The 115,343-nt window shown below is 56.5% G+C and carries 100 protein-coding genes, 1 tRNA gene and 1 pseudogene (2 of these 102 only partly in view); 47 read left to right on the top strand and 55 right to left on the bottom strand.

Translation table 11 applies throughout. The features are described 5' to 3' along the window. On the top strand, positions 1-836 hold the 3' portion of the coding sequence (gene mgrA, locus FDK21_RS08185) for an L-glyceraldehyde 3-phosphate reductase (protein WP_138148137.1). 190 nt of this gene lie to the left of the window's left edge; the window shows 836 of its 1,026 coding nt (coding positions 191-1,026); the start codon falls outside the window, past its left edge; its stop codon occupies positions 834-836. Between the two features lie 71 nt (positions 837-907). Here the strand turns inward: mgrA (FDK21_RS08185) and FDK21_RS08180 are convergent, their stop codons facing one another. Then, complete coding sequence (locus FDK21_RS08180) at positions 908-1,138, bottom strand: DUF1674 domain-containing protein (RefSeq protein WP_245418377.1); 231 nt, start codon at positions 1,136-1,138, stop codon at positions 908-910. A gap of 242 nt (positions 1,139-1,380) precedes the next feature. On the opposite strand from FDK21_RS08180, the gene htpX reads away from it, so the two are divergent. Then, a complete protein-coding gene (gene htpX, locus FDK21_RS08175) occupies positions 1,381-2,388 on the top strand; it encodes a zinc metalloprotease HtpX (protein WP_138148135.1) in 1,008 nt (335 codons plus the stop codon). A gap of 285 nt (positions 2,389-2,673) precedes the next feature. Further along, positions 2,674-2,997 (top strand): PilZ domain-containing protein, encoded by a 324-nt coding sequence (locus FDK21_RS08170; RefSeq protein WP_138148134.1) that lies wholly within the window; start codon positions 2,674-2,676, stop codon positions 2,995-2,997. Between the two features lie 129 nt (positions 2,998-3,126). Here the strand turns inward: FDK21_RS08170 and typA are convergent, their stop codons facing one another. From typA to FDK21_RS20610, 6 genes are all read right to left on the bottom strand, one after another. Continuing rightward, positions 3,127-4,947 carry a translational GTPase TypA gene (gene typA / locus FDK21_RS08165; protein WP_138148132.1) on the bottom strand — a complete coding sequence of 607 codons (1,821 nt, stop codon included), beginning with the start codon at positions 4,945-4,947 and terminating at the stop codon, positions 3,127-3,129. Positions 4,948-5,271: 324 nt separating this feature from the next. After that, positions 5,272-5,823, bottom strand: a complete 552-nt coding sequence (locus FDK21_RS08160) for a helix-turn-helix transcriptional regulator (protein WP_210238712.1) — start codon at positions 5,821-5,823, stop codon at positions 5,272-5,274. Between the two features lie 580 nt (positions 5,824-6,403). Continuing rightward, positions 6,404-6,916, bottom strand: a complete 513-nt coding sequence (locus FDK21_RS08155) for a DUF1643 domain-containing protein (RefSeq protein ID WP_138148130.1) — start codon at positions 6,914-6,916, stop codon at positions 6,404-6,406. A 65-nt stretch (positions 6,917-6,981) separates the two neighbouring features. Continuing rightward, positions 6,982-8,208: an argininosuccinate synthase gene (locus tag FDK21_RS08150; protein ID WP_138148128.1), complete on the bottom strand. Its 1,227-nt coding sequence runs from the start codon at positions 8,206-8,208 to the stop codon at positions 6,982-6,984. Between the two features lie 216 nt (positions 8,209-8,424). Then, positions 8,425-9,204 carry a phosphatase PAP2 family protein gene (locus FDK21_RS08145; protein WP_138148127.1) on the bottom strand — a complete coding sequence of 260 codons (780 nt, stop codon included), beginning with the start codon at positions 9,202-9,204 and terminating at the stop codon, positions 8,425-8,427. Positions 9,205-9,342: 138 nt separating this feature from the next. Next, on the bottom strand, positions 9,343-9,480 hold the full coding sequence (locus FDK21_RS20610) for a hypothetical protein (protein WP_157967556.1): 138 nt from the start codon (positions 9,478-9,480) through the stop codon (positions 9,343-9,345). Between the two features lie 363 nt (positions 9,481-9,843). Between FDK21_RS20610 and FDK21_RS08140 the strand changes: the two genes are divergently transcribed. Beyond that, on the top strand, positions 9,844-10,725 hold the full coding sequence (locus tag FDK21_RS08140) for a LysR family transcriptional regulator (protein WP_138148126.1): 882 nt from the start codon (positions 9,844-9,846) through the stop codon (positions 10,723-10,725). On the opposite strand, the gene FDK21_RS08135 is transcribed toward FDK21_RS08140, so the two are convergent. The 5 genes from FDK21_RS08135 to FDK21_RS08115 all read right to left on the bottom strand — a co-directional run bounded on the left by FDK21_RS08135 (position 10,722) and on the right by FDK21_RS08115 (position 14,436). Then, positions 10,722-11,183 (bottom strand): hypothetical protein, encoded by a 462-nt coding sequence (locus tag FDK21_RS08135; RefSeq protein ID WP_138148124.1) that lies wholly within the window; start codon positions 11,181-11,183, stop codon positions 10,722-10,724. The genes FDK21_RS08140 and FDK21_RS08135 overlap by 4 nt on opposite strands. Before the next feature lie 62 nt (positions 11,184-11,245). Further along, positions 11,246-12,586 (bottom strand): 23S rRNA (adenine(2503)-C(2))-methyltransferase RlmN, encoded by a 1,341-nt coding sequence (gene rlmN, locus FDK21_RS08130; protein ID WP_138148123.1) that lies wholly within the window; start codon positions 12,584-12,586, stop codon positions 11,246-11,248. Positions 12,587-12,866: 280 nt separating this feature from the next. After that, entirely contained in the window at positions 12,867-13,379 is a 513-nt protein-coding gene (locus FDK21_RS08125) for an invasion associated locus B family protein (RefSeq protein ID WP_114008311.1), read from the bottom strand. Positions 13,380-13,616: 237 nt separating this feature from the next. Continuing rightward, positions 13,617-13,859, bottom strand: coding sequence for a DUF2798 domain-containing protein (locus FDK21_RS08120; protein ID WP_114008312.1), 243 nt, complete (start codon positions 13,857-13,859; stop codon positions 13,617-13,619). 34 nt (positions 13,860-13,893) lie between these two features. Beyond that, positions 13,894-14,436: an RNA methyltransferase gene (locus tag FDK21_RS08115; RefSeq protein WP_114008313.1), complete on the bottom strand. Its 543-nt coding sequence runs from the start codon at positions 14,434-14,436 to the stop codon at positions 13,894-13,896. A 299-nt stretch (positions 14,437-14,735) separates the two neighbouring features. Here FDK21_RS08115 and FDK21_RS08110 point away from each other — a divergent pair, with 299 nt between their 5' ends. Beyond that, a complete protein-coding gene (locus tag FDK21_RS08110) occupies positions 14,736-15,710 on the top strand; it encodes an NADPH:quinone oxidoreductase family protein (RefSeq protein ID WP_138148122.1) in 975 nt (324 codons plus the stop codon). Positions 15,711-15,736: 26 nt separating this feature from the next. Here FDK21_RS08110 and FDK21_RS08105 read toward each other — a convergent pair whose 3' ends face one another. From FDK21_RS08105 to FDK21_RS08095, 3 genes are all read right to left on the bottom strand, one after another. Beyond that, positions 15,737-16,123, bottom strand: coding sequence for a YkvA family protein (locus tag FDK21_RS08105; RefSeq protein ID WP_114008641.1), 387 nt, complete (start codon positions 16,121-16,123; stop codon positions 15,737-15,739). A 134-nt stretch (positions 16,124-16,257) separates the two neighbouring features. Then, on the bottom strand, positions 16,258-17,157 hold the full coding sequence (sigJ, locus tag FDK21_RS08100) for an RNA polymerase sigma factor SigJ (protein ID WP_138148121.1): 900 nt from the start codon (positions 17,155-17,157) through the stop codon (positions 16,258-16,260). A 13-nt stretch (positions 17,158-17,170) separates the two neighbouring features. Then, the gene (locus tag FDK21_RS08095; protein ID WP_114008316.1) at positions 17,171-17,599 is read right to left on the bottom strand and encodes a carboxymuconolactone decarboxylase family protein; all 429 of its coding nucleotides are present in this window, start codon (positions 17,597-17,599) and stop codon (positions 17,171-17,173) included. 228 nt (positions 17,600-17,827) lie between these two features. Between FDK21_RS08095 and FDK21_RS08090 the strand changes: the two genes are divergently transcribed. Beyond that, positions 17,828-18,613, top strand: coding sequence for an SDR family NAD(P)-dependent oxidoreductase (locus tag FDK21_RS08090; protein ID WP_138148120.1), 786 nt, complete (start codon positions 17,828-17,830; stop codon positions 18,611-18,613). 165 nt (positions 18,614-18,778) lie between these two features. On the opposite strand, the gene purH is transcribed toward FDK21_RS08090, so the two are convergent. The 8 genes from purH to FDK21_RS08050 all read right to left on the bottom strand — a co-directional run bounded on the left by purH (position 18,779) and on the right by FDK21_RS08050 (position 35,224). After that, on the bottom strand, positions 18,779-20,392 hold the full coding sequence (gene purH / locus FDK21_RS08085; protein WP_138148119.1) for a bifunctional phosphoribosylaminoimidazolecarboxamide formyltransferase/IMP cyclohydrolase: 1,614 nt from the start codon (positions 20,390-20,392) through the stop codon (positions 18,779-18,781). Between the two features lie 146 nt (positions 20,393-20,538). After that, on the bottom strand, positions 20,539-22,152 hold the full coding sequence (locus tag FDK21_RS08080; protein ID WP_210238710.1) for a heparinase II/III family protein: 1,614 nt from the start codon (positions 22,150-22,152) through the stop codon (positions 20,539-20,541). A 245-nt stretch (positions 22,153-22,397) separates the two neighbouring features. Continuing rightward, positions 22,398-23,744 carry a transcription antitermination factor NusB gene (locus tag FDK21_RS08075; RefSeq protein WP_138148116.1) on the bottom strand — a complete coding sequence of 449 codons (1,347 nt, stop codon included), beginning with the start codon at positions 23,742-23,744 and terminating at the stop codon, positions 22,398-22,400. 99 nt (positions 23,745-23,843) lie between these two features. After that, positions 23,844-24,656 carry an exodeoxyribonuclease III gene (xth, locus tag FDK21_RS08070; protein ID WP_138148115.1) on the bottom strand — a complete coding sequence of 271 codons (813 nt, stop codon included), beginning with the start codon at positions 24,654-24,656 and terminating at the stop codon, positions 23,844-23,846. A 177-nt stretch (positions 24,657-24,833) separates the two neighbouring features. Beyond that, the gene (locus FDK21_RS08065; protein WP_114008322.1) at positions 24,834-25,541 is read right to left on the bottom strand and encodes an outer-membrane lipoprotein carrier protein LolA; all 708 of its coding nucleotides are present in this window, start codon (positions 25,539-25,541) and stop codon (positions 24,834-24,836) included. Between the two features lie 175 nt (positions 25,542-25,716). After that, positions 25,717-28,524 (bottom strand): DNA translocase FtsK, encoded by a 2,808-nt coding sequence (locus FDK21_RS08060; RefSeq protein WP_138148114.1) that lies wholly within the window; start codon positions 28,522-28,524, stop codon positions 25,717-25,719. A 167-nt stretch (positions 28,525-28,691) separates the two neighbouring features. Further along, positions 28,692-29,894, bottom strand: a complete 1,203-nt coding sequence (locus tag FDK21_RS08055) for an aminotransferase class I/II-fold pyridoxal phosphate-dependent enzyme (RefSeq protein WP_138148112.1) — start codon at positions 29,892-29,894, stop codon at positions 28,692-28,694. A 500-nt stretch (positions 29,895-30,394) separates the two neighbouring features. After that, entirely contained in the window at positions 30,395-35,224 is a 4,830-nt protein-coding gene (locus FDK21_RS08050; RefSeq protein ID WP_138148111.1) for an NAD-glutamate dehydrogenase, read from the bottom strand. A 355-nt stretch (positions 35,225-35,579) separates the two neighbouring features. On the opposite strand from FDK21_RS08050, the gene FDK21_RS08045 reads away from it, so the two are divergent. Continuing rightward, positions 35,580-36,185 carry a peroxidase-related enzyme gene (locus tag FDK21_RS08045; protein WP_246657524.1) on the top strand — a complete coding sequence of 202 codons (606 nt, stop codon included), beginning with the start codon at positions 35,580-35,582 and terminating at the stop codon, positions 36,183-36,185. A gap of 52 nt (positions 36,186-36,237) precedes the next feature. Here FDK21_RS08045 and FDK21_RS08040 read toward each other — a convergent pair whose 3' ends face one another. Both FDK21_RS08040 and FDK21_RS08035 read right to left on the bottom strand, forming a co-directional pair. Then, the gene (locus FDK21_RS08040; RefSeq protein ID WP_138148109.1) at positions 36,238-36,780 is read right to left on the bottom strand and encodes a hypothetical protein; all 543 of its coding nucleotides are present in this window, start codon (positions 36,778-36,780) and stop codon (positions 36,238-36,240) included. Between the two features lie 192 nt (positions 36,781-36,972). After that, positions 36,973-37,905 (bottom strand): LysR family transcriptional regulator, encoded by a 933-nt coding sequence (locus FDK21_RS08035; protein ID WP_138148108.1) that lies wholly within the window; start codon positions 37,903-37,905, stop codon positions 36,973-36,975. 157 nt (positions 37,906-38,062) lie between these two features. Here FDK21_RS08035 and FDK21_RS08030 point away from each other — a divergent pair, with 157 nt between their 5' ends. Both FDK21_RS08030 and FDK21_RS08025 read left to right on the top strand, forming a co-directional pair. Beyond that, a complete protein-coding gene (locus tag FDK21_RS08030; protein ID WP_138148106.1) occupies positions 38,063-39,307 on the top strand; it encodes an MFS transporter in 1,245 nt (414 codons plus the stop codon). Between the two features lie 163 nt (positions 39,308-39,470). Continuing rightward, on the top strand, positions 39,471-39,815 hold the full coding sequence (locus tag FDK21_RS08025; protein WP_138148104.1) for a hypothetical protein: 345 nt from the start codon (positions 39,471-39,473) through the stop codon (positions 39,813-39,815). Between the two features lie 77 nt (positions 39,816-39,892). Here FDK21_RS08025 and leuB read toward each other — a convergent pair whose 3' ends face one another. The 5 genes and pseudogenes from leuB to FDK21_RS08000 all read right to left on the bottom strand — a co-directional run bounded on the left by leuB (position 39,893) and on the right by FDK21_RS08000 (position 44,015). Beyond that, the gene (gene leuB / locus FDK21_RS08020; RefSeq protein WP_138148103.1) at positions 39,893-40,999 is read right to left on the bottom strand and encodes a 3-isopropylmalate dehydrogenase; all 1,107 of its coding nucleotides are present in this window, start codon (positions 40,997-40,999) and stop codon (positions 39,893-39,895) included. 116 nt (positions 41,000-41,115) lie between these two features. After that, positions 41,116-41,660 (bottom strand): annotated as a pseudogene (locus FDK21_RS21065) (SUMF1/EgtB/PvdO family nonheme iron enzyme). A 336-nt stretch (positions 41,661-41,996) separates the two neighbouring features. After that, positions 41,997-42,602: a 3-isopropylmalate dehydratase small subunit gene (leuD, locus tag FDK21_RS08010; protein WP_138148101.1), complete on the bottom strand. Its 606-nt coding sequence runs from the start codon at positions 42,600-42,602 to the stop codon at positions 41,997-41,999. A gap of 69 nt (positions 42,603-42,671) precedes the next feature. Then, positions 42,672-43,628: an N-acetyl-gamma-glutamyl-phosphate reductase gene (gene argC / locus FDK21_RS08005; RefSeq protein WP_138148100.1), complete on the bottom strand. Its 957-nt coding sequence runs from the start codon at positions 43,626-43,628 to the stop codon at positions 42,672-42,674. 114 nt (positions 43,629-43,742) lie between these two features. Next, the gene (locus FDK21_RS08000; RefSeq protein WP_114008333.1) at positions 43,743-44,015 is read right to left on the bottom strand and encodes a hypothetical protein; all 273 of its coding nucleotides are present in this window, start codon (positions 44,013-44,015) and stop codon (positions 43,743-43,745) included. Between the two features lie 668 nt (positions 44,016-44,683). Between FDK21_RS08000 and FDK21_RS07995 the strand changes: the two genes are divergently transcribed. From FDK21_RS07995 to FDK21_RS20605, 3 genes are all read left to right on the top strand, one after another. Next, positions 44,684-46,360 (top strand): cache domain-containing protein, encoded by a 1,677-nt coding sequence (locus FDK21_RS07995; RefSeq protein ID WP_114008334.1) that lies wholly within the window; start codon positions 44,684-44,686, stop codon positions 46,358-46,360. Positions 46,361-46,907: 547 nt separating this feature from the next. Further along, the gene (locus FDK21_RS07990; RefSeq protein ID WP_138148099.1) at positions 46,908-47,945 is read left to right on the top strand and encodes an aspartate-semialdehyde dehydrogenase; all 1,038 of its coding nucleotides are present in this window, start codon (positions 46,908-46,910) and stop codon (positions 47,943-47,945) included. 291 nt (positions 47,946-48,236) lie between these two features. Further along, positions 48,237-50,624 carry a methyl-accepting chemotaxis protein gene (locus FDK21_RS20605; protein WP_171021994.1) on the top strand — a complete coding sequence of 796 codons (2,388 nt, stop codon included), beginning with the start codon at positions 48,237-48,239 and terminating at the stop codon, positions 50,622-50,624. Positions 50,625-50,721: 97 nt separating this feature from the next. Here the strand turns inward: FDK21_RS20605 and FDK21_RS07980 are convergent, their stop codons facing one another. The 4 genes from FDK21_RS07980 to FDK21_RS07965 all read right to left on the bottom strand — a co-directional run bounded on the left by FDK21_RS07980 (position 50,722) and on the right by FDK21_RS07965 (position 54,788). Beyond that, a complete protein-coding gene (locus tag FDK21_RS07980) occupies positions 50,722-51,372 on the bottom strand; it encodes a carbonic anhydrase (RefSeq protein WP_114008337.1) in 651 nt (216 codons plus the stop codon). A gap of 137 nt (positions 51,373-51,509) precedes the next feature. After that, positions 51,510-52,469 (bottom strand): threonine/serine dehydratase, encoded by a 960-nt coding sequence (locus tag FDK21_RS07975; RefSeq protein ID WP_138148098.1) that lies wholly within the window; start codon positions 52,467-52,469, stop codon positions 51,510-51,512. Positions 52,470-52,535: 66 nt separating this feature from the next. Continuing rightward, positions 52,536-53,525, bottom strand: coding sequence for a pyridoxal kinase (pdxY, locus tag FDK21_RS07970; protein ID WP_246657523.1), 990 nt, complete (start codon positions 53,523-53,525; stop codon positions 52,536-52,538). A gap of 90 nt (positions 53,526-53,615) precedes the next feature. Then, the gene (locus FDK21_RS07965; RefSeq protein WP_138148097.1) at positions 53,616-54,788 is read right to left on the bottom strand and encodes an FAD-binding oxidoreductase; all 1,173 of its coding nucleotides are present in this window, start codon (positions 54,786-54,788) and stop codon (positions 53,616-53,618) included. A gap of 145 nt (positions 54,789-54,933) precedes the next feature. Between FDK21_RS07965 and FDK21_RS07960 the strand changes: the two genes are divergently transcribed. Further along, positions 54,934-55,827 (top strand): CoA ester lyase, encoded by an 894-nt coding sequence (locus tag FDK21_RS07960; protein WP_210238709.1) that lies wholly within the window; start codon positions 54,934-54,936, stop codon positions 55,825-55,827. Further along, complete coding sequence (locus FDK21_RS07955) at positions 55,824-56,042, top strand: DUF1737 domain-containing protein (protein WP_138148096.1); 219 nt, start codon at positions 55,824-55,826, stop codon at positions 56,040-56,042. The genes FDK21_RS07960 and FDK21_RS07955 overlap by 4 nt, the downstream gene beginning before the upstream one ends. 26 nt (positions 56,043-56,068) lie before the next feature. Here the strand turns inward: FDK21_RS07955 and FDK21_RS07950 are convergent, their stop codons facing one another. Then, the gene (locus FDK21_RS07950; protein WP_138148095.1) at positions 56,069-57,298 is read right to left on the bottom strand and encodes a glycerophosphodiester phosphodiesterase family protein; all 1,230 of its coding nucleotides are present in this window, start codon (positions 57,296-57,298) and stop codon (positions 56,069-56,071) included. A 163-nt stretch (positions 57,299-57,461) separates the two neighbouring features. Here FDK21_RS07950 and FDK21_RS07945 point away from each other — a divergent pair, with 163 nt between their 5' ends. The 17 genes from FDK21_RS07945 to lpdA all read left to right on the top strand — a co-directional run bounded on the left by FDK21_RS07945 (position 57,462) and on the right by lpdA (position 77,710). Further along, positions 57,462-58,511, top strand: a complete 1,050-nt coding sequence (locus FDK21_RS07945; RefSeq protein WP_138148094.1) for a MaoC family dehydratase — start codon at positions 57,462-57,464, stop codon at positions 58,509-58,511. A gap of 449 nt (positions 58,512-58,960) precedes the next feature. Further along, complete coding sequence (sdhC, locus tag FDK21_RS07940) at positions 58,961-59,365, top strand: succinate dehydrogenase, cytochrome b556 subunit (protein WP_138148093.1); 405 nt, start codon at positions 58,961-58,963, stop codon at positions 59,363-59,365. 18 nt (positions 59,366-59,383) lie between these two features. After that, positions 59,384-59,758 carry a succinate dehydrogenase, hydrophobic membrane anchor protein gene (gene sdhD / locus FDK21_RS07935; RefSeq protein ID WP_114008345.1) on the top strand — a complete coding sequence of 125 codons (375 nt, stop codon included), beginning with the start codon at positions 59,384-59,386 and terminating at the stop codon, positions 59,756-59,758. A 7-nt stretch (positions 59,759-59,765) separates the two neighbouring features. Beyond that, positions 59,766-61,613, top strand: a complete 1,848-nt coding sequence (gene sdhA, locus FDK21_RS07930; RefSeq protein ID WP_114008346.1) for a succinate dehydrogenase flavoprotein subunit — start codon at positions 59,766-59,768, stop codon at positions 61,611-61,613. A gap of 101 nt (positions 61,614-61,714) precedes the next feature. After that, positions 61,715-62,497 carry a succinate dehydrogenase iron-sulfur subunit gene (locus FDK21_RS07925; protein ID WP_114008347.1) on the top strand — a complete coding sequence of 261 codons (783 nt, stop codon included), beginning with the start codon at positions 61,715-61,717 and terminating at the stop codon, positions 62,495-62,497. Between the two features lie 383 nt (positions 62,498-62,880). Further along, positions 62,881-63,330, top strand: coding sequence for a hypothetical protein (locus FDK21_RS07920; protein ID WP_114008348.1), 450 nt, complete (start codon positions 62,881-62,883; stop codon positions 63,328-63,330). Between the two features lie 235 nt (positions 63,331-63,565). Further along, positions 63,566-64,654 (top strand): class II fructose-bisphosphate aldolase, encoded by a 1,089-nt coding sequence (gene fbaA / locus FDK21_RS07915; protein ID WP_114008349.1) that lies wholly within the window; start codon positions 63,566-63,568, stop codon positions 64,652-64,654. 284 nt (positions 64,655-64,938) lie between these two features. Further along, entirely contained in the window at positions 64,939-65,631 is a 693-nt protein-coding gene (locus tag FDK21_RS07910; RefSeq protein ID WP_138148092.1) for an AprI/Inh family metalloprotease inhibitor, read from the top strand. A gap of 95 nt (positions 65,632-65,726) precedes the next feature. Beyond that, positions 65,727-66,326 (top strand): AprI/Inh family metalloprotease inhibitor, encoded by a 600-nt coding sequence (locus FDK21_RS07905; RefSeq protein ID WP_138148091.1) that lies wholly within the window; start codon positions 65,727-65,729, stop codon positions 66,324-66,326. A 361-nt stretch (positions 66,327-66,687) separates the two neighbouring features. Further along, on the top strand, positions 66,688-67,833 hold the full coding sequence (zapE, locus tag FDK21_RS07900; protein ID WP_114008352.1) for a cell division protein ZapE: 1,146 nt from the start codon (positions 66,688-66,690) through the stop codon (positions 67,831-67,833). Between the two features lie 152 nt (positions 67,834-67,985). Next, positions 67,986-68,951 (top strand): malate dehydrogenase, encoded by a 966-nt coding sequence (gene mdh, locus FDK21_RS07895; protein WP_114008353.1) that lies wholly within the window; start codon positions 67,986-67,988, stop codon positions 68,949-68,951. Positions 68,952-69,091: 140 nt separating this feature from the next. Further along, entirely contained in the window at positions 69,092-70,288 is a 1,197-nt protein-coding gene (gene sucC / locus FDK21_RS07890; protein ID WP_114008354.1) for an ADP-forming succinate--CoA ligase subunit beta, read from the top strand. A gap of 4 nt (positions 70,289-70,292) precedes the next feature. Next, on the top strand, positions 70,293-71,204 hold the full coding sequence (gene sucD, locus FDK21_RS07885; protein ID WP_114008355.1) for a succinate--CoA ligase subunit alpha: 912 nt from the start codon (positions 70,293-70,295) through the stop codon (positions 71,202-71,204). A 135-nt stretch (positions 71,205-71,339) separates the two neighbouring features. Further along, the gene (locus tag FDK21_RS07880) at positions 71,340-74,321 is read left to right on the top strand and encodes a 2-oxoglutarate dehydrogenase E1 component (protein WP_114008645.1); all 2,982 of its coding nucleotides are present in this window, start codon (positions 71,340-71,342) and stop codon (positions 74,319-74,321) included. 147 nt (positions 74,322-74,468) lie between these two features. After that, positions 74,469-75,695 carry a 2-oxoglutarate dehydrogenase complex dihydrolipoyllysine-residue succinyltransferase gene (gene odhB / locus FDK21_RS07875; RefSeq protein ID WP_138148090.1) on the top strand — a complete coding sequence of 409 codons (1,227 nt, stop codon included), beginning with the start codon at positions 74,469-74,471 and terminating at the stop codon, positions 75,693-75,695. Between the two features lie 267 nt (positions 75,696-75,962). Next, a complete protein-coding gene (locus FDK21_RS07870) occupies positions 75,963-76,304 on the top strand; it encodes a hypothetical protein (RefSeq protein ID WP_138148089.1) in 342 nt (113 codons plus the stop codon). Positions 76,305-76,309: 5 nt separating this feature from the next. Further along, on the top strand, positions 76,310-77,710 hold the full coding sequence (gene lpdA / locus FDK21_RS07865; RefSeq protein ID WP_138148088.1) for a dihydrolipoyl dehydrogenase: 1,401 nt from the start codon (positions 76,310-76,312) through the stop codon (positions 77,708-77,710). Positions 77,711-77,801: 91 nt separating this feature from the next. Here lpdA and FDK21_RS07860 read toward each other — a convergent pair whose 3' ends face one another. From FDK21_RS07860 to fsa, 3 genes are all read right to left on the bottom strand, one after another. Next, positions 77,802-78,212 (bottom strand): hypothetical protein, encoded by a 411-nt coding sequence (locus FDK21_RS07860; protein ID WP_138148087.1) that lies wholly within the window; start codon positions 78,210-78,212, stop codon positions 77,802-77,804. 150 nt (positions 78,213-78,362) lie between these two features. Then, positions 78,363-79,325 (bottom strand): tyrosine recombinase XerC, encoded by a 963-nt coding sequence (locus FDK21_RS07855; RefSeq protein ID WP_138148086.1) that lies wholly within the window; start codon positions 79,323-79,325, stop codon positions 78,363-78,365. A 156-nt stretch (positions 79,326-79,481) separates the two neighbouring features. Further along, on the bottom strand, positions 79,482-80,135 hold the full coding sequence (gene fsa / locus FDK21_RS07850) for a fructose-6-phosphate aldolase (protein ID WP_114008360.1): 654 nt from the start codon (positions 80,133-80,135) through the stop codon (positions 79,482-79,484). 233 nt (positions 80,136-80,368) lie between these two features. Between fsa and FDK21_RS07845 the strand changes: the two genes are divergently transcribed. The 6 genes from FDK21_RS07845 to FDK21_RS07820 all read left to right on the top strand — a co-directional run bounded on the left by FDK21_RS07845 (position 80,369) and on the right by FDK21_RS07820 (position 87,737). After that, positions 80,369-82,612: a primosomal protein N' gene (locus tag FDK21_RS07845; protein WP_138148347.1), complete on the top strand. Its 2,244-nt coding sequence runs from the start codon at positions 80,369-80,371 to the stop codon at positions 82,610-82,612. A 222-nt stretch (positions 82,613-82,834) separates the two neighbouring features. Beyond that, positions 82,835-83,395, top strand: a complete 561-nt coding sequence (locus tag FDK21_RS07840) for a F0F1 ATP synthase subunit delta (protein WP_114008648.1) — start codon at positions 82,835-82,837, stop codon at positions 83,393-83,395. Next, positions 83,395-84,924, top strand: a complete 1,530-nt coding sequence (gene atpA / locus FDK21_RS07835; protein ID WP_114008361.1) for a F0F1 ATP synthase subunit alpha — start codon at positions 83,395-83,397, stop codon at positions 84,922-84,924. Before FDK21_RS07840 ends, atpA begins: the two co-directional genes overlap by 1 nt. Positions 84,925-84,957: 33 nt before the next feature. Continuing rightward, complete coding sequence (locus FDK21_RS07830) at positions 84,958-85,845, top strand: F0F1 ATP synthase subunit gamma (RefSeq protein WP_138148085.1); 888 nt, start codon at positions 84,958-84,960, stop codon at positions 85,843-85,845. Between the two features lie 23 nt (positions 85,846-85,868). Then, on the top strand, positions 85,869-87,296 hold the full coding sequence (gene atpD / locus FDK21_RS07825) for a F0F1 ATP synthase subunit beta (RefSeq protein ID WP_114008363.1): 1,428 nt from the start codon (positions 85,869-85,871) through the stop codon (positions 87,294-87,296). Positions 87,297-87,332: 36 nt separating this feature from the next. Continuing rightward, positions 87,333-87,737: a F0F1 ATP synthase subunit epsilon gene (locus tag FDK21_RS07820; protein WP_114008364.1), complete on the top strand. Its 405-nt coding sequence runs from the start codon at positions 87,333-87,335 to the stop codon at positions 87,735-87,737. 86 nt (positions 87,738-87,823) lie between these two features. On the opposite strand, the gene FDK21_RS07815 is transcribed toward FDK21_RS07820, so the two are convergent. The 14 genes from FDK21_RS07815 to FDK21_RS07750 form a co-directional block, all read right to left on the bottom strand. Next, positions 87,824-88,327, bottom strand: coding sequence for an RNA pyrophosphohydrolase (locus FDK21_RS07815; protein ID WP_138148084.1), 504 nt, complete (start codon positions 88,325-88,327; stop codon positions 87,824-87,826). A 12-nt stretch (positions 88,328-88,339) separates the two neighbouring features. Further along, positions 88,340-89,479, bottom strand: a complete 1,140-nt coding sequence (locus tag FDK21_RS07810) for a divergent polysaccharide deacetylase family protein (protein WP_138148083.1) — start codon at positions 89,477-89,479, stop codon at positions 88,340-88,342. Between the two features lie 66 nt (positions 89,480-89,545). Further along, on the bottom strand, positions 89,546-90,907 hold the full coding sequence (locus tag FDK21_RS07805) for a S41 family peptidase (protein WP_114008367.1): 1,362 nt from the start codon (positions 90,905-90,907) through the stop codon (positions 89,546-89,548). Further along, complete coding sequence (locus FDK21_RS07800; RefSeq protein ID WP_138148082.1) at positions 90,904-92,364, bottom strand: peptidoglycan DD-metalloendopeptidase family protein; 1,461 nt, start codon at positions 92,362-92,364, stop codon at positions 90,904-90,906. The genes FDK21_RS07805 and FDK21_RS07800 overlap by 4 nt, the downstream gene beginning before the upstream one ends. Before the next feature lie 137 nt (positions 92,365-92,501). Continuing rightward, positions 92,502-92,984 carry a 23S rRNA (pseudouridine(1915)-N(3))-methyltransferase RlmH gene (gene rlmH / locus FDK21_RS07795; protein WP_138148081.1) on the bottom strand — a complete coding sequence of 161 codons (483 nt, stop codon included), beginning with the start codon at positions 92,982-92,984 and terminating at the stop codon, positions 92,502-92,504. 74 nt (positions 92,985-93,058) lie between these two features. After that, positions 93,059-93,439: a ribosome silencing factor gene (gene rsfS, locus FDK21_RS07790; protein WP_198662839.1), complete on the bottom strand. Its 381-nt coding sequence runs from the start codon at positions 93,437-93,439 to the stop codon at positions 93,059-93,061. Positions 93,440-93,613: 174 nt separating this feature from the next. Then, positions 93,614-94,270, bottom strand: a complete 657-nt coding sequence (locus FDK21_RS07785; protein WP_280955301.1) for a nicotinate-nucleotide adenylyltransferase — start codon at positions 94,268-94,270, stop codon at positions 93,614-93,616. Between the two features lie 66 nt (positions 94,271-94,336). After that, positions 94,337-95,611: a glutamate-5-semialdehyde dehydrogenase gene (locus FDK21_RS07780; RefSeq protein ID WP_246657522.1), complete on the bottom strand. Its 1,275-nt coding sequence runs from the start codon at positions 95,609-95,611 to the stop codon at positions 94,337-94,339. 102 nt (positions 95,612-95,713) lie between these two features. Next, positions 95,714-96,847 carry a glutamate 5-kinase gene (gene proB, locus FDK21_RS07775; RefSeq protein ID WP_246657521.1) on the bottom strand — a complete coding sequence of 378 codons (1,134 nt, stop codon included), beginning with the start codon at positions 96,845-96,847 and terminating at the stop codon, positions 95,714-95,716. Positions 96,848-96,911: 64 nt separating this feature from the next. Next, on the bottom strand, positions 96,912-97,949 hold the full coding sequence (obgE, locus tag FDK21_RS07770) for a GTPase ObgE (protein WP_138148080.1): 1,038 nt from the start codon (positions 97,947-97,949) through the stop codon (positions 96,912-96,914). Next, entirely contained in the window at positions 97,946-98,494 is a 549-nt protein-coding gene (locus tag FDK21_RS07765; RefSeq protein ID WP_138148079.1) for a GNAT family N-acetyltransferase, read from the bottom strand. The genes obgE and FDK21_RS07765 overlap by 4 nt, the downstream gene beginning before the upstream one ends. Beyond that, complete coding sequence (locus FDK21_RS07760) at positions 98,494-99,162, bottom strand: GNAT family N-acetyltransferase (RefSeq protein WP_114008373.1); 669 nt, start codon at positions 99,160-99,162, stop codon at positions 98,494-98,496. The genes FDK21_RS07765 and FDK21_RS07760 overlap by 1 nt, the downstream gene beginning before the upstream one ends. Before the next feature lie 152 nt (positions 99,163-99,314). Then, positions 99,315-99,584, bottom strand: a complete 270-nt coding sequence (rpmA, locus tag FDK21_RS07755; RefSeq protein WP_114008374.1) for a 50S ribosomal protein L27 — start codon at positions 99,582-99,584, stop codon at positions 99,315-99,317. 24 nt (positions 99,585-99,608) lie between these two features. Beyond that, positions 99,609-100,235 carry a 50S ribosomal protein L21 gene (locus FDK21_RS07750; protein WP_114008375.1) on the bottom strand — a complete coding sequence of 209 codons (627 nt, stop codon included), beginning with the start codon at positions 100,233-100,235 and terminating at the stop codon, positions 99,609-99,611. Between the two features lie 494 nt (positions 100,236-100,729). On the opposite strand from FDK21_RS07750, the gene FDK21_RS07745 reads away from it, so the two are divergent. Both FDK21_RS07745 and FDK21_RS07740 read left to right on the top strand, forming a co-directional pair. Next, positions 100,730-100,819 (top strand) — tRNA-Ser (locus FDK21_RS07745). Between the two features lie 491 nt (positions 100,820-101,310). Next, a complete protein-coding gene (locus FDK21_RS07740; RefSeq protein WP_138148078.1) occupies positions 101,311-103,506 on the top strand; it encodes a calcium-binding protein in 2,196 nt (731 codons plus the stop codon). Positions 103,507-103,660: 154 nt separating this feature from the next. On the opposite strand, the gene FDK21_RS07735 is transcribed toward FDK21_RS07740, so the two are convergent. Further along, positions 103,661-104,716: a LacI family DNA-binding transcriptional regulator gene (locus FDK21_RS07735; protein WP_114008382.1), complete on the bottom strand. Its 1,056-nt coding sequence runs from the start codon at positions 104,714-104,716 to the stop codon at positions 103,661-103,663. A 213-nt stretch (positions 104,717-104,929) separates the two neighbouring features. Between FDK21_RS07735 and FDK21_RS07730 the strand changes: the two genes are divergently transcribed. The 6 genes from FDK21_RS07730 to FDK21_RS07705 all read left to right on the top strand — a co-directional run bounded on the left by FDK21_RS07730 (position 104,930) and on the right by FDK21_RS07705 (position 111,424). Beyond that, entirely contained in the window at positions 104,930-105,949 is a 1,020-nt protein-coding gene (locus tag FDK21_RS07730; RefSeq protein ID WP_138148077.1) for an ABC transporter permease, read from the top strand. Between the two features lie 40 nt (positions 105,950-105,989). Next, a complete protein-coding gene (locus FDK21_RS07725) occupies positions 105,990-107,000 on the top strand; it encodes a substrate-binding domain-containing protein (protein WP_114008384.1) in 1,011 nt (336 codons plus the stop codon). Between the two features lie 143 nt (positions 107,001-107,143). Continuing rightward, on the top strand, positions 107,144-108,691 hold the full coding sequence (locus FDK21_RS07720) for a sugar ABC transporter ATP-binding protein (protein WP_114008385.1): 1,548 nt from the start codon (positions 107,144-107,146) through the stop codon (positions 108,689-108,691). Further along, positions 108,688-109,722, top strand: coding sequence for an ABC transporter permease (locus tag FDK21_RS07715; protein ID WP_114008386.1), 1,035 nt, complete (start codon positions 108,688-108,690; stop codon positions 109,720-109,722). The genes FDK21_RS07720 and FDK21_RS07715 overlap by 4 nt, the downstream gene beginning before the upstream one ends. A gap of 42 nt (positions 109,723-109,764) precedes the next feature. Beyond that, on the top strand, positions 109,765-110,766 hold the full coding sequence (locus tag FDK21_RS07710; protein ID WP_138148076.1) for a dihydroxyacetone kinase subunit DhaK: 1,002 nt from the start codon (positions 109,765-109,767) through the stop codon (positions 110,764-110,766). A 10-nt stretch (positions 110,767-110,776) separates the two neighbouring features. Continuing rightward, positions 110,777-111,424 (top strand): dihydroxyacetone kinase subunit L, encoded by a 648-nt coding sequence (locus tag FDK21_RS07705; RefSeq protein ID WP_114008388.1) that lies wholly within the window; start codon positions 110,777-110,779, stop codon positions 111,422-111,424. An 87-nt stretch (positions 111,425-111,511) separates the two neighbouring features. On the opposite strand, the gene FDK21_RS07700 is transcribed toward FDK21_RS07705, so the two are convergent. Both FDK21_RS07700 and FDK21_RS07695 read right to left on the bottom strand, forming a co-directional pair. After that, positions 111,512-112,447, bottom strand: coding sequence for an SMP-30/gluconolactonase/LRE family protein (locus FDK21_RS07700; RefSeq protein WP_138148075.1), 936 nt, complete (start codon positions 112,445-112,447; stop codon positions 111,512-111,514). Further along, positions 112,440-113,282 carry an SDR family NAD(P)-dependent oxidoreductase gene (locus FDK21_RS07695; protein WP_138148074.1) on the bottom strand — a complete coding sequence of 281 codons (843 nt, stop codon included), beginning with the start codon at positions 113,280-113,282 and terminating at the stop codon, positions 112,440-112,442. Before FDK21_RS07695 ends, FDK21_RS07700 begins: the two co-directional genes overlap by 8 nt. A 220-nt stretch (positions 113,283-113,502) precedes the next feature. Here FDK21_RS07695 and FDK21_RS07690 point away from each other — a divergent pair, with 220 nt between their 5' ends. Together FDK21_RS07690 and mgrA (FDK21_RS07685) are read left to right on the top strand one after the other, a co-directional pair. Further along, positions 113,503-114,435 carry a LysR family transcriptional regulator gene (locus FDK21_RS07690; RefSeq protein WP_138148073.1) on the top strand — a complete coding sequence of 311 codons (933 nt, stop codon included), beginning with the start codon at positions 113,503-113,505 and terminating at the stop codon, positions 114,433-114,435. A gap of 239 nt (positions 114,436-114,674) precedes the next feature. Beyond that, a protein-coding gene (gene mgrA / locus FDK21_RS07685) for an L-glyceraldehyde 3-phosphate reductase (RefSeq protein ID WP_138148072.1) crosses the window boundary here: on the top strand, positions 114,675-115,343 show its 5' portion. 363 nt of this gene lie beyond the right edge of the window; the window shows 669 of its 1,032 coding nt (coding positions 1-669); it begins with the start codon at positions 114,675-114,677; its stop codon lies beyond the right edge, outside the window.

The following is a 115,343-nucleotide window of genomic DNA, read 5'->3' as shown; positions in this document are numbered from 1 at the left end:
ATTATGGCCCTCCCTATGGCAGCGCCGAGGAAGCCTTTGGCGAGATCCTGCGCACTGATTTCCAGCATCATCGCGATGAGTTGATCATTTCTTCCAAAGCCGGATATGACATGTGGCCGGGGCCTTACGGGGAATGGGGCAGCCGGAAATATCTCATCGCCTCGTGCGACCAGTCGCTGAAGCGGATGGGGCTTGATTATGTCGATATTTTCTATTCCCACCGCTTTGATCCGGAAACCCCGCTGGAAGAAACCATGGGCGCGCTTGACAGCATTGTGCGGCAGGGTAAGGCTTTGTATGTTGGCATTTCGTCCTACAATTCCCAACGCACGCAGGAAGCCGTGGCGATCCTGAACGAGTTGGGCACCCCATGCCTCATTCATCAGCCAAGCTATAATATGCTCAATCGCTGGGTCGAGACGGATGGCCTGAAAGACACGCTCAATGAGCTGGGGGTTGGTTCGATTGCCTTCACGCCGCTGGCGCAGGGTATGCTGACCAACAAATATCTCAATGGGGTGCCGCAGGATTCCCGTGCGGTGCAGGGCAAGTCGCTCAATCCGAACAGTTTGACGGATGCGGCGATTGCCAATCTGAACAAACTCAATGAGATTGCCGGGCGTCGTGGTCAGACTTTGGCGCAGATGGCAATTGCATGGGTGTTGCGCAATGGGGGCATCACCACGGCATTGATTGGTGCGTCGCGCCCTGAGCAGGTGGAGGATTGTGTCGGCGCGATTGGCAATCTCGATTTCAGTGCCGAGGAACTGGTCGAGATCGATCTTTATGCTCGCGAAGAAGATATCAATCTCTGGGCGCGGTCAGCCGAGCTTTGAGATCTGAAAGATATACGAATATGAAAAAAGCGGGCTGAAAGGCCCGCTTTTTTGTTGGCCAGATGACTGGCTCAGAAATCGATGGTGCGGCCACCAATTTCATAATCCTCATAGCGGGACGGGTCGAGTCCGCCACGGCCACCAAATTCCTTCGGCCGTTCGGCGCTTTCCTTCAGGGCATCGCGCTCCTTGCGGCGTTCTTCGGCTTCAAGCAAGGCGCGCTGGGCGGCCGGTGGCAGGTCTTCGAAGGCGCGACGAGGCTTGGCGGCTTCTTCAGCGGCAGCCTGAGACGGCTGTTTGATCTCTACCGCCTGACGAAACTGGACGACATTGTCATCCTGCTCAGCCTTGGTTTCTTGATCTTGTTCTGGCGGGGTATTTGACGGATCACGGGTCATGCTGTGTCCTTGGCGGTCCTGATTGACTTGAAATTCTACTCTATCCTCTACCATATAGGATAAGTGTCGGTGATCCAAATGGTCAAAAAGACACTTTTCGCGCCCTGTTGGCGGCGATGAACCCTGAAAAGAGGATGTGACAGCAGATGAATTTCTTCCGTACCGCTTTGTTGCTGGCCGGTATGACGGGCCTGTTCATGGCCATCGGCTATATGCTCGGTGGCTCGGGGGGCATGATGATCGCCTTCATCATTGCACTCGGCATGAATGTCTTCAGCTATTGGAATTCGGACAAGATGGTCCTGCGGATGCATAATGCCGTCGAGGTCGATGCCCGCACCGCACCGGAATATTACGAGATTGTCGAAAAACTGGCCGCCGAAGCCGAGCTGCCGATGCCGAAGGTCTATGTGATCGACAGCGAGCAGCCCAACGCCTTTGCCACCGGGCGCAATCCGCAGAATGCTGCGGTTGCCGCGTCGACCGGTCTGCTCAACCGCCTGACCTACGAAGAGGTGGCTGGCGTGATGGCGCATGAGCTGGCCCACATCAAGAATTATGACATCCTGACCATGACGGTTACCGCGACGCTGGCCGGTGCCATTTCGATGCTTGCCAACTTTGCTTTCTTCTTTGGCGGCAGCCGCGACGAGAATGGCAATTCCAACATTTTCGCGACGATTGCCTTGATGATCCTTGCGCCACTTGCGGCCTCGGTGGTGCAGATGGCGATCAGCCGGACGCGGGAATATGAGGCGGACAAGATCGGTGCGCAGATTTGCGGTCAGCCTTTGTGGTTGGCCTCTGCCTTGGCCAAGATTGCCAATGCGGCGGGGCGTGAGGTGAATTATACCGCCGAGGAAAATCCTTCGACGGCCCACATGTTCATCATCAATCCGCTGTCCGGGCAGAAGATGGACAATCTCTTCTCCACCCATCCGAACACCCAAAACCGCATCGACGCGCTGCAAGCCTTGCAGGCGGAATGGTATGGCGGCGAGGGTCCGCTGACCGTTTCCAATGGTGGCACGATGGGTGCCAACCAGCGCCGCAGCCAAATGCAACAGAGCCATGATGATGGCCCATGGGGCGGCGGCACGGTGCGGGCAAATCGGCCAAGCAGAGATGACGAGCCGGAAGGGCCTTGGGGCTAAGTTTCTGGGGGCTAAGTTTCTGGGGGTTAAGCCTCAAGGGGGTAAACTTCTGGGGGTAAGCTTCCAGCGTCTTTAAAATGTCTGTCACGTCACTTGGCCCCTGAAGATTTTCAGGGGCCTTTCCTTTGCTTGCTGGTTCGGGCTGATTGCACTTATTGCGAGAAATGCACAGGCTTTAACCCTTTGTTAACCGCAAATTGCAATCCGCACTGCACAAATTTAACACTCTGTTAACTTGCAACCTAGAGAAGCAATTTAATCTTGGGTTGTCCAAAGGAGTGTGGCGTGGCCCTTCATCTTGAAAACCGGTCCAGTCGGCGCGTGCGTGTGCTGAAGGGCGGGAAAATTTTTTACAACAATTATTGTTTCAGTGTCGACTGTGTCATTCGCAATCAAGGGGCAGAGGGCATGATGCTGTCTCTGCCGGCTGAGCAACACTTGCCCGATGTTTTTGCGATTTTCAACCGCAAGGATGGTCACTTGGCGTCCGCCCGGATGATTTGGCGGCAGGGGGATCGGCTCGGTATTCAGTTGCTGTCAGAACCGGAAGACGTGCGGCAGTCAGACCAGCAGCATATAAGGCAGATGTCGACCATGATCACCCATTAAAATGGGGCTGGTTTGCAACTTGCAGTCATCGCGTTGGGTTAAACGCCTTGCAAACGCGACCAAGAGCCAACAAAAAAGCCGCCCGGATATTCTCCGCGCGGCTTTTGTTTGTCTGGTCGCCTTCAGCGCTTAACTTGCCTTTTTGGCTGCGCGTTCGGCTTTCTTGCGGTCATTCGGGTCGAGCAGGATTTTGCGCAGACGGATCGATTTTGGCGTTACTTCCACCAGCTCGTCGTCGGCAATGTAGCTGAGCGCCGCTTCAAGGCTCAGTTTCAATGGCGTGGTCAGCTTGATGGCATCATCCTTGCCCGAGGAGCGGATGTTGGTCAGCTGCTTGCCTTTGAGCACGTTGATGTCGAGGTCGTTGCCGCGGGTATGTTCGCCGACGATCATGCCTTCATAGACCTTGGTGCCCGGCGCAATCATCATTGGACCGCGATCTTCCAGCTGCCAGAGGGCATAGGCAACCGCTTCGCCATTGCCGTTGGACAGCAGAACGCCGGTGTTGCGGCTGGCGATATGGCCTTTATGGGGCGCATATTCGTGGAAGATTCGGTTGAAGATTGCCGTGCCGCGGGTGTCGGACAGCAGTTCGGACTGGTAGCCTATCAGGCCACGGGTCGGGGCATAGAAGACCAGACGGGTGCGACCGCCGCCCGATGGGCGCATTTCGATCATCTCGCCCTTGCGTTCCTGCATCTTCTGGACCACAACGCCGGAGAATTCGTCATCGACGTCGATGATGACTTCTTCGATTGGCTCGGTGACCTTGCCATTCTCGTCTTTTTGCATCACCACCTGCGGACGGCCAATGCCGAGTTCAAAGCCTTCACGGCGCATATTCTCAATGAGAATGGACAGCAGCAATTCGCCACGGCCCGACACGACGAAGGCGTCGGAATCGACAGCTTCCTCAACCTTCAGCGCCACGTTGCCTTCAGCTTCGGACAGAAGACGAGCGCGGATGACGCGGCTCTGGACCTTGTCGCCTTCGGTGCCAGCCAGCGGGCTGTCATTGACGCGGAAGGTCATGGACAGGGTTGGTGGGTCGATTGGCTGGGCTTCGATGCTCTGGGTGACGGATGGGGCGCAGATGGTGTCAGCTACGGTCGCCTTTTGCAGACCGGCGATGGAAACGATGTCGCCCGCTTCGCCTTTTTCGATCGACTGGCGCTCGAGGCCACGGAAAGCCATGACCTTGGAGATGCGGCCATTTTCAATCAGCTTGCCATCACGGGCCAAAGCCTTGACACTCATGTTCGGCTTGACTTCACCAGCAAGGATGCGCCCGGTCAGAATGCGGCCAAGGAAGTTGTCGGCTTCGATGGTGGTTGCCAGCAGGCGGAATTCGCCTTCTTCAACCTGTGGGGCCGGGACATGCTTGACCACCAGATCAAACAACGGCTCCATGTCGGTTTTCGGTCCGTCCGGCTCCAGTGCCATCCAGCCATTCTTGGCAGAGCCATAGAGCACGGGGAAGTCAAGCTGCTCTTCGTTGGCATCGAGATTGGCGAACAGATCGAAGACTTCATCGAGGACTTCTTCGGCCCGCTGTTCCGGTTTGTCGATCTTGTTGATCGCAACGATGGGCTTGAGGCCCAGTTTGAGGGCCTTGGAGACCACGAATTTGGTCTGGGGCATCGGGCCTTCTGCTGCATCGACCAGCACGATCACGCCGTCAACCATGTGCAGAATACGCTCCACCTCGCCGCCAAAATCGGCGTGGCCAGGGGTGTCGACGATGTTGATGCGGGTGCCGGCATGCTCAAGCGAGGTGACCTTGGCCAGAATGGTGATGCCGCGCTCGCGCTCGATGTCGTTGGAATCCATCATCCGCTCTTCGGTCTGCTGGTTCTCACGGAACATGCCGGAGGCTTTCAGCAATTCGTCGATCAGCGTGGTTTTGCCGTGGTCGACGTGAGCAATGATCGCAATGTTGCGCAGGTTCATAGGGTTTGTCTCTTATGTCAGGGCACAGCCAAAAGCTCCGGTGACGACCGGAGCGAAAAGGCAGCCCGCGTTCTTTGGGGAATTGGCGAGAAGCTCTATACGAATTTTTGCGGCTTGAAAAGCTCTGAATCCGCGAAAACTGGGGCGTTACGGGGCAAGGGGGGCACTTTTTTTGGCCTCCCGGCGTCTTTTGCGTCCCTTTTGGAGGTCCAGTTGCGCGCAACGTGGCTTTACAAGCGTCCGTTAAACAGCCGTTTGACGGTTCTCTCCAAAGGCTTTAGCTGCTTGCTGTGACAGTCGCGTGAAGACGCGGCATTGACCGCATCAGGACCCACACAGGTCAAACAGTGAGGCGCGCGAGGAAATGCCGAGTTTTTCGTAGGCACGCTTGCGGTAGGTGACGACGGTGGAGGGAGCAACCTCCATGTCGGCGGCGATTCGTTCAGCCTTTTTGCCTGAGAGAATGCCAATACAGACTTCTCGTTCCCGATCAGACAGGTTGGAAAGCGCTGGATGGGGGGCTTCCTGATAGACCGCATTCAATTGAGGGGCACTGGGAAAATGTTCGGTGATCAGCTCGATGAGTTTTGGCAGCAGCGGATGGTTTAAATCCACTTGTTCGAACTTTTGGAAATATAAATGAATGATCATCGGCATATCTGGCAGAGCGGCTAGAATAGAAATTCTGTCGGCAAAGCCGGAAAGCGGGTTGTTGCTTTGCAGGATCGAGGCGAAGGCCAGAAGGAATTCATCGGAGAATAGGCCCTTCACCTGACTATGCGTCACAATCTCGATTGTTCCCTTTTTCTGGGCGGTCAGCTTGTCTATCAGCGGATCCTGCTTGTACCAGCCGGTCATATAAATGGACTTAGCCACTTCACCAAAGATGGGATTTTCCAAATTTCTGATGAAAAGACATTTGGGCACGTCATGCTTGTGGCTCCAGATCCCAATCTGAACTGATTTCAGCTCTTTAACAAGCTCAAGGAAAGGCTGGAAAAAACCTCTCTCCCCCAGGTTGTTTCGACATTGTTCCAGCAAATTCTGTAAATGGTGATTTTCCTCGTAATTATTCACAATGTCCTCTCCTTTGGAGGACAGACCCATAGTAAGTAGTTTGCTATAGATACTGTCACACCGGTAACCTTATTTCCGGAACGAATAACGCAAACCTTCTATCCTCGAGTTCATCCTCGAGGACACCTGACAATGAGGCGGGTCCGTCCCCCCACATGTGGGCCCGTTTTTTACCCTCACCATCATTTCCCCCAAATGCTTGGTGAGGGCACTTGCGTTTTGCTTGGTTGCCGAAAGGCGGGCCGGCAGCAATACCGCTTGGCTGATTCCCTACTAACTTTGATTAGAAGTTCTCGTTACGTCAAGCTCGCTATTGATTGGACTTGTCTGAGCCTATAGCTGTCCCAGCTATAACTTGCATTCGTGAAATTTTCGCCTCTTAGTGCCAGCGTTCGAGCTGGGTTTCGTAGCTTACATAGAGCGGGTGGCGGGGATGGCCTTCTTTGCTGAGGCCCAGATGCTGCAAGCTGTGGCCCTGCGAGAGAAGCAGGGATTTGATCGCCGGACCCAGACCCATATGCGCCCCGTGGGTTCCCCAAGCACACAGAATCACATCGGCCCATCTGGCGGCTTGCATCAATTGGGAAAGATTGTCCGGGCCTATTGGGTCCTTGGCCTTTTTCAAATCCCGCGGATCGGTGGCGCGGAAGGCAAACAGATTGCAGGCCCGAAAGCCCCCAAAGCCCAGAGCGCGTGCGCGTCGTTCGCAGCGTTCGATGGTGGGGTCGTTTTTCAGCTCGGTTGCCTTGGACGGATTGAGCATGATAAAGAGCAGTTTTTTGCCGCTCTCGTCCCATTGCCGCGTCAGGGCATAGCGATAGGTCTCGCACGGGGAATAGAGCGCGCTAGAGAGCGTGCCGGCTTCTTCATGCTGTCTGAGGATCGGCGTCATCCTGCCTCCCACAAAAAAGGCGGAGCAAAGCCCCGCCAATCTCATATCTTCATCATTGCAAAGATCTATTTGGCCTTGCGGTTGCGGTAACCGATGGTTCTGAGGCGCAGGGCATTCAATTCAATGAAGCCAGCGGCGTCATTGTGATCATAATCGATCGCGCCTTCCTCAAAGGTCACCAGATCCTCACTATAGAGGCTGAACTCGCTGTCGCGGGCGATGACATCGGCATTGCCTTTATAAAGCTTGAGCTTGACGGTGCCGGTGACATATTCCTGAGATTTGTCGATCAGCGCCTGGAGCATTTCACGCTCTGGGCTGTACCAGAAGCCGTTATAGATCAGCTCGGCATAGCGCGGCATGATGCTGTCTTTGAGATGGGCTGCGCCGCCATCGAGCGTAATGCTCTCGATGCCGCGGTGCGCTGCCAGCAGGATGGTGCCGCCCGGGGTTTCATAGATGCCACGGGATTTCATGCCAACGAAGCGGTTCTCGACCAGATCAAGCCGGCCAATGCCATTGTCATGGCCCAGCTGGTTGAGCTTGGTGAGGATTTCCGCCGGGGTCATTTTGACGCCATCGATGGACACCGCGTCGCCTTTTTCAAAGCCGACTTCGATGATGGTGGCCTGATCGGGGGCTTCTTCCGGGCTCAAGGTGCGCGAATAGACATATTCCTCGGCTGGCACAGCCGGGTCTTCGAGCACGCGGCCTTCAGATGAAGTGTGCAGCAGGTTGGCATCGACCGAGAAGGGCGCTTCGCCGCGCTTGTCCTTGGTGATGGGGATCTGGTTCTGCTCGGCAAATTCCAGCAATTTGGTGCGCGAGGTCAGGTCCCATTCCCGCCAAGGGGCAATGACATGGATGTCCGGGTTGAGGGCGCGGGCGGCCAGCTCGAAGCGAACCTGATCGTTGCCTTTGCCGGTTGCGCCGTGGGCCACAGCATCAGCACCGACTTCTTCGGCGATCTCGACAAGACGCTTGGAGATCAGCGGACGGGCGATGGAGGTGCCAAGCAGATAGACGCCTTCATAAAGGGCATTGGCGCGGAACATCGGGAAGACGAAGTCGCGGACAAATTCTTCGCGCACATCTTCGATATAGATGTCCTTGATGCCGAGCATTTCGGCTTTTTTGCGTGCTGGTTCCAACTCTTCACCCTGACCGAGGTCGGCGGTGAAGGTCACGACTTCGCAGCCATATTCGGTCTGGAGCCATTTGAGGATGATGGATGTGTCGAGGCCACCGGAATAGGCCAGCACGACCTTTTTGATATCGCCTTTTTTAGCCATGCGATTTCACCTGATTCGCTGTCGGCGCTGCTGGGAAGGTGAGCGCCTGTGTCATTTGGAAGGAGAATGCAGTCTCCAGCATATCTGGCGGCACTATAGGCGCTATATAGTTCTGCGCAAGGGGGGGAGAAGCGAATTTCCGTCTGAATCCAATCAGTTTGCACGATCTTCGTGATGGTATCGATGCAAATGATCGGGCTTGCTACGCGCTTCTGCTCAGCTTGGTGGGACCCATTTGCTGCAAAGCCATGCACCTGCCCTGTCCCATGCGGTTTCGAGCCGCTCCGGTGTCCAGCCAAGGGGGCTTTTATCCGAGAAGAGATGATAGAGCAGGGCCATGACCAGAGCGGTCAGGGACCATGAGAGCAGAATGTCCGAGAGATAATGACCCCCAAAGGCGATGCGGTTGAGGGAGAACAGGCTGGCAAAGATCAGAATGATCCAGAAGCTCACCTTGCGCCAAGCCAGTGGCACCAAAAAGAGCAGGCCGAACAGCCAAAAGGACATCGACCCTTCGCCGGACACGAAGGAGCAGTTTTTCTCGCAATTGCCAGCAATCAGCCAAACTTCGGAGAAGGGCCATTGGCCGCCAAAGACATCGGTCTGGATTGGCCGGGCGCGGCCCCAATGGTCCTTGAGGACCAGATTGACCAGCAGTCCCGTGCCAAGCAGAACCGTCAGGATGAGAATCAAGGCGTGGGCAATGGAGATCAGCTTGCGCAGTTGCGGCGCGAAGAGACGGGCAACGAGGAACAGCAGCAATCCCAGAATGATCAGGCGTGGCCAAAGAATGCCCATTCGGCGCAGGCGCTGAAAGAACCAGCTCTGCTTGGCCCAGAATCCGTCGGTTTCACTGAAGAAGAGATTGGACACCCACAAATCGAGGGTGGGCAGCAGCAGGAACAATAGCGACAGGGCGCCGGTGATGACCAGCGCCATATAGACAGGATTGTCTTTGCTTTCCCTTATCAGGGGCTTGATCAGGGCGTCCATCATGCTTGTCGTCCGATCCGTGCTTTGCGCTGGCGTCCGCTAGGGGTTTGCGCGGTCCTAGCTGATTTTTGCAAAGAAGGGAAGACGCGAAGGGCGACAGGCGCACGGATGACGCCTCTGTCGTGGGGCTTTGGGGTGTTTTCAGCGGATGAGACTGGTATAGATCCGCAAAAGTGGCATCAGCCCTTGCCATTCGGGGCGATCGAGGGGATCGGCAAAGGGGTCATTGCGCGACATGTCAGTCTGGCTGGTGCGTTTCCAAATGAGCAGGCTTTCCATTCTGGTCATCTCCTTTTGCGGCGCGGCGCTGGCCTAATTTTTTGCAGGCAAGCGTCCGCGTGGATTGGCGGCCATAAGATGGGCGTCCATTCCAATGGGGAAGGGGGCTGGTGACGATTACGTAAACCCTGCATGCGGAGCCATGGGATGCTCCCTTTCGTCGCTGGCTTGCATTTTGGTGATGCAATACAGCGACTTAACGGGTTAAAGTGACAATAGCACCGGATCGCAACGAACTGTAGAGCGCCAAATGAAAGATGCTTTTCATGGATGCATGTTGAAGCGGGGGCAAGGATCCGTGACTGTCTGCCCAATCATGGCTTAAAAGGTGCGGGCTGTGGTGCAATTCAGGAATGATCTGAGATGGAAGCAAGTTGGGATGATCTGAAACTGTTTTTGATTGTTGCCGAGGGTGGGGGGCTGTCGGCCGCGTCGGCGCGCACGGGCATTTCAGCGCCGACCATCGGACGGCGCATGTTGGCTCTTGAGCGGACAATGAATCGCATTTTGTTTGAGCGTTCGCGCCGCGGATATGAACTGGCTGCTGATGGGATTTGCCTGCTTGAGCGTGTGCGTGAAATGGCCACAATCTCGGGCGCGATTACGCAGTGGCATAGCGGGGCCTTTGGCGATCCCTTTGTCGGCATTGCGGGGGATTCGTGGCTGGCGATGTTTCTTGCTCAGAGGAACAAGGCATTGTCGCACGGTCCGGGGGATATTCGTTTTTGCTGTTTCGATGCCCATGAGGGCCTGAATATGAGCAACCGGGACAGCGATATTGCCATCATTAGCAACCCGCCGCAGACGGGCAATTTTGCTGTGCGTCCGTCGGTGCATGTGGCCTATGCGGTTTATCAAGCACAGGATCTTGGTGAGGATGCGGATCGCCCTTGGGTCTCACTGGGCAAGGAAGATGCGCGCTTTGCTTCAGAGCGGTGGGTCTATGAGCGGCACGATCTAGAGATTTATGGCTGGACCAACAGCCCGCATGTGCTGTTCCAAATGATAAAAGCGGGGCAGGGGCGCAGTGTTTTGCCCTGCTTTCTTGGCGATGCTGCGCCGGAGCTCATAAGGGCCAGTGATGTGATTGAGGAGCTGACGGTTCGCCTGCATTTGGTGGTTAATGACGATGATCGTCATCGGCCAGAAATCCGCACGATGATCGAGCGGCTATCGCGCTTGCTGGAAGACAATCGGGCGTTGTTTGCCGGAGAGTGCCGCGCCGGATTGTCGACTGGGCGTTAAAGGTTGCGGGGCTTGTTGGCGGGAGTGCGTTTGACGATGCCTGCGCCGCGGCCGGCCACCAGCCAATAAACAAAGCCGCCGACCAGCCCTGCGGCCATGGCACGAATATCAAGGGCAATGGCCAACTCGTCGACCCGTTCGCCCGGTGCATGGAAGGCAAACAGCGACAGGATAAGGCCGTAGGCGAGATAAACAAAAAGACTGCGCCAGGATAGAATCTCGGCAACGATCAGGCCGAGCAGGATCGGGTAGAAACCGATCGAGCCGAAGATGCCAGCGATGAAGACGCCGGTAAAGACCGAGAAAACATTCTCAAAGACCGGATCTGGGCCGGGGCCTGCGAAATTCGGGTCCATTGCCAACAGGGCAAATCCAAGAAAGACCCCAGCCGCCAGCAAAGCCAGAATGAGGCCGATGGGCACCATGAAAAGGCGGGCGATGATGCGGGAAAGGCTCACTGGTCTGGTCCTGTTATTTTGCGTGTGTGCGCAGAGGCGGGAGAATGAAGCCGCAAGGGCTTCTAGTCGTCCCCTTCCATATCGTCATCATGGCCGTCGCCTGCAAGATTGGCCAGCCGCATTCTTTCCAAAGCGGCCAATTCGGCTTCGAGCTTGTCCCGTTCCACCTTGCGCAGACGCTCGGTTTCCGATTTCAGCTGGCCACAGGCGGCGAAAATATCACGACCACGCGGCGTGCGAACCGGCGAGGCATAGCCTGCGCGGTTGATGAAATCGGCAAACTCCTCGATCTGTTCCCAGTCAGAGCATTCATATTGGGTGCCCGGCCATGGGTTGAACGGAATGAGGTTGATCTTGGCAGGAATGCCGCGCAGCATCTTGACCAGTTGGCGGGCGTCGTCAATGGAATCGTTGACCCCTTTGAGCATCACATATTCAAAGGTGATCCGTTTGGCATTGGAGACGCCGGGATAGGTGCGGCAGGCTTCAAGCAGCTCTTTGAGAGGCCATTTCTTGTTGATCGGAACCAGTTCGTCGCGCAGCTCATCGTTGGTGGCGTGCAGGGAAATGGCCAGCATGCAGCCCGCTTCCGCACCGATTCGCTCGATATTTGGCACATGGCCCGAGGTCGACAGGGTGACGCGGCGCTTGGAAATGGACAGGCCATCACCGTCGGACATGATCAGCATGGCCGTTTTGACATGGTCATAGTTGAAGAGCGGCTCACCCATGCCCATCATCACGACGTTGGAAACGAAGCGCCCCGCCTTTGGCACAATGGCTCCGGTTTCCGGCTCACGCTCGGGGAAGTCATTGAGCATTTCGCGCGCGACGCGCAGCTGGGCAACGATTTCTTCCGACGTCAGGTTGCGGACCAGCTTCTGGGTGCCGGTGTGGCAGAAGGTGCAGTTGAGTGTGCAGCCAACCTGAGAGGAAACACACAGGGTGCCGCGATTTTCATCCGGAATATAGACCGTTTCCACTTCCACTGGCTTGCCAGCGCCGCGCGGCGGGAAACGCAGCAGCCATTTGCGAGTGCCATCAACCGAAATCTGCTCGGCGACCAGTTCGGGATGGGTTACTGTGTAGACCAGAGCCATCTTGGAGCGCAGATCCTTGGAGATGTTGGTCATCTGATCGAACGAGGTCGCGCCGCGAATATAGATCCAGTGCCAGAGCTGGTTAACGCGCATGCGGATCTGTTTTTCCGCAACACCGATCCGGCGCATGGCTTCGCCCAGATCGTCGCGATCCATGCCGACAAGATTGAGCTTGTCCGGATCAAGGGCTGGCCAGCTATAACCGTGGCTGGTTTCAATAGCGACAGTTTCAGACGCGGCTGGATTGTCGGCAGCAGCGGGCGTGGCGGCGTCTGCCGCAAGGGATGCAGTATCCATGGTCATTGGCTGCAGCGTGTGGCTGCAGGCTCCTCTTTTCAAGGCCGATCGCCTCTGTGCGATCCTTGGAGGCCACCATTCCGGAACGACCCGCCCCGCGCGCGATTGCGTCTTAGATGGGAGCGGACCAGAACCTTGCCCTTTTGCCTTTCACCATTATGGCGGCTGGCCTGTCAGGGGGTGGCTCGTGAATATGAAGTGGGGTGTATAATGCAAAAAAGCGGCCTTGTCAGCCGCTTTTTTCCGTTCGTCTTTTCAAGGTGCGGGCCGAAGCTCGGCTGTTTGCCTATTTGCACTGATCAACCGCTGCGCGGCTGGCTGCCGTGACACCAGACAAGGAGTAGGTGTCAACGGTCAGAGTGCCACGGCGGGATGTGCCCCGCACGATCATCGAAGAGCCGCGGCGCATGGCGCCAACCAGACGGGCTTCTTCGGCTGCATTTTCCAACCATGCCCCATCACCAGAGGTGTAAAGGGTGAAGCGGTCAGAGCCGACTTCAATGGTGGTCTTGGAGCCTTCCTTGTAAGGATAGCCGGTGATCACGTTGACTTCTTCGCGGACACCTTCCCTCGGACGTGTGGTGATGAAGAAGTAAACCGGATCGCGGTTCACATTCTTGGGTTCCATGTCCTTGGGCTGGCTGACCGCAAAGCACATCTTACCGCGCTGCGGATCATTGAAGACATATGTGCCCCAGTCCTTGAATTGCTCTACACGCGTCGCTGCGCCCTGCGCAAAAGCTGCAGTGGCGGAAAGTGCGAAAAGGGTGGCTGCACCGAGGATTTTTACGCTTTTCATCTCTACCTGTCGCCGTTCGACTGGATTCCATCAGGAGCACGTGGCTCCAGTTCATTCATTCAACATTTACCAAGATCGGGGTTACCAAACCGTGAAGCCAAAGAAAAAATTGCTGTCTTTCTTCGGATTTTACGGTTTCCGCGTCAAACGGCCCTGATTTTGAAAATTTCCAAGCAGAATTGAAGCCAATTAAGGCAGGAGAAGGGCAAGGCAGGCTTGCGGCGGGAAGTTTGCCCATCAGCTTGTGGGTTGGTCCGGTTTGACCACCAAAAAGGCCACCAGACGGCGGGCAATTGGCGCCACGACAAGCACGCAGGGAAAGGCCACTGCCCAAGCAGAAAGCCATGAGCCGATCCATTCGCCCATGAAGCCATCCATCAGGCCCAAAGCGCGATAGGTGGCGATGCCAGAGACGATGAAGGACATCAGGCCGGAGAGAAACAGGCCAAAGAGTATGTGGGCAAAGCGGGCAGGGATCATGCAGACAGTGTCCTTTTCGAGACGAATTTGGGTGTTAGCCTTTAAGAGCGTCTGGCACGCCCGAGCGGAATTTGGGTTTGCCATGCTGATGGGTTCTGAGCTCCGCCGGGCCACCAACGCGCACCGGACGATCCGTGAAACCACCCATCGACTGGACCCGGTCATACATGATGATCGCGCCAGCGGTGGCGACATTGAGACAGAAAAGGGTCGGGATCTTGATGATGAATTCGCAGCGTTCCTGCATCGCGGCGGTCAGGTTGCCCCGTTCTGGTCCAAGGATATAGGCCGCCTTGGTCGGGTGGCGGAATGATGGCAAATCCACCGCATCGTCGGTCAGCTCAACACCGACCAAACGGCAGTCTTTGGGCAACTGCATGCTTTCTGCATTGTCCCATGGATAATAGGGGATATGATCAGAGGAGCGGGAGGTGTCGGTGCCGGGCCGATTGAAAGTGCGTTCTGCTGCGACCGTGAAAAAGAAACTGGCACCAAAAGCATGGGCCGTGCGCACCAGATTGCCGAAATTGCCCTCCTTGGACAAACCTTCCACGCCGATGGCGAAATAACCCCGCATGTGTTTCTCTCGTCCCTTTTGCCCTGTCTGCCCTTTTTTGCGGGCAGTTGATGTTTGAAAGTCGCGCTTTTCTAGCCTCAAAGATGCAAAAATGGAAGGCTGGCAGTGTAAAAGCCCGATCGGTGTCATGCGCGGCCATGCTTTTCCTTTGCGGCACACACTTCGACTTTCAGGGCAAGGGGCGGGTTTGATCTTTTGGACGCTGCCCCGGCATGCTAGCTCTAGAGCACTGGAAGGCCGCCGTGGACCCTATGTGATCGGCGGGCCTTGAAGGACATTGCCTGTTGAGGGAGGAAAGCATGCGCGCGGTGCTGTGTGAGGCGTTCGGGGCGGCCGAAAATCTGGTTCTCAAAGAGATCGACAAGCCCGTGGCCGAAGAGGGGCAGGTGTTGATCCGGGTCCGGGCGGCGGCGCTCAATTTTTTCGACACGCTGATCATTCGCAACAAATATCAATATACGCCCGATTTGCCCTTCTCGCCCGCAGGCGAGATTTCCGGTGAGATCGAAGCGGTCGGTGCGGGTGTGGATCCGGCCCGCATCGGCGAGCGGGTCCTTGCCTATATCCGCTGGGGCGGGGCGCGGGAGTATGTGGTGGTCAATGCGGAGGAAGCCATCCTGATGCCCGAGGCTATGGAGTTTGAGCAATCCGCCGGGCTGATGATCACCTATGGCACGACCATCTATGCGCTGAAAAGCCGGGCGAAGCTGCAGCCGGGGGAGACCCTTGCGGTGCTTGGGGCGGCTGGCGGGGTCGGGCTTGCGGCGGTGGAGATCGGCAAGCTGATGGGCGCGCGGGTGATCGCCTGTGCCTCGTCCGATGAAAAGCTTGATCTGTGCGAGGTCCATGGCGCTGATTTGCGGGTCAATTACAAGCTTGGTGATTTGAAACTGGCGCTGAAGGGCCTGACCAAAGGGCACGGGGTCGATGTGGTTTATGATCCGGTCGGCGGGGATCTGGCGGAAGCGGCGCTCAGGGCAACCGGCTGGTATGGGCGTTTTCTGGTGATCGGCTTTGCCTCCGGCACGATCCCGAAAATGCCGCTCAATTTGGTGATGCTAAAAAGCGTTGATCTGCTCGGCGTCTTCTGGGGCGAGGCAATCGTCCGCAACCCCGAAGAGCATGCACAGAATATGGCCTTGATCATGCAATGGGTGAGTGAGGGCAAGCTGAAGCCGCATTTGCACCAGAGCTATCCATTAGAAGACACCGCCAAGGCCATTGCCGCCATTCAAAATAGGGAAGTGAAGGGCAAAGTGGTGATTACCCTTTAAAGCTGCCCTGCATTCGATGAGCCCAATTATCGCTCGACATGAATGTCATGCTCGGACAGGGCCTGCTTGGCCCGCAGGCGGTGGGTGTCGGTGATGTTGTTGTGCACGGTTTTGAGCACATAAGTCAGCAGGGCGACATCATCGGCAAAGCCAATGCCGACGATGAAATCGGGCACGACATCGAGCGGTAGGACGAAATAGGCCAGCGCCCCAATTAGGGTCAGGCGCACCTTGAAGGGAGTGTTGCGGTCAAAGGCGCAATAGTAACCCGCGACAATTTCCTCGATGATCGGGAGCTGCTTGGCGGCCTTGGCGATGACGGACCAGAATTGTTTGCGGACCTCGGATGCCTTGCGGGCGGTCTTGGCGTCGCGATGGCCCTTTTCATCCTCAGCCGCCTGTTCGGGTGGCAAAAGCTCCAGTTCATCCTCGGTATAATGGCGATGGCTCACGCAGGGTCCCCTCTGACTTGTTTCCTTTCAGATATGGGGGGCATTGGTTCCTTGCGCAAGTCAGGCACCAGTCAGGCCACCAGTCAGGCCACCAGTCATGTTAGGGGCACCGTGCGATCAAGACGCGCCAGTTTGTCGGGATTGCGAATGATGAAGATACCTTCCACCTGCCGGTTGGAATCAAAGGCAAAAGTGATGGCTGAATCGAGCTTTCCATCGATGTGAAGGGTCAGACCCGGTTGGCCGTTCAACTCGATATCCGCAAGGATGCCATTGCTTTCCTGCCAAATGGGCAGCAGCACCTTGTCAAAGAATTTGCCGACTGCCTTGGCCCCGAAGACCGGTTTGCTGATGGATGTGGCCTTGCCACCCGCATCGGCATAAAGAGACACATCGGCAGCAAGCAGGGAGCGAAGACCGTCCAAATTGCCGTCCGTTATGGCCTGATGGAAGGCCGAGACCAGCTGTTTTTGTTGTTGAGGTGGGGGGGCTTTATGGTCGCGCTCTAGTGTGAGACGTTTGCGCGCCCGGCTGACAAGCTGGCGACAGGTGGTGGCCTCGATGGCGAGCAGATCGGCAATGTCCTGATAGTCGGTCTGGAACACATCGCGCAGCAAATAGGCGGCCCGTTCCTTCGGAGTGAGTTTCTCCAAAACCAGTAGAAAGGCAGTTGTCAGGCTTTCAGACAGCAGGATCTGATGTTCCGCACTTTCTTCCTGATCGGTCCGGACCGGTTCTGGCAGCCATTCGCCGGGATAGGTTTCCCGTTGCCTTTTGCGCGCTCTTAACCGATCGATCGCCTTGCGGCTGCAGGCAAGGGCCAACCAGTTTTCCGGCTTTTGGATGGTATCATCAGCGGCTTTGGTTAACCAGGTTTCATAGACATCCTGAACCACATCCTCGGCATCGTGATGCGAGCCGAGAATGCGATAGGCCAGACCCATTAACATGGGTCTGGTTCTCGTGAAAATCTGATCGTTGGATCTGTTGGTCATGGAACCGTGTCTATCAATGATTGGCGATCTGAATGCGGTTCCACAGATTGATCATGGCAATCTTGGCTGTCAAATAGGCAATCGCCTGGTCGTCAAAATGCTCGCGCAGCGCACCGCGCAGGGGTGAGAGATCCACATCGGGGTGTGGGTTTGTCAAAGCTTCCGTATAGGCAAAGACCGCCTTTTCCGCCGGGCTGAAGTCTGAAACATGACGCCAGACAATCAGGCGGTCAAGACGCTCCTGGCTTTCTCCGTCGGCCAAGGCTTCCCTGACATGCATCTGAACGCAATAGGCGCATTGATTGATCTGGGAGGCACGCAGGGCCACCAGATGGTTGAGCTTCCGGTTGGCGTGGTTGCCCAGCTCGGTCTCAATGGCGACCAGATGGGGCACAAGTGTTTCTGCTTCGGAGTAGAAATTGACGGGGTTGGTTTGACTCATTGTCCGTATCCTCGTTTTTGATCGTGATACCAACATGACGTTCGCGGGGGCAGATTTGTGACACGGCTCGCACGATTTATTGCAGATTTTTGGTTTTATTGTCTTGGTGCTTCTGAGTGATATTTACATATCATATTGTAATTATTTATCTTATTTTATGCATTTGACGTCTACGTAAAAGTTGGTAATGTCCTTTCAAAAAGCCAAGCAGGAGGAGAGGACAGCAAAATGAAAATTACAAAAGGGATGGCGGCAATCGTCACTGGCGGCGCGTCGGGACTGGGGGAAGCAACCGCTCGGGCTCTGGCCGCTCAGGGGGCAAGAGTGGCCTTGTTCGACATGAATGGCGAGCGTGGAGAGAAGGTGGCTGCAGCCATTGGTGGTCTCTTCTGTCTGGTGGATGTGACCAATGAAGCAAGCGTGGATGCCGGTCTTGCCGCCGCCCGCGCCGCCCATGGACAAGAACGGGTGCTGGTCAATTGCGCGGGCATCGTGGCGGGCAAGAAAACGGTTGGCAAGGATCGCGAGACCGGTCTTTTCAAGTCTCATGACCTGTCGCTCTTTTCCAAGGTCATTCAGGTCAATCTGGTTGGCAGCTTTCACATGATCACCAAATGCGCCACCGGCATGGCGGGCGAAGCGGCGATGGATGACAATGGCGGTCGAGGGGTGGTGGTCAACACCGCTTCGATTGCGGCGACCGACGGGCAGATGGGGCAAGCGGCCTATTCGGCTTCGAAGGGCGGGATCATGGGGTTCACCTTGCCGGTGGCCCGCGATCTGGCACAGCTCGGCATCCGGGTTTGCACCATTATGCCGGGCCTGTTCCATACGCCGATGTTTGATAGTTTACCGCCGGATGTGGTGGAGTCGCTGGGTGCCAAGACGCCGTTCCCGGCGCGGCTGGGCAAGGGCGCGGAATATGCCAAGCTGGCGTTGCATATCATCGACAATGACATGTTGAATGGCGAAAGCATCCGCCTTGATGGCGCGATCCGGCTGGAGCCGCGCTAGATATTTGCGTAGGAAATCTGGCATGTAAAAACCCGGCCTCCTTGGGACGCCGGGTTTTGATTTGTCTTATTGTCTTCAGGCTTTCGGTGTTTGCAATGCAAACACCTGTCGCTGAGCGTGCTGTGCTTGACGCGGCATGGCTATGCGTTTGGCTTTGCCAAACGCTTAGTGTCGGAAGTGGCGCATGCCGGTCATGACCATGGCGAGGCCGGCTTCATCCGCCGCATCGATGACGTCCTGATCACGCATGGAACCGCCAGGCTGGATGACCGCCGTGGCACCCGCAGCAGCGGCAGCCAACAGACCATCGGCAAAGGGGAAGAAGGCGTCAGAGGCGACGACGCAGCCTTTGGTCAGCGGCTCGGCCATGCCTGCGGCTTCGGCAGCATCTTCGGCCTTGCGGGCGGCGATGCGGGCGGAATCGACCCGGCTCATCTGGCCTGCGCCAACACCAACGGTGGCCCCATCCTTGACATAGACGATGGCGTTTGACTTCACATGCTTGCAGACGCGGAAGGCGAATTTCAGGTCGGCCAGTTCCTGCTCGGATGGCTGACGCTTGGTGACGATCTTCAGATCGAGATCATCAACATTGCCATTGTCGCGGGACTGAACCAGCAGGCCACCGGAGACGGACTTGACGGTGGTGCCTTCCTCGCGTGGATCAGCGATGCCGCCGGTCAGCAGCAGGCGGAGATTTTTCTTGGTTGCGATCAGCGCTTTCGCCGCGTCGGTGGCGTCTGGTGCGATGATCACTTCGGTGAAGATCTTGATGATTTCGGCGGCGGATTCTTCATCAAGGGTCTGGTTGAGGGCGACGATGCCGCCAAAGGCCGAAACCGGATCGCAGGCCAGTGCCTTCTCGTAGGCCTCTTTCAGGCTGGTGCCAGTGGCCACGCCGCAAGGATTGGCATGCTTGATGATGGCAACGGCAGAGGACACCGCCGGATCAAACTCACTGACCAGCTCAAAGGCTGCGTCGGTGTCATTGATGTTGTTGTAGGAGAGCTGTTTGCCCTGCAGCTGGGTTGCGGTGGCCACACCCGGACGGGTCGAGGCGGTTTTGTAGAAGCCTGCCTCTTGATGCGGATTTTCGCCATAGCGCATCACTTCGGCCAGCTCGCCACCAAAGGCGCGGTAGGTTGGGGCTTCGATCGCCAATTCTTGCGCAAACCAGCCAGAGATCGCGGCATCATAAGCAGCGGTGCGCGAGAAGGCCTTGGCAGCAAAGCGCTTGCGGGCTTCATAAGGCATGCCGCCATGCTCATTGATCAGCGCGAGCAGTTCGGCATAGTCGCTTGGGTCAACCAGGGTGGTGACGAAAGCATGGTTTTTGGCAGAGGCGCGGATCATGGCCGGACCGCCAATGTCGATATTTTCGACGGTGGTCGCATAGTCGGCGCCTTTTTTGATGGTCTCTTCGAACGGATAGAGATTGACCACCACAAGGTCGATTTCCGGGATGTTATGCTCTTTCATCGCAGCCGCATGGGCTTCAACGGTGCGGGCACCGAGCAGGCCGCCATGGACGCGGGGATGCAGGGTCTTGACGCGGCCATCCATGATTTCCGGGAAATCGGTGATTTCGGAAATGTCCTTCACCGGGATGCCTGCCTCTGCGATTGCGCCTCTGGTGCCGCCGGTGGAGATCAGCTCAACGCCTTTGTCGGCCAGAGCCTTGGCGAGGTCGATGATTCCGGTCTTGTCGGAAACGGAGAGCAAAGCGCGCTTGACGGAAGTGATTTCCGGCGCGGTAACAGAAAGAGGAGCTACGGACATCGGTTTGCCTGCTTGAAATGTTGATCAAAGGGGAGTGGCTCAGGCGATATCACGTTTTCGCAAATAGGAAAACCATTCATTTTGCACATAAAGGCAACATGTTGTTGCCTTTTCAAGATCAATCAGTGCGTTCTGAGGCTGCCCAATCAGGCATTGGTGACATGGGCAAAATGCCAGCGAATGGTCGAAACGTGGCTGGCAAAGCCATACAGCGCCAGCTGTTTGCTGGGGCGGATGCCGTGGATGTCAGACAGGAACACGCTATCCTCGATGGTGATGTCGACATCCTTGGCTGAAAATTGCCAGATTTCACCATTCAACAATCCCAGATAGACAATATTCTCGACCGAGTCCCGTTCCATTTGAACGGTGGGATGCAGGTGGAAGCGGATGGCATAACCGTCGCGGCCCTTGTTGATGCCTTTGCCGACGGCTTCCAGATCATCCTGCCCGTCGATCTTGCGGCCATTGACCGAGAGCCAAATCTGACGGCGGTGCCGGATGCCGTAGTCGGGACCATAGGCATCGTGGCTGGCCTTGATGGTTTCAAGGCCCTGCTCCAATGTGCGTTCGGACTGGACATTGATATCCCGACAAAGCAGCGGGCGACCATCCAGATCAAACGGGCGTGGTGAGATTGGGCAGGTGGACTTGTCCTGCACCGTCAGAGTGGAATGGGCCGCTGTGGATCGGGCCAGTTCACGCCATCCGGCCTGACGGCAAGAGGGGGCACCACAATTGATGACCATCGGAGCGACCCCGGAGCTCAGTTCGAATGACAGGGTGCCAGCATGGGCTTGAATGGATTGTTCGATTGGCGGGAAGCTGCCCGTATCCATCAACAACACACTGTTGCCTGCCTCGATTCGTTGATAGCCGGAGAAGGAGGCATCCGACACGGGTGTGCCGCGTGTGTCGTCATAGGCCATGATGGTGGCGATCTGGTCCGCCGGGGTTGCGCCTGCTCCATTGAAATGGGCAAAGCTGCCGTTGGGATGGCGGAAGAAGCGCAGCATCGGCATCATCCGCTCGATGGACCGGTTGAGGCCTTCGGGCAGTTCCAACTCGCGCGACAGGAAGGTCTGGCGCAGGGGCAGCAGATCAAGCAGCGTGGACACGATGACCATCGGATTGCGTGAGACATGGCCGCCGTCTGGCAGGATCTGCGAGTCCAGTTCGGCGACGAGACGCTTCGAGGTCGAGCGGACATAGCGCTCTTTGCCGGAAAAACACAGCCAGCCAGCCAGTTCGGCCATCAACACGGTGAGACGGTCTGGCGTGTAAGGCATCGCCCCCGAGGAAGCCCGCAAGAAGCGGACCTGCAGGTAGAGGGCCCGCAGGAAGCGACGATAGAAATCGTGGTCGGCTTCTTGCAAGATCAATGGGGAATTGTTGAGCCAGGCAAAAACGCGTTCGGCCACAACGGGCAGGCTCCAGGCCTCGGCATCAAGCCTGGCACTATGGGTGATCCAGTCGTCAACAAGGCTCTGGGCCTTGGCCCGGGTCAGACTGGCATTGGAGACCTTGAGATGGCGCAACCAGCGAAAAGCATGCAGTTCGCGCACCCACTCCCGGCTTGGTGGCATGATCAGGAACGGGGACCGCCCTTCGCAATTTTCCACTTGTCCGGCAAAGACATAGAGGCCTGCATAAATGTCTTCAGCAACAATCGGGTCTGCGGTGCGCAGATCCTGAGGTGCAATCAGCAAACGCTCGGGACAGCCGGGGACATAGCGGGCATGACAATTGGGTCGGCGCACGCCCATCTTCTTGACGCGGCGGGTCAAGTCAGAGATTTGCAGTCGCGAATTTTGCCAAGTATTTGACACGCGGGTCTTTTCCGTCATGAGTGTGAGCTGGATGCAGCCAAGCTATAGGGCAATGCCAAGCCCGGTTCCGATTGCGCGCTGGAACCCGGTCTTGGTAAGCAATTGGTTAGGATTTTATCAAGAAAGAGTTAACAAGCTCTATCTGTTGGGTAAAATCAACATCGGGGAAGGTGGCGTCAATTTGTCATATGATTGCGGAACCGGATGGCGAAGAAGCCGTCCAGACCTCCCGTTTCTGCCCATTGATCTGGTCGGGTGCGCAGGGATCCGTCTTCGAGAAGGAACGGATCGGCACCCTCGACTTCCCCAGCTGTGATCGGTTCAATGCCGAAATCTGGATTGTTCATCAGGAAATCAGCGACCAGTTCCGGTCCTTCCTCGGGCTGCAGTGAGCAGGTGCAGAAGACCAGCAAGCCGCCGGGGCTTGTCAGCGCCGCTGCGTGGTCGAGCATCTTTGCCTGCAGAGACGCGAAGTGCGTGATATCTTCCGGGCTTCGCTGATGGAGCAATTCCGGGTGACGGCGCACGGTGCCCGTTGCCGAGCAGGGGGCATCGAGCAGGACAAAGGGCCATTGCTCGTCGGTCTTGAGCTTCAGGACGTTGCGCTTGACCAGCTCAGCTTCAAGGCCGGTACGGTCCAGATTGTCCTTAACGCGTTCCAGACGATGGGCGGAGAGATCAACCGCCGTGACCTTGGCGTGTGAGGCTGCCAACTGCATGGTTTTGCCACCGGGAGCGGCGCAAAGATCAAGCACGGCCTGTCCCTTGATGTCGCCAAGCAATTTGGCGGGCAGGGTTGCTGCGGCATCCTGCACCCACCATGCGCCCTCTTCAAAGCCGGCCATCTCATCGACCCTGTCATGGGTCGCCAGACGCAGGCTGCCGGTTGGTGTCGGCTCTCCCCCCAGGGCCTCAGCCCAATGGCCCAAGCTGTCGGGCTCTTTCATGGACAGATCAAGCGGGGTGTGCGGTTGGTGGAAGACTGCCATCATCGCATTGACCGATGCCAGACCATAGGCGTTGACCCAGCTTTTATAGATCCAGTCAGGCAGATTGGCGCGGGCCGGGTCGATGGACGCCAGTTCCGCAGGGCCTTCCTTGCTGACCCGGCGCAAAACCGCATTGGTCAGGCCCTTGAAGCCTGCATATTTGCGCCATGTCTTATAGTGACTGACCGCACAATCCACCACCGCATGGGGTGGGGTTTCGAGAAACAGCAATTCTGCCACGCCAATGCGCAGGATATTGCGCAAGGGGCCGGATTTCTTCGGCATGCCCCGGTCCATGAAGCGGCTGAGCAAGGTGTCGATCTCACCCAGATGCTGCAACACAGTGGTGGCGATGCGTTTGGCAAAGGCGCGGTCGGAACCGGTGAGGCGGCGCAAGGGGCCGTCGCTCAATTCCTGCCGATAGGCATCATCAAGCAAAGCCTTGTCACTCAGCACCGCATGGATCAGGCGCAGAGCGCCTTCGCGGGCGCCCATGCCGCTTTTCTTCGAAGCATGATTGTGTGTGTCTGTCATGGCGGCGCCTTAGATCATATCCTGTGCCTTCATGCAAGACAAAGCGCACTGCATGAAACGCTGTCGGTGACACTTGTCCGGATTTGCCCCCGGAAAGGCCTAGAGGGGGGACACATCCAGCCGGGCGATGACGGGTGCATGGTCCGATGGTTTCTCCCACGAGCGGGCCGGATGATAGACCTCGACATGGTTGACTTTGTCGGCAATCGCATTCGTTGCCCAGATGTGATCGAGGCGGCGACCCTTGTTGGATTTCTGCCAGTTCGGGGAGCGATAACTCCACCAGCTGAACAGCTTGTGTTCAACGGGAATATGGTTGCGGACCACATCCTGCCACGGACCTGCGGTCTGAACGGCAGCCAGTGCATCAACCTCGACGGGCGTATGGCTGACGACCTTGATCAGCTGTTTGTGCGACCAAACGTCATTTTCGTGTGGGGCGATGTTGAGGTCCCCAACCAGAATGGAGGCGGCAGCGGTTTCCTCGCCAGTCAGCCATGCCTTCATTTCATCCAGAAAATTGAGCTTGTGCTGGAACTTGTCATTGATTGCCGGGTTCGGCTCATCCCCCCCTGCCGGGACATAAAAATTGTGAATCCGGATTGGCCCGGCATCGGTATCGATGGTGACTTCGATATGGCGGGCATCGCCTTTGCCGCAAAAGTCCCGCTGGGAGACGCTGGCAAAGGGCAGGCGCGAGAGGATGGCGACGCCGTGATAGCTTTTCTGGCCATTGATCGCGAGATGCTGATATCCGAGCTTCGTCAGGGCTGCACTGGGAAACTGGTCATTCATCACCTTGGTTTCCTGCAGGCAGAGCACATCGGGCGCACGGTCTGCGTCAAACTGCTCGACATGATGGAGGCGCGGGCGGATGGAATTGATGTTCCAGGAAGCAATGGTTACGGGCACGGGCGTCTCTTCTCGCTGTTGGGGAGGGGAGGCAGATCGGGTCTGGCGGGATCCGAGGCGACTCAATGGCATGTGTTGGCCATTTATAGCAGGGTCTGAAAACAAAAAAAGCACCGCTTGCAGATGGCGATGCTTTTTGGGCTAAACAACAGCATTGTGGCCGAGCGAGCGCTGGCCTCAATAGGAGTTCAGGTCGCGCTTGATCTCGAACAGGGACTGCTTGATCGGGCGGCCGGTCTCGACATTGAAGACCGTGACGGTGGTGTCATTGCCTTGCGGGTCGCGAATGGTCCACTGGCGCAACAGCGCACTTTCGCGTTCAAAGATCAGCGTCAAAACACCGTCTCCCAACAGGCTTTCCTGCTCAACCACCACACTGACGATGTCATCGGCGATGGAGGCCTGACGAACACGCTGATCATTGACCAGATCGAGACGCTCGGACAACAGGACCTTCAGCGGGGTCTTGCTGAGGGGATAGATATCCTGCGTTTTCAGCTTGCGATCCTCGATTGACAGGGCCGAGCCATCGGAAATGATGTCGGTGTAGGAAGGCTTGGAATAATAAAAGCGGATCTTGCCCGGGCGCTCGATGAAGAAATATCCTTGCAGCGTGTCGCCATTCGGTGCGGTCTGGATGAATTCGCCATTCATCGTTTTGGTCTTGTTGAACTGCTTGGAGATGGCTCCGAGCGCTGCCTTTTCATCATCGTTGAGCACCGCGGCTGCCTGCGAGTGAATGGTCATGGCAAGCAGCAGGGCGAGCATCAGGCCGAGCATCAGAAAGAGGCTGCCGACGAGCGCTATCACAGTGGTCCGGTTTGTCCGGGCCTGACTCTGAACGCGGGTCTGGCTTGTCCGGGGCATGCGATTATCTGGTTGCATCGGGCACTTCCTCTGATGTCTTGAACGGGTCTTTCTGGTCGCAATCGGGATTCTCAACGGATCAATCCCGCTGCATAGCCTAGAAATTCAATGCGGCAAAAGGACGACGGACAGTTTGACCATTCTGTGGCAAGGCCACCCTTGGGATCAGGGTCTGTTGGCGTCCTTCTCCCCTTTACATAGTGGCGCCTTCTTCGGGAACCAAGATCTCCCGTTTGCCTGCATGGTTGGCCGCTCCGATGACGCCTTCCTGTTCCATTTGCTCGATCAGGGTGGCGGCCCGGTTATAGCCGATTGACAGGCGGCGCTGGATGTAGCTGGTCGAGGCCTTGCGGTCGCGAATGACAATGTCGACTGCCTTGTCATAGAGGGTTTCGGCATCGCTTCCCCCGTCGGATCCGCCGCTGCTGCCGCCAGAGTCCGACTGGTCGGTTTCTGTGTCCTCGGTGACCGCTTCGAGATAATCCGGTGTGCCCTGCATCTTGAGGTGCCGGACAATATCCTCAACCTCTTCGTCGGACACGAACGGACCATGGACGCGCTGGATGCGTCCCCCGCCGGCCATATAGAGCATGTCGCCCATGCCGAGCAGCTGCTCGGCCCCCATTTCACCAAGGATCGTGCGGCTGTCGATCTTGGAGGTGACCTGGAAGGAAATGCGGGTCGGGAAGTTGGCCTTGATGGTGCCGGTGATGACATCGACAGAGGGGCGCTGGGTGGCCATGATCAAATGAATGCCTGCGGCACGGGCCATCTGGGCCAGACGCTGGATCGCCCCTTCAATATCCTTGCCTGCGACCATCATCAAATCGGCCATCTCGTCGACGACGATGACGATATAGGGCATCGGCTCTAGGTTGAGTGCTTCCTGCTCATAGATCGGATCGCCGGTTTCCGGGTCAAAGCCGGTCTGGATGGTGCGGGTGACTTCCTGTCCCTTGGAAAGGGAATCACGGACGCGCTTGTTGAAGCCGTCAATGTTGCGCACGCCCATCTTGGACATGTTCTTGTAGCGCTGTTCCATCTCGCGGACGGCCCATTTCAGCGCCACCACTGCCTTGGCCGGATCGGTGACGACCGGGGTCAAAAGGTGCGGAATGCCATCATAGATCGACAGTTCGAGCATTTTCGGGTCGATCATGATCAGGCGACATTCTTCCGGCCGATGCTTGAACAGCAGCGACATGATCGTGGTGTTGATCGAGACCGATTTACCCGAACCGGTGGTACCCGCTACCAGCACGTGGGGCATGCGGGCGAGATCAACGACCACCGGGTCGCCTGCAATATTCTTGCCCAGGCAGATCGGCAATTTGGCTTTCGAGCGTTCGAAATCCTTGGCGGCCAGCATTTCGCGCAAAAAGACGGTTTCGCGGCGGGCATTGGGCAGTTCGATGCCGATGGCGTTGCGACCCGGAATGACGGCAACGCGGGCGGAAATGGCGCTCATCGAGCGGGCAATGTCGTCGGCAAGGCCAATGACGCGGGAGGATTTAATGCCCGGTGCGGGTTCCAGTTCATAGAGGGTGACAACCGGACCCGGGCGCACCTTGATGATTTCGCCGCGAATGCCAAAGTCGGATAGGACGCCTTCGAGCAGGCGGGCATTATGCTCCAGCTGATCGGCGGTCAGTCCCGCATTGGGGCCGAGGCTTTCCGGTTCGGCAAGGAAGTCGAGGGTCGGGTGTTGATAATCATCCTTGCGCGTGAAGAGATTGCCCTGCACCGCCTTGACCATGCGCTTGCCGCTGCCAGTCTTGCCTTTGGCGGCAACCGGCTTGGCTTCGACGCCTTCATTGGTGGCGGCGCGGTGAGTGGCCTGCCCCTGATCACGGTCCAGCTCAGGTGTGGCGATGCCATGCGGTGCGCTGTGCGCTGCATTGTCGGGGTCATAAAGCTCTTCATCGTCCCATGGGGGTGGGGTGTCTCCCTGTTGCATGGGACGGCCATGAGTGGGGGCAAAGTCTGTTGGGCCGCCATAGCCAAGATCTGCAGAGCTTGGGCCCTGCATCGGGTGACCGGTCTGATAGGCTGGTGCTGGTGCCGCATCAAGACGGGGTTCAAGGCGGTTGGCCAGATCCCCAAGGCCATCATCCTCTTCGCCAAACAGACGGGCAAAGAGCGAAGGCTTGGCCGTTTTGGTTGCCTTGGCCTGATGGGCGTCCATTGTGCCTTTGGCGCGGCGTTTGTTGGCTTTGCGGGACAAATACCAGTGACCGATAGCGCCCAGCGGCACGGACAGGATCGATGGGCGTCTGGCGCCTGCACTCTTGGTGCGATCGAGGTCTCCTGCGTGGGGGGCATCGACATCCTCGATGTCGTCACCATCGTCCTCGGTCCAGTCGTCCTCTTCGTCATAGCTGTCCGCATCATAGACTTCAGCGTCGTCTGGTGCCGCTGTGACCGGACGCTGGGTGCGGCGGAACATCAGTGCCTTGAGTGACAGATTGGAAGCATTGAGCAACAGGGCAATGCCTAGAAGGGCTGCAACCAGTCCAATGGCGACGGCCGTTGGCCCCTGCATCAGACCGGTATTGATCTTGCCCAGAATGGTCAGGAAACTGTCGCCGATCATGCCGCCAAGGCTCAAGGGCAAGGGCCAGCCGGAGGGGGCAGGGATGGCGGAAAAGGCGATGGACAACATGCCCAGCCCGCCAAACCATGCCATGACCTTGTTGCGTGACAAACCCATCGGCTGCAAGCGAACCAGACGGACGAACCACAGTGCTGGCGGGATCAACAAAAAGGCCGTTGCCAAGCCGAAGGCCTGGATGAGAAGGTCTGAGAGGATTGCACCGCCCAGACCCATCACGTTGCGTGGGCTGTGTTCGGTGGCGTTGGAGAGCGAAGGGTCGCCGACATGCCAGGTGACGAGGCTGGCTGCGATGGCGACGAGCAGAATAAGGCCAAGCAAGCCCGTTGCCGCATAGGTGTTGCGGCGCAGGGCGTGGCGCAGGGCTCCGTCTTTTGCTCTTCGTTTCATGGCTCTGCCCTCACGAGGTGCGGCTCCATACTCATCGAATGTGGTCATGCTCGCTCTTGTTCCAGTTCAGCCGGCTGCTTTTTTACCGGTATGTTTCGCGGTCCCAGTCGCGTGTTGGTCTTTCCAGTCTTTTGGTCTTGTTGCCTTTGGCGTCTGTGCCCTGCCTCTCACCCAAGGAGGCAGTGCCTGAGACGGTGCATGGCGTCTTCGGTCTGATCGAGATCGGCTACGATGGCGATGCGCAGGAAACCGTCGCCGGGATTGATCCCGGATGCATCATTGCGGGCCAGAAAGGAACCCGGTACCACGCGCAGGCCTACCTCGCGCCAAAGCTTCTCCGTGATGCTGGCATCGTCGCCAAAGGCGGAGACATCAAGCCACAGGAAGAAACCGGCGGGAGGGATCTCATAGGTCAGATCATTGCCGAGAATGCGGCGCACCGCATCGAATTTGGCATTGTAGAGACGGCGGTTTTCCTCGACATGGGCCTCATCGCGGAAGGCGGCGGCGGCAGCAGCCTGCAAAGGCATAGGCACCTGCGGGGCGGCCATGTTGCGATATTTGGTCCATTGGGTCAGGAAGGCGCCATCGCCTGCGGCAAAACCGCAGCGCAAGCCAGCAAGGTTGGAGCGCTTGGACAGGGAATTGAAGGTGACAATGTTGGAATAGTCGCCTTCCGCTGCCTCCAGCACGCCCGCAGGCGGGGTGTCGCGATAGATCTCGGAATAGCATTCATCGGCCAGCACAAGGAAATTATGCTTGCGGCCAAGGGCGATCAACTTCTGCCAGATTTCCTTGCCTGCGACACTGCCCTGCGGGTTGGCGGGCGAGGCATAGAAGAAGGCAATTGTCCGGTCGAGTAGCTCGGTATCGAGGGCGAGAGCATCGAGATCGGGCAGATAATTGGAGTCCGGTGAACCATTGAGGAAGACCGGCTCGGCATCAATGGCGCGGGCTGCCGCAATATAGGTATGGAAGAAGGGATTGGGCAGCAGGATGGCCGGTTTATCAAGCGTCTTGCCGAAGTGATCTCGCGCCCAGTCGCGGGCGCCGACAATGGCGTGGAACAGGCCTTCGCGGCTGCCATTGAGTGGCAGCACATTCTTTTCGCTGAAGCCGGCTTCATCCAGTCCGTAGCGAGCTTTCAGCCAATCGCAGACACTGGCGCGGAAATCGTCGGTGCCCTGAATGGCCGGGTAACGGCGGAAGGCATCGGCATGGTCAGCAATCACCTCAGGGATAAAGGCCGGAAAGGCGTGCTGCGGCTCGCCGATGGTCAGATTGATCGGAGCATGGGTTGCTTCGTTGGACGGCGTGATGCCGTCCAGAATGTCAGCCAGTCTCTGGAAGGGGGAACGTTGGTCTTGCATGCGCTCAAAGGGCCTTTCCAAGCGTCTGATTGGGATCGATCCGTCTGTTCTTGCGGGCAATGCGTTGTCCGGGCAGTCCGGGCAGTCCGGGCAGGTGTTGATTGACCTGCGGGCGAGTCGCGCCCCACAGTTAACGTCCAGTTTAGCGGTCTGTTGGTTAAGACAGTTTTAACTTTTGCCGCAGGCAGTCGCTCCCGTCGCAGTGCCCTGTGCGATTGGTGCAGAACTGGCTGGCGATCGGGGAAATCGATCCGGATTCAGAAGGGTCAGGATTGTGCTCTTTTGCCGGTGAACAGTCCTGAAGGATGGGTGATAAGACGGGCCGGTATCCCGTCGGGATGAGACGGCAAGGATGCTGGAAAGGCGGGATTGCTGCAAGCCAAAGCCGCCTGACTTATCGTCCGATGGTCATGACTTCAGGGAATGGGGTGAAGGCACAAGAAAGGCCGGGGCATCACGGATGCCCCGGCCTGTTGATGGTCGATTGGACTTCGTGTCGATCAGATGTCGCGGGCGAGGTCGGAGAGAAGCCCTGCGGCGACCGCGAATTTCGAGACTGTCAAGGTGTCGCTGTCCATGATGGCATTGACCGCCTTGACCGTCCGCTTGATGGCGGGACCTTCTTCCTCGATCCATTGTTCCATGCCGGACTTGTTGTCGCCACCATAGCTCAGGATGCCCGCCGTCATCAGATTGTGGGCGTTCGAGAGGCTGTCGCGCACCCGGTCAAGGGCAAGGCCTTCATAATAGTCAGAGACATCGAGGCTCTGGGCGAGGGCATCGATGCGACCGATCTTGAAGTGTCCGGCAACGGCGAAATAGGCTTCTGCCGCGGTGTCCAGTGACTTGTCCGCCTTGTCAGCCACCAGAATGATGTCCGGAATATGGGAGACAAGCGACAGATGGGCGATGCGGCTGGCCAGCTGCTTGGGGACGCCATTTTCGACATAGCGCTCGGTTTCCGAAGCCAGACGATCCGAGAGATATGGCGGCAGATATTTGTCGATTTTCGGCGACAAGTCATCGATGCCATTGCGATAATGCTCTACCGCATCTGCGATGGAGGTTGAGGTCGGGATGCTGCGCATGAACCACAAAATCTCCGCCAAGAGCAGTTTCTGCACTTCGTGATAGAGCTCAAGCTGCATGGCCCCGGAGACCTTGCTGTCCAGAGCATCGATGGCATCATGCAACTCTCTGAGACCGAAGGAATCGCGCACGACCACATAGGCACGGGCAATCTCGACGACGGAGGTGCCGGTCTTGTCAGCAATGCGCGGGATGAGGGTCGCCCCGCCACGGTTGATCATCGAGTTGGTGATCAGAGTGGTGATGATTTCCCGGCGCAGGCGGTGATCGGCAATCTCGTCCGCAAAATCACCCTGCATCTTTTCAGGGAAATAGAAGCGCAGCTCCCGTTCCAGATAGTCCTCGTCCGGCAGATTGCTTTCCAGCAGATCCTCATAAAGGGTGTTTTTGGCATAGGCCAGCAGAACGGAGATTTCTGCCCGTGTCAGAGGCTGGCCTTTCTTGCGCATTTCGTTGAGGATCTCGTTGTCGGGCAGGAATTCGACATCGCGATCCAGATCCCCCGCTTCTTCCATCCGTTCCATCAAACGGCGTTGATAGCCGAAATCTTCCATGCCGCGTTGCTCGGTGAGCGAGACGGACAGGGTCTGCAGATAGTTGTTGCGCAGGCACAGACCGGCGACTGTGTTGGTCATTTCGGACAGCAGCTTGTTGCGGGCCGTAACATCCATCTTGCCTTTGCGCACGGCGGCGCCAAGGGCAATCTTGATGTTGACTTCCATATCCGAGCTGTTGACGCCTGCGGAATTGTCGATGGCATCGGTGTTGCAGCGTCCGCCCAACCGGTTGAATTCGATACGGGCACGCTGGGTTACACCCAGATTGGCGCCTTCGCCGATGGCTTTGACGCGCAGCTCTTTCGGTGTGACGCGGATGGCGTCGTTGGCACGGTCATCCGCATCCGCATCGCTTTCGCTCGAAGCGCGGATATAGGTGCCGATGCCGCCGAACCACAAAAGATCCGCTTCGGCCATCAGAATGGCCTTCATCAGTTCCTGCGGGGTGACCTTCTTTTTGCTCAGGCCAAGCGCCTGCTGTGCTTCACTGGACAGGGTAATGGATTTCTCTGAACGTGAGAAAACGCCACCGCCCTTGGAAATCAGCGAGGTGTCATAGTCCTTCCAGGATGACCGGCCGAGATCGAAGATGCGTTTGCGCTCCTTCCAACTGGTCTCCGGATCCGGATTGGGATCGATGAAGATGTCGCGATGGTCAAAGGCAGCAATCAGTCTGGTCGCCTTGGACAGCAACATGCCATTGCCGAAGACGTCGCCGGACATGTCGCCGACGCCGACCACGGTGAATGGCTCGGTCTGAATGTCGCGATCCATTTCCCGGAAGTGGCGTTTGACCGCTTCCCAGGCACCGCGCGCGGTGATGCCCATTTTCTTGTGGTCATAGCCAGCGGAGCCGCCGGATGCGAAGGCGTCACCGAGCCAGAAGGAATGGTCTTCTGAAATGCCGTTGGCGATGTCGGAGAAGGTGGCCGTGCCCTTGTCGGCGGCGACAACCAGATAGGGATCGTCCTCATCGTGACGGGTGACATTTTCCGGTGGCAGAATGGTCTGACCCTCCAGATTGTCGGTCACATCGAGCAGCGAGGAGATGAACAGCCGATAGGAGGCGATGCCCTCGGCCATGAAGGCCTCGCGGTCGCTGGAGGGTGGCAGATGCTTGGGCACGAAGCCGCCCTTCGAGCCGACGGGCACGATCACCGCATTCTTGACCTGCTGGGCCTTGACCAGACCGAGCACCTCGGTGCGGAAATCCTGTGGTCGATCCGACCATCTCAGGCCACCGCGGGCAACCTTGCCGAAGCGCAGATGCAGGCCTTCGACGCGGGGGCTATAGACGAAGATTTCGCGGAATGGCTTGGGCTCCGGCATGTCTTCCATGGCCCGCGGATTGAGCTTGATCGACAGGGTCGGTTTGTAGCCACCTTCCTCGGTGCGCTGGTAGAAGTTGGTGCGCAGGCTGGCTTGAATGACACCGAGGAACTTGCGCAGGATGCGGTCGTCATCAAGGTTGGAGACCTGTTCAAGTGCCGTCAGGATGCCACTGGACAGGCGTTTGCATTCCTCCTCGCGCGCCTTGTGCTTGGGATCAAAGCGGGCGTGGAAAAGATCGACCAGCAGCGCGCCGAGATCGGGATATTTGTCCAGCGTATCCCACATATAGTCCTGATCATACGGAATGCGGACCTGGCGCAGATAACGCGAAATCGTGCGTAGAATGGTGATGTCGCGCCAATGCAGGTTCGCTGCCATGGCCAGACGGTTGTAGCCATCATTCTCGGCCTGACCATCCCAAATGGCGAGGAAACAGGCTTCGAGCTTGTCGCCGACTTCCTTGATGTTGATCGACTTGCAGCTGGCCCGTTCCAGATCCATGTCATGCATCCAGAAGGTGCGGTTGGACCCCATCGGCGAGATGGCATAGGAGCGTTCGTCAATCACCCGGAAGCCCATATTTTCAAGGATCGGCACCCGTTCGGACAATGGAATTGGATTGTCCTGATGGAAGATTTTCAGGGTGATGCGGTGATCTGCTTCTTTTTCATCACGATAGAATTGAATGGCGGTATCCACCGAACCATTCATTCGCTCCATGATCGAGATGTCGTTGAGCGCAATATCCGGCGAGAAGGTGTCACGATAGGCCTCGGAGAAAGCCTCGCAATAGCGATGCACCATCTGTGACGCTTTCTTGATGCTCATCGCATCGCGCAAGGCCAAATCGAGGCGATCAGCCCATGTGGTGACGATTTTGTTGACTTCGTTTTCCAGCTCGAGACGCGACGGGGTCGGTGTCTTGCCATGGCGGCGGCCGATGATGAAATGGACGCGGGTCAGCGGGCTGTCGGGGAAATCGAGATAGGTGGCCGAGATATGGCCGTCATAGACCTTGCACAGATAGTCGCCGATTTTCAGTCGGACCGATGTGTTGAAGCGGTCGCGCGGGACATAGACGAGACTGGAGACAAAGCGGTCGAACTTGTCGACGCGAGAGAGAACCCGAACGCGCGGACGGCGGCTGAGGCGGAGGATCTCCTCAGAGTTGTTGAGCAGAGTCTGTTCATCAACCTGGAACAGCTCGTCGCGGGGATAGCCTTCCAGAACGTTGAGCAGAGCCTTGCCCGAATGGCCGGACGGATCCACCGAGGCCTTGTCGATCGTGCGGGCGACCTTGCGGCGCAGGAACGGGATGTTTGTGGCGGACCGGTTGTAGGCGGTGGAAGTGAAGAGGCCGACAATGCGCAACTCACCGGTCAGTTGGCCCTGATCGCCATAGATCTTGACGCCGATATAATCCATGTAGGTGCGGCGGTGAACCTTGGTCTTGACGTTGGCCTTGGTAATGATCAGCGGTTCCGGCCGCATCAGGAATTCGCGGATTTCCGGGGTCATGGTCACCAGTTCGGAGCCACGACGCAGCACCCGCACATCCGGATTGCGCAGAATGCCAAGGCCGGGACGTTGGGTCCGCTTCAGCTCTCCCTCGCTCGGGGAGCCTTCAAAGGCATATTCGCGCATACCCAAAAGGGTGAAATTGTTGTCGACCAGCCAGCGGAGGAATTCAACGGTCTCTTCGATTTCGTCTTGCGGCAGAGGCGGTGGCGTGATCTTGAAAATGGCGATGGTTTCTTCCAGACGCAGCAGCATCGACTTCCAGTCGGTCACGCAGGCAGACACGTCCTCAAGAACAATGTTGAGTTCCTTCTTCAATTCGTTTTTCTGCGTCTTGCCGGAGATGCGGGACACGTGGACGTGGATCAGGCTTTCACGCTGGGGCTTGACGCCGTTCTTTGCCTCGCGGCGATCACGCAAGCCGACAAGCTTTTTCTCGTCATCGCGTTCGGTATCAAAGATCGGATGCAGCACCAGATGAATGTCGAAGCCAAGCTGTTGCAACTCGCCCATGATCGAATCAACCAGAAATGGCTTGTTCACATTGTGAAGTTGGATGATGGAGACCTGGTTCAGCATCTCGCCATTCTCGCCCTCGTAGACGGGGTCGAAAATGTCGATGGTGTGACCGCCATCAAAAGGGGGGGTGAAACGTTCGAAGGCCTGTTGTGCAAAATGGGCGATTTCCTCGGCGCGATAACGGGAGAGATCCTCCTTGTCGCTTGCTTTGAGGAGCCGCTCGAGAAAGTCGGCTTCCAGATCGCCTTGTTTTGCTGCGATGGCCTTGGCGTTTGCCAGACGTTCGGCGTGTTCGCGTACCAGTTCGGGTGCCATTTTGTTTCCTCCGGGGACCCGGTTTGCCGGCACCCCTTTTCTTTTTGACCGTTATGAGACGAATATTAGCGGTCTTTCACGATAACCATAAACCTATCAGGGTAAATGTTGGTCAAACACTGACGTAAAAATTTCTTGAGCGAGAAATTGCAATTGTTCACCGAAAAGACTTGTGGATGACATCTGTTCTTTCCGTCCCGGCTAGGGACGGGAAATTATCCCCCTGTTTGGACGAATGTCGGAATGTTCCTGCTCTTGAAGCCTGTGACCCAAGGCTTCAATATGACGTGGGGAGCGCGGGCCGAACAAACAAGATCCGTTCAGGATCATGCCCGACATTTCCATGGGAGGAAAGATGACTGAATTGAAAGAGGGCCGGGAGCCGGTCAAACAGGCGGGAAAGGCTGTCACGGCACTTGATTTGCCGCCAATGGATCCGATGCCGGACGATATCGGTAACTATTTTGCCATTTGTGCAGAAAAGCTCGGCATGGTGCCCAATGTGCTTCAGGCCTACAGCTTTGATGAGGCGAAATTTCGCGCCTTTTCGCAGCTTTACAACAATCTGATGCTGGATGAGAGCGGACTGAGCAAGCTGGAGCGGGAAATGATCGCGGTGGTGGTTTCCTCGATCAACCGCTGTTTCTACTGCCTTGTGGCCCATGGGCAAGCGGTGCGGCAGCTGTCTGGCGATCCGCTATTGGGAGAACTGATGGTGATGAATTATCGTGCTGCAGACCTGTCAGACCGCCATCGGGTGATGCTTGATTATGCCGCGAAGTTGACCGAGACGCCAGAAAAGGTGACCGGCGAGGACCGCGCCATGCTCACCGCGGTCGGTTTCTCGGATCGTGATATCTGGGACATCGCCAATGTCACCGGTTTCTTCAACATGTCGAACCGGGTGGCAATTGCCAGCGACATGACCCCCAATGATGGCTATCACGGTCAGGATCGCTAAGGTGTATTGCAATTTGCTGTCCGGTCTGCCGATTGGCAGGCCGGGCCGCGGTCTAACGGCAATAATCGAGCGCGATCTTCATTGCCCATGACGACCCTTTGAGCGAGAAGGTCTCGAATTGCCGAGCGAAGCGGACATTGAGACGGTTGGCGCTTTGCAGCAGGCTGATCAATAGAGCATCGCGCGAAAGCATGTCAGTGATCAGCGCGCCTTCATATTCGCCCATTTCCAGAGTCAAAGGGGGATGGCCATCAAAGGAGAAGGTGACCGGCTTGGGGTCGGCCCAATCCAGTGCCAGCCTGTCGATCCGACGACCTGCCATGGAGATATATCGATCTCCACCTTTGCCGCAGACATAGCTTAGAGCCAGTTTGCCGTTGCGACTCTCGGTGTTGGCCGCATAGCCGTCATAATAGGGCGGCTCGTCAATCGATAGCTTGTAAATGCTCCAGTGACCTCTTTGCCCGCGCTGGATGGGTTCGGCCGGTTGCTCTTGCGTTTCATTGCAGTTGCGTTCGACGCAGGCGTGATATTTCGGGCTGGTGGCGCCGGGCGAATTGGCAAGGCAAGACCAGATGCAGCGTTGCAGTGCCATCGGGTCATCCCCGGATTGGGTGGACGCGGTGCTAGTGAAGGCGAGCAGAGCTGTTGTGGCAGTCAATAGGGTGGGCAATATAGATGTCATCTGAACCGGATCTCTTCAGGTAATGGGTCGCAATGGCAAGGCTGGCCTTGTTCGAATGGGCAATAAGCAATAGAGATATTAGAGCGTGTATCTGCCGATCTGTCACGAAGAAACTGGATTTTGATCTTGCGCCCATGCCAGATGCCCGGCACGCAGTCGGCGGGCCAGTTTGGTAAAGGCCTGCGCCGTGGGCGAGCGATTGTCTCGCAGAATCGCGCAGGCAATGTCGACCTGAATATTCGGATGGTGCAGACGCTTGTAGACGATATCCTCAAGGGCGAGTTGGCGCATGCAATCGGGCACCAGTGAGAAGCCGAGATCTGCGGCAACCATGCTCATGATCGAGGCAATCTGTGGGGCGGCCTGACCGATGATCGGCTCGAACCCGGCTTTCTGACAGGCAAGAATCGCCGAATCATGCAGGATCAGGCCGACAATCGGTGGCGTCAGAATGAGGGGCGTATCCTTGAGCAGCAGCAAATCGATTGCCTCTGCGTCGGGGGCCGGATCACGGCTGCGGGACATGGCGGCGATCAGCGCTTCGCTGTCGAGTTGATGGGTGGTGATACTGGGCGGATCCTGATCGCTGGGGCGCAGGATCGCCACATCAAGGTCGCCCTTTTCCAGATCCTCGCGCAATTGGGTTGAGTGGCTTTCCTTGACGCGGAACATCACATCGGGAAAGTCGCGCCGGAAGGTGCGGATCAGGCGTGAGACAATCGGGTTGAGGGCTGATGCGCCGGTGATGCCGAGATTGAGAGTGCCTGTCTCACCACGGGCGGCGCGGCGGGCGGCTTCGAGCGCCTGCTCTGCCTGAGAGGGAAGGTTATGGACCTGTTCAAGGAAGGCTTTGCCTGCGGCGGTCAGCTCGGCCCCGTGGGGCATGCGGTAGAAAAGCGCACTGCCGACCTCGCGCTCAAGATCCTTTATCTGCTGGCTCAACGGGGGTTGGGCAATGCCAACACGTGCTGCGGCGCGGGTGAAATTCTTCTCCTCGGCCACCGCCAGAAAGTAGCGAATATGGCGCAGTTCCATCAATTGGCTCCCTTGGGCTGATGGCGGATGGTGCCCTTTCTCCGTATGAAATCGGGATATCCATATAAAATAGATATCAAGAAAGGCAGTATCATATATTAGATAAATTGGAACTCATCCGATATAGGTGGAAATCCACACATACAGGATAAGTGTAATGTCTAATGTCGCCGCAGCAACGCTCCCTGCTGCCAAGTCTTTTGTTTCGTCTCCTCAGCCTCAGCCGTTCATCCGGCAGGGAACGCGCTCGTTCACAAAAGTGGCTTGCGCTCTATTTCTGGCCGGGTTCAACACCTTTGCCCTGCTTTATTGCGTTCAACCCCTGCTGCCGATGTTTGCCGAGCATTTTCGTGTTACTCCGGCCACCAGCTCGCTGGCTTTGTCGCTCTGTCTGGCCTGTCTGGCGCTGTCGATCATGGTGCTTGGGGCCGTGTCGCAGCAATTGGGCCGCAAGGGGGTGATGCTGACGTCGATGTTGCTGGCGTCGGCCCTTAATATGGCTGCGGCCATTGCGCCGGGCTGGCATGGCTTACTGATCGCCCGGGCCTTCGAAGGGCTGGCGCTTGGTGGTTTGCCTGCCGTGGCAATGGCCTATCTGGCAGAAGAAATCCACCCGGATGATTTGCCCAAGGCGATGGGGATCTATGTTGGCGGTACGGCGTTTGGCGCGATGCTGGGCCGGGTCGGCCTTGGGTTGATGACCGAATTTATCAGCTGGCAGGAGGCTCTGCAGGTGATGGGGGTTTTGACCACTCTTGCCGCGCTCGGCTTTGCCTTTTTGCTGCCGCCTTCAACGCATTTCGAAAAAAGACGTGATGCGAGCCTGACTTTCCATCTGTCCGCATGGCGCGCCCATTTGCGCAATCCGCCCTTGATGCGGCTTTATCTGATTGGCTTTTGCCTGACCGGGGTCTTTTCGACCGTCTATAATTATCTTAGCTTCCGGCTGTTTGAAGCGCCCTATCATATGGGGCCCTTTGCGGTCAGTTTGATCTTTCTGCTCTATTTGATCGGTACGCTGTCGTCGTCGGTCTCCGGCACCCTGATTGCCCGCTTCGGGCAGCGCAAGCTTCTTATGGCAGCCTTCAGTCTGACCCTTATGGGGCTTGGCATGACCTTGTTCCAACCGCTGGTGCTGATTTGTGTTGGCGTCGGGCTGATCACCACGGGGTTCTTCGTTGGTCATTCGGTGGTCAGTGGCGCGGTGGGCTTGGCGGCTGAAGGCAACAAAGGGCACGCCTCTTCGCTCTATCTGCTGTTCTATTATGTCGGGGCAAGTTTCATTGGCTATCTGGGTGGCTGGTTCTGGCATTTGTCAGGCTGGAGCGGACTGGCGGGCCTGACGGCCTGTCTGGCGCTGATGGCGCTGACGGTATCCAGCCGGGTCGGACGACCTTCCTGAGGGTATCGCGACAACAGAGTTTCTTTTCTCCATGGCAGGAGACGACACAAAGGCCGGACGGTTCGCCGCCCGGCTTTTACCGTTCCTGCTTTTGCCATCCTTCTGCCTTGATGCCCTGCCACCTGATTGTGTGCGTGGTTCCCTTTGTTGAAACAGGCATAGAATGCGAAAATTACGTCTCTTGTTGGCGGCACCTCTTGTCGGCCTGTTGATCTGGTTTTTCTATCCAAGCGAGCCAAAAGGCAGTGTCTTCAAAACCTTCACCAGCCCGGACGGCCGCTACGTCGTCACCGTCTATCGCTATGTGATGTCATTTGCCTTGCCGGGCGGTGGCGGCAGTGATGCGCCGGGGCGGATTGAGCTGACCTGTTCGGACGGGCGTTTGTTGCACAAGGCTCCGGTGCCGATGGTTATCATGGCAGTCGATGAACCCGAGTGGTTCAAGGATGAAGTCAGGTTGCCCGGTATTCTAGACTATTGGCCTTTGAGCGATCCCTGTTCGCCCTGAGGACAGGATTTGACGCATGAAAAAGGCCGGATCATGCGACCCGGCCTTTTCTCTTTTCTAGCTTTAAAAGTCTTTGCTTATGCCAGCGCTTTCAGCTCTTCAATGACAGCGGCGCCCATTTCCTTGGTGGTGACGACCGTGTCGCCTTCCTTGGCGATGTCACCGGTGCGCAGGCCTTTTTCCAAAACCTTGGCAACTGCAGCGTCGAGCATTTCGGCTTCCTTGATCATTTCGAAGCTGTAGCGAAGGGCCATCGAGAAGGAGGCGATCATGGCGATCGGGTTGGCAATGCCTTTGCCTGCAATGTCCGGCGCGGAGCCATGCACTGGCTCATACATCGCCTTGCGTTTGCCGGTTTCGGCATCTGGCGCACCAAGGGAAGCAGACGGCAACATGCCCAGCGAACCGGTCAGCATGGCTGCGACGTCGGACAGGATGTCGCCAAACAGGTTGTCGCAGACGATGACGTCATATTGCTTTGGATTGCGGACCAACTGCATGGCGCAGTTGTCGGCCAGCACATGCTCAAGCGGGGTGTCTGGATATTCTTCCGCACCGATTTTCGAGACAACCTGTTTCCAGAGCACGCCGGAACGCATGACATTGTGTTTCTCGGCGGAAGCCACGCGGTTGGAGCGGGTCTTGGCCAGATCGAAGGCGACGCGGGTGATGCGCTCGATTTCGCTGGTGGTATAGAGCTGGGTGTCAACGGCGCGCTGCTGGCCATCTTCCAGCGTGACGATTTCTTTTGGCTCACCGAAATAGACGCCGCCGGTCAGCTCGCGGACGATCAGGATGTCGAGGCCTTCGACCAGATCCTTTTTGAGCGAAGAGGCATCGGCCAAAGCCGGGAAGCAGATGGCCGGGCGCAGGTTGGCAAACAGGCCCATATCCTTGCGCAGACGCAGAAGGCCAGCTTCGGGGCGGGCGTTATACGGCACATCGGCCCATTTGGGGCCACCAACGGCGCCAAAGATCACAGCGTCAGAAGCCATGGCCTTGGCCATGTCGTCCTCGGAAATGGCAACACCATGGGCATCATAAGCGGAGCCGCCCACGAGACCTTCGTCACATTCGAAGGTGACATCGAGATTGGTGTTCATCCAGTCGATGATCACCTTCACTTCATTCATGATTTCGGGGCCGATGCCGTCACCGGGCAGAAGAAAGAGCTTGTGGGCCATGCTGCTTGTCCTGTTGACTTGAAAGAAATGCGATCCCGCAGTGCGAAGCGCAAGGATCGGAAAGAAAAACTGTTCTGGGCATTCGATTAATACCCTGAGCCGCGTATTGCAAGGCCCTAAACGGGTCTTACGATGCGAAACCCCAAATCGTCGATGGCAAATGTAGGGTGGCTGCGGCGCCTATTGGTCGCAAGGCACCCTCGTTCCGCGTCGGCCCAACCGCCTCCGCGAAAGCTTCTGTATCTGCCATAGGTCTCGGCATCATATATATTCGAGCACCATTCCCAGACATTGCCGAGCATGTCATGTAAACCCCAGTCGTTCGGGCGCTTGGTTCCCACCGGCTGGGGCGTCCTGCAGAATTCTCTCGATACCAGGCGATATCAGATAGCGGGCCATAGCGTGGTTCATTGCTGCCGGCCCTGCAGGCATATTCCCACTCTGCCTCTGTCGGCAATCGGTAGCCTCTGGCGGCCGGATCCCAGTCGGCATCCTGCTGGTCCGTGTGAAAGTGGTAACAGCAGTCATGGCCTGCTGCCCGGGACAAGGCATTGCAGAAGCGGGCCGCTTGCAGCCATGAGACGGAGGTGACCGGCAGGTCTGTGCCTTCAAAGTCGAGCTCGATTGCACCGCAAAGCGCCGAGTATGTTGATGATGTCATCTGGAAGGCGCTGATCAAAAGGGGTGCGATGGGTGCAGACCACCGCTTGGCGATGCGATTGTCCTGCATGAGGATGGTTCCTGCAGGAATGGGCCTGAGCTGCTGCTCGATTTGTGCGACAATTGAATGCATCGTCTGTCCACTGCAAAGTGAGATTCAAAAAGCCAGACCGACAGGTCTGGCTGGAGAGTGCCGGGATAGGCATGAAAAAGCCGGGCGGTTGGCCCGGCTATTTGGGTGTTCTTCGGGCTGTCGGTGTTTCCCAGTGGGAAACACCTGTCGCTGATCGGGCAGTGCGTAGGGCACCATTGCTATGCGTTTCGCTGGGCGAAACGCTTAAACCCAAGGACGCTCTGCTTCCATGCCTTTTTCGAACTTGTCGACATTGCTGATTTTTTCCATCGACAGGCCGATATCGTCGAGGCCTTCGATCAGGCATTTCTTTTTGAATGGATCCACCTCAAAAGCGATCTCACCGCCGTCCGGGCCCTTGATGACCTGATTTTCCAGATCGATGGTCAGAGTGGCGTTGGCACCGCGCGAGGCGTCGTCCAGCAGCTTGGCATGGTCTTCTTCATTGACGATGATTGGCAGAATGCCATTCTTGAAGGTGTTGTTGTAGAAAATGTCAGCAAAGCTGGTGGAGATCACACATTTGATGCCGAAATCGAGCAGGGCCCAAGGGGCATGCTCACGGGACGAACCACAGCCAAAATTGTCGCCAGCCACAAGAATCTGGGCGTTGCGGTAAGCGTCCTGATTGAGGACGAAGTCGGTATTCTCGGAGCCGTCCTCATTGTAACGCATTTCGCTGAACAGATTGACGCCGAGGCCGGAGCGCTTGATGGTCTTGAGGAACTGTTTCGGAATGATCATGTCGGTGTCGATATTGATCAGGGGCATCGGTGCGGCAACCGCGGTCAAAGTGGTGAATTTTTCCATCTTTCAATCGATCCTTTAAAACGGTCCGGGTTTGGTCCTTGGACGTCCGTCGTCTGTTTTCAGTATGGGTCAGAGGGGGGCGATGTCGAGGCCGGTGGTCTCGTCGATTCCCATCATGATGTTCATATTCTGCACGGCAGCCCCTGATGCGCCCTTGCCCAGATTGTCATAAACGGCGAGCAGGACTGCCTGTCCGATCTCGTCATTGCCATGAACATGGAGATGCAGGGAGTTGGTGCCGTTGAGATGTTCCGGCGTGATGGCGTCCAGCTTGCCAGCGGCTTCGAGCGGGGCGACCTTGACGAAGATCTCGTCCGCATAGCGATCTGCGAGGCAGGCATGCAGGTCGGCCAGTTTCGGCTGACTGTCGAGCGCCCAGAGATTGAGCGGGATGGCACCGATCATGCCTTGTGCATAGGTGCCGACCGCTGGCTGGAAGACCGGAGGATGCTCAAGACCGGAATAGGCTTGCATTTCCGGCACATGTTTGTGCGCCAGCGTCAGGCCATAGGGCCAGTAAGGCACCTTGATCGGGTTTTCGTTGCTTTCATAGTCGGCAATCATGCCCTTGCCGCCGCCGGAATAGCCGGAAATGGCATTCAGGGTTGCGGGGAAATTGGCCGGGATCAGACCGGCTTCGACCAGAGGCCGCATGATGGCGAGATAGCCTTGCGGATAGCAGCCGGGATTGGAGACCCGCTTGGCCTCGGCGATGGCAGCGCGCTGGCCTTTGCTCAGTTCGGCAAAACCATAGGTCCAGCCTTCGGCGGTCCGGTGGGCTGACGAAGCATCAATGACGCGGGTGTCTTTGTTCTCGATCAGGCTGACGGCCTCGATCGCTGCCGCATCGGGCAGGCAGAGAATGGCAATGTCGGCCTCGTTCAGCATCTGGGCGCGGGCCTCTGCATCCTTGCGCAGATTGTCCGGCAGGCGCAAAAACTTGATGTCGTTGCGACCTTCAAGGCGGGTCCGGATTTGCAGTCCCGTTGTGCCAACTTCGCCATCGATAAAGAGTTTTGCGACCATTTGTTCCTTGTCCGACTTGGTTCTGAATTGTCTTGTCATATGAAGGGATAGCCCCGGTGATGAAAAGGGGACAGCCCATCGATTGCCCCTCCATACATCAAAGGGGCTGGCTTGTCATCGTGTGAAATGACTGATGAGCCACAGCACAAGAATAATTGCAAATATTGCGCCAGCGCTGCGTCCGATGCGGGTGCCCCACAACTCGATTGGATCGTTGGGGTCGACGTCGCTGCCACCCAGATGCCCCTTGGCACGGCCTGCTGCGCGGGCCAGTGTCGAGGTGCCGATGGCCTCTGAATCCATGTCGACGCGCTTCAAGGTGCGTTCGGCTTCCATCCGCCGCGCCTCGTCCTGGCTCTCACGTGATTGTTTCGTCTTTTTTGTCATGTTTGCTGTTTAACCTGTTTTTTCTGCAGCAATCAAGCGATAGGCGACAAAAGGAGCGGGGCAAAAAGGAAACTTTGCCTGCTTTGTTTCTACAATTACCTGTTCTTCTGGCGGCCCGTTTTTGGGCAAGCCCATTGCCTGATACCATAAACAAACTGGCGATCCCGAGTCCTATTCTTTGCCGACACGCGGCGAGTTTCGAATAAAAACGACGTCGAAACTGGTTTCGATTGTGTTGTTAATCAAAAGTATTAGGCAGCTCTGATGTAGCCGAAGGTGACAGCTTGGTGCGTTGTATTTTAGTTTTGACCAAAACCATCTAATATTAGGAAAGACCTTCTGGTTGACTTCAGTCGAATATTTGCAACTTTACGGCGGCCGGAATGAAATTCCGTCAGTGGTAATTTTAATGAGATTTTTGATCACTTTTAATCGATTTTGTTGAGTTTTATAGAATTATTTTTTTAGGGCGAAGTTTGTAATAGTCGCGGCGTTAAGCAGTAAAAAATCAAGATTAGTTACAATAGAAGCAGGATGTAGAGCGTTTCAGAGAAATATTTCTGAAAAAGGGAACAATTGCGCTTGCTTCAAACGGTCGTTCCGTCGATGTGAGGACTTAGATCTGGCGACTTGAATGAAGCAGGCGTGCAAAAGTCGGAAAAGACACAATGCGCTTCACTATTGCAAAGAGACTGTATCTCCTGGTCGCGGTTTTCCTGATTGGTATCTCCGGGATGGTTTTCACGCTCAATCAGAATGCAGCGACGAACCTGTCGGATCAGAAAGCAGCGGAATTGAAAAGTCTGGTTGATGTGGCTGTCCATATCGCCCAGTCCAAATATGACGCCTTCAAGGCGGGTGAGATAAGCGAGCTGGAGGCCAAGGAAGCCACCAAGTCCGCCGTCAAGGCCATGCGCTATCGGGGGCAGGAATATTTCTGGATCAACGATATGGACAATGTCGTTGTGATGCATTCGGTCAAACCCGCGCTTGATGGCAAGGATCTGACCGACCTGAAAGATGCCAATGGTGTTCGGATTTTCCCGGCCTTTGTCAAAACTGTCAAGGCAAATGGCGCTGGCTTTGTCGGCTATCTTTGGCCCAAACCGGGGCAGGAAGAGCCTGTCGACAAGCTCTCCTACGTCAAGGGCTTTGCGCCCTGGGGCTGGGTTATCGGCACGGGCGTCTATACGGATGATCTGCAGGCCATCCTGTGGAACAATACGCGGACGGCTCTTTTGATCGGTGCAATCATCATGCTGATTGGTCTGGCGGTCGCCTGGTACACGCTGCGCTCGATCCTCAAGCCCATGGGGTCGTTGAAGCGCGCGATGTTGCGTCTTGCCAATAATGAACCAATCAATGAAGTTCCCGCCGAAGATCGTCAGGATGAGCTTGGGGAAATGGCGCAGGCTGTGAAGACCTTCCGTGACATGAATGCTGAACGCAAACAGCTGGCGGAGCAACAGCAGCTTGATCAAACCGGTCAGGCGGAACGGCAGGCTCAGATCGACAGTCTGATTGAGAATTTTCGCACCGAGTCCCGTCGCGAGCTGCAGGTGGTCACCCAGCAGATGGATCGTCTGCGCAGCACGGCCAGCAGTCTGACCCAGCTGTCGCAATCGACCGCAGAACGGTCGGATCAGGCGCTGAGCGCGGCGTCTCTGGCATCTTCCAATGTTCAGACCGTGGCGGCTGCCAGTGAGGAATTCGTGGCCTCGATTGGTGAAATCGGCCGTCAGGTCGAGCAGGCAACCAGCGCCGTCAATGATGCCATGGTGACCACGGGCGCTGCCAATGAACGTGTCGGCAGTCTGGATGCCGCCGCACAACAGATCGGCGATGTGGTCAGCCTGATCCGGGACATCGCTGAACAGACCAACCTGCTGGCATTGAACGCCACGATTGAAGCGGCACGGGCCGGTGAAATGGGCAAGGGCTTTGCTGTCGTTGCCGCCGAAGTGAAGGAACTGGCCAACCAGACCTCCAAGGCGACCGAGCAGATCAGCCAGCAGATCTCGACCATTCAGAACGAGACCCATGAAGCGGTTCAGTCGATCGAAATCATCGGCACCACCATCGAGAAGGTGAATGTCTTTACCGCTTCCATTTCGGAAGCCGTGGAGCAGCAGAATCTGGCGACCAACGAAATCGCGGCGTCGATTCAGGAGGCCTCGCAAGGCACCTCCGCCGTTAGCCAAGACATTGAGGTCGTGTCCGGTGCCGCGACCCAGACACGCAGTGCGGTCGATGAAGTCAACTCTGTTTCTGCGGACGTCAATGAATGTGCCGAAGGGCTGACCAGGACCGTTGACCGGTTCCTTGATAAGGTGGCCAGCGCGTAAGCTGCCGACAGGTCATGCAATTGCAGAAGGGCGGGCTCGAACCCCGCCCTTTTTGTTGCTTGATTGGGCGGGGATTGTTCGGCCATTGCATCTGACATGATTTTCACCCCTCTAGGCCTGCAGGGCCTCTTTGGGAGCTGATCAGGGCACAAGGCGGTCAATCGGCAAGGCGATGTGCGCGAGGGGGCCAAAAGGAACAAATAACCGGTTCACGCGGATTTGGTCTTGACTTGACTGCCCAGTTGCAGCAAAACCCATAAACGATCCGAGAGGGTTGCGCATTATGCGCCAAAACTGGGTTTGAGCATGCCATTTGTTGCCGAAACAAAGATGATGAAGACAAAGAACGCAGGGTCCATGACCGGCGCTTTCATCATTGCTGCGCTCATTCCGACTACAATCAAGACTACCACCAAGATTTGAAGCCCCTCTCGTTCCCTGACTGCTTCCCCCAGGGCTGTGAGGGGAGCAGGGCCGCCTGTCAAAGCCACAGTGAGCATGACGGCGGACAAACTTGGGGGAGCGCTGGATCAGGAGATCAAGACAAATGGGTTATAAAGTTGCAGTCGTAGGCGCCACGGGCAATGTTGGTCGTGAGATGCTCGACATTCTCTCCGAGCGCGGGTTCCCGGCGGATAAAGTGGTCGCGCTGGCGTCCAGCCGCTCCAAGGGCAAGGAAGTGTCCTTCGGTGACAAAATCCTGAAATGTCAGGTGCTCGATCATTATGATTTTTCCGACACCGATTTCTGTTTGATGTCGGCTGGCGGTTCGCTGTCCAAAGAATGGTCACCAAAGATCGCCGCACAGGGCTGCATCGTCATCGATAACAGCTCCCAGTGGCGCTATGACGAGCGCATTCCGCTGATCGTGCCGGAAGTCAACGCCCATGTTCTGGAAAGCTGGATTGCCGACGAGAAGCGCATCAATATCATTGCCAACCCGAACTGTTCCACCGCCCAGTTGCTGGTCGCCCTCAAACCCCTGCATGACAAGGCCACCATCAAGCGTGCGGTTGTTGCCACCTACCAGTCCGTTTCCGGCGCTGGCAAGGAAGCCATGGACGAGCTGTTCACCCAGACCCGTGCGGTCTTCGTGTCCGATCCGATCGAACCGAAAAAATTCACCAAGCGGATGGCCTTCAATGTGATCCCGCATATTGACGTCTTCATGGATGACGGTTCCACCAAGGAAGAGTGGAAGGTTGTTGCCGAAACCAAGAAGATGCTTGATCCGAATATCAAGGTCACCTGCACCGCCGTCCGCGTGCCCGTTTTCGTGTCCCACGCCGAAGCCGTCAATCTGGAATTCGAACAGCCAATCTCTGCTGACGAAGCCCGTGACATCCTGCGTGAGGCTCCAGGCTGTCTGGTCATCGACAAGCGCGAAGATGGCGGCTACATCACTCCGGTCGAAGCGGCTGGTGAAGATGCGACCTACATCTCCCGTATCCGTGAGGATTCCACAGTTGAGAATGGCCTGAATATCTGGGTTGTTTCTGACAATCTGCGCAAGGGCGCTGCGCTGAACACGGTTCAGATCGCCGAGACGCTGGTCAACAAAGGGCTCGTGAAGCCACGCGGTTGATCCACACGCAAGACGTGCTTTTTTCCACATGCATGAAAATTCAAACCGGTCTGTCTGATGACAGGCCGGTTTTTTGTTATGCCTCAATAAGTTGTAGTGACAATGGGAGCGATCAACCAGAGCGATTGTGGCTCTGCAAGGTGTGTCGTAGAAATCCTTACAAATAAAAGTTGCGTAGTTATATGTTAGTTGCAACTTATTATTAACCATACTTCGCTTTCATACATTGTTAATCAATGAATTCCTCCAGACAGGTTTTTGGCAATGTTGGCAAGCTTTGGGACGCTCCGTTTGAGCAAAAAAATACCGGCGATGGTGCTGGGCAGTGTTCTGCTGTCGACCATTTTGCTGGGGTTTCTCGCCTTTACCTTCACCAGTGATATTGTCGGTTCGATTGTCGCCACGAATTTGAAGACGATGGCGACTGAGCGGCGCAATCATGTGCAGGATCGTTTGAACGAGATCGACCGGACCTTGCTGCTGACGGCCAATAGTCCGCAGACCCGTCAGGCGCTTGCCGCCTTTTCTGCCGCTTGGCAAGAATTGGGCGACGCATCTGAGGATCAGCTGCAGTCAGCGTATGTTGCCAACAATCCCCATGCGCAGAAGCTCCGGCTCGACAAGGCGGAGACGGGCACTGCCTATGACGCGGTTCATGGCACCTATCATCCCTGGTATCGCGATCTGCTGACACACCATGAGCTTCATGATGTGTTCCTGTTCGATGGGAAGGGCAATCTGCTCTACACGGTCTACAAGGAGTCGGATTTTGGTACCAACCTGCTGACAGGGCGCTGGAAGGATACCGATTTGGCCAAGGCCTATCGCAAGGCAGTTGCGTCCGGCAAAGGGCAGATTTCCTTTTTTGATTTTGCCCCCTTCGCCCCCAGCGGCGGAGCGCCAGCCAGTTTTCTGTCAACGCCGGTATACGGCACGGACGGCACGGTGGCCGGGGTTCTGGCTTTCCAGTTGCCCAACGTGGCCGACGAGATTCTCAAGGATCATCAGGCCTTGGGAAAAATGGGAGAGTTTATCGTGGTCGGCGAAGATCTGCTGATGCGCAACAACTCTCCCTTCGTTGACGGCGATAGTTTCCTCAAGACCAAAATTGACGCCGAGGCAATCCGCAAGGCAGTGGGGGGCGATGAAGCGATGGAAATCATTCACGGCTATCGCGCCATGGATATGAAGCTGTTTGCGGTGCCGCTGAAATTCCATGGGGTGAGTTGGGTCGTGGCCGCCTTGGTCAGCGTCGAGGAATTTTCCAAGCCTGTGGTTGCTATGCGCGATGCGATTTTGCTGGCGGTTCTGGGGCTGGTGGTCGTGCTCGGTCTGCTCGGATTCTATTTGGCACGCGGCATCACCAAGCCAATGAATGCCCTGCTGGTGGATATGAAGATCCTTGCACGGGACAATCCGGATGTGAAACTGGAAGCCATGGATCGCAGCGACGAGATCGGTGACATGACCCGCGCCTTGTCGGTCTTCAGGGACAATACCCTGAAACGCCGGGAGCTGGAGGTGTCGCAGGCGACCGAGCGCCAGAGAGAAGAAAGACGGCAAAACCATATCAGCACCATTGTCGAGGGCTTCCGCGCCACCATATCCGATGTGATCGCAACGATGCGGGATGGCAACAATACCATGGTCAGTTCGGCAGATAGCCTCAGGCACGCGGCCCAATCGGCCAATCAGAAAGCATCGGATGCCTCGAGCGCGACCCGCAATGCCACGGGCAATGTGCAGACGGTGGCCAGTGCTGCAGAGGAATTGTCTGGCTCTATCCGCGAAATCGCCCATCAGTCGGGACGCACCTATGAAGTGGTCGGCAAGTTGCGCAGCACCGCGGATCAAGCAGAAAGCGAAGTGACCGGGCTGGCCAGAACGGTTGAGCAAGTGGGCGCAGTGGTTGAGATGATCCGGGCCATTGCAGAGCAGACCAATTTGTTGGCGCTCAATGCCACCATCGAAGCGGCCCGTGCGGGTGAGGCCGGCAAGGGATTTGCTGTCGTGGCCGCCGAGGTCAAGGAGCTCTCTACACAGACCGCGAAGGCGACGGAAGAGATTGCCAAGCAAATCGACACCATTCAGGTTTCAACCAAGGATGCGGTGAATGCGATTGGCCTGATGGCGGGCGCCGTTGGCGAAATCAATGAAATGTCCGCTTCGATCGCGGCCTCTTCCGAGGAGCAGGATGCGGCGACCCAGGAAATTTCCAAGAGTATCGCCCTTGCCTCCGAAGGCAGCGCGCAGGTGGCTGTTAATGTGGAAGGAGTTAGCGAGGCCATCGAAGAGACCAGCAAGCAGGCCGAGCAAGTGCGCACTGTGTCGGAAAGTCTGACCCAGACGGCCCAGAGTCTGTCCGAGTCGGTCGAGGGCTTTCTGAGTGACGTGTCGCGGGATGTTGAGGAGCGGCGCAAAGCCCTGCGGATGGCCGTCAATGACTCGGTAACGCTGGTGCTTGATGGCCAGAACCATGCGTGCATCATGGTCAACCGCACCAATCTGGGCTGTAGTCTGGTCGATATTCCAAGCCATTTAACCGAAGGCGCCTTGGTGACGGTTCGAAGTGAGGATGGGCAGGAAGACCGGTATCGCACCGTTTGGGTCAAGGGCAATCAGGCGGGTTTCAGCAGCGAAATGGCGCAAATGGAGAGCCCATTGCGCAAGGCGGGATAACCTTTTTGTCCGTATTATGAATGATGCAAGGCCCGTCGATTGCTGTAATCGACGGGCCTTGTGCTGACTCTGTGTCTGTTGTTGGGTTGGCCGGTGCTCAGGCTTCTTCCACCGTCTTGAAGGAGCGGTCGTCACGGTCATAATATTCGAGGCGGCCTTGGCGGATGTCGAACCAGGCGCCATGCAGATCGAGTGTTCCAAGGACCACGGCTTCGCGAACGAAACCATAGCTCATCAGATTTTCAATCGACTTCATGATCGAGCTGCGCTCCAGCAGGCCCTGATGATCGAGGTCGGGGCGGTTGAGGCCGGCAAGGCGCTCGGGCTTGTCGGCCGGTGCCAATTGGGCCGCCCACTGGCCGATATAATTGCCCTCGGACAAAGGCTCCATATCTTCGGAAATATAGGCCGCGACACCACCGCAACGGCCATGGCCCATAATGACAATATGCTTGACTTTGAGGGCATTGACGGCAAATTCCAGCGCGGCTGCGGTGCCATGCAAGCCTTCCATCTGTTCATTCTGGGCGGGAACGATATTGGCAACGTTGCGCACGACGAACATTTCACCAGGTCCGGCATTGAAGATGTCCGAAGGGGTGGCACGGCTGTCGCAACAGCCGATCAGCATGATGTCCGGCTTCTGCCCCTCGTCATGCAGTTCCTCGTAACGCTGGCTGTCGCTTTTGAATTTTCCACTCTTGAAGGCGGCATAGCCTTCGAGCAGTCTTTCTGGTAGTTGGGCCATCTTTGCTCTCTTCGATTTTGTTTTTCTGTTTTGATCGATTCCTCTGAACGCATCTTGTGCCAAAGGCCCGTCAAATCAAGAGGCGACAGCGGGATTTTGCCAAGCTCCTATCAATTGCAGGGGCTTTTGCTGTCTGCTCACTCTTGGCTGGTCAGAGTGGCCAGTTTGTCGAGATCGACATTCGAGCCACAAAGCACCACGCCGACCCGTTCGTCTTTTTCCGGTTTGTAGGCACCGGACAGAAGCGCGGCAAAGGCTGTGGCGCCTCCGGCTTCGGTGGCCAGATGGTGGCGGGTCCAGAGGGTTTTCTGAGCCTCGAGAATGGCCTCGTCGTCAAGGCACAAAACATGATCGATCTTGTCTCTCGCAATCTGATAGACCATGTCGCCGGTGCGTTTGGCACCAAGGCTGTCGGCGGCCACGCCGGAAACCGGTACATCGACCGGGCCACCTGCCGCGAGCGCTTGTGCAAGGGCAGAAGCCTCGTTCGGCTCAACGCCAATCACCTTGACGCGCTTGTCAAACCAACTGGCAATGCCGGAAATCAGACCGCCGCCGCCAACGGCCACCAGCAGGGTGTCGGGCAGATCCGGCCCCATTTGTTGCTCCAGTTCGAGGCCCAGCGTGCCCTGTCCGCAAATGGTGTGAAAGCCGTCATAGGCATGCAGTCCGATGGCGCCTGTCTCGGTCTGATAGGCGCTGCACAGCTCCAGAGCATCGGCATAGCGCTCGCCTTTGACGACAATCTCCGCACCATAGGAGCGGATGCGGGCAATCTTGGCAGGGCTGGCAATGTCGGGGACGAAGATCCGCGCCTTGATGCCGAGCTTACGGGCTGCATAGGCAACAGCGGCGCCGTGATTGCCGCCTGAGGCTGCGGCGACACCCGCCTCGGGCACATCGCGGCTCAGCAGATTGTAGAAGGCACCGCGCGGCTTGAAGGTGCCGGAATGTTGCAACAATTCGAGCTTTAGGCTGACCGGCCCGGCAAGACCAAGCTCGGTTCCATCGATGGCAAAGACCGGTGTCTTGCGGATGTGGGAAGCGATCAGGTCGTGGGCATGGCGCATGTCATCGGTCGAGGGAAAAGCCGTCATAATGACCTCTTGTTGGGCGGGGAAAGGGCGGGTGGCTCTGTGCAGGACAGCACAGGACAGCCCAAATCAATTGGGCCGCAAGACCGTCCGGCGGGGGGCGGCATTGACCATGCGCATATGGACCATCGCCATCGGATGAGTGAAACGGTCGCCAAAGCGGGCAACTTCCAGATCGGCATAGCCGGAGCGCACCGAACGAGAGACGACCTCGAGGATGCCGCTGGCCGCCCGCTTCAATGCCTGCTCGCCGGATTGGCCCGACAGGCGGTAGGCGAGAAACAATGCGGCGACCATATCGCCGGTGCCGTTGGGCGGGTTCGGAATGATCGGATGTTCGGCCATGATGGCAATGTCAGAGCGGGCCGGTTCCGGTGCCTGAGTGGTCGCGTCCTGCGCGGTTTCTTCAAGCGGCTTGGGGGCTTCGATCAGCAGATTGGCGATGGCGTTGCGCATCATCGGGAAGGCACTGGTGATCAGGGTGGTCGGACAGCCCAGTTGATTGGCATTGTTGATCAGATCGGCATTGTTGCGGGCTTCCTTGCCAGTCAGCCAATTGAACTCGAACCGGTTGGGGGTGATGATGTCGGCTCGCGGAATCAACAGGTCGCGAATGGCGATGGCAATCTCTTCAGCAATATAGAGGCCATTTTCCTCCCCCATCACCGGATCGCAGACATAGAGACTGTCCGGGTTGGCTGCCTTCAGCCCATCGACAAGTCTGGCGACTGCCTCGACCTGAGCGACCGAGCCCATATAACCGCTCAACAGTGCCCCTAGATTGGCAAAATCGGGATGGCGTTCGAGATCCTCAAGGCTGTGGGCAAAGAGGCTGGCGTCGATGGTGTTGCGGGTTGAGGGACCATGACCGGGATGCCATGGCAGAATGACGGTCGGAACTTCCCAGACCGGGAAGCCCAACCGTTCAAGGGCGAAGGAGGCAGCGCGGTTGCCAACAGCACCAGCCATGACGTGGGAGGAGATGACAAGCACCGGCTTTGCGTCCGGTTGGGTCTGGCCTGCCATCGGGCCTCCTTGAAGATTGCTGTTGGCTGTCATGGAATTGGTTCCCTTTCGGGGCCATTGCGTTGCTGACCCCGTTCCGGTTCCGACGCTGGTTGCTGTCGCCGCTCGTCCTTGGTCTGATGGTCAGATGATGTTCATTTCCCTGACCGGCTTGTTAGCCAGAACCCTTTCATAGCCGAAAATGGAGAGGTCAAGCGAGCGATATTCGCCATGCAGAAACAGTTCTCCAACGGCAAACCCCGCACCGGGGGCATGCTGCAGGCCGTGACCTGAATAGCCAGCATTGAAGTAGAAATTCTCGATCTCCGGATGGGCGCCGATCACTGCATTCTGGTCGAGGGTACAATATTCATAATGCCCGGCCCATGCATTGACCATCTTGATGGCATCAAAGCCCGGCATGCGCTCATAAAGGGTTGGCCAGATGACCTCCTCGAACAAATCATAATGGGGATCGAGATCATCATGTTCAACGGCAGTGTCGATTTCTGCGCCGGGGCCGACGCCCGAAATATAGACGTTGCCTTCGGGTCGGACATAGACACCGGACGGGTCCACCATCAAGGGCATGCCCGGATGAGGCTTGGGATTGTCGATGACAAAGATGGTCCGCTTGCGGGCTTCGATCGGCAGGGGGATGCCGAGCATGGCGGCAACTTTTCCTGCTTGCGGGCCTGCGCAATTGGCAACCGCCCCGCAGGCGATGCGTTCGCCCGAGACCAGCGTGACGGTACTGACGCGGTTGCCGGTCTTCTCAAGGCCAACCACCTCGCCCTTGATGAAATGGACACCCGCTGCAATGGCTCCTTTGCGGACCAGATCAAGCAGCATATGGGCATCGAACCAGCCCTCACCGGACTGACCGTAGCAGCCTGCGGCCAGATCGTCTGTATTGAGCCAGGGGAAGCGGGCTTTCATGGCAGCTGGGTCGAGCAGGATATTGTCCGCACCATTGGCCATCTGGATCGCGTGATTGGATTGCAGGATGGGAAGGCCTGCTTCGGTTGCCAGAATCAGATAGCCGTCTTCGCAAAAGCCGATATCGGCCTCTGGGCCAAAGCGGTCCTGCAACTCACCGATGAAGCGGCGACCGAACAGGGACAGCTGGATATTTTCCGGTGTCGAGAATTGTTGGCGGATCGAGGCCGCCGACAAGGTGGTTGAGGAGTTGGCATAGGTGGGGTCTTTTTCAACCACGATGACCGAGCCTTCAAAGCCAAGATCCTTTTTGAGGAAATAGGCAAGGCAAGCACCCATGATCGCTCCGCCGATGATGACGAGATCTGCTTGTTTCATTGTTTTCCGTTCTGAATTGTCCACTCTGGTTGGACACCACCTTCCCCGGATGGCACGATTCGCCTAAGGAAGGGGGTGGCGACCTGCATCTTTGGTGCTTATGTTGTCGCGCTTGCATAATGCCGTGATGATCGGAGAAAATTCAATGTCTTTCAGACCACGTCGTACCGCCCTTTACATGCCCGGCTCGAACGCCAGGGCGCTTGAAAAAGCCCGCAACCTGAATGTCGATGTGCTGCTGCTCGATCTGGAAGATTCGGTCGCTCTTGACCAAAAAGAGATGGCGCGCGATCAGGTGGTCGAGGCCGTCAAGGTCGGCGGCTTCGGGCATCGTGAAGTGGTGATCCGGATCAATGGCATGAATACCCCATGGGGGGAGGCGGATCTGTTGGCCGCCGCAAGCGCCAAGCCGGACGCGATTGCGGTGCCGAAGGTGGATTGTGCCGAAGATGTCTATGTGGTTGGCCGCAAGCTCAATGATGCTGGCGTCGATCAGGCTGTGCGCATCTGGGCGATGATGGAAACCCCCGGCGCGATGATCCGGGCGGCGGAAATCGCCGGGGCGGTGCAGGAATATCATGGACGCCGTCTTTCCTGTTTTGTGTTGGGAACCAATGACTTGTCGAAAGAAACCCGCACCGCTATGGTGCCGGGCCGGGCGCCGATGATGCCGTGGCTGATGCAATGTCTGGCTGCTGCCCGGATGTCGGATCTGACCATCCTTGACGGGGTGTTCAATCAGTTCAATGATGCGGAAGGTTTCGTAGCCGAGTGTGAACAGGGCGCCCAGATGGGTATGGATGGCAAGACGATTATCCATCCCAAACAGATCGAGGATTGCAATCGAATCTTCTCGCCAAGCGCGGAGGAAATCGCCTCCTGCCGGACCATTATCGACGCGTTTGATGCGCCGGAAAATCAGTCGAAGAATGTGATGACCATCAATGGCAAAATGGTCGAACGTCTGCATGCGGAAATGGCCCGCCGGGTCGTCGAAATTGCCGATGCCATTGCCAAGCGGGATGAGCAGAAGTCATGAGTGAAAGACAAAAAGTCTATCGGTTTCTCACAGCCATCGATGATGCAGGCTTTTGCCACAAGGTGACGGAAGCCCTGTCTCAAGGGTGGGAGCTCTATGGCTCGCCCAGCTATGCCTATGATGCCAAGGAAGGCATCATGAAATGCGGGCAAGCGGTGGTCAAAGAGGTCGAGCCGTTTGACTATGACCGTGAGGTGAAATTAGGGGCGCTTTGAGCGCCCCTTTTTCTATTTGAGAATCCCTATTCCAGATCCATGCAATTGGCGAAGAAGGTGGTGGTGGCGGGCCAGTCGGAGAAGGTGCCTGTGACGCCGATGTCGTTGGCCAGCAGGTTGAGAAGCGCATAGACATCGCCTTCCTGTGTGATGACCTCATTAACCGAGCGATAGTACCAGCCGCCGCCTTTTGCCAGATTGCCGGAGCGTTCCAGCGACCATGCGATGAGTTTGAGGCCTGCTGCCTTGGCTTCGCGCGCGTAGGTGGAGGGGACGATTTTGCCATCCTTGGCGGTGACCAGCATCCAGAGCGGTGGGGCGAGATAATGGACGCCCATTTCTTTCAGCTCCTGCATCGAGGGCTGAAAGGTTGAAGCATCCATGATGTCCATATCCTTGCCATAGCGGCCATCGAGCCAGACGGCCTGTTTGCCAAAGGCGGGTTCATGCTCGATCCAGTAAAGCACGTCATCGAGATTGAAGCTTTGTGGCCAGACGTCGGACGGTGGAACCCCTGCTTCCTTATAGTCATCGATCAGTTTCTGGGCATAGTCGGTCTGGCTCATGCCCTCAAAGGGCATCGGGACGGCAGGGGCTTTGAGTTCCGGGGTGAATTTCGAACCCAGCGATTTGAGCAGGGCGATTGATTCCTTGTGTGTCATCAGCGTGCCCGCCGCATTGGCATAGAGATCGGTGCGCCATCCGGCCGTTGCGGACATGTAGCTATCAACATCGGTGGCGCGCGGGTTGGCTGCATCCATCTTGCCGTTGAGTTGCCGGAATTCAGCGAGCGTCAGGTCGGCGGTCAGGCATCGTGCGGCGGCTTTCTTGTCGCCCGATGCCGGGCTGAAGGGCTTGGCGCAGGTGGCCGCGAGATCAGTGGCCAGAATGTTAGTGGTGGTGTGGAGGTCATCTTGCGCGTGGCGGCAGACCAGCTGTTTGTCTTTGGTGAAGGTGACGTCGCATTCGATGATGCCTGCCCCCATGCGGGCGGCGGCCTTGTAGCTTTCCAGCGTATGCTCGGGGAATTGCAACGGTGCGCCGCGATGGCCAATGGAAAAGAGGCGCGGGGTGAGGATCTTGCCAGCCTCGATCTCGCTGACACAGGCCGCAAGTTTGTCCTTCAGCGGGCCGTCCTTCATCTGGTCGACAAGGAAGAGGGGACGCGGGCCGATGGTGGCGGCGTCAGCGAGACCAAGCGGGGCGGCGATGAAGGCCAGAGATACAATAAACGGTCGGGCAATATGGGAAAGCATGGAATCCTCAGATGGGGCGAGCGAATCAATCCGTTTGTCGGTTTGAGCGGGAGCCGACAGAGTTACCCTGTCATCCTAACGTTTGAATGACAGCATTGCTGCGCTGCAATATAGTTTCTTCAAGCGCATTGACACTATTCCATGCGTCTGAGGGAGGATAAAGATGAGCAAGACCAATCCGGGCAATTATTTCGAGGATTTTTCCATCGGTCAGATCATTCGCCATGCGACCCCGCGCACGGTGACCACCGGCGACGCGTCGCTCTATACGGCGCTCTATGGGTCGCGCTTTGCGGTGCAGAGTTCGGATGCTTTTGCCCGGGCTATTGGCTATGAGCGCGCGCCGATTGATGATCTGCTGGTCTTTCACATCGTATTCGGCAAGACGGTGCCGGACATTTCGCTCAATGCGGTGGCCAATCTGGGCTATGCGGGCTGTCGCTTCCTTGTGCCGGTCTATCCGGGGGACAGCCTGTCGGCCCAGTCCGAGGTGATTGGCCTGAAGGAAAATTCCAACGGCAAGACCGGGGTCGTTTATGTGCGCTCGACCGGCGTCAATCAGCACGGGGACGTGGTGCTGGATTATGTGCGCTGGGTGATGGTGCGCAAGAAAGAGCCTGAAACGCCGACCGGGCATGATCATGTGCCCCTGCTGCCCAAGGCCCTTGGCGCGGACAGTCTGGGGGACGCGGTGCCTGTGCTTGATGTCGATGGCTTCGATCTGGCTTTGTCCGGCTCGCCGCATCTGTGGGGCGACTATGAGATTGGCGAGCGAATCGATCATGTGGATGGCATGACCGTGGAAGAAGCCGAGCATCAGATGGCGACCCGGCTCTATCAGAACACCGCCAAGGTGCATTTCAACCAGTTCACGGAAGGGCAGGGGCGCTTTGGTCGCAGGCTGATTTATGGCGGGCATGTCATTTCGTTGGCGCGGGCCTTGTCCTTCAATGGGCTCGGCAATGCGTTTCATGTGGCTGCAATCAATGGTGGCCGTCATGTGGCGCCGCTTTTTGCCGGGGACACGGTGTTTGCCTGGTCGGAGGTGCTGGACAAGGCGGAACTGCCCGGACGCGATGATGTCGGTGCCCTGCGGTTGCGACTCTTTGCCACGAAGGACTGTTCCTGCGTGACTTATCCCGGCAAGGACGAGGCCGGTTATGCACAAGCGGTGATTTTGGATCTCGATCTCTGGGTGCTGCTGCCCCGCTAGTGGTGCTGCATGTGATCTCTGGTTTTCTAGTGTAAAATACTGATATACTTATGCTATTAGTCGATAGGTGGGTTGCTGAATTGTGCCTTGTTGCATCGTCACAACTGGCCCATGCTGGAACGATGACGCCATAGCTGTGTCTTGTGTCGCTCAAGGGTGCGTTTTGATTGTCAATTGTACCAAGTGAGGAGAAAAAAGTTATCCCACTTGTTCAAAATGCGATCCAGATCAACGACCAGCGGGTAACCTATCTTTTAGAAGGTGTCATGTACTGATCGCGTAGCCGCGCGCGCAGACGGTTTCCGTTTGTGTAACTTTTAGGCCAAAGTCGTATGATTTGATCGTCACTGGCTTTGACCAAAAGCTCTTTTGTCGGTATGACTTTGAGCTAGTCAACCAATCTTACGGTTGCTTCTTACGTAAGCGTCACCTGTCGAGGACCGAAAAATATGACAGACGTCGACCTGAAGGGCAAACGCCCGATTTCTCCCCACGTTCAGCAGGGTGCCTACAAGGTCACCTTTTCGATGGCCATCTCCATCAGTCACCGCATGTCCGGTGTCGCACTCTATGCTGGTACCTTTTTCCTTGCCTATTGGCTGATCGCTCTTGCAGCGGGCCCCGAGGCTTTCGAAACCGCACAGATGCTGTGGGGCTCGATCCTTGGACGTCTGGTTCTGTTCGGCTTTACCTGGGCGCTGATGCATCACATGCTGGGTGGCATTCGCCACTTCATCTGGGATGTGCCTGCGATGATTGAAAAGCCGCAGATCGAATTCCTGTATCGCGCAACTCTGATTGGCGGCGTCGTGCTGACCGGCCTGATCTGGGTTATCGGCTATGCCGCATTGTAAAGCCGGGGAGTGAGACACATGAAAACACCTATCAAAACCATCCGTGGTCTTGGCTCTAGCCATCATGGCACCGAGCACCACTGGGCGATGCGCCTGACATCCGTCTGCCTGATCTTTCTGAGCATCGGCTTCGTCTGGTTTGTCATCAAAGCACTGAACTCCGATTATGCAAGCGCCAAAGCGCTGGTGGGCCATCCGGTGGCTGCCATCCTGCTGCTGCTTTACGTGATCGTGGGTTGCTATCACATGTATCAAGGGTCGTTGACGATCACCGAAGACTATCTGCAGAACCAGCTCTTCCGGACCTCTGCTAAGATCGCCAGCTTCTTCCTTTCCACCGTTGTCGGTGCCGCCTGTCTGTTCGCGGTGCTCAAAGTGTCATTTGGGGGTTAATAGACCGATGGCAAGTTCTTACAGCATCAATGGCCGGGCCTACACGGTTCACGACCACTATCATGACGTTGTCGTCGTCGGCGCCGGTGGTGCCGGTCTGCGTGCGACCCTCGGCATGGCCGAGCAGGGCCTGCGTACCGCTTGTGTGACCAAGGTTTTCCCAACCCGTTCACACACGGTTGCCGCACAGGGTGGTATCGCTGCCTCCTTGCAGAATATGGGTCCTGACCATTGGCAGTGGCACATGTTTGACACCGTCAAGGGCTCGGATTGGCTCGGTGATACCGACGCCATGGAATATCTCGCCCGTGAAGCGCCAAAGGCGGTTTACGAGCTTGAGCATTATGGTGTGCCTTTCTCGCGTACCGACGAAGGCCGCATCTATCAGCGTCCGTTCGGTGGCCACATGCAGAATTTCGGTGAAGGTCCCGCCGTTCAGCGTACCTGCGCTGCCGCTGACCGTACCGGTCACGCGATCCTGCATACCCTCTATGGCCAGTCGATCCGCAACAATGCCGAATTCTACATCGAGTATTTCGCGCTTGATCTGATGATGAGTGATGATGGCGTTTGTGAAGGCGTGGTTGCCTGGAACCTCGACGATGGCACCATCCATCGCTTCAATGCGAAAATGGTTGTGATCGGCACCGGTGGTTATGGCCGCGCCTACTTCTCTGCAACCTCGGCCCACACCTGCACGGGTGACGGCAACGCCATGGTGGCCCGCGCTGGTCTGCCACTGCAGGATATGGAATTCGTTCAGTTCCACCCAACCGGCATCTACGGCTCTGGCTGTCTGATCACCGAGGGTGCCCGCGGTGAGGGTGGCTATCTGGTCAACTCCGAAGGCGAGCGCTTCATGGAGCGTTATGCGCCATCTGCCAAGGATCTGGCCTCGCGTGACGTTGTCTCGCGCTGCATGACCATGGAGATCCGTGAAGGCCGTGGTGTTGGTCCTGATAAAGACCATATCTTCCTGCATCTGGATCACCTCGATCCGGCCATTCTGGCTGAGCGCCTGCCGGGCATTTCCGAAAGTGCGGAAATCTTTGCCGGCGTCGATCTGACCAAGGAACCGATTCCGGTTCTGCCGACCGTTCACTACAATATGGGTGGTATTCCAACCAACTATTGGGGTGAAGTGCTGGCACCGACCAAAGATGATCCAAATGCCGTTGCACCGGGCCTGATGGCTGTGGGTGAAGCTGCCTGTGCGTCCGTTCATGGCGCCAACCGTCTTGGTTCCAACTCCCTGATCGACCTTGTGGTCTTTGGCCGTGCGGCGGCGATCAAGGCAGCGGAAGTCATTGACAAGGAAGCTGCGATCCCAACGCCGAATCTGGCTTGCTTCGACAAGATCATGGACAATTTCGATAATGTCCGTCATGCCAACGGTCCAACCCCGACTGCTGATCTGCGCCTGAAAATGCAGAAGAGCATGCAGAACAACGCTGCCGTGTTCCGTACACAGGAAACGCTCGAGCAAGGTTGCAAGGAGATGAAAGATCTCTGGGGCGAAATGGCCGACATGAATGTGTCCGACCGTTCGCTGGTCTGGAACTCGGATTTGATGGAATCCCTCGAACTTCAGAACCTGATGGCCAACGCTCTGCCAACGGTTGTCGGTGCTGAAGCCCGTAAGGAAAGCCGCGGCGCGCACGCTCGTGAAGACTATAAAGATGGTCCGATGGGTGGTCGTGACGACGAAAACTGGCGCAAACATACGCTGGCATGGCTGGAAGAAGATGGCACCACGCGCCTCGACTATCGTCCGGTCGTTCTGGATCCGCTGACCACCCCTGATGAAGGTGGCATCGATCCTGCCAAGATTGCGCCGAAAGCCCGCGTCTATTGATGCGCCCGCTGTCGGGCAGCTCTGGCTGCCCGGCCTTTTCGAATTTGATGTCCATGATCGTTGGGAACGATCTGGACGAGACCCGATAACGGAGCGAAAAGATGGTTGAACTTGCGCTGCCGAAAAATTCAGTGATCAAGGAAGGCAAGACTTGGCCAAAGCCTGAAGGCGCGACCAACTTGACCGAGTTCAGCATTTACCGCTGGAATCCTGACGACGGCAAAAACCCACAGATGGACACCTACTTTGTCGACCGCGAAGATTGCGGCCCGATGGTGCTGGATGGTCTGCTGTATATCAAAGACAAGATCGATCCGACCCTGACCCTGCGCCGCTCTTGCCGCGAAGGGATCTGTGGTTCCTGTGCAATGAATATCGATGGGGCCAACACGCTGGCCTGTACCTTCGGTATGGATCAGGTGAAGAGCAAGGTCATCAAGATCTATCCACTGCCGCATATGATGGTGGTCAAGGATCTGGTGCCGGATCTGAACAATTTCTATGCCCAGCATGCCGCTGTCGAACCTTATCTGAAGACCGACACGCCCGCGCCGGAAACCGAATGGCTGCAGAGCCACGAAGACCGCGCCAAGCTCGATGGTCTTTATGAGTGTGTTCTGTGCGCCAGCTGCTCGACCTCCTGCCCATCCTACTGGTGGAATGGCGAACGGTATCTTGGCCCTGCTGCGTTGCTGCAAGCCTATCGCTGGATCATCGACAGCCGCGACGAATATACCGGCAAACGTCTTGATCAGGTTGATGATGTGTTTGGTGCCTTCCGTTGCCACACCATCATGAACTGCACCAAGGTGTGCCCGAAAGGTCTGAACCCGGCCAAGGCAATTGCCGAGATCAAACGTATGCTCGTCGAGCGTTCGATTTAAGCGAAGGCTGGTTGCGCACCTTGGGTGCAAGACTCAAAACACATTTAGAAAGGCCGTTCCGTTTCTCGGAGCGGCCTTTTTGTTTGCTTTGTTGCGATTCAATCTCTGGATTGCATGATTTGGGGTTGCAATCCTTGCGCCTTGTAAGTAGGTGATATCAAAATTTCCAAAGTCTCTTGTTGCGTAACAATCAAATTATTTTTGTATAACAAGCGGTCAGCCGCGATCCCTGTCATGGGGCTGTAGGAAAAGTGGGTTACTTCGCCAACGGGCACCTGCCGTCACTCGGGCACCAGCCGTCACTCAGGTGCCAGTCTTTATTCAGGCACTAAAAGTCAATCAGGCACCAAGTCATTTTTGCAATCTCAGTGAGGGAGGCTCACATGCTGCAAACGAATATCCTGTTTGTCGATGAACATAACAATGGTCGCAGCATTCTGGCCGAAGCCTATTTCAATCATCATCAGGAAGCTGTCAGGGCTTTCAGTGCCGGTTTTGAGCCTGATGCCGCTCTGTCGAGAAAGCTCTTTGATGTGCTGCGCGAAGAGAAGTTTGCGCCTGAGGATTATTGCCCCAAGCCGATCGATATCTTTCTGCAACCCTATTCACCACACATCGATCTGATCATTCGTTTCGCGCCGATGGTCAAGGCCTACAAGATGCCGCTGTTTGCCAATCGGCCTACGGTGTTGACCCTGCATGTCGGTGAGGCCGGTCACGCAGACGCTCCGGCGGGCAGTCGGCGGGCACTGCGCTCCTGCTTCGCTGATCTGCAACTGGCGCTCGACCGGGCACTGGCCAATGGACAATTGCCCGGAATTCGGGCCGCCTAGAGCTCGGAGGATTGATTGTCCGTCCCATGTTGCGGGGACTGTGGCTGGGGCGTCGGTCCGGTGCCTGTGCTCTGCTGAGCGGGGATATAAGGATCTTCACAGGGGTGTAAAAATCCGTTCCAACCAGCGAAAATATATTCTACTTTTGTCTGATGTTGCTAGACGAAGGCAGGGGAATGCTCTATTCGATTAGCAAGTCTTCATTCATTTCAAAGACACTACAGGAGATATCAGCGTGAGCGGAATCAAACTGCGCCCCGGCGTCGTCACAGGCGACGAATATTTGCAACTTCTGGAAGCCTGCAAGGAAGGTGGATACGCGCTGCCTGCCGTCAACGTGACCGGTACAAACAGCCTCAATGCCGTTCTGGAAGCGGCCGCCAAAGCCAAGTCGGACATCATCGTGCAGATGTCCAACGGTGGTGCGCAGTTCTATGCTGGTCAGGGTGCGCCTGACGCGATGCGCGCGCGGGTGCTCGGCTCTGTGTCCATTGCTCAGCATGTTCACCTGCTGGCTGAAGAATATGGCATCTGCGTTGTTCTGCATACCGACCACTGCAACCGCAAGCTTCTGCCTTGGGTCGACGGTCTGTTGGATCATGGCGAGAAGCATTTTGCTGCAACCGGTCGTCCGCTCTATACCTCGCACATGATTGACCTGTCTGAAGAGTCCCTCGAGGACAATGTTGGCACCTGTGCAGACTATCTCAAGCGCATGGCTCCGATGGGCATGAGCCTTGAAATCGAGCTGGGCGTCACCGGTGGCGAAGAAGATGGTATCGGCAAAGAGCTCGAAGAGGGGGATGCAGAAAATCCGAACCTCTACACCCAGCCGGAAGACGTGCTGTATGCCTATGACGAATTGTCCAAGATCGGTCACTTCACCGTGGCTGCTTCCTTCGGCAACGTCCATGGTGTCTATGCGCCGGGCAACGTCAAGCTGCGCCCTGAAATCCTGAAGCATTCTCAGGCTCTGGTGTCCAAAGAGCGCGGCGGTGGCGAGAAGCCATTGAGCCTCGTCTTCCATGGTGGTTCCGGGTCTTCCAAGGAACAGATTGCCGAAGCCGTCTCCTATGGCGTGTTCAAGATGAATCTGGATACCGACATTCAGTTCGCTTACGCAGAAGCCGTGGCTGCCAAGGTCGACGAGAAGCCGATTGCCTTCAAGCATCAGGTGGATCCGGAAGATGCGACCCCATACAAGAAATATTACGATCCGCGCAAATGGCTGCGTGCCGGTGAGCTTGGCATGGTTGCCCGTGTCGAGGAAGCCATGCAGGATCTGGGCTCTGCTGGCCGTTCGGTCGCATCCCTCGATGCCTGATAGCCCACTTCTGCAGCAGGTGTTGCAGGCGTTTGGATGATAGATTTTGACCTCCCGGATGATTGCATTCGGGAGGTTTTTCATGCCTGTCTCACCGTTGGAACTCTGAGATCTCCGCAGTGTCGTTTACGTAAAAAACCGCTTGGCCAAAAAAGATTTTGCGCTCCCCGGTCGGCCCTGTTATCAATTCAACCGTTGCGATTTGGATTTTTGGTCAGAAAGTGGCATAACAGGAAACAATTCCTCCGCTTCTGGCTGAGAATGGATGAAATCAGGATCGATCTGTGACGAAGTCTGCGTCTCTTTATGCTTTGTTGATGTGCGTGGTTGCGCTTGGTGGGTGTGCTGTCTCTGGCGGTGCTGACCTCGACAAGTCGGGTGTGCAGGCTCGATCCACCATTCCGCTGGATGCTTCGCAATTGCCGCCGATCGTCGATCCTTCCCAGAGCGGGCAGGCCGACACGGATTCGGTCGGGGCCAAATCTGATCGTTCTGCGCTGGTCAAGTCCGAGAAGTTCGACAAGGGTGATGATGCTGTTCTTGCCATTGCCTCGGCTGATGCCGCCTTCGAGAACAAATCAAGTGAGATTGAGCAAGCTTATGCCGAGGCTCTCGGTGAGCAGACACAGATCACCACCGAGCAGACAAGTCTCAAGCCGTTTGTTGGACGTTGGGTGCTGGTGCCCGGTGCTCACAAGGCCAAGGCAAAGGTGCAGAAGATCGGTGCCTATCTCGGTTTGACCGAGCAGTGTGAGTTGGTGCTCGAAGAGGGCACGTCCGGTTCAGGGCACAAGGCCTATGGCAACTCATCATGCCCCACAAGTCTGTTCATGCTGGACAGCTGGCTGGCACTGGGAGATCAACTGGTGCTGCGGGATCATATGGGGGACGACATCGTCAAGTTGCGGTCGCGGGGTACCGACAAATGGATCGGTGTCGATCAGCGTGGCGAAACACTTGTCCTCAGCAAAAGCTAGGCTTTGTGCGCCTATTTACTGACTCCTAACCTTATCTCCTTGATAATACCATATTAAGATATGACTCTAGAGGCAGGTGTCTGAAGGAGAATGGTATGATTCGCTATTGCGCACTCGGGTGTCTTGCGGTGCTGCTTGCGGGCTGCTCGACGGCCGGGTTTGATCGGTTTGGAAGAAACAATGCTGCGTCCTTGCCGCCAGCGCCGACGACTCCTGTCGAAAGTCAGGGGCTGAGCCCGCTGGTGCTTGGCAACGGCCAAGCCGATCCGAATGCGCTGCCACAGGGCAACCAGCCGATCAATAATGCCATGGGGGCCGAGGCTGAATTGCAGCCTCAGGCTGGTCAGGTTCCGGGGCAGGTTCCGGGGCAAGTGACAACGGCCATGGCAACGCCAGGGTCTGCGCGTGCTTTGAAACGGACCGATCTGCTTGGTGCATGGACGCTGGCTTCCGGTGCGGAGCAGTGTAAGCTGAATGTCAATCTGACCAACTGGAATGGCGGCTATCGCGCATCGACGCGGGGCTGTGCTTCGGCGGATCTACAGCGGATCAATGCCTGGCGCCTGAACGACAAGCAAGTGTTGCTGATTGCCGAAGATGGGGTGACGCCAATGGCGACCCTCTTCTCGTTGGCGCCGGGGCGCTTTGACGGGCAGGCCAGTCAGGACGGCCGCGCCGTTTCCCTTTTCCGATGATCTTGTATCCGGGCCGTCACAATCACGTGAGGCCCGGAATTGTATTTACTGCTTTGATCGAATTTTCTTGTGCTGCCGCTTGCACTAATGTCGCGACCACTTACGTACCGTTCATATTTGTTGCAGATCGGATTAAGTGGATTTTTGGAATTTCATGGCATGTCCGGTCGGGACAGTTGGTTGAATGGATCTGCTGAGGTCAGCTTGCTGTCAGGGGCGTCTCCTATGGTCACGTTCCGACGGGGTCCGGACGCTGGCTGATCAAGCTGACAGTCAATGCTGTGCGTGCATGTCGGGGCGGTCTGGCAGAGATCGGGCTTCGTGACCTGCCCCAAGTTGCAGACAAGAAAAGGACAGCGCATTGAGTAGCGAACTGGGACTCTATTCGGTTTCGGACCTGTATGATAGCAAGGTTGAGCATGGAGAGATCGATCTCGATGACGCGCAGCGCGCCCTTGCCCAGCGGTTCGATCAGTTGCTGGAATGCCTGACCCAGAAGCGCCTGTCTCGCAAAACCTCCTCTCTGGGCTGGCTGTTTGCCAAGCGGCAGGCGCCGGAAAGCGTCAAAGGTCTCTATATCTGGGGCGATGTCGGACGCGGCAAGACGATGGTGATGGATCTGTTCTATGAAGTGCTGCCAATGCGGCGCAAGGGACGGTTCCATTTTCATGAGTTCATGCGCGACATGCATGAGCGGATCAAGCAGGCGCGGGCAGACATTGCCAGTGGCAAGATCGATGGCGATGACCCGATCCGCCCGGTGGCAGATGATCTGGCTGAAGAGGTGCAGCTCTTGTGCTTCGATGAATTTTCCGTCACCGACATTGCGGATGCGATGCTGCTCGGGCGCCTTTTCTCGCGTCTGTTCGAGAAAGGGGTGGTGATGGTGGCGACCTCGAATGTCGAGCCAAGCCAGCTTTACAAGGATGGCCTCAATCGCCAGCTCTTTCTGCCTTTCCTCGATCTCTTGATGCGCCAATGCGATGTCGAGCAGCTTCAATCCCGAACCGATTTTCGCATGGAGAAGCTTGGCGGTGAGGAGGTCTATTTGCATCCTCTTAATGCCGACACCGCGAAACGCTTTCAATGGATGTGGGCGCAACTGATCGGTGGGGCGAAGGCGCCCAGTGATGCGGTCGTCAATCAGGGGCGAACCATCCATGTGCCACAGGCTTATCACGGCATTGCCCGGTTCACTTTCAATGATCTTTGCGCAAATCCCTTAGGGGCTTCTGATTACTTGCGGCTGTGTTCGCTCTATCACACGATATTTCTTGAGGATATCTCATACTTAAGTCGCACAAACAGAAATGAAGCAAAGCGGTTCATAACCCTCATCGATACCTTGTATGACAATCAAATTCGGCTGATAGCAACTGCCGTTGCGTCACCATTTGATTTGTATCTCGATGATCATGGGACGGAGGCTTTCGAGTTCGCTCGTACCACATCGAGATTAGTTGAAATGCAGTCACGTGACTATTTGTCGCACGGCGGCACGCTGTAGTATCGCTTACGTAAACGTTAAGTGACGAAAATCCATGGGCTTTTTTAGGGATTTAAAACTTTGTGCGACTTGAAAGAGCCTAGGATTCGCGGTACTCACAGCCATCCATTCCCAGCTTTTGGGAGAACCTAACGTTAAGGGAAATAACTGTTATGGCGAGGAAGAAAATTGCTCTGATTGGTTCGGGTCAGATTGGTGGTACTTTGGCACATCTGGCTGGTCTGAATGAAATGGGCGACATTGTCCTGTTCGATATCGCGGAAGGCATGCCGGAAGGCAAGTCTCTGGATATCGCAGAATCTTCTCCGGTTGACGGTTTTGATGCCAAATTCTCTGGCACCCAGACTTACGAAGCAATCGCTGGTGCCGATGTTGTCATCGTTACCGCCGGTGTTCCTCGTAAGCCTGGCATGAGCCGCGATGACCTGGTTGAAATCAACCTCAAGGTCATGCAGCAGGTTGGTGCCGGCATTGGCAAATATGCTCCGGATGCTTTCGTTATCTGTATTACCAACCCGCTTGATGCGATGGTTTGGGCTCTGCAAAAATTCTCCGGCCTGCCGACCAACAAGGTCGTTGGCATGGCTGGCGTTCTCGACTCTGCCCGTTTCCGTTATTTCCTGGCGGATGAGTTTGACGTTTCTGTACAGGACGTCACGGCCTTCGTTCTCGGCGGTCATGGCGATACCATGGTTCCGTTGACCCGTTATTCCACCGTTGCCGGTGTTCCTCTGACCGATCTTGTCAAAATGGGCTGGATCGAACAGAGCCGTCTTGATGAAATCGTACAGCGCACCCGCGATGGTGGTGCTGAGATCGTCAAACTGCTGAAAACCGGTTCCGCCTTCTATGCGCCTGCCGCCTCTGCCATTGCAATGGCTGAATCCTACCTCAAAGACAAGAAGCGCGTGCTGCCATGTGCCGCTTACCTGTCCGGGGAATATGGTGTTGACGGCATGTATGTCGGCGTTCCAACCGTGATCGGTGCCGGCGGCATCGAGCGCATCGTGGAAATCACTCTCGATAAAGACGAGAAAGCACAGTTCGATCATTCCGTGGATTCGGTGAAAGGCCTTATTGAGGCCTGCCAGCGCATCTCCCCGGATCTGGCCGACTAACAACAAGCAAATCCGTTCCTCTGTCAGACATTGTTGGCCGTCTGGCAGAGGGGCGCGTTTTGCACTATCGAAGACGGCTTCTCGGCATCTAGCTGCTCACTCAAACGTGCCGGGTCGGTCGCAATTGAAGGGGAGATCCCATGAATATTCATGAGTATCAGGCGAAGGCCATTCTGAAGGGATTTGGTGCGCCCGTTTCTAACGGTGTCGTGATCTATTCCGCGGATGAAGCAGCTGCTGCCGTAGAGACGCTGCCTGGACCCGTCTGGGTGGTCAAGTCCCAGATTCATGCCGGTGGGCGTGGCAAGGGCAAGTTTGTCGAAGAATCGGCTGGTGAAAAAGGCGGCGTTCGTGTCTGCTTCTCGAAAGAAGAAGCGATCGAAAATGCCCAGAAGATGCTAGGGGCGCATCTTGTTACCGAGCAGACCGGTCCTGAAGGCAAACAGGTTCATCGCATTTATATTGAAGATGGATCCGACATCGAAAAAGAGATGTATCTGTCGCTTCTGGTCGATCGTGGCTGTGGTCAGGTCACCTTCATCGTATCCACCGAAGGTGGCATGGATATCGAGAAGGTTGCGGACGAAACCCCGGAAAAAATCCTCAATCTGCCCGTCAATCCGGATCATGGCGTGACCGTCGAAATGGCGCTCCAGATTTGTGACAAGCTGGGCCTTGAGGGCACCGCGCGTGAGGATGGCCTTGTGCTGTTCCCGATGCTGTATGCGGAATTCGTCGAAAAAGACATGGCCATGCTGGAGATCAATCCGCTGATCATCAATGGCAAGGGCCATTTGACGGTTCTGGATGCCAAGGTCTCGTTTGATGGCAACGCCCTGTTCCGTCATCCGCAGTTGCTTGAGCTGCGCGACATGACCGAAGAGGACGACAAGGAAATCGAAGCCTTCAATCATGAGCTCGCCTATGTTGCCCTTGAAGGCAATATCGGTTGCATGGTGAATGGTGCCGGTCTCGCCATGGCGACCATGGACATCATCAAGCTGTATGGTGGCGAGCCTGCCAACTTCCTTGATGTTGGTGGTGGCGCAACGGCCCAGAAAGTGGCCGCTGCCTTCAAGATCATTACCTCCGATCCGAACGTGCAGGGCATTCTGGTGAATATTTTCGGCGGCATCATGCGCTGTGACACCATTGCCGAGGGCGTTCTGTCTGCTGTTCGCGAAGTGGGCCTGCAGGTGCCGCTTGTGGTGCGTCTGGAAGGCACCCGTGTGAATGAAGGCAAAAAGCTCATCAATGACAGCGATCTCAACGTGATCCCTGCCGATGATCTGAATGACGCAGCGCAGAAGATCGTTGCTGCTGTGAAGGGGGCGTAATTCGATGTCCATTCTCGTAGACAAGAATACCAAAATCATCGTTCAGGGCCTGACGGGCAAAACCGGTCGGTTCCACACCATTCAGGCGCTGCAATATGCGGGCACCCAGATGGTGGCTGGCGTGCATCCCAAAAAGGGTGGCAACAGCTGGATCAGCGAAGTCGAGGGTGTGCCGGATTTGCCGATCTATGCCAGCGTCAAGGAAGCCAAGGACGCAACCGGTGCCAATGCATCGGTGGTCTATGTGCCGCCTGCAGGGGCTGCGAATGCGATCATCGAAGCGATTGATGCGGACATTCCGTTTATCATATGCATCACCGAGGGCATTCCGGTGCTCGACATGGTGCGGGTCAAAAGCCGCCTTGAGAAATCCAACTCCCGCCTGCTCGGTCCAAACTGCCCGGGCATTCTGACCCCAGATGAGTGCAAGATCGGCATCATGCCGGGTGCTATTTTCAAGCGTGGGTCTGTGGGCATCGTGTCGCGCTCCGGCACGCTGACCTATGAGGCGGTCTTCCAGACCACCAATGCCGGTCTTGGCCAGTCCACCGCAGTCGGTATCGGCGGTGATCCGGTCAAGGGCACCGAATTTATCGACGTGCTGGACATGTTCCTTGATGACCCCGAAACCGAGTCGATCATCATGATCGGCGAGATTGGCGGGTCTGCCGAGGAAGAAGCCGCTGCATGGTTGAAAGAACAGGCGGCCAAGGGTCGCAAGAAACCGATGGTCGGTTTCATCGCAGGTCGTACGGCTCCTCCGGGCCGCACGATGGGTCACGCTGGCGCCGTTATTTCTGGTGGCAAGGGTGGTGCCGAGAGCAAAATCGTAGCGATGGAAGACGCAGGGATCCGCGTTTCTCCGTCTCCTGCGAGCTTGGGTACCACTTTGGTTGACTTGCTCAACGGCAAGTAAAAGCGCGACACTGCGACACTATGACACCGTCATGAGGCGGGATCCCCCTTCCGTCTCATGATTTCCCCCTATCAGTCGGCAATGGTGCCGACATCGAGATGAAGAGTACCGGGCGAAGGTTCGGTTATGGTGGCGATGGCACGTCAGGACGCAAATGAAGCGTTCGCGGGAACCTCCTTCCTTTATGGAGGCAACGCGAATTATATTGAAGATCTCTATGCCCGTTATCAGGAGAACCCCGCTTCTCTGGAACAGGAATGGCAGATATTCTTCAAGGACTTGGAAGATAACCGAAGCGATGTGATTGCGAATGCCAAGGGTGCATCCTGGCAACGCAAGGACTGGCCGCTTGCGGAATCGGGCGACATGGTTTCTGCCCTCGGCGATTATGGAATCGACGAGAAGGCGATCGGCGACAAGCTGAAGACCAAGGCGCAGAAGCAGGGCTTCGAGTTGACCGATGAGGCGGTGTTGCAGGCAACGCGCGATTCCGTTCATGCGTTGATGATGATCCGTGCCTATCGCATGCGCGGTCACCTGCATGCGGATCTTGATCCATTGAAGTTGGCCGAGGCGAAGGATCACGAAGAATTGCATCCGTCGTCCTATGGCTTTACCGAAGCGGATTATGATCGCAAGATCTTCATCGACTTCGTGTTGGGTCTGGAATTCGCGACCATTCCGGAGATGCTTGAAATTCTGCGACGGACCTATTGCTCCACGCTGGGTGTGGAGTTCATGCATATTTCCGATCCGGCTGAAAAGTCGTGGATTCAGGAACGCATCGAGGGTCCGGACAAGCAGATTGCCTTCACCAAGGAAGGCAAGAAGGCCATTCTCTACAAGCTGGTCGAAGCAGAAGGCTTCGAGAAGTTTCTCGATCTGAAATATACCGGCACCAAGCGCTTCGGCCTTGATGGTGGTGAGGCGTTGATCCCGGCTCTGGAACAGATCATCAAGCGTGGTGGTGCGCTCGGTGTTCAGGAAATCGTGTTCGGTATGGCTCACCGCGGTCGCTTGAACGTGCTTAGCCAGGTGATGGGCAAACCCCATCGCGCCATTTTCCACGAATTCAAGGGCGGTTCCTATGCGCCTGACGATGTGGAAGGCTCTGGCGATGTGAAATATCATCTGGGTGCGTCATCCGACCGTTCGTTCGATGACAACAATGTCCATTTGTCTCTGACGGCCAACCCGTCCCACCTCGAGATCGTCAATCCTGTGGTTCTGGGCAAGGCCCGCGCCAAACAGGATCAGATCGCGGCCGGTGATGGTCCGTTCATCGAGACGACGGAAGTGGATCGCACGACCGTTCTGCCATTGCTTCTGCATGGCGATGCGGCCTTTGCCGGTCAGGGCGTCGTGGCGGAATGCCTCGGCCTGTCCGGCCTTAGAGGCCACAAGACCGGTGGTTCGATCCATTTCATCATCAACAACCAGATCGGCTTTACGACCAACCCGCGTTTCTCGCGGTCTTCGCCTTATCCGTCTGATCTGGCCAAGATGATTGAAGCGCCGATCCTGCATTGTAACGCGGATGATCCGGAATCGGTGGTGTTTGCGGCCAAGATCGCAACAGAGTTTCGCCAGAAATTCGGCAAGCCTGTCGTCATCGATATGTTCTGCTACCGTCGTTTCGGCCACAATGAGGGCGACGAGCCTGCCTTCACCCAGCCGATCATGTATAAGAAAATCCGCCAGCATCCGACCAGCCTGCGGCTCTATGCCGACAAGCTGATCGCCGAAGGCGTGATTTCCGAGGCTGACATCGAAGAAATGCGTGCGGATGTGCGCAAGATGCTGGATGAGGAATTCGAAGCGGGTCAAAGCTTCTCCCCTAACAAGGCTGACTGGTTCGACGGCAAGTGGGCCGGTCTGACGACCGCCAGTGCCGAAGATGATCGTCGTTCCGGGGAAACCGGGGTTGATGTTGATGAATTGCGGGCCATTGGTGAAAAACTGACCAGCATTCCGTCCGACTTCAATGTCCACCGGACCATCAAACGCTTCCTCGACAATCGGGCGAAGATGATGGAAACCGGGGAAGGCATCGATTGGGCAACCGCTGAAGCCCTTGCTTTCGGTTCGCTGGTCAAAGAAGGCCACGCCGTGCGCCTGTCCGGTCAGGATTGTGAACGCGGAACCTTCTCCCAGCGTCACACCGTGCTCTATGACCAGCAGGATGAGAGCCGCTACATTCCGCTCAACCATATTGCGGACGGTCAGCAGCGCTATGAAGTGATCAATTCGATGCTGTCCGAAGAAGCCGTGCTCGGCTTCGAGTATGGCTATACACTTTCCGAACCGCAGAGCCTGACCATGTGGGAAGGCCAGTTTGGTGACTTTGCCAACGGGGCGCAGGTTGTGTTTGACCAGTTCCTGAGCTCGGGTGAGCGCAAATGGCTGCGGGCATCCGGTCTAACGCTCTTGTTGCCACATGGCTATGAGGGGCAGGGTCCGGAGCATAGCTCTGCGCGTCTTGAACGGTATCTGCAGGCCTGCGCCGAGGATAATATTCAGGTTGCCAACTGCACGACCCCGGCCAACTATTTCCACATCCTGCGTCGTCAGGTGAAACGGACCTTCCGCAAGCCTTTGGTGCTGATGACGCCAAAGAGCCTGCTGCGTCACAAGCGTTGCGTCTCCAACCTTGCGGAGCTTGGTGCCAACAGCACCTTCCACCGCGTGCTGTGGGATGACGCGGAAATCCGCCCGAATCAGGAAATCAAGCTGGTAACCGACGACAAGATCCGTCGCGTCATCATGTGCACGGGCAAGGTCTACTACGATCTGTATGAAGAGCGCGAGAAACGAGGCATCAATGATGTCTATTTGCTGCGCGTCGAACAGCTCTATCCGTTCCCGGCAAAGGCTCTGATGAAAGAGCTGGCGCGGTTCACGCAGGCCGACATGGTCTGGTGTCAGGAAGAGCCGAAGAATCAGGGCTCCTGGTCCTTCGTCGAGCCTTATATCGAGTGGGTCCTCAATCAGGTTGAAGCAAATTGCAAACGGCCTCGTTATGTGGGTCGTGCAGCTTCTGCTGCGACGGCAACTGGTCTGATGAGCAAGCATCTGGCTCAGCTGCAGGCCTTCCTCGACGACGCCTATGCTGACTGACAAACAGGAAGTGATCGTCTTCCCCGCCTGATCGAGGGGAGACGATCCTTCCGGAAATAGACGCAGACATCGATGCCAAATGGACTACAGATCCTTGTTTAGGACTCGGCCTTTGGCTCAAAGCGAAATTGGAATGTGAGATAACAAATGGCTACGGAAATCAAAGTCCCGACTCTGGGCGAATCTGTGACCGAAGCGACCATCGGTCAGTGGTTCAAGGCAACCGGTGATGCGGTACAGGCAGACGAGCCGCTGGTGGAACTGGAAACAGACAAAGTGACCATTGAGGTGCCTGCTCCTGTTGCTGGCACCCTTGGTGATATTGTTGCCCCTGAAGGCGAAACGGTTGAAGTGGGTGCGCTGCTCGCCATGCTCATTGAAGGTTCTGGTGCGGGGGCCGCTGCCCCGGCCCCTGCCGCCTCTGCGCCTGCTGCGGCGCCCGCAGCTCCGGCTCCTGCGCCAGCTGCGACAGGCACTTCGATGCCGCCGGCGCCATCGGCTGGCAAGATGATGGCCGAACAGAAAATCGATCCGGCTTCGGTTGCTGGCTCCGGTGTGCGCGGTCAGGTCCTGAAGGGTGATGTGATCAACGCCATCGCCTCTGGTGCCACGGCACCTAGCGGTGCATCTGCTTTAGCGCCTGCAGCCCGTCCGTCTTCGAAAGCTGAAGATGCCGTGCGTGAAGAACGCGTCCGGATGACCAAGCTGCGCCAGACCATCGCACGTCGCCTGAAAGATGCTCAGAATACCGCAGCCATGTTGACGACCTTCAACGACATCGACATGTCCGCTGTGATGAATCTGCGCAAGGAATACAAGGATCTGTTCGAGAAGAAACATGGGGTCCGGCTGGGCTTCATGGGCTTCTTTGCCAAAGCGGTCTGTCAGGCTCTGCAGGAAATCCCGGCAGTCAATGCCGAGATTGATGGTACCGACATCATCTACAAGCATTTTGTCCATCTTGGTGTCGCCGTTGGCTCTCCGCGTGGCCTCGTTGTGCCGGTGGTGCGTGATGCGGACCAGATGTCGATTGCCGAAATGGAAAAGGCCATCGGCGATTATGGTCGTGCTGCCCGTGACGGCAAGCTGACGATCGAGCAAATGCAGGGCGGCACCTTCACCATCTCCAACGGTGGTGTTTATGGTTCGATGATGTCCACCCCGATCCTCAATGCACCACAGTCCGGTATTTTGGGCATGCACCGCATTGAAGAGCGTCCGGTTGTGCGCAACGGCGAAATCGTCATCCGTCCGATGATGTATCTGGCTCTGTCCTACGATCACCGCATCGTGGACGGCAAGGAAGCCGTGACCTTCCTGGTGCGCATCAAGGAAGCTCTGGAAGATCCGCAGCGTCTGGTGCTGGATCTCTAAGATTCTGTTATGGGAAACGGGGCAGCCATGCCCCGTTTCTGTATCCAATTTTGTCCGAAGCCACCCAACTTCGGACGCCTTGTTTCGGACAGTCCCGGTGCGGGATCTCACCGAGGTTGGCAACAAAGGGATCCGGATTGCCAAGCCAAAGCGGGCTTGTCTGGTTGGAGTGGCATTGAATTGGCCTTCGCATTGAAAATTGGTAGCTGGCTTTGTGCCGTCTTTATCATTTTCTCAGCCCTTGTCTGGCTGGTGGGAGGCTTTCTGGTGACCAGTGCGATATCCAACAATGCGGCCCTGCCTGCCGGGTTTGAGCTGATCCCGTCAAGTTTCTGGCCTGTGCGTGCTGTCGTATCCGCTCTTGGTGTGGTGGGTGCGGTTATTCTGGTCTTGTCTCGCCCGTCTTTCTTTCGGGTGGTTTCCATTTGGTTTGCAAGCGAGCTGGTGCTGATTGGCTGGCTCTATGCGGCCGGTTTTCTTGTCTCGCAATTCGATAGTTTCGAGGCCGTGCGCAGTTTGGTAATTTTGCAGATGTGCGGTCTTTGCGTGGTGCTGTTTGCCTGGGTGAAACAGACCTCGCTCTATCGATCCAGACTTCCTCAGGAGTGAATGAAATGTCGTATGATCTTGTTGTGATTGGTACGGGTCCGGGCGGCTATGTCTGTGCCATCCGCGCAGCCCAGCTTGGTATGAAGGTTGCTGTCGTCGAAAAACGCAAAACCCATGGCGGGACCTGTCTGAATGTTGGCTGCATTCCGTCAAAAGCCCTGCTGCATGCGTCCGAGCTGTATGAGGAAGCCGAGCATGACTTTGCCAATATGGGCATCAAGGTCGGCAAGTTGCAGCTCGATCTCAAAGCCATGTTGGGCCACAAGGACGAAGTCGTTGAGAGCAACGTCAAGGGCATCGACTTCCTGTTCAAGAAGAACAAGATCGATGTCTTCCAGGGGCTTGGCAAGATCGTTGCTGCCGGTAAGGTCGAAGTGACCCCGGACGAAGGCGATGCGCAGGTTGTTGAAGCCAAGAATATCGTGATTGCCACAGGTTCCGATGTTGCCAATCTGCCCGGTATCGAGATTGACGAGAAGCAGGTGGTGTCCTCCACCGGTGCGCTCGATCTTGACAAGGTGCCAGAGAAGCTGATCGTCGTCGGCGCTGGTGTGATCGGTCTGGAGCTTGGTTCCGTTTGGCGTCGTCTGGGTTCAGACGTCACCGTGGTTGAATTTCTTGATCGCATTTTGCCGGGTATGGATGGTGAAATCGTCAAGAATGCCCAGCGGATGTTTAAGAAGCAGGGCTTCGACTTTAAGCTTGGCTCCAAGGTGACCGGCATTGAAAAAGCCAAGAAGGGCTTGAAAGTCTCCATCGAACCTGCCGCAGGTGGCGATGCCAGCGAGCTGCAAGCCGATGTCGTGCTGGTGGCCATTGGCCGTCGTCCCTATACGGACGGTCTGGGTCTGGATGGGGTTGGCGTGCAGCTTGATGAGCGTGGCCGTGTCGCGACTGACGCGCATTTCAAGACCAATGTGGACGGCATCTATGCGATTGGTGACGTGATTGCCGGTCCGATGCTGGCGCATAAGGCAGAAGATGACGGTGTTGCTCTGGCCGAAATGCTGGCCGGACAGGCGGGCCACGTCGATTACAATCTGGTGCCGGGCGTTGTTTACACCATGCCGGAAATTGCCGTACTGGGCAAAACCGAGGAACAGCTAAAAGAAGCGGGCGTTGCCTATAATGTTGGCAAGTTCCCCTTCATGGCCAATGGCCGCGCCAAGGCAAACCGCCATAGCGACGGCTTCGTCAAGATCCTTGCGGACAAGACCACCGACAAGGTGCTTGGCGTGCATATGATTGGTGCAGGTGTTGGTGAGTTGATCCACGAGACATCTGTCTTGATGGCATTCTCCGGCTCTGCTGAAGATCTGGCGCGCACCATCCATGCCCATCCGACCCTGTCGGAAGCGGTCAAGGAAGCCGCGCTTGCCGTCGACAAGCGGCCGATCCATATATAAGAATCGAGCATAGCCGTGTTTGAAAAGGCCGCCTTCGGGTGGCCTTTTTGTTATGGGTGGGTGAGATCCTTGCCTGCCCGGGCGTCAGAGCCTATTGCTTCCAGAGTACGAAGGCGCGCTTTTCGGTTGCCTTTCTCGGATCGTGGTAGTCATCAAAGATCGTGGCTTCCATGCGACGCCCATTGATCGAGACTTTTACCGTGCGCTTGGCAAAAAAGGTGCGGAACATCACGGACAGCCCGAAATCGCCTTTCTTTTCGGCAATGGCGCGGCCCCATGTACAATCGCGCGGTGCGCAGGCCGTATAGGCTTTGACCTGAATGTGGGGGACGGTGTCGTCGGTGCAGATGGCGCGGATTTCCAGTTTGGTCAAATCCGAGCGGTTGCCGGCAAAGGGATTTGTCCAGGTACCAAGCGTTTGCGACTTGATGCAATTGCCCGCGAGCGACGGGCCAGCCATCGTCAGCAAGGCGACGATGAGGAATATTGCCCGATATACCATGCGGTCTCCTCCGCTAAATCTTGAGTCGACAACGCAATACTATCAATAAATGGTTACAGGTCTCTTAAAACACAATTTCATAGAAATTGCGAGACCGTCAATTTTGACGGGCGTATGAATAGATTCTTCCCAGTATTTGCATTCCCCGTTTCAAGATCTTGGATGCGCTTTTTTGTAGATATCCATTAGCTCGGTCATTTCTACTTCCGTGTAAGCTTGGGTGGTAGAGAGCGACGCGTGACCGAGCAATTCCTGAATGGTTCTGAGGTCTCCCCCATTGGCCAACAGGTGGGTGGCAAAGGAATGACGCAGGCCGTGCGGCGTGGCGCTGTCGGGCAGGCCCAGCGATCCGCGCATGCGCTGGATGACCAACTGAATGACCCGCGGGCTCAGGGGGCCACCGCGCACGCCGCGGAAGATCGGCTCATTTTCCTTTAGCTCAAATGGGCATAGGGAAAGATACTGGTCAATGGCTTGCTGGACGATTGGCAGCACGGGCAGGCGGCGTTGCTTGCCGCCCTTGCCAAGCACGGTCATGGCGTCTTGCCCCGGTAAAGGGGCGGTTTTCAGCGTCAGGGCGAGGGCTTCGGAAATACGCAAGCCCACCGCATAGAGCAGCAGCAACACCGCGCTGTCGCGGGCGACGACCCATGGCTCTTCAGCGAGGGAATTTTGTGGGTCGACCAGGGCGCGGGCCTTGTCGATGGTCAGGGGCTTGGGCAGGGAGCGGGAATATTTCGGTGTCTGGATGGCATTGAAAGGGGCGGTGGAGGCTTTGCCCTTCTCTTCGAGAAACTGGGCGAAGGACCGAACCCCGGCCATCGAGCGGGCCAGAGACCGCGAGGACAGGCCCGTGGCGCGGCGCCGGGCCATGAAGGCGCGAATGTCGGCAGGGCGCAGGGCCGGGAAATGATCAAGCGACGCCACTTCCCCCATATGCTCGGTGAGGAAGGAGAGGAACATATCCAGATCCTTATCATAGGCCTTCAGGGTGGCATCAGACAGGCCGCGCTCCTTGCCAAGGCGCGTCAACCAGCCTTGCTGCTCCTTGCGCAGGGCAGGGGTGGCGATGATCAGCGGGCTGGTGTCGGTTTTTGTCTTTCCCTTGGGCATCTGGGGCTCCCGGCTGGTTCGCTTGTCCTTTGGTCGTCTTTAAACAGGTCGATTCAAAATCCCCGACACTGGTGCCAGCATCGGGGACAAACTTTACGCAGATTTTAAGGCTGCTTCCAGAGTTGACCCGGACGGGTCACTGGATGCCGAATGCCCTTAGATGATGGACTGGCCGGTTTTCGCCCAATCAGCGAGGAAGGATTCCAGACCCTTGTCGGTGAGGACGTGGTTGGCAAGGCCCTTGATCACGGATGGTGGGATGGTGGCAACATCGGCACCGGCCATGGCAGACAGTTTGACATGGTTTGGTGTGCGGATGGAGGCAGCCAGAATTTCGGTCTGGAAGTCGTAATTGTCATAGATGACGCGGATGTCTTCGATCAGTTCCATGCCATCGATGTTGAGGTCGTCCAGACGGCCGATGAACGGGGAAATGAAGGTGGCACCGGCCTTGGCAGCCAGCAGGGCCTGATTGGCCGAGAAGCACAGGGTCACGTTGACCATGTGGCCCTGATCGGTCAGCGCCTTGCAGGTTTTCAGGCCGTCGATGGTCAGAGGCACCTTGATGCAGACATTGTTGGCGATTTTCAGAAGCTCTTTGGCTTCAGCCAGCATGGCATCGGTTTCCAGCGCGGTGACTTCAGCGGAAACCGGACCATCGGTCAATTCGCAGATTTCGGCGATGACTTCTTTGAAGTCGCGGCCGGATTTGACGATCAGGGAAGGGTTGGTGGTGACGCCATCAATCAGGCCGGTGGCAGCCAGTTCGCGGATCTCGTTGGTGTCTGCAGTATCGACGAAGAATTTCATTGCTTCAGTGCTCCGTATCGGTTCGATCAAGCGGTTCACACCTGCTTTGCTCCTCGATAGACACAAGGCGAAAAGCTTGATCAGCAATATTGGCAGAATGCAGCCCCTGTGCCATGGCTGGCCGTCAGGGCTCGGGCATCAATCTGTGCCAAATCAGATGATGGATTTCCAAGACAGATTTGCCTATGTTCCTTAAACCAAAGTTCGGTGACAGTCAGCCCTCAACCACCGAAATGCTGAAACTTTTCCCGCCGCCAAAGCCAAAAGAGGTCATCTTGTCACCGTCTGAGCAAATCGTATCAGTCCTCGTGCCAGTCTATGTGGACAATAGCTACAGCTATCGGGTGCCTTCGAGCCTTGTTGGCGGAAGGGATGCTGGCGATGGGCGTTTGCAGCCCGGTCAGATCGTCCGGGTGCCGCTGGGGCCGCGTTCGGTGTTGGGGGTGGTTTGGGATGACGACTGTAGCTTTTCCGATGCTGCCCGACTGAAAGATGTGGAGCATGTCTTCCCGGATGTGGCTTTCTCGGACAGTTTCCGACGGTTTGTCGACTGGATTGCCAGCTATACGCTGGCCCAGCGGGGTATGGTTTTAAGGATGGTGCTGCGCGGTGAAGAGGCCTTGTTGTCCGCCAAACCGGTCAAGGCGCTGCGTCTGACAGGTGCGCCGCCTCCGCGCATGACGAAGGCAAGGGAGCAGTTGCTCGACGCGATGCAAGGCGGTCTGGCGGAAACCAAGGCTGATCTCATTGAGCGGGTCGGTGTGTCTGGGTCGGTGATCGATGGTCTGTTGAAAAGTGGCACTCTGTCGCCCTGTCTTCTGCCGCCACCACCGATGGTGGAGCAGCCGGACGCGGATTTCGCGCCACCAAAGCTCAATGACTTGCAGGAAGAGGCGGCCAAAGGGATCCGGGATGCGGTGCGCAAGCGGGCGTTTGCCGCCCAGTTGCTGGACGGGGTAACCGGGTCTGGCAAGACGGAGGTCTATTTCGAAGGGGTGGCAGAGGCGATTCGCGCGGGGCGGCAGGTGCTTGTTCTGGTGCCGGAAATCGCGCTGACGTCGGCTTTTCTCGACCGGTTTGCCGCGCGCTTCGGGGTTCTGCCGGGTGAATGGCATTCAGGCCAATCACAGCGTTATCGCAATCAAATCTGGCGGGCGGTGGCAACCGGCGAGGTGCAGGTGATTGTCGGCGCGCGGTCCGCCCTGATGCTGCCCTTCCGCGATCTCGGTCTGATCGTGGTCGATGAGGAGCATGACGGCGCTTACAAGCAGGAAGACCGGGTGATCTACAATGCCCGGGACATGGCGGTGGTGCGGGCGCATCAGTCCGGTTTTGCCGTGGTGCTGGCCAGCGCGACCCCCTCGGTGGAAAGCCGCAACAATGCGGATCTTGGGCGCTATGAGCATATTCGCCTGCCGGATCGGTTTGGCGGTCAATCGATGCCAGACATTGCGCTGGTGGACATGCGGGCCGATCCACCGGAAAAGGGCAACTGGCTGTCACCGCGTCTGGTCGAGGCGGTCAATCAGACCTTGGAGGCCGGAGAGCAGAGCCTGTTGTTTCTCAATCGCAGGGGCTATGCGCCGCTGACGCTCTGTCGGACCTGTGGGCATCGGTTCCAATGCCCATCCTGCTCCACATGGCTGGTGGAGCATCGCTTCCGGCAGCAGCTTGTTTGCCATCATTGCGGCCATTGCGAACCGGTGCCGCCATCCTGCCCATCCTGCGGGGCGGATGACAGTCTGGTGGCCTGCGGGCCGGGGGTGGAGCGCATCGCCGAAGAGGCGGCCGCCCTTTGGCCAGACAGGCATATTGTTATTCTGTCGAGCGATCTCATCCCCGGAGTGCAGCAGTTGCGAGCCGAGTTGGAGCTGATTGCATCGGGCAAGGCGGACATCGTCATCGGTACGCAGTTGGTGGCCAAGGGGCACAATTTTCCGGCCATGACGCTGGTCGGGGTGATTGATGCGGATCTGGGGCTGGCGCATGGGGATTTGCGGGCCGGTGAGAAGGTTTTTCAGACGCTGGCACAGGTGACAGGCCGTGCCGGGCGTCATCGCGGACAGGGGCGGGGGCTGTTGCAGACTTATGCGCCGGACCATCCGGTGATCAGGGCATTGGCGGAAGCCGACCGCGAAGGCTTCTATACCTATGAGCTCGAACAGCGCAACCGGGCCGGGATGCCACCTTTCGGGCGGCTTGGGGCGGTGATCGTTTCGGCAGAGGATCGCGGTGCTGCCTTGGCCTATGGACGGGTGATGGCACAAATGGCCCCGCGGGAAGAATCAGTGCGGGTGCTGGGGCCAGCCGAAGCACCTCTGGCGGTGTTGCGCGGGCGCTATCGCTTTCGCCTGCTGGTCGCGACCCGGCGCGCCTTTGCGCTTTCGCCATGGCTCAGGCACTGGTTGTCCCTTTGTCCCAAGCCGTCGGGGTCGGTTCGTGTACAAATCGACGTCGATCCTGTGTCTTTCGTGTAAAAGCATGAGTAACATAATTAGTCTTTTGCATTATAAGACCGATTTACGACTTATGGCTTGCAAGGTAGTGTTGCGCAGGCACAAGGCATGTGCTAGACGAGCAACGGTTTTAGGGGTCATGTGGCCCCGGACAGATGAGACAAAACTTCTGTCGTGATCAATTTTCGAGGGGAAATTGGTCATGGGTGCAGAATTAATCTCCAAATGTCAGAGAGCGACCAGGTGACGGATAACAATTCAGAAATTTCAGGAGTGGCCGAGCGGTACGCGCGCGCATTGTTCGACCTGTCCCTTGAAGAAAAGGCAATTGATGCAACCGAGGCAGATCTTGGTCGTATCGAAGCCATTATGAATGAGAGTGAAGACTTCATGCGGCTTGTCAAAAGCCCTGTTTTTACTTCTGACGAACAACTGGCTGCAGTTTCGGCGTTGCTCGACAAAGCCAAAATCGAAGGCATTGTCGGCAACTTTGTTCGTGTCGTCACGTCCAATCGTCGGCTCTTCTCTCTGCCGGGGATTATCAAAGCTTTCCGCAAAATTCTTTCCAATCATCGTGGTGAGCAGGTGGCAGAAGTCACGTCCGCTCAACCGTTGAGCAATGACGAATTGGAGGCGCTCAAAGCGTCAATCAAGGATGCATTGGGCAAGGATATTGCGATCGATGCCAAGGTTGATCCAGAGCTTCTGGGCGGCCTTGTCGTAAAAGTAGGTTCGCAGATGATTGATTCCTCTGTGCGCACAAAACTCAACTCGCTCAAGATTGCACTGAAAGAGGTCGGCTGATGGATATTCGGGCCGCGGAAATTTCCGCAATCCTCAAAGAGCAGATCAAAAACTTCGGCTCAGACGCTCAGGTCTCCGAAGTTGGTCAGGTTCTGTCTGTTGGTGATGGTATCGCCCGCATCTATGGTTTGGACAATGTTCAGGCCGGTGAGATGGTGGAATTCCCTGGTGGGATGCGCGGTATGGCGCTTAACCTTGAAATGGACAACGTTGGTGCCGTGCTTTTCGGCGACGACCGCGACGTCAAGGAAGGCGACATTGTTAAGCGTACCGGCGCCATCGTAGATGTACCTGTCGGCAAGGGCCTTCTTGGCCGTGTCGTTGATCCGCTTGGAAACCCAATTGACGGTAAGGGCCCAATCGAGGCTACCGAACGTCGTCGTGTGGACGTGAAGGCGCCGGGCATCATCCCGCGTAAATCTGTTCACGAACCAATGCAGACCGGCCTGAAGGCCGTGGACGCTCTGATCCCGATTGGTCGTGGTCAGCGCGAGCTGATCATTGGTGACCGACAGACCGGTAAAACCGCGATTGCTCTCGATGCCATTCTGAACCAGAAGTCGATCAACGACACCGGTTCGGAATCCGAGAAACTGTACTGCGTCTATGTGGCCGTTGGTCAGAAACGCTCTACGGTCGCCCAGTTCGTGAAGGTTCTGGAAGAAAATGGCGCGCTGGAATATTCCATCGTTGTCGCCGCTACCGCTTCCGACCCTGCGCCAATGCAGTTCCTGGCTCCCTTTGCCGGCTGCGCGATGGGCGAATATTTCCGTGACAATGGCATGCACTCCCTGTTGGTCTATGATGATCTGACCAAACAGGCCGTTGCCTATCGTCAGATGTCCCTGCTGCTGCGTCGTCCTCCTGGACGTGAAGCTTATCCAGGTGACGTTTTCTATCTGCACTCCCGTCTTCTGGAGCGCGCTGCGAAGCTGAACGAAGACAATGGTCTTGGTTCCATGACCGCACTGCCGGTTATTGAAACCCAGGCAAACGACGTGTCCGCGTTCATTCCGACCAACGTGATTTCGATCACCGATGGTCAGATCTTCCTGGAAACCGACCTCTTCTATCAGGGCATTCGTCCTGCTGTGAATGTGGGTCTGTCGGTTTCCCGCGTGGGGTCTTCGGCCCAGGTGAAAGCCATGAAGCAGGTTGCTGGCCCGATTAAGGGTGAGCTGGCTCAGTATCGTGAAATGGCTGCGTTTGCGCAGTTCGGCTCCGACCTTGATGCCACAACGCAGAAGCTGCTGAACCGTGGTGCCCGTTTGACCGAGCTGTTGAAACAGCCTCAGTTCTCCCCACTGAAAGTGGAAGAGCAGGTTGCTGTGATCTATGCCGGTGTGAATGGTTATCTGGACGGCATCGAAGTCAACCAGGTTCATGCGTTTGAAGAAGGCCTGCTTTCCGTGCTGCGCAACGAGCATAAAGATCTGCTCGATGGCATCCGCGAGAAAAAAGCCCTCGACGACGAACTTTCATCCAAACTGAAGGCGGCGGTCGACAGCTTCGCAAAGAATTTTGCGTAAGGTCTGTAGACTGACGGGGAACGGAGGCTAAGAATGCCAAGCCTTAAGGACCTCAAGAATCGTATCGCCTCGGTTAAGGCGACACAAAAGATCACCAAAGCCATGCAGATGGTGGCGGCGGCAAAACTGCGTCGGGCTCAGACCGCTGCAGAAGATGCCCGTCCCTACGCTGAACGCATGGACGAAGTGCTCGCCAACGTGGCTGCCAATTTCGCCGGTGATTCCGCCGCGCCGAAATTGTTGTCCGGCACTGGTTCTGACCAGAACCATCTGCTGTTGGTTTGCACCGCAGAGCGTGGTCTTTGTGGCGGCTTCAACTCTTCGATCGCGCGTAAAGCGCGCGATCACGCCCGTTCACTCAAGGCGGCGGGTAAAACAGTCAAGATGCTGTGTGTCGGCAAGAAGGGCTATGATGTCCTGAAAAGCGAATTTGGTAACGACATCATTGATGTCGTGGATATGCGCGATCTGAAATCGATCAGCTTCTCCGATGCCGAAGTTCGTGTGGGCCGCCCGCTTCTCTACAAGTATGAGAATGGCGAGTTCGATGTCTGCACCCTGTTCTATGCGCGCTTCCAGTCCGTGATCACTCAGATCCCGACCGCGACGCAGATCATCCCGGCTGTTTTCGAAGAGAAAGAGGACGATGGGTCTAAAGCATCTGGCGCCATATACGAATATGAGCCAGGTGAAGAGGAAATCCTTGCGGATCTTCTTCCAAGAAACGTTTCGGTCCAGATTTTCCGGGCGCTTCTTGAAAATGGTGCTTCTGAGCAGGGCGCGCGTATGTCTGCAATGGACAACGCAACGCGCAACGCTGGTGACATGATCAGTAAACTGGAAATGTCTTATAACCGCCAGCGTCAGGCACAGATCACGGGTGAATTGATTGAGATCATCTCAGGTGCTGAGGCGCTCTGACGGCGATTGATGAGGATAGACGAATGGCAGCAAGCAAAGCTACCGGACGTATCACGCAGGTTATCGGCGCTGTTGTGGACGTCCAGTTTGAGGGTGAACTTCCACCCATTCTGAACGCACTTGAAACCGACAATAACGGCAACCGCCTCGTTCTCGAGGTGGCACTCCATTTGGGTGAGAACACGGTCCGCACCATCGCGATGGACAGCACCGAAGGTCTCGTTCGTGGACAGCCTGTGACCAATACCGGTCAAGCAATCGCTGTGCCTGTAGGTGCAGAAATGCTTGGTCGTATCGTCAACGTGATTGGCGAACCAGTGGACGAAGCGGGCGAAGTGAAAACCTCCGCAACTCGCGAGATTCACCAGCAGGCACCTGCATTCGTGGAACAGTCCACCGATGCGGAAATCCTAGAAACCGGTATCAAGGTCGTTGATTTGCTCGCTCCTTATGCGAAGGGCGGTAAAATTGGTCTGTTCGGTGGTGCCGGCGTTGGCAAAACCGTTCTGATCATGGAGCTGATCAACAACATCGCGAAAGCACACGGTGGTTATTCGGTGTTTGCTGGTGTGGGCGAGCGTACCCGTGAGGGTAACGACCTGTACTGGGAAATGATCGAATCCGGCGTGAACAAGGAAGGCGGCGGCGAAGGCTCCAAATGTGCCCTCGTTTACGGCCAGATGAACGAGCCTCCAGGGGCCCGTGCCCGTGTGGCTCTGACCGGTCTGACGGTTGCTGAGCATTTCCGTGATGAAGGTCAGGACGTTCTGTTCTTCGTGGACAACATCTTCCGCTTCACACAGGCCGGTTCCGAGGTGTCTGCGCTTCTGGGTCGTATTCCTTCCGCTGTGGGTTACCAGCCAACTCTGGCAACCGACATGGGTGCGCTTCAGGAACGTATTACCACCACGAACAAAGGTTCGATCACGTCCGTGCAGGCCATTTACGTGCCAGCCGATGACTTGACCGACCCGGCACCAGCAACCTCGTTTGCCCACTTGGATGCAACCACGGTTCTGAACCGTGCCATTGCTGAAAAAGGCATTTACCCGGCTGTTGACCCGCTTGACTCGACCTCTCGTATGCTTGATCCGCGCATCATCGGTGACGAGCATTATGAAGTGGCCCGTCGTGTTCAGGAAACCCTGCAGCGCTATAAGGCTCTTCAGGACATCATCGCCATTCTTGGTATGGATGAGCTGTCCGAAGAAGATAAAATGTCTGTGGCTCGTGCTCGTAAGATCGAGCGCTTCTTGTCCCAGCCATTCCATGTGGCCGAGGTCTTCACCGGGTCTCCTGGTAAACTGGTCTCTCTCGAAGACACCATCAAAGGCTTCAAAGGCCTGGTGGAAGGCGAGTATGATCACCTGCCGGAAGCTGCTTTCTACATGGTTGGTTCTATGGAAGAAGCCATCGAGAAAGCCCAGAAACTTGCAGCAGACGCCGCTTAAGCGGCGTCTCACTCCTCGGGAAAGTAGGTATATATCATGGCCGAACCTTTCAGCTTTGAATTGGTTTCCCCGGAACGATTGGTTCTTTCTGAAGCCTGTCTGTCCGTCGTGGTGCCTGGCATGGACGGTTTCTTCACCGTCCTGAAAGACCATTCGCCCGTGATCGCTTCTATTGCCCCTGGTGTTCTGGAAGCTGAAATGGAAGATGGCAGCAAGCGTGACATTTATGTCCGCGGTGGCTTTGCCGACGTTGCCGCTTCCGGTTTGAAAGTGCTGGTGGAACAAGCGCTTCCCATCGAAGATCTGGACCATGACAAAGTGGCCAAACTGATCACCGATGCGGAAGAAGATGTTGCCGATGCGCAGAGTGACGACATCAGGAACGAAGCCGAGTTGCGGCTCGCTCGTCTGCAAAAGCTGCAGTCAGCGGTTTCCAAGTAAGACCGTAAACGAGCGATGGAGATCACAAAGCCGCGGACCCAAGGGTGCCGCGGCTTTTTTGTGTCTTGCTTCTTTGTTTGTCTGCTCTATTTGATCAGTGGCAGAAAAGCTTTGACCAACTGATCATAAACATCGCGCTTGAAGGGGACGATCAGGCTTGGCACCTTTTCAAGGTCTTCCCATCGCCAGCCTTGAAATTCTTGCTCATGTTTGCCGCCGCCTGGCTTCAAGACATCGATTTCGCTGTCATCACCGTCGAAACGAAATGCGAACCAGCGCTGCCTTTGGCCGCGGAACTTGCCTTTCAAGCCAATGCCGAGCAAGTTGTCTGGTAGATCATAATAGAGCCAGTCTTCCGCTTCCTTCAAAAGAGAGATGGATTTGATCGAGGTTTCCTCGAACAATTCGCGCTCGGCCGCCACAAGCGGATCTTCACCCTTGTCGATGCCACCTTGGGGCATCTGCCATGTATGGGCGCTTTTCAGCAACTCAGGTGAGTTGACGCGGTCCCCGATCCAGACCTTGTTGTCCTTGTTGAATACACAAACGCCGACGCAGTCACGGTAGGGATAGTCTTCACGGGATTTCATGTCACACGTGCCTTATTGCTGCAATAAAGTGGTCAGGGGGACGAGTGCAAAGCCGCGCTGGCGCAAACTTTGTGTCCATTCGGAAATGGTCCGTACACTGGTTGGGAAGGCGGAGGCAATGCCCAATGCGAAGCCATTTTCCTGTGCGATGGTTTCCAGCTGAATCAGCCGGGTCTCGATGTCCGCTGCACGACCCTGAAAGTCGACCACCAGATCAGCCTTGAGATTGGGGACATTCATATTGCTGGCGATGGCATTCAGGCGACTGCGGCCCGATCCGCCGCTTTCCAGATACAGTAAGCCATTGGCTTGCATTTCGCGCATGAAGTCCGACCCCGCCAGTTCATCGGCGGAAAAGCGCGCACCCATGTAGTTCATCACGCCAACATAGGAATCAAACCGACCCAGTACCCAGTTCAGGTTGGCCTTGTTGGCTTCCGTTTTTGCTGTGGTCAACAGGGTGTGGGGGCCGGGATCATTGTTGGGATAGTCAAACGGCTCCATCGGTACCTGTACCAGCAACTCGTGACCTTGACTGCGGGCCTTTTGTGTCCACCGCGCCAGCGAATTGCCATAAGGGGCGAAGGCCAAAGTGACATCGGGGGGCAGCAGACTGAGCGCTTCCTGTGTCGTGGTTTGTGACAGGCCAAGGCCATCGACAACGATGGCAATCTTAGGCAAGCCGGCAATGGCGTCGCTGTTGACGGGGCGTGCAAAAAGCTTGTATGGCCGCTGGTTCGAGCCAGCATTGCCTGCGTCATTCAATTGTGGCGAAGAGGGATCGAGCACCCGAATACCATCGCCATTGTTGGCGGTGGGTTGATTGCTCTGATTGGGATTGGCCTGATTGGGGAATAATTCCGGCATGGACCGGGGATCTGGGCTGTTGAGATTGGTCTCCGGAATGCCGGGCTTAATTCCCGGTCGCATGCCCTCGACGCCAATCTTGGCGGTTTGGCGCAACGTGGCTACCAAATCGACCCTTTCGGTTGGGTAACCGCCAGTGGGGTCGTCCACCATAACGATCCAGCCAATCAGACCGGCCAACACCAATGTCAGTGCGCCGAGCGAACCAAGCATGAAAATGTGGGACAGACCGTTGGATTGTTGTTTGTTTTGGCCGAGGGGTTTTTTCAGATCATTCGCCGCCATGGTCCATCTTTCGACAAGAGGACGGGGAGAAGGCAGCCCCGGGCGGGACTGCCTTCGATTGCTTCACTATTCGACCTTGGCCGGGAAAGCGACATCCTGCTCTTCGCCATTCATCAGCTTGAGAGCGAATTGCAGCTGGGTGTCTTTGTCGACTTCTGTTGGCACGTAAGAAGGGGAATAGGCTTCCTTGGCCTTTTCCTTGTCCTCCGCGCTCTCGTCAGCCGTCTTTTCTGCTTCCCCTTCGGCTTCCAGATGGCCTTTGAGTTTGGCCTCGGTGGTTGCCGTGGTTGGGAAGCGTTCCTTCAGTTCGTCAGGCAGTTCTTGCTTGACGAAAATGTCAGGAACGATGCCCTTGGCCTGAATGGACGTACCCGATGGGGTGTAATAGCGTGCTGTGGTCAGGCGGATGGCGCCATTGTTGCCCAGTGGAATGATCGTCTGAACCGACCCTTTGCCAAAGCTTTTTGAGCCGATAATGGTTGCCCGTTTGTGATCCAGCAGGGCACCGGCGACAATCTCGGACGCCGAAGCCGAGCCACCATTGATCAGTACGATCAGTGGGCGCCCCTTGGTCAGATCGCCTGCACGGGCATAGAAGCGCTTGACTTCATCCTTGTTGCGGCCACGGGTGGAGACAATTTCACCCTGATCAAGGAAGGTGTCGGAAATGGCGATGGACTGGTCGAGCTGGCCACCGGGGTTGGATCGCAGATCGAGGATGAAGCCCTTGACCTTGTCGCTACCAATTTCTTTTTCCAGTTCGGCAATGGCTTCTTTCAGGCCATTGAAAGCCTGACCGTTAAACTGGGTGATGCGCACATAGCCGATATCGCCATGGGCCTTGGAGCGCACCGAGGAAATTTTGATGATTTCACGGGTGATCGATACCTTGATTGGCTTTTCGACATCCTTGCGCACGATGGTCAGTTCGATTGCTGTGCCGACCCTGCCGCGCATCTTGTCGACCGCTTCGCTGAGTGACAGGCCGCGAACCGGCTCATCATCGAGATGGGTGATCAGGTCGTCCGCCAGAATGCCGGCACGGTGGGCCGGGGTGTCATCGATTGGAGAAATCACCTTGACCAGCCCGTCTTCCAGGGTGACCTGAATTCCGAGACCGCCAAATTCACCGGAGGTTTCAACCGTCATGTCCTCAAAGCTCTCTGGGGAGAGATAGCTTGAATGAGGGTCGAGCGAGGTCAACATGCCATTCAGAGCGGCAGCGATGAGCTTCTTGTCTTCCGGTTCCTCGACATATTCGCGGCGCACGCGCTCGAACACATCGCCGAACAGGTTGAGATGACGATAGGTGTCGGAGCCTGCTGCATTGGCTGTGCCCGTCGCATCCCACGGTGACACTGCAAGGGTGACAACAAGGCCAGCACCCATGAGAGCACCGATAAGCAAGAGTGAGAGTTTACGGATCATCCGTCTGCCTTTTCTTTCAAAGCTACTGTCCACCATGGCGCGGGATCAATCGCCGTGCCATCTTTTCTCAATTCCAAATATAACACCGGGCGAGATGCACCTGAGTCAAGTACATCCGTTGCCGCCAGTCGTGTTTTTTGCATTGTACCAACCGGTTCGTTGGCCAATACAAAGGATCCAACATCCGCGATGAGGTCATCCATCCCGGCAAGGACTATATGGTAGCCGTCTCCGGCATTTATGATCAAGAGTTTACCGAAGGATCTGAACGGTCCTGCGTAAACAATCCAGCCATCTGCCGGGCTGGTGACCTGTGCGCCGATGCGCGTGGCGATCGACAAACCCTGTGTTTGGCCGCCGAAACCGTCATTGGTCCCATAACCTTTGAGGATGGCGCCCCGTGCAGGCAGCTGCAACAGGCCCTTCATTTTACCAAAAGGTATGGCAGGAGAAAGGCGCGCAGCGTCTTTTAAGGCGGCAATTTTCTGTTTCTTTGTTTCCAGTTTCTTCTCTAGCTGGCGTTTTTCTGCTTCTTTGGCTTCATCCACTGCCAAACGCGCCGCCTTGATTTCCTGTTCCATGCCGTCAATCAGCTCTTGCAAGCTTCGGGCACGGGAGGCCAATTCGCTGGTCCGTTGCTCTTCGGAGCGGGCGGCTTCAAGGCTGGAGGCTTCCTGTTGCTTTTTCTTGGCGACCAGCAAGTCAAGGCGTTGCTGCTCTTCGTGTAACTTTCCCAAGCCACCTTGCAGGGCGGTTTTCTCCTGCTCGATCTTGGCTTGTACACTGATCAGGGCTTCGAGCTGGGCGGCCAGAGCCTGAGCCTCAAGGCGCACTTCTGGCACCAGAGTACTAAGCAGAATGGCGGAGCGAACGGCGCTCAGGGCTTCGTTGGGCCGGATGAACAGGGCCGGGGGAGGGTTGCGACCAATGCGCTGAAGGGCTGCGAGGATTTCGGAGAGGGCATCACGCTGCTCGGCCAGCGACACACGCAGATTGGTCTGGTCGGCAAACAGGGTGCGCAGGCGGGTTTCGCGATCCGACAGGGAGCTCTCCAGATTCTTGATCCGCTCTGCCGTCGCCAGCAGATCTTGCTGGATGGTTTCCCGGTCTGAGCGCAATTGCGCGATCTCGTCTTTGAGTTCCTGTTGCCGTTCGTTGGACAGGGCAATCGATGCTTCGATCTCTGTCAGGGCGGCTTCCTGCTGCTTGCGAGCGGTGAGGCGGGCTTCCAGCGCCCGGGCCGCGCGCTGTTCCGCTTCGGTTTTTTCCGGGTCCGACTGGGGGGTGTCCGGCGCACTGGCTTCGTTGCTGGCGGGTTGGTCGCTATTCTGGGCTTGCAAAGGCATGATCGATAGGCTGAGCAGGAGGGTGACGATCGCCGCCAGTGTTTGCACACCGCGTTTTGTCCGGTTTCCGGAGCCCGCCTTCCTGTCTTGTTGGTTGTGCAACCGAATCATCTGTCCTGCCTCTTTGAGCGCAATGTAAATCAAGCGATGCAGTGGTGGAATCGTCTGACAGAAAATTCAGGACCGCGTCCCCGCCTTTGCGGGCAAAGACGCAGGGTGCGTGTGATCAATCGATGCAATCATCGGGGTCAAACGCGATGATAAGGATGGCCAGTGAGAATGGTGATGGCGCGATAGACCTGCTCGCTCAGCAGCATGCGCGCCAGTTGGTGCGGCCATGTCATGGCCCCCAGTGCCAGTTTGGCGTCGGCACGCGCAAGCAGTTCATCTCCGTGACCATCGGGCCCGCCAATAACGAAAGCAACCGCAGGTGCACCGGCATTGCGCTGCTTGTCGATCAGCTTGGCAAAGGCTTCGCTGGAGATATTCTTGCCATGCTCGTCCAGGGCGACAATATAGGCGCCAGACGGCAAGCTTTTGAGCAGCTGGTCGGCTTCCTGACTTTTGCGTTCAGGGGTTGAGCGCGCGCGGCTTTCGGCAAACTCGATAATGTCCGGGCCGGACAGTCCCAGAGAGCGCCCAGCCTTTTTCGCCCTGTCTTGATAACGCGCGACAAGATCGGTCTCCGGGCCGGCTTTTTGCCGCCCGATAGCTGCTATGACTAGCTTCATCTGCCTTACCCGTGGATCAAGCGAGGGTCATTGCAGCTGGTGCCGATCCCGCTCGTTTGATCATTGTCAGCCGCTCAGTCTTCGTCCTGAGCTTCGGCTGCCCACATTTTCTCGATATTGTAGAATTCGCGGACTTCCGGGCGGAAGATGTGAACAATATGGTCGCCGGTATCGATCAGGACCCAATCGCAATTGGGCAGACCTTCCACATGCGCATTGCCAAAGCCATTGTCCTTGAGATCTCGCAAGAGACGATCAGAGACGGCACCGACATGACGATGGGAACGACCGGAGGTGATGACCATGAAGTCGGCAAGGGCTGATTTGCCGCGCAGGTCAATGGACAAGATGTCCTCTGCCTTGGAATCATCCAAGCTTGCGAGGATCAACTCGAGAGCCTGCTCAGGATCCTTGCGATCCGTCACGAGGCTTGCGGGAGAGAGGCCTTCTGGCATGATCTCCATTTGGGTTGCGGTAGACAGGAATGTACCTCTTATATCAAACTGCATGGCAGCTTCTGCCGTTCATCGATCCGTCTTTCATGATGGTGAACGGAAATGGAAAGGCGAAAATCTGACCCGAAAACCAAATCGTCGCATAAATAGGATATGTCACGCCGTATGACAATTTCAAGGCTGTTGCTTTTGCGACAGCGATTGCTGCTGCGAATGTCGCCTCAGCGCCGTCGAAGACAGATGTGAGCGGGGCCCATACAAAAATGTCCAGACAGGGCAGGGCGCGCCCACGAGCGCTCTTGCCCGATTGTCTTGAATACGAGCATGAGCAAACGCTTTTGCGGCTGTCGCCTTCAGCGGTGCGCGACTGTATCCGGGTCTGTCCACAATTGCAACCGGCATTGAGGCCATTATCGACCGCCATTGTTGCCAATGGTGAAATTGGATTAAATTGTCTGCTCCCATGATCCAGACCAGATCAACGCCGCGGGTGCGCTGTTGCAGCCATTTGAGGGTCATGGCGGTGTAGCTGGTGCCTGCTTTGGCCTCGACGCCGGTGACGTCAATGCGCGGGTGATCCATCATCGCGGCGGTGCGTGTGATGCGGGTTTCAAGCTTGGGTAAGTCCCTGATATCCTTGAGTGGGTTGCCCGGTGTGACGAGGCACCAAATGCGATCAAGTTGCAGGCGACGCAGGGCCGTCAGAGCGACATGGCGGTGGCCTTCATGCGCAGGGTTGAAGCTGCCGCCATAAAGGCCGATGCGCATGCCCGGTTGAAAGGGCGGAAGCCCAATGCCATGGGTGCGGGACCGGGTCATGTCAGCGGTCATGCTGGGGTCCCTTCCTTGTGGTTCCGGGTCATGTGCATCAAAAACCATTGAATCAGATCCCGGTCCTTATGGTCGGGTCTGGCCTGTGCCATGCACACGATATTTGAAGCTGGTCAACTGTTCCAGACCCACCGGGCCACGGGCATGCATGCGACCGGTGGCAATGCCGATTTCGGCGCCCATGCCAAACTCGCCGCCATCGGCAAACTGGGTCGATGCATTGTGCATAACAATGGCGCTGTCAACTTCATTGAGGAAACGTTCCGCCGCTGCAGCATCCTCGGTGAGGATGCTTTCGGTGTGGCTGGAGCTGTAGGTGGCGATGTGATCGATGGCCTCACCAACCCCATCCACCAGCTTGGCGGAGATGATGGCGTCGAGATATTCGGTCGACCAATCCTCTTCCCGAGCTTCCTTGGCGGCGGGAAAAAGGGCCCGAATGTCAGCGGTGCCACGGATTTCGCAGCCCGCTGCAGCGAGTGCTTCCAGCACGGGCTTGCCGATTGTCTCGGCCACGTCGCGGTCAATCAGCAAGGTTTCTGCCGACCCGCAAATGCCGGTACGGCGCATCTTGGCATTGACCGTGATGTCAACGGCTTTGGCTGCATCGGCTGCCTTGTCGATATAGAGGTGGCAAATGCCTTCCAGATGGGAGAAGACCGGCACGCGGGCCTCTTCCTGCACGCGGCCAACCAGACCCTTGCCGCCGCGCGGCACGATGACATCGACATTGCCGCCAAGGCCCCGCAACATTTCGCCAACGGCGGCCCGATCGGTGGTTGGGACAATCTGGATGGCGTCGGCTGGCAAGCCAGCTGCCTCAAGGCCAGCGGTCAGGCAGGCATGAATGGCACGCGAAGAATGATGGCTGTCCGAACCGCCACGCAGGATTGCCGCATTGCCGGCCTTCAGGCACAAAGCCCCAGCATCTGCGGTTACATTGGGGCGGCTTTCATAAATCACGCCGATGACACCAAGCGGCGTGCGGACGCGCTCGATTTTCAGACCGTTGGGGCGATCCCAGCCCGCCATGATATCGCCGACGGGATCGGGCAGGGTGACAATCGCATCCAAACCGGCGGCAATGGCTTCAATCCGGCTTTCATCAAGGGTCAGGCGATCGAGAAAGGCCTTGGTCATGCCGTCTTCCTCACCTTTGGCCACATCCTTGGCATTGGCTTCGAGAATGGCGGGAATGCTGGCTCGAATGGCTGCGGCGGCTTCTGTGAGGGCCTTGTCTTTCTGGGCACTCGGGGCATTGGCCAAGGTCCGGGCGGCGCTGCGCGCGCGGCGACCGAGCTCGCTCATCATGTCGGCGACGGTGCTGGTCATGTCATTCATACTGCATTCCCCCAGTTGGGCGTCAGCCCTTTTGTCTGTTCGATATAGGATTGAAGCTTTCGACAGGTCAAGTCGTGATTGCGTGAACGCGCACGGCGTGGTTCAAATCGGGGTGACCGGTTCATGGTCACGCAGAACCATGTCGTCCCTGTGGATCAGCTCCGGTCGCCCGTCATAGCCCAGCAGAGCGGGTATGTCGGACGATTTGTGGCCAATGATCTGGTCGGCTTCGGTGCGGTCGTAACCAATCAGGCCACGGGCAATTTCCTGCCCGTCAAGCCGCCGGATGATCACCGCGTCGCCTTTGGCAAAGTTACCATCGAGGGCCTTGACGCCTGCGGGCAGCAGGCTCTTGCCGGACAACAGGGCCCGAACCGCACCGTCATCAAGAGTCAAAATGCCTTGCGGCTCCAGATGGCCATTGATCCAGCGTTTGCGTTGGGTGATCGGGTTGGCAACAGCGGTGAACCAGCTGCATTTGCCGCCCTCCATCAAGGCTTTGAGCGGATTATAGTCCCCGCCATTGGCGATGATCATGTTGGCCCCTGCATTGACCGCGATCTTGGCTGCGGCAATCTTGGTGGTCATGCCGCCTTTGGCCAGCGATGATCCTGCACTGCCTGCCATGGCTTCAATAGCCGGGGTGATATGCTCGATGATAGGAATATGTTCCGCGTCGGGGTTGGTGGCGGGTGGCGCGGTATAAAGGCCGTCAATGTCGGAGAGCAGGATCAGGCAATCTGCGCTGATCATCGTGGCGACGCGGGCGGCCAGCCGGTCATTGTCGCCGAATTTGATTTCACTGGTCGCGACCGTGTCATTTTCGTTGATGATCGGCACCGCGCCCAGTTCGAGCAGTTTGGTCAAGGTGGCGCGGGCATTGAGATAGCGGCGGCGTTCTTCTGTGTCTTCAAAGGTCAGCAGGATCTGGCCTGCGGTCAGGTCGACCTTGTGCAGGGCGTCAGCATAGGCTTCGCCCAAGGCGATCTGACCGATGGCAGCGGCGGCCTGGCTTTCCTCAAGCTTCAGCTTGCCTGCTGGCAGATGGGTGCGCCGTCGGCCCAGAGCAATGGCACCGGACGAGACGATCAGCACTTCCTTGCCCTGTGCCTTGAGCATGGCAATGTCGTCGATCAGGGTCTGCAGCCATGCGGCCCGCAGGCGTCCCGTTTTTTCGTCAACGAGGGTGGCAGAGCCGATCTTGATGACGATGCGTTTCTGGTCCTGAAGTCTCACGAGTGCATCCAATTCTGCCAAACGCGTCTTATAAAACAAGCTTAAGGGAGGCGGGGGACGATCCTCACGGTCGCCACGCCGTTTCCTCTTGCCCGGCTTCTGCCTCGCGCTTGTTTTCCGTCTCGATCTTGCTCATCAGGGCACGGAGAATCTCGTCCATGTTGGTGCGGGCAACAGCGGAAATAGCAAGCGGCCGGAAGCCATAGGCGGCCTCGAATTCTGCCATTTTTTCCGTGATGTCGTCGTCGGTCAGGGAGTCGATCTTGGTCAGGGCAACGATTTCGTCTTTCTCGCCCAGACCCTCGTCATAAGCTTCGAGCTCACCGCGGATGACCCGGTAGGCGTCAAGAAAGTCCTCTTGTGTCGCATCGATCAAATGCAGCAGAACCCGGCAACGCTCGACGTGCCCGAGAAAACGGTCGCCGATGCCAACGCCTTCATGGGCGCCTTCGATGAGGCCGGGAATGTCGGCCATGACAAATTCGCGGCCGTCAATGCCGACGACACCAAGATTGGGGTGCAGGGTGGTGAAAGGATAGTCCGCAATCTTTGGCTTGGCCGAGGAGACCGACGCCAGGAAGGTGGATTTGCCCGCATTGGGCAGACCGACCAGACCAGCATCGGCGATCAGTTTGAGCCGCAGCCAGATCCATTTTTCCTCACCTTCCTGACCCGGGTTGGCGTGGCGCGGGGCCTGATTGGTCGAGGATTTGAAATGGGTATTGCCAAAGCCGCCATTGCCGCCCTTGGCCAGACGATAGGTCTGGCCCACTTCGGTCATGTCGGCGAGAATGGTTTCGTTGTCCTCGTCAAGGATCTGCGTGCCCACCGGGACACGCAGAACGACGCTTTTGCCTTTATGACCATTGCGGTTGCGGCCCATTCCATGCAGGCCGATCTCGGCTTTGAAATGCTGCTTGAAACGATAATCAATCAGCGTGTTCAGGCCATTGACGCATTCGACAAAGACGTCACCGCCCTTGCCGCCATCGCCGCCGTCGGGGCCACCAAGGGCCACATATTTTTCACGGCGAAAGGAAATGCAGCCTGCTCCACCGTCACCGGAGCGGACATAGACCTTGGCCTGGTCGAGAAACTTCATTGCATGGCCTCTTTGTATCTATTGGCGGTCAGCTCCAGATTGATCTGGGGCGATTGAGTCCCGCGCGCAATGCTGTAGCCTTCGTCCCTGCCAATCTCGCAAAAGCCAAGCTTTTGCAAGACATTGAGGGAGCGGGAATTGTCTTCGAACACCGACGCACGAATGCGTTCGGTCGGTTCATGCGGCATATACCAGTCGAGAAGACGGCTGACAGCTTCTTGCATATAGCCTTTACCCCAAAAAGGCAGGTCAAGCCAATAGCCAATCGACGGCACAAAGTCGCCAATTGTGCGTTCGCTCGAAGCCTTGATGCCGATCAGGCCGATCAGATCGCCTTCATGGGTGATGGCCATGTTGATGCCGGCAAGCCCCTTGGCTTCCCGGTCGAGCCAGTCCTGTGCTCCACCATCCGGGTAGGGGTAAGGGACGTTGGCCAGATTTTCACTGACCGCACGCTGGCTGCAAATGGCTTCGATGGAAGGGGCGTCGCTCTTGTCGAGGGGGCGCAAGAGCAGACGCTCGCTGTGCAAGCTTGGTCTGCGCATTATGCTGCTCCTTTGATATCCAGAGTTTCAACGGGCTTCTCGGCGGGGGTGAAGGCGGATGCTCCGGCCCAGTGACGCAAGGCGTACCAGATGCCGCGATCCAACCGGTAGCGGTCGATCGGGATCTTGCCGTCATAGTGTCTCGAATGGGCCATGCCGGTGCCGCAATATTGAAATCCGCATTTTTCAACGACGCGACGGGACGCTCCGCAGGTGACGCGACAACGGGCTGTCACGGTACGCAGGGAGGGCTGGTTTTTGTCCGGGTTTGAGAAAGCAAAGTCCGCAATCGCCTGAATGGCCTGGGTCGCATAATTCTTGTCCCAGTGGCCTTCACGGATCATCACGCTGATTTCTGCTTCGGAGCCTGCCTTGTTGATCAGGAGGCCGATGGCGCCAACAAATGCCCCTTTGTTGTCGGTCATGACAAAGGGCACTGTGTCCTGTTTGGCATTTGCCTCAATCTCGGCGAGCCATTGTTCGGCGTCTGCGCGAGAGGTTGGCAGCCAGTTGCAGCAAATGTTCTTGGCCAACACTGGTTTGGTGGCCAGTGCGACAAGCATGTCGATATCAGCGCGCCGAGGCTGGCGCAGGATGATGGAGCTGTTTCCCAAACCCCGGATACTGTCGGGTTCGGTCTGTAACAAGCTTTCGTCTATTTCCAACATGGTGTCCTCCTGGTTGGCGATAGGTTAGGGATCAAAAGCGAAAGGGGAGACGGTGTCCCATCTCCCCTTCTAATCTTTTGATCCTGCCAGGAGGATCTTTGTCGATTTGTCGGGGTCAGGGACACCGGCAAATCGTATATCTCATGCCAGTGTTATTCTGCGGCTTCCGCCACCGGGTTCACGGATACGTAAGTTCGGCCATTGGACTTGGTGCGAAACTCTACGTTGCCGTCGGTGGTTGCAAATAGGGTATGGTCCTTGCCCATGCCTACGTTGCTGCCCGGATGCCACTTGGTTCCGCGCTGACGAATAATGATGTTGCCGGCGATGACCACTTCACCACCGAACTTTTTCACGCCCAGACGACGGCCAGCTGTATCGCGACCGTTACGGGATGAACCACCTGCCTTTTTATGTGCCATTTTGGTGTCTCCTCGTCTCTAAACTTATTTCTCAGCGGCGAAAGCAGCAGCCTGCTCAAGCCAGTTGTCACGATCGATGCGACCCTTGAAGTTCAGGGCGTCATCAACTTTGGCGATGTCTTCTGCGGTGAAGGCCGCGATCTGTGCGAACGAGGTGATACCCAGTGCGTTCAGCTTGCCTTCGAGAACCGGGCCAACGCCGGAGATTTTTTTCAGGTCGTCTTTTTCCGCAGGAGCGGTGAAGAGTGCTTCGCCTTCGGCTGCCGCGGCAGGAGCAGCTTTTTCTGCTTCTTTCTTGGCAGGGGTCGCTTTCTTGGCAGCTTTCGCTGGCGCCTTGCCGCCGGTCAGGATCTCGGTGATCTTGACGGAGGTGAAGTGCTGGCGATGGCCATTGCGGCGACGGGAATTCTGACGACGACGCTTTTTGAAGATGATGATCTTGCGGCCACGGCCCTGATCAACAATCTCAGCAGCAACGCTTGCGCCTTCAACAACCGGCGCACCAACAGTGGTTTCGCCTTCGCTGCCAACCAGCAGCACGCTGTCAAAGGTTACAGTGTCGCCAGCTTCGCCTTCGAGCTTTTCGACCTGAATGATATCTTCGGGGGAAACAGTATACTGCTTACCGCCGGTTTTGATGACTGCGAACATTTTTTTCTCCGTTCAGTCCAGACTTCACCCCAATGAGGCGTGGGTCTGTCTTTTTTCAGTCAGTTTTCGGGAATGCCTGAATTGCAGTTATCTATCAATGCGTTGACAGAAAAAGAAACGCAAGCAAGTAGGCGCAGGATTCTCTCCCACGCCCGGCTTTCCCGCGCACTATAGTCAGAAGTGGTTGTGAGTCAAGGAAAAGCTTGCCTTCCTCGCCATTCGGTTCGGGCAGGTCGGTGGCGAAAAGCCGGGCGTTTCCAGTGGATTGATTTGGGAGGCTGGTCGTCATTAATCCGGGCGAAAAGCCTCGGGCTTTTGCGAATTGGCAAGGGGGCAATCGGTTTCGGTGTGGGGATGGGGAAGGCATGGTGCACCAATTGCATCATTCGCGGGGGATTTCTTGGTTGCCCATCTTGAGCTTGATGAAGTGTGTGTGTATGGTCCGCCCACCATTTTGAGCACAAAGCCTGCCACTGGCTGCTCAAACGGGTTGCGGAGAGGTGCCGGAGTGGTCGAACGGGGCGGTCTCGAAAACCGTTGAGCGCGCAAGTGTTCCGAGGGTTCGAATCCCTCTCTCTCCGCCATTCAGTTTCATTTCCTTCGGATATTATGTGATCGCTGGTGTTGTCAGGATGCTGCCGTTCGGTCTCGGCTGATCGGGACAAGACCGCCATGGCAAAGGGCTTGGGACCGGCTCGACCTGCAGGGAAGTGGCTGGCCTTTTCGGCTGGGACTCATTGTCGTTTTGTCGTTGAAATGTCCCAATGTGTTTTCCGAGAAGCCCTTCAGGCAACTGCGTCGCAGCGTCTGTGCAAGACAATCAGGATGCTCATAATCCAGAAATGTAGCGAATGATGGTTTTGTTTGCAGAAGAATGGTCGCGAGCTTCAGTGATTTGATTTGATGCTCTTATTTTGCTCGATCTGGTGCTTTTTGTTGCGATTACAGTCTTTGCGCCGCAACCATGACCTATATTTTGGGGATGGTATATTTACGTATATTCCTTTACGTTCGTTAACCAATTATTGGCCGCCTTATTGTCGCATTTTTTATAGATTTTTTGGAAGGATCACCCATGTCAGTTCAGCTCTGGGGCGGACCAATAAATGTTAGCTCCATCACCGATGCATATCAAAATAGTGCGGATATCGCCGTGCTTGCCGATGGTCGCTTTGTCGTCGTCTGGGTAGACAGCTCCACCAGTGACACTCGTATTCTTCAGCGTGTTTTCAATGCGGACGGTTCGCCAGCAACGGCAGAATTTGTCGCCATCGAAAATCCACCTGTCGATCTCGTCAATCCTGTGGTCACGGTGCTGCCTGCAGGCGGATGGGCTGTTACGGCCGCCGACGTGGAAGGTGGGCAAGGGAGTGTCCTATTCTTTGATGGCGATGGCTCCGTTGCAGAATCAATTTTGGTCTATTTCGCTGGCACGGCAGTGAACACCCATTTGGATGGATTTTTGGTTGGCGCAAATTACTGGATCATGGAATCCGACGCTGCCGCTGACAACCAGATCGACGTTTTCATCAATAGCCTGGATGGCAATGCCCACGCCTTCAATACCATTTTCACCGCCCAGACAGACACCTCTGGCACACAGGTCGATCCAGCAGGTGCCCAGATCAATAATGGGAATGTGGTGCTTGCATGGCGGGAGAGTGATACCATCGAATTTACTATTGTCGATGATACTGGCGTGGCTGTGAGTGGCAGTGATACAGTGGTGACTGTACCGGGTCGTGATGCCGCTTTGAGCAGCTACGGCAAACCTGACATACTGGCGCTTGAAAATGGTGGATTTCTGATCACTTGGGCGTCGGACTCTTCGGACTTTCCGGGTGCGGGTTTTGACGTATGGGGCCGCATCTATGGCCCGGACGGTAGCGCCTTCAGCGCCGAGCCTTTTCTCGTCAATAGCAATGTGTCCGAGAACCAGTTCTCTGCCAAAGCCGTGCCTCTCAAATCCGGTGGGTTCGCCGTATTTTTTAACACCAACACCCTTTTGGGCACAGGGATCAAAGGCCAGCTTTTCGACAGTCTCGGTAGCAAGCTTGGTCAAGAGTTTCAGGTCTCCAGCAACGGTCCACTCGACGATATTTCCATTGATGAGGTGAGTGCCGCTATGCTGCAGGATGGCCGTATCGCTGTGACCTACACAGTCATCGATTCGGACGCCGGTGGCTCAAATCTGCGCATGCAGATCGTCGACCCGCGAGATGGCAATATTTCCGGCGGTGCTGATGGCGACAGCCTTTATGGCAATCGTGGCAACGACGACATGTTCGGCGGGGATGGTGCTGATGTGCTCAATGGCATGGAAGGGCAGGATCTGCTTTTTGGTGGTCACGGAGACGACATTTTGATCGGGGGCGACGGCAATGATCGTCTGGTTGGTGATGCCGGTGCTGATCATATGGTCGGCGGCGTGGGAAATGACGTCTATTATGTCGATGATGCAGGGGACACCATTGCCGAAGATGCCGACAGTGGCAATGATCTCGTTTTCAGCTTTGTTTCCTTTGCCTTGCGGGATCATTCCGCCAATCTGGAGCATCTCAAGCTCTATGGCAGCGAAAATATCAATGGGACGGGCAACGCACTGGCCAACACTATCACCGGCAACTCCGGCAACAATGTTCTCAACGGCGGCGGTGGCAATGACACACTCATCGGTGGCCTTGGCAACGACATCTTCCTCGACAATATTGGCGCGGAGCGGATGGTTGGGGGCGGTGGCAATGACGTCTATTATGTAGATGATGCAGGAGATAGGATCGAGGAAGTTGGCAACAACGGTACCGACCACGTATTCAGCTATATCTCCTTTGCCTTGCGGGATCATTCTGCCCATCTGGAAAATCTCAACTTGCTGGGCACCGGCAATAGCAGTGGTGTTGGCAACGGTCTGGCCAACTCCATTGTTGGCAATTCGGGCAACAATAGCCTGAATGGCGGTGGGGGAAGCGACACGCTCAGTGGTGGCTTGGGGAACGATTTCTTCGCCGACAATGCCGGCAATGATCGCTTCACTGGCGGTGGTGGAGCGGATACTTTTTTCTTCTTCGGTGTGAATGAGAATGACATCATCACCGACTTCGAAGACGGTATCGACACAATCCGGATTGCCATTGGCGTCGGCTCCTTTGACAATGTCATCGTCACCGATCAGGGGGCTGATACCCTCCTCTCTTTCGCAACCAACACCGTTCTGCTGCAGAACTTCACCGACCACACCCTCATCGAAGCGTCGGATTTCGAGTTTGTATGAGGATCCCTTGCTTTATCAGGATAAGTCATAAGGCAAGAAGGTCAGCGATTTGACTGGCGGTGTCTTACCGCCATTTTTCGATCCAAGCTCGCTGTCTCCATCCCGTAGACGATGCGGACTGGGGGGCTGTGGAATCTGGACGCGGTCTTGACGCTTAAGCCTTGGTCTGCACGCTGTCGCGCACGATGAGTTCGCCGGAGAGTAGCAGTTTGATTGCAGGCTCAGCCTTGCCGTTGGTGATCAGGTCATCCAGGATGCGCAACGCCATCGCGCCGATTTTCTGCTTGGGCACGTCAACGGAGGTGAGGGGTGGTTCGAACATTGCGGCTGTCGGCAGGTTGTCGATGCCGATAACGGACACATCCTTCGGGACCGAAAGCCCCCGCTGCCGCAAGGCGCGGATGAAGCCAAATGCAATGATGTCGTTTGCGCACAAATAGGCGTCTGCCAACTCGTCAATTTCGTCCAGCTGCTTGGCGGCTTCCTTGAATGCCCCTTCAAGGGTTGATGCAACGGATAGAATCTGCGTCGGGTCAACCTCCAGATCCAGCCGGTTCATGCTGCGCAAGAATGCATCATGGCGCAGCTGAAAGTTGGCGACCGAGGAATGGCTGCTGACCATGCCGATCTTCTCGAGCTTTTGACTCTTGAAATATTCGAGCGCGCGATAGACCAGTTGGTCATTGTCCATGTTGACGAAATTGCCATTCATGAATGGCTTGTGGGTGTCAATGATCACGCAGGGCAGATTGTGGGAGAGAATCGATTCGATATCCTCGTCAGTCAATTCTGTTCCCAGAGCAATGAATCCGCTCAGTTCCGCACCGGCCAACCCTTCAAGCACGTCATTGATGCTGGAATTCTCATAGGAGACGACCTGCAGGAAATAGTCGCGGCGCGTCGCCTCGAAGGACATGCCGTCAATATAGTCGGAAATGAACACATTATGATCGCGGTTCACCGTCTGGCCGTGGCGGGCAATCTTGAGAAACCGAACCGTGTTCAGTGTTTCCTGCACGGCAACGTCGCCGCGTTGGCGGTCACGCTTGGGCACATACCTCAATGTCTCCATTGCCTGAAGAACCCGATTGCGCGTCTCGAAGGAGATCTCGCCTTTGCGATTGACGACAAGGGATGCGGTGGCCATGGAAACATCGGCCAGTTCGGCCACTTGTCTCAGGGTGGCTGGCTTTTTTGTTTTTGTTTGCATTGGTCCCTCGATCCCTCTCTGCAGAGTAGAACTCCTACATCGATACACGCCGTTTTATCAAGCGTGCTTTTGCTTGTGTTGTGAACTTTACTAAATTATTTGGTGAAATGCACTAAATTATTTCCACTAAACGACAAAAATTTATTGAAATAAGTTTGGGAATGTGAGAGGGTTTTACTAAATTCGGTGGTGGGCTTACTGAAGGAGGAAGGTATGCGGAAGCTGGATCGAAGTTTCTCCCTGCTGATTGTGCTGATTGCAGTGTTGCTGACTTTTGGCGGGATCATGTCTGGCGGGGGATATCTTTCCCTGTTCAACTTGCAGTCCATGACCAATCAGGTGCCTGAAATCGGCTTGCTGGCCATCGGTGTTATGCTTGCCATGTGCGCAGGCGAGGGTGGTATCGACTTGTCCGGTATCGCCATGGCCAATCTGGCTGGTGTCGCCTCTGGGCTGTTTGCCCTGAGCCTGTTCCCCGTTAACGAAATGCCGGTGGCTTTCACGATCACGTTCGTGGTCGGGTGCCTGGTTGTCGGAACGGCAGGCGGCATTCTTAATGGGTTCATCATCTCAAAGATGGGCATCACGCCGATTCTCTGCACGCTCGGCACGCAGATGTTCTTTACCGGCATTACCGTTGTCCTGTCCGATGGACGCGCGGTGCGGATCGGGGCGCCGGGGCCACTCTATGAAATGGGCAACGGATTCTTGCTCGGTGTTCCTTGGAGCTTCGTACTGTTCATTCTTGTCGCCGTCGTGCTTGGTGTTGTGCTGCGGTTTACCCGCTATGGCGTCAAGTTGATGATGACAGGGTCCAATCAGAAGGCGGCTGCTTTCAGTGGCTTCGCCCATGGCCGGATCATCATCACCACATATGGCATTTCCGGCCTGTTGGCCGGTTTGTCCGGCGCCATTATCGCGGCCCGCAATGTCAATGTGAAATGGGACTATGGCACGACCTATCTGCTGGTCGCCATCCTGATTGCCGTCATGGCCGGGGTGAAGCCTGAAGGCGGGTATGGCCGTGTGGTCAATGTCGTCTTGAGTGCGATCGTCCTGCAGCTGATGACCAGCCTTCTGAACTTTATCGGTCTTTCCAATTTCGTCCGCGATTTGGCGTGGGGAGCAATGCTTATCTTCTTCCTGTTCGTCAACCGTTTGGCTCTCGTCGAGCATTTCGCGGTGCTGTTCGCTTCGGTGCAATCCCCTCGTGCCTCGAAGTCTCAAAGTTGAGGGACACTTCACATACCTGGATATTTCTCGGGAGGAAATCATGAAACAGGGTCTTAAGAAATCATGCGTTCTCGCCGCAGCACTGCTGTCTGCCGTTGCAATGACCTCAGTACAGGCAAATGCGGCGGATGCCAAGTCAATCACAACAGTCGTAAAAATCAGCGGTATTCCCTGGTTTGACCGCATGGAAACGGGCGTCAAGAAATTCGCTGAAGCCAATCCAGACATGAAAATCGAGCAGTTCGGTCCGTCCACTGCCGACTCCGCCCAACAGCTTCAGATCATCAACGATCTGATCGCCAAAGGCACGGATGCCCTGGCCGTTGTGCCGATGGATCCTTCCATCATCGAAGGGATCCTGAAACGCGCCATGGATCGCGGTGTCGTTGTTGTCACCCACGAAGCAGATAACCAGAAAAACACCATGGTCGATGTCGAGGCTTTCGACAATTCCGATTATGGTGCAGCCATGAACGAACGGCTGGCCGAATGTATGGGCGGCAAAGGCAAATGGACCACCTTTGTTGGCGGCCTTGGTTCTCGCACGCACATCCAGTGGGTGACCGCGGGTGAGGAAAATGCCAAAAAGTATCCTGACATGGAACTTGTCGATGCCAACAATGAGAGCTTTGACGATGCCAACCTCGTCTACAACAAGGTCAAGGAACTGCTGCGCAAGCATCCGGATCTGAAGGGCATTCAGTCTTCCGCTGGCAATGACGTGCTGGGCGCTGGCCGTGCCATCGAAGAAGCCGGTCTGGCTGGCAAGGTCTGTCTGGTTGGTACCGGTCTGCCAAATCCAGCTGCTGCCTATCTTGATTCCGGTGCGATTACCGCGATCGGTTTCTGGGATCCACAAAAAGCCGGCATGGCAATGAATGCTGTTGCCAAGATCCTGCTGGAAGGTGGCAAGATCACCGATGGCATGGATCTCGGTGTGGAAGGCTATGAAAAAGTCACCGTCAAGCCGGGTGCTGGCGATGGTCTTCTCGTCTTCGGCAACGGCATGGTCCTGGCCGACAAGGACACCTACAAAGACTATCTCTTCTGATTGAATTGAAACTTTGCTTTCCGGTCCCGCACGCTGTGTGGGGCCGGACCATGACGCGCGGTTTGACGCGATGCCGCAAGCCCGCCCGTGCGCGCCCAGTTGAGTCTACGTCTTTCCCAATTCTCGAGACGGAAGTGCCATCCATGTCCCAAATTCCCGAAAACGCTCCCCCATTTTTGGAACTTCAAGGCATCCACAAACGCTTCGGAGGTGTGCATGCCCTGCGCGGTGTCAGTATGACAATTCGCGAAGGCGAAGCCTATCACCTGCTTGGTGAGAATGGATGTGGCAAAAGCACAGTGATCAAAGTGATCTCGGGTGCGTATCTTCCCACCGAAGGAGAAATCATCCTTGATGGGCGAAGTCTTACGCGTCTGACCCCTATCCAGTCGCTCGAAGCGGGCATTGAAACGGTCTATCAGGACCTGTCCCTGCTGCCAAATCTGACGGTTGAAGAAAATATCGCATTGGGGCAGCAGCTCGTGCAAGGGCGCGGCCGGTTGTTGAGGGGCCTTGACAAAAAGACTCTCACCAAGACGGCAGAAGAAGCCATTCGCAATGTTGGTCTTGAGCCAACACGGCAATTGTTGAAGTCCCCCACCGCCACCTTGCCACTGGCCATTCGGCAGCGGATTGCCATTGCCCGTGCCATCGCATCCAAGGCCCGGTTGGTCATCATGGACGAACCCACAACGTCCCTGACTCGCAAGGAAGTGGATGTGCTAATCGAACTGGTGTCCAAGTTGCGGGCTCAGAATGTTGCGGTTCTGTTTGTCACCCACAAGCTGGAAGAAAGCTACCGTATTGGCGGACAGGTGATTGTGTTCCGCGATGGTTTGTGCGTCGAACAGGGCAAGATCGCCGATTATTCGCGCGCCGATCTGGCCAGATTGATGACGGGACGTGAAATCGAGATCTCGCGCTATCGTGAAGGCAAGCCATTTGAGGAAGAGATTTTCCGGGTGAAGCGCGCAAGCGCCGGCGACGCCTTTCACGATATCAGCTTTTCTCTCAATCGAGGCGAAATTCTGGGCATTACAGGCCTGTCCGACTCCGGCAGAAACGAGCTTGCCCTGGCGATGACAGGGCATATGCATCTCGATAAGGGTGCGTTTGAGATTGAAGGCGAGAAAGTCGAGATTTCTTCCCCCAAGCGGGCAATTGATCTGGGCATCGGTTATGTCCCGGAAGACCGCTTGTCGGAAGGGCTGTTCATTGAAAAGTCGATCTTTGAAAATGAAGTGACCTTGCTGTTCGACAAGTTGATCAACAAGCTTGGTTTGATCAACCAACGCAAGGGACGCGTGGAAGCCAGCCGCATCTCAAAACTGATGACGGTCAACACGTCCGATATCGACCTGCCAGTCGGCGCTCTGTCCGGCGGAAACCAGCAAAAGGTCCTTATCGGACGCTGGCTCAGTATCGAGCCGCGCATTCTGGTGCTGCATGGCCCAACGGTCGGCGTGGATGTCGGCTCAAAGGATGCAATCTATCGTGCGATCCAAGCAATGGCGGAACGTGGCATCAGCTTGATCATCGTGTCCGATGATCTGCCCGAGCTTTTCCAGAATTGCGATCGCATCCTGGTCATGAACCGGGGCGAGATGGTCGATGAACTCGACGCAGCAACAAGCGATGAGGAACGTGTCTATCGTTCCATGCTTGCCAGCACACGGGAGGCCGCCGAATGACAATCGTTCAGAATATAGAAAACACAGCTGTTTCTTCAGGGAAACAGGGCAGGCTGCTGCAGGTTGGTAAAGTCTTCAAGCAGCGTCCCGAACTGATCAGCCTTGCGATTCTCATCGTGATCTGTTGTCTGGTGTCGGTGCTCAACCCTGCTTTCCTGCAACCTTCGTCGCTGATTGACATGGGGCGCTCGAGTGTTGTTACAGGGCTGTTCGCGCTTGGGGTCTTCTCCATTCTCGCTGTGGGCGGGATCGACGTGTCCTTCACGGCGATTGCCGCGCTGACCATGTATTCCGCGACCCTGTTTGTGATCAATATCTGGCCTGATGCGCCAATGTCCTTCGTCATCACTGCAGCGGTTCTGGGTGGCGCCTTGCTTGGTGCGGTGAATGGCTGGATGGTTCACAAGCTCAGTGTGCCATCCCTGATTGTTACGATCGGCACGCAATATCTGTTCCGCGGCATCCTGTTGGCCTTCATCGGGACGGTCTGGTTGATGGAACTGCCGCCGCAGATGATCGCCTTTGGCAGGGCTCCTTTGTTCGAATTCCAGAGTGCTGCAGACACCACGGTCACTTTGCCGATGTATTTCCTGATCTTTCCGGGTGCTGCGATCCTGACCTGGTTCCTGTTCAACCGAACCCTGATGGGGCGCGCCATTTTTGCCACCGGCGGCAATGCCAGCATTGCCGAGCGACTTGGCTATGACCAGCGTGTGGTTCATGTGTTTGTCTTTGCCTTCACAGGGGCGCTTGCGGCCATGGCCGGTATCATCCACGTCTGCTCGAACCGGATGGCCAACCCGTTCGATCTGGTCGGCTCGGAGATTGAAGTGATTGCTGCTGTGGTTTTGGGCGGTGCCCGGATCACAGGCGGCACCGGTACCGTTTTTGGGACCGTGACCGGCGTTCTTCTGATCACAGTTGTGAACAATTCCCTGGTGCTGGTCGGTATCCCGTCGACCTGGCAACGCGTGGTGGTTGGTGCGTTCATCCTTCTGGCCGCAGCCTTCTTCGTTCGGCGCCAGAAATAACAAAGTCCAGTTTTTGAACATCCCGAAAAGAAAGGGAACGAGATGAAGAAGTTTCTCAATAAACCTGAAAGTTTTGTCGACGAAATGCTCGAAGGCATCTATCGCGCCCATCCGGACGTGACCTATGCTGCCGATGATCTTCGGTGCTATGTGACCGCAAAGCCGGTTGAAGGCAAAGTGGGCATCGTGACCGGTGGCGGGTCAGGGCATTTGCCAACCTTCCTTGGTTTTGTCGGCAAGAACATGCTTGATGGCTGCGGCGTTGGCGGTGTCTTCCAGTCGCCAAGTGCAGACCAGCTGGCAGAGGTCACCCGTTATGTTGATCAGGGTGCGGGCGTTCTGTTCCTGTATGGCAATTATACCGGTGACATCATGAATTTCGACATGGCCGGCGAGCTGGTCGAACTGGATGACATCGAAACCGCAACGGTGGTGGGCAATGATGATGTGGCCTCGTCAGTGGTTGGTGAGGAACATAAGCGTCGCGGTGTTGCAGGGATCTTCTTCCTGTACAAGGCTGCCGGAGCTGCCGCCGCCCAGATGAAGCCGCTGGCTGAAGTGGCGCGGATTGCCGAGAAGGCAAAGACCAGAACCCGCACCATGGGCGTAGCCCTTTCGCCCTGCATCGTGCCTGAAGTTGGAAAACCGGGTTTTGAGATCGGTGAAAATGAGATGGAAATCGGCATGGGTATCCATGGCGAACCGGGTATTTCGCGCAAGGCTCTGGCTCCGGCTGATGCGGTCGTTGATGAAATGATGGAACGCATCTTTGCCGAGACCGATTATGCCAAGGGCGATGAAGTGGCGATCCTTGTCAATGGCCTTGGTGGTACCCCCAAGGAAGAGCTCTATATCATCTATCGCCGCCTTGGGCAGCTGATGGACGAGAAAGGCGTCAAGATCCGTCACGTCTGGCTTGGTGAATTCGCCACCTCCATGGAAATGGCCGGTTTCTCGATCTCCGTGCTGCATCTGGATGACGAATTGGAGCCATTGATCGCTGCGGAAGCCGATACCCCCTTCTTTCAGCATTTTGCACGCTAAGGAGCCGGTGATGAAATCCATCGAACCTGCATTGGTGATCGGTCTGTTTGACCGGTTTGCCAGCCGCTTTGAAGCCGAACGGGATGCGTTGATCGCTCTGGATGGCAAGGTTGGTGACAGTGATCTGGGGCTGACGATGTCCAAGGCCTTTGTCGCCGCTCGCGACAGGGTGCATGAACTGGAGCAGCCCAGCCTGGGTGATTTGATGAAGCATGCTGGCGCTGCCATCTCGAAGGCAGCACCGTCTACCATGGGTACGCTGATGGCGACCGGCTTCATGCGCGGTGGCAAGGCTCTGTCGGAGGCGTCGGTTCTCGATATCTCCGGTCTGGCTGCCTTCTGGCGGGCCTATGCTGATGGTGTGGCGCAGCGCGGCAAGGCGCAATTGGGTGACAAGACCGTTCTGGACGTTCTGGATCCCATAGCGCAGGCCTATGAGGCGCAAAACACAGATGGTGCGGATCTGGCAATTGCCGGACAGGTTGCCGCCCGTGCCGCCGCCGAGGCTCTTGAAGCAACCAAGCAGATGGTTGCGCAACATGGCAAGGCCGCCGCCTTTCAGGAGAAAACGGTGGGCTTGCAGGATGCGGGCGGTACAGTCGCCTGCATGCTGGCAGAAGAGCTGGGACTATTCCTCAATGAGCAGGCCTTGAGTTAGTCTATCGCTCCGACGCACCATGAAAGCCGCCCTCTCAGGTCAGGATCCGAGGAGGGCGGTTTGCATTTGGAGCGCAAGATCCACTTTCTAGGCGGGCTGTGCCAGATCGATTGCCAGCAAGCTGGTCGTTGCGGTGATATAAAGCTTGTCCCGTCGTGGGCCGCCAAAGCAAAGATTGGACACGGTTTGAGGTGTTGCAATGCGGCCCATCACATCGCCGAGCGCGGACAGGACATAGACGCCATCGCGCGCGCTGGCCCATAGGCGGCCAGATAGATCCACACGGAAGCCATCGAATACACCGTTGGGGCAGTGTGCGAAAATCTTACCCCCCGAAAGCTGTCCGTCGCTGTCAAGATCGAAGACGCGAATGTGACGTTGGTTTCCCGGACTGCGGCTGCCACCGGAATCCGCGACATAAAGACGGGTTCCATCCGGTGAGAAGGCGAGGCCATTGGGGTAGGCGCAGTCTCGGATTACGGCTGAAAGCCTGGTGGTTTTCGGATCATAGCGATAGACGAAGCTGCCCTCCTGTTCCTGCTCGCCGGGATTGCCCTGATCTGGAAATTCAATGCCATAGGTGGGATCGGTGAACCAGATCGAGCCATCCCTATGCTCGACGACATCATTCGGGCTGTTGAGGCGTCGGCCTTCAAAGCGATCCGCCAATATCTGTCGTTTGCCGTCCGGGGAAAGACGGGTCAGCGACCGTGTGCCATGCTCGCACAGCAACACTCCACCAGCTGCATCGGGCACCGTGCCATTGACAAAGTGCCTCTGTCCGCCGCGCCAGACATGCACGGCACCGGACAGTTCGGAATAGAGCATCTGGCGGTCATTGGGGATGTCGCTGAAGATGAGCGATTGGGTCAAGGGAAGATAGGACGGGCCTTCGGTCCATTTCCCCTGCTGCCAAAGTGCTTGCAAAGACGCGCCTTCAGGAAACAGGCGCAGGAAAGCTGGCTCGAATGCGGTTAGCACCGAGCCAGCGTCACCGATTGCGGCTTTTCTGCTGTCAGTCATCGGATTTCATATAGGCATCAAAGACCTCTGCATAGTCGGGGTGCCAGCGGGACAGGGCCGGGCGGTTCTCGATGATGTCGCCAATCCCCCAACGCATCCGCTTCTCATCGGTTGCCCGGTCGACATCGTTGTCCGGACACAGGATGTAGAAGTCACCCTGATCCAGCCCTTGCATCATGAAGTCGGCCACCTGTTCGGCGCTCCATGCACCGGCCGGTTTTTCGGTAACGCCATTGGCCCGGGTAAAGCCAGTGAAGGTGAAGCCGGGGATGAGCAGATGGGCCGTGACACGCCCGTCGGTTGATTTCACAAGGTCATGGGAGACGGATTCCGACAAGGCCCGCAGGGCAGCTTTCGAGACATTGTAGGCGGTGTCTCCGGGTGGCAGGGTGATCCCCTGCTTGGAGCCGGTGAAAATGATGGCGGCAGGATCTTGCCCGGCGATCAGATCGGGGAGGAATAATTGAGAGATATGAATGGCCCCCCAAAGATTGGTCTCCAGTGTGCGGCGCCAGACATCCTCTCCAGCAAGAAGGCTGCCGCCTCCTTCGCGTCCCGCATTCGACATGACGATGGATACTGGACCCAATTGCCCGGCTTTTTCCTTGGCGCGGGCAATCTGGTCCCGATCCGTGACATCCACCGCAAGCGCTGTCGCATCGATGCCGGCAGCCTTGAGAGTCTGGGCGGCTTTCTCGAGTGCATCTCCCGGCAAGTCGGTGACCAGCACCTTCATCCCGGCGGCACCGAAACGGTGGGCTGCTGCCAGCCCGATACCGCTGGCGCCTCCTGTCACGATTGCCACTTTGCCTTTTTCGATTGCTCCATGCGACATGCTCTTGTTCCTTCTTCACGCGTATCACAGACGGCAAGCCGTTCTGGATTTGGCGTGCCAAGCTGATTGGTTTGCCGCAAGGCCGGGCCTTCCGCCTGCGACTGTCTGATCGATTGCGATCCTATCTGAATGCAATCTATGTACGACCCATCCTGCGCCCTTCATTCTTGTGCTGCAACCTGATATCTGTTGAGTGTCACTCAACGAAAGGCAGAGCATCGTGCGCACATTTGACCGGGCCTTACTGGCCGATCTCAATGTCTTTGTTACCATCGTGCGGCGGCAGAGCATGCGACAGGCGGCAATCGAGCTGGGCGTGACGACGTCTGCCCTCAGTCATCGCTTGCGCAAGCTTGAAACCGAGCTTGATGTCAAGCTTCTCAACCGGACCAGCCGCTCGCTCAGGCCCACCGAGGCTGGTGCTCTGCTCGCATCCCAGCTCGAGGTTGGTCTGCAAGCCATCGATGATGCGCTTGGCACCCTGTTGCACCAACGTGACCATCCTGCAGGTCGATTGCGTCTCAATGCCCTGCGCGATGCCGCGTCGCTGATCTTGCGACCGATTGTGCCCCTCTATTTCGAGCGCTTTCCCGACATGCATATCGACCTTGCGGTTGATGACCATCTGGTCGATATCGTCGAAGAAGGGTTCGATGCCGGCATCCGCTATGGCGACCGGGTGCCGCAGGACATGATCGGTGTGGCCTTGAGTCCACCGCTCAACTGGGTGGTTATCGGCTCTCCCGCACTGATTGCTCGCGCAGGTCGACCGCAGCAGCCACAGGATTTGCTCGATCTTCCCTGCATCGAAATGCGCGTCGGCGACAATAGTCGCTATCAGTGGGAGCTGGGCAATGGACCGACGCTGGTGCGCGTTGATGTGCGCGGGCCGCTCTGCGCCAATGCAACGGATCAGGCCATCGAAGCGGCGCTGCAGGGGCTTGGCTTTGCCTATTGTCTGGAACACCGGGTTCGACAGGACGTTGCCGTCGGAAGCCTTGAAATCGTCATGCCGGAATGGAGCTCTGAAGGCCCCCCTTTTACCATCTACTATCCGAGCCGACGACAGGTGCCACCCGGCTTGCATGAATTGATCGGCTTGATCCGGGAGGATCAGGGGCTGGCACGGCTTGCAACGCGGGCCAACAAATAGCTGCTTTTTCGTTTTCATCTCCCTGTTTGCAAATAATACCGGGTGCTTTCTGGTCCCTTTGTAACACAGCTTATATGGATGCATTGTTGAATTCTGTTCAACGATGCATTGACTGACCTTTGTCGCCTTTTCCATTGTCGTGACAGCGTCAGTGCATATGATTGCGCTGACGGACATCACGGGGCGATCCGCGCCCTTGTGAGGGATGTACCGGATCCGAAATTGAGGAGGCTTCCACCATGCCCTACCAAGCAGCCGCTGACCGCTATCAAACCAACATGCTCTATCGCCGCTGTGGCCGAAGCGGTATCGATCTGCCAGCCATTTCTCTTGGCCTTTGGCAGAATTTCGGAGGCGAGGATGTTTATGAAACCGGACGTGCCATCCTGCGCCATGCCTTTGACCGGGGGGTGACGCATTTTGATCTGGCCAACAATTATGGCCCTCCCTATGGCTCGGCAGAAGAGAATTTCGGGCGCATGATGGCCAGCGACTTCGCGCCCTATCGTGATGAGATGATCATTTCCACCAAGGCGGGCTGGGACATGTGGCCCGGACCTTATGGCGATATCGGCGGCAGCCGCAAATATCTGATTGCCAGTCTCGACCAGTCGCTCAAGCGGATGGGACTTGATTATGTCGATATCTTCTATTCGCACCGGGTTGATCCAACCACGCCGCTTGAGGAAACCATGGGCGCGCTGGCGCATTTGCACCGGCAGGGCAAGGCGCTTTATGTGGGCATTTCGAGCTATTCGCCAGAATTGACACGCAAGGCGGCCGCCATTCTGGCCGAGGAGCGTGTTCCGCTCTTCATTCATCAGCCGAACTATTCGATGTTCAATCGTTGGATCGAGGATGGTCTGCTGGACACGCTCGCGGATCTGGGTACCGGCTGTATCGCCTTC

Source organism: Cohaesibacter sp. CAU 1516, assembly GCF_005771485.1.
GTDB lineage: Bacteria > Pseudomonadota > Alphaproteobacteria > Rhizobiales > Cohaesibacteraceae > Cohaesibacter > Cohaesibacter intestini.
The sequence above is the reverse complement of the archived record's forward strand: the minus strand, read 5'-3'. Positions and strand labels throughout refer to the sequence as shown.

What these genes read in the sequence shown, in the direction of transcription:
- FDK21_RS07750 (WP_114008375.1), bottom strand. Translation starts at nt 100,235, where the DNA reads ATGTTCGCAGTCATCAAAACCGGCGGTAAGCAGTATACTGTTTCCCCC.
- FDK21_RS08150 (WP_138148128.1), bottom strand. Translation starts at nt 8,208, where the DNA reads ATGGCTAAAAAAGGCGATATCAAAAAGGTCGTGCTGGCCTATTCCGGT.
- FDK21_RS08155 (WP_138148130.1), bottom strand. Translation starts at nt 6,916, where the DNA reads ATGACGCCGATCCTCAGACAGCATGAAGAAGCCGGCACGCTCTCTAGC.
- FDK21_RS07880 (WP_114008645.1), top strand. Translation starts at nt 71,340, where the DNA reads ATGGCACGTCAGGACGCAAATGAAGCGTTCGCGGGAACCTCCTTCCTT.
- sdhA (WP_114008346.1), top strand. Translation starts at nt 59,766, where the DNA reads ATGGCAAGTTCTTACAGCATCAATGGCCGGGCCTACACGGTTCACGAC.
- FDK21_RS07905 (WP_138148091.1), top strand. Translation starts at nt 65,727, where the DNA reads ATGATTCGCTATTGCGCACTCGGGTGTCTTGCGGTGCTGCTTGCGGGC.
- sucD (WP_114008355.1), top strand. Translation starts at nt 70,293, where the DNA reads ATGTCCATTCTCGTAGACAAGAATACCAAAATCATCGTTCAGGGCCTG.
- FDK21_RS07945 (WP_138148094.1), top strand. Translation starts at nt 57,462, where the DNA reads ATGAGCAAGACCAATCCGGGCAATTATTTCGAGGATTTTTCCATCGGT.
- FDK21_RS07925 (WP_114008347.1), top strand. Translation starts at nt 61,715, where the DNA reads ATGGTTGAACTTGCGCTGCCGAAAAATTCAGTGATCAAGGAAGGCAAG.
- FDK21_RS08050 (WP_138148111.1), bottom strand. Translation starts at nt 35,224, where the DNA reads ATGGCACCCGAACTGGTACGCGAACACGCCGAACGTCTGGCAAACGCC.
- FDK21_RS08110 (WP_138148122.1), top strand. Translation starts at nt 14,736, where the DNA reads ATGCGCGCGGTGCTGTGTGAGGCGTTCGGGGCGGCCGAAAATCTGGTT.
- sdhC (WP_138148093.1), top strand. Translation starts at nt 58,961, where the DNA reads ATGACAGACGTCGACCTGAAGGGCAAACGCCCGATTTCTCCCCACGTT.
- FDK21_RS08045 (WP_246657524.1), top strand. Translation starts at nt 35,580, where the DNA reads ATGACTGAATTGAAAGAGGGCCGGGAGCCGGTCAAACAGGCGGGAAAG.
- FDK21_RS07800 (WP_138148082.1), bottom strand. Translation starts at nt 92,364, where the DNA reads ATGATTCGGTTGCACAACCAACAAGACAGGAAGGCGGGCTCCGGAAAC.
- FDK21_RS08035 (WP_138148108.1), bottom strand. Translation starts at nt 37,905, where the DNA reads ATGGAACTGCGCCATATTCGCTACTTTCTGGCGGTGGCCGAGGAGAAG.
- mdh (WP_114008353.1), top strand. Translation starts at nt 67,986, where the DNA reads ATGGCGAGGAAGAAAATTGCTCTGATTGGTTCGGGTCAGATTGGTGGT.
- FDK21_RS07720 (WP_114008385.1), top strand. Translation starts at nt 107,144, where the DNA reads ATGTCCCAAATTCCCGAAAACGCTCCCCCATTTTTGGAACTTCAAGGC.
- FDK21_RS07845 (WP_138148347.1), top strand. Translation starts at nt 80,369, where the DNA reads ATGCTGAAACTTTTCCCGCCGCCAAAGCCAAAAGAGGTCATCTTGTCA.
- FDK21_RS08025 (WP_138148104.1), top strand. Translation starts at nt 39,471, where the DNA reads ATGCGAAAATTACGTCTCTTGTTGGCGGCACCTCTTGTCGGCCTGTTG.
- leuB (WP_138148103.1), bottom strand. Translation starts at nt 40,999, where the DNA reads ATGGCCCACAAGCTCTTTCTTCTGCCCGGTGACGGCATCGGCCCCGAA.
- atpD (WP_114008363.1), top strand. Translation starts at nt 85,869, where the DNA reads ATGGCAGCAAGCAAAGCTACCGGACGTATCACGCAGGTTATCGGCGCT.
- FDK21_RS07955 (WP_138148096.1), top strand. Translation starts at nt 55,824, where the DNA reads ATGAGTGAAAGACAAAAAGTCTATCGGTTTCTCACAGCCATCGATGAT.
- leuD (WP_138148101.1), bottom strand. Translation starts at nt 42,602, where the DNA reads ATGGAAAAATTCACCACTTTGACCGCGGTTGCCGCACCGATGCCCCTG.
- FDK21_RS08030 (WP_138148106.1), top strand. Translation starts at nt 38,063, where the DNA reads ATGTCTAATGTCGCCGCAGCAACGCTCCCTGCTGCCAAGTCTTTTGTT.
- FDK21_RS07725 (WP_114008384.1), top strand. Translation starts at nt 105,990, where the DNA reads ATGAAACAGGGTCTTAAGAAATCATGCGTTCTCGCCGCAGCACTGCTG.
- FDK21_RS08075 (WP_138148116.1), bottom strand. Translation starts at nt 23,744, where the DNA reads ATGACAGACACACACAATCATGCTTCGAAGAAAAGCGGCATGGGCGCC.
- FDK21_RS07960 (WP_210238709.1), top strand. Translation starts at nt 54,934, where the DNA reads ATGTCTTTCAGACCACGTCGTACCGCCCTTTACATGCCCGGCTCGAAC.
- FDK21_RS07740 (WP_138148078.1), top strand. Translation starts at nt 101,311, where the DNA reads ATGTCAGTTCAGCTCTGGGGCGGACCAATAAATGTTAGCTCCATCACC.
- rlmH (WP_138148081.1), bottom strand. Translation starts at nt 92,984, where the DNA reads ATGAAGCTAGTCATAGCAGCTATCGGGCGGCAAAAAGCCGGCCCGGAG.
- rpmA (WP_114008374.1), bottom strand. Translation starts at nt 99,584, where the DNA reads ATGGCACATAAAAAGGCAGGTGGTTCATCCCGTAACGGTCGCGATACA.
- FDK21_RS08125 (WP_114008311.1), bottom strand. Translation starts at nt 13,379, where the DNA reads ATGAAAAGCGTAAAAATCCTCGGTGCAGCCACCCTTTTCGCACTTTCC.
- pdxY (WP_246657523.1), bottom strand. Translation starts at nt 53,525, where the DNA reads ATGACAGCCAACAGCAATCTTCAAGGAGGCCCGATGGCAGGCCAGACC.
- FDK21_RS07715 (WP_114008386.1), top strand. Translation starts at nt 108,688, where the DNA reads ATGACAATCGTTCAGAATATAGAAAACACAGCTGTTTCTTCAGGGAAA.
- obgE (WP_138148080.1), bottom strand. Translation starts at nt 97,949, where the DNA reads ATGAAGTTTCTCGACCAGGCCAAGGTCTATGTCCGCTCCGGTGACGGT.
- FDK21_RS08120 (WP_114008312.1), bottom strand. Translation starts at nt 13,859, where the DNA reads ATGATCCCTGCCCGCTTTGCCCACATACTCTTTGGCCTGTTTCTCTCC.
- FDK21_RS07820 (WP_114008364.1), top strand. Translation starts at nt 87,333, where the DNA reads ATGGCCGAACCTTTCAGCTTTGAATTGGTTTCCCCGGAACGATTGGTT.
- FDK21_RS07765 (WP_138148079.1), bottom strand. Translation starts at nt 98,494, where the DNA reads ATGCGCAGACCAAGCTTGCACAGCGAGCGTCTGCTCTTGCGCCCCCTC.
- odhB (WP_138148090.1), top strand. Translation starts at nt 74,469, where the DNA reads ATGGCTACGGAAATCAAAGTCCCGACTCTGGGCGAATCTGTGACCGAA.
- rsfS (WP_198662839.1), bottom strand. Translation starts at nt 93,439, where the DNA reads ATGCCAGAAGGCCTCTCTCCCGCAAGCCTCGTGACGGATCGCAAGGAT.
- FDK21_RS07705 (WP_114008388.1), top strand. Translation starts at nt 110,777, where the DNA reads ATGAAATCCATCGAACCTGCATTGGTGATCGGTCTGTTTGACCGGTTT.
- sigJ (WP_138148121.1), bottom strand. Translation starts at nt 17,157, where the DNA reads ATGACCAACAGATCCAACGATCAGATTTTCACGAGAACCAGACCCATG.
- FDK21_RS07695 (WP_138148074.1), bottom strand. Translation starts at nt 113,282, where the DNA reads ATGTCGCATGGAGCAATCGAAAAAGGCAAAGTGGCAATCGTGACAGGA.
- fsa (WP_114008360.1), bottom strand. Translation starts at nt 80,135, where the DNA reads ATGAAATTCTTCGTCGATACTGCAGACACCAACGAGATCCGCGAACTG.
- atpA (WP_114008361.1), top strand. Translation starts at nt 83,395, where the DNA reads ATGGATATTCGGGCCGCGGAAATTTCCGCAATCCTCAAAGAGCAGATC.
- FDK21_RS08065 (WP_114008322.1), bottom strand. Translation starts at nt 25,541, where the DNA reads ATGCAACCAGATAATCGCATGCCCCGGACAAGCCAGACCCGCGTTCAG.
- FDK21_RS08060 (WP_138148114.1), bottom strand. Translation starts at nt 28,524, where the DNA reads ATGAAACGAAGAGCAAAAGACGGAGCCCTGCGCCACGCCCTGCGCCGC.
- FDK21_RS07730 (WP_138148077.1), top strand. Translation starts at nt 104,930, where the DNA reads ATGCGGAAGCTGGATCGAAGTTTCTCCCTGCTGATTGTGCTGATTGCA.
- FDK21_RS08090 (WP_138148120.1), top strand. Translation starts at nt 17,828, where the DNA reads ATGAAAATTACAAAAGGGATGGCGGCAATCGTCACTGGCGGCGCGTCG.
- FDK21_RS07950 (WP_138148095.1), bottom strand. Translation starts at nt 57,298, where the DNA reads ATGCTTTCCCATATTGCCCGACCGTTTATTGTATCTCTGGCCTTCATC.
- FDK21_RS08115 (WP_114008313.1), bottom strand. Translation starts at nt 14,436, where the DNA reads ATGCGGGGTTATTTCGCCATCGGCGTGGAAGGTTTGTCCAAGGAGGGC.
- FDK21_RS07735 (WP_114008382.1), bottom strand. Translation starts at nt 104,716, where the DNA reads ATGCAAACAAAAACAAAAAAGCCAGCCACCCTGAGACAAGTGGCCGAA.
- FDK21_RS07760 (WP_114008373.1), bottom strand. Translation starts at nt 99,162, where the DNA reads ATGTTGGAAATAGACGAAAGCTTGTTACAGACCGAACCCGACAGTATC.
- FDK21_RS07785 (WP_280955301.1), bottom strand. Translation starts at nt 94,270, where the DNA reads ATGACCGCTGACATGACCCGGTCCCGCACCCATGGCATTGGGCTTCCG.
- FDK21_RS07990 (WP_138148099.1), top strand. Translation starts at nt 46,908, where the DNA reads ATGGGTTATAAAGTTGCAGTCGTAGGCGCCACGGGCAATGTTGGTCGT.
- lpdA (WP_138148088.1), top strand. Translation starts at nt 76,310, where the DNA reads ATGTCGTATGATCTTGTTGTGATTGGTACGGGTCCGGGCGGCTATGTC.
- sdhD (WP_114008345.1), top strand. Translation starts at nt 59,384, where the DNA reads ATGAAAACACCTATCAAAACCATCCGTGGTCTTGGCTCTAGCCATCAT.
- rlmN (WP_138148123.1), bottom strand. Translation starts at nt 12,586, where the DNA reads ATGACCATGGATACTGCATCCCTTGCGGCAGACGCCGCCACGCCCGCT.
- FDK21_RS07920 (WP_114008348.1), top strand. Translation starts at nt 62,881, where the DNA reads ATGCTGCAAACGAATATCCTGTTTGTCGATGAACATAACAATGGTCGC.
- FDK21_RS08095 (WP_114008316.1), bottom strand. Translation starts at nt 17,599, where the DNA reads ATGAGTCAAACCAACCCCGTCAATTTCTACTCCGAAGCAGAAACACTT.
- FDK21_RS07995 (WP_114008334.1), top strand. Translation starts at nt 44,684, where the DNA reads ATGCGCTTCACTATTGCAAAGAGACTGTATCTCCTGGTCGCGGTTTTC.
- FDK21_RS07830 (WP_138148085.1), top strand. Translation starts at nt 84,958, where the DNA reads ATGCCAAGCCTTAAGGACCTCAAGAATCGTATCGCCTCGGTTAAGGCG.
- htpX (WP_138148135.1), top strand. Translation starts at nt 1,381, where the DNA reads ATGAATTTCTTCCGTACCGCTTTGTTGCTGGCCGGTATGACGGGCCTG.
- sucC (WP_114008354.1), top strand. Translation starts at nt 69,092, where the DNA reads ATGAATATTCATGAGTATCAGGCGAAGGCCATTCTGAAGGGATTTGGT.
- FDK21_RS08145 (WP_138148127.1), bottom strand. Translation starts at nt 9,204, where the DNA reads ATGATGGACGCCCTGATCAAGCCCCTGATAAGGGAAAGCAAAGACAAT.
- argC (WP_138148100.1), bottom strand. Translation starts at nt 43,628, where the DNA reads ATGGTCGCAAAACTCTTTATCGATGGCGAAGTTGGCACAACGGGACTG.
- FDK21_RS07805 (WP_114008367.1), bottom strand. Translation starts at nt 90,907, where the DNA reads ATGATCCGTAAACTCTCACTCTTGCTTATCGGTGCTCTCATGGGTGCT.
- FDK21_RS07975 (WP_138148098.1), bottom strand. Translation starts at nt 52,469, where the DNA reads ATGACGGCTTTTCCCTCGACCGATGACATGCGCCATGCCCACGACCTG.
- FDK21_RS07855 (WP_138148086.1), bottom strand. Translation starts at nt 79,325, where the DNA reads ATGCCCAAGGGAAAGACAAAAACCGACACCAGCCCGCTGATCATCGCC.
- FDK21_RS07860 (WP_138148087.1), bottom strand. Translation starts at nt 78,212, where the DNA reads ATGGTATATCGGGCAATATTCCTCATCGTCGCCTTGCTGACGATGGCT.
- FDK21_RS08055 (WP_138148112.1), bottom strand. Translation starts at nt 29,894, where the DNA reads ATGCAAGACCAACGTTCCCCCTTCCAGAGACTGGCTGACATTCTGGAC.
- FDK21_RS07700 (WP_138148075.1), bottom strand. Translation starts at nt 112,447, where the DNA reads ATGACTGACAGCAGAAAAGCCGCAATCGGTGACGCTGGCTCGGTGCTA.
- FDK21_RS07980 (WP_114008337.1), bottom strand. Translation starts at nt 51,372, where the DNA reads ATGGCCCAACTACCAGAAAGACTGCTCGAAGGCTATGCCGCCTTCAAG.
- FDK21_RS07810 (WP_138148083.1), bottom strand. Translation starts at nt 89,479, where the DNA reads ATGGCGGCGAATGATCTGAAAAAACCCCTCGGCCAAAACAAACAACAA.
- FDK21_RS07780 (WP_246657522.1), bottom strand. Translation starts at nt 95,611, where the DNA reads ATGAATGACATGACCAGCACCGTCGCCGACATGATGAGCGAGCTCGGT.
- FDK21_RS07965 (WP_138148097.1), bottom strand. Translation starts at nt 54,788, where the DNA reads ATGAAACAAGCAGATCTCGTCATCATCGGCGGAGCGATCATGGGTGCT.
- purH (WP_138148119.1), bottom strand. Translation starts at nt 20,392, where the DNA reads ATGTCCGTAGCTCCTCTTTCTGTTACCGCGCCGGAAATCACTTCCGTC.
- FDK21_RS08000 (WP_114008333.1), bottom strand. Translation starts at nt 44,015, where the DNA reads ATGACAAAAAAGACGAAACAATCACGTGAGAGCCAGGACGAGGCGCGG.
- FDK21_RS08040 (WP_138148109.1), bottom strand. Translation starts at nt 36,780, where the DNA reads ATGGCACTGCAACGCTGCATCTGGTCTTGCCTTGCCAATTCGCCCGGC.
- FDK21_RS20610 (WP_157967556.1), bottom strand. Translation starts at nt 9,480, where the DNA reads ATGGAAAGCCTGCTCATTTGGAAACGCACCAGCCAGACTGACATGTCG.
- FDK21_RS07710 (WP_138148076.1), top strand. Translation starts at nt 109,765, where the DNA reads ATGAAGAAGTTTCTCAATAAACCTGAAAGTTTTGTCGACGAAATGCTC.
- typA (WP_138148132.1), bottom strand. Translation starts at nt 4,947, where the DNA reads ATGAACCTGCGCAACATTGCGATCATTGCTCACGTCGACCACGGCAAA.
- FDK21_RS08140 (WP_138148126.1), top strand. Translation starts at nt 9,844, where the DNA reads ATGGAAGCAAGTTGGGATGATCTGAAACTGTTTTTGATTGTTGCCGAG.
- FDK21_RS07815 (WP_138148084.1), bottom strand. Translation starts at nt 88,327, where the DNA reads ATGAAATCCCGTGAAGACTATCCCTACCGTGACTGCGTCGGCGTTTGT.